Source organism: Rhodothermales bacterium (genome assembly GCA_041391505.1).
In the GTDB taxonomy this organism is placed as follows: domain Bacteria; phylum Bacteroidota; class Rhodothermia; order Rhodothermales; family JAHQVL01; genus JAWKNW01.
In genome coordinates, this window is the sequence record JAWKNW010000017.1 from 1 (window position 1) to 115,343 (window position 115,343).

The 115,343-nt window shown below is 64.3% G+C and carries 88 protein-coding genes and 1 tRNA gene (1 of these 89 running past the window's edge); 49 read left to right on the plus strand and 40 right to left on the minus strand.

From position 1 onward, the window contains the following. Both R2834_15725 and R2834_15730 read right to left on the minus strand, forming a co-directional pair. Positions 1–1,177 (minus strand): serine/threonine-protein kinase (locus R2834_15725; GenBank protein MEZ4701787.1); only part of this gene is annotated, 1,177 nt, incomplete at its 3' end. A 58-nt stretch (positions 1,178–1,235) separates the two neighbouring features. Next, positions 1,236–1,850 (minus strand): sigma-70 family RNA polymerase sigma factor, encoded by a 615-nt coding sequence (locus tag R2834_15730; GenBank protein MEZ4701788.1) that lies wholly within the window; start codon positions 1,848–1,850, stop codon positions 1,236–1,238. Between the two features lie 153 nt (positions 1,851–2,003). Between R2834_15730 and R2834_15735 the strand changes: the two genes are divergently transcribed. Together R2834_15735 and R2834_15740 are read left to right on the plus strand one after the other, a co-directional pair. Further along, positions 2,004–2,531 (plus strand): hypothetical protein, encoded by a 528-nt coding sequence (locus R2834_15735; protein ID MEZ4701789.1) that lies wholly within the window; start codon positions 2,004–2,006, stop codon positions 2,529–2,531. A 47-nt stretch (positions 2,532–2,578) separates the two neighbouring features. Next, positions 2,579–3,628, plus strand: a complete 1,050-nt coding sequence (locus R2834_15740) for an OmpA family protein (protein MEZ4701790.1) — start codon at positions 2,579–2,581, stop codon at positions 3,626–3,628. Between the two features lie 23 nt (positions 3,629–3,651). Here R2834_15740 and R2834_15745 read toward each other — a convergent pair whose 3' ends face one another. From R2834_15745 to R2834_15755, 3 genes are all read right to left on the minus strand, one after another. Next, positions 3,652–5,025 (minus strand): DUF3999 domain-containing protein, encoded by a 1,374-nt coding sequence (locus R2834_15745; protein ID MEZ4701791.1) that lies wholly within the window; start codon positions 5,023–5,025, stop codon positions 3,652–3,654. Beyond that, positions 5,025–7,769: a DUF2339 domain-containing protein gene (locus R2834_15750; GenBank protein ID MEZ4701792.1), complete on the minus strand. Its 2,745-nt coding sequence runs from the start codon at positions 7,767–7,769 to the stop codon at positions 5,025–5,027. Before R2834_15750 ends, R2834_15745 begins: the two co-directional genes overlap by 1 nt. A 105-nt stretch (positions 7,770–7,874) precedes the next feature. Then, entirely contained in the window at positions 7,875–8,393 is a 519-nt protein-coding gene (locus R2834_15755) for a hypothetical protein (protein ID MEZ4701793.1), read from the minus strand. Positions 8,394–8,650: 257 nt separating this feature from the next. Between R2834_15755 and R2834_15760 the strand changes: the two genes are divergently transcribed. Together R2834_15760 and R2834_15765 are read left to right on the plus strand one after the other, a co-directional pair. Next, entirely contained in the window at positions 8,651–10,006 is a 1,356-nt protein-coding gene (locus R2834_15760) for an aspartate kinase (GenBank protein ID MEZ4701794.1), read from the plus strand. 126 nt (positions 10,007–10,132) lie between these two features. After that, entirely contained in the window at positions 10,133–10,492 is a 360-nt protein-coding gene (locus R2834_15765) for a hypothetical protein (protein ID MEZ4701795.1), read from the plus strand. Positions 10,493–10,501: 9 nt separating this feature from the next. Here R2834_15765 and R2834_15770 read toward each other — a convergent pair whose 3' ends face one another. Then, positions 10,502–11,800: a Xaa-Pro peptidase family protein gene (locus tag R2834_15770; protein ID MEZ4701796.1), complete on the minus strand. Its 1,299-nt coding sequence runs from the start codon at positions 11,798–11,800 to the stop codon at positions 10,502–10,504. 228 nt (positions 11,801–12,028) lie between these two features. Between R2834_15770 and R2834_15775 the strand changes: the two genes are divergently transcribed. Continuing rightward, positions 12,029–12,406 carry a sulfite exporter TauE/SafE family protein gene (locus R2834_15775; protein MEZ4701797.1) on the plus strand — a complete coding sequence of 126 codons (378 nt, stop codon included), beginning with the start codon at positions 12,029–12,031 and terminating at the stop codon, positions 12,404–12,406. A 99-nt stretch (positions 12,407–12,505) separates the two neighbouring features. On the opposite strand, the gene R2834_15780 is transcribed toward R2834_15775, so the two are convergent. The 5 genes from R2834_15780 to R2834_15800 form a co-directional block, all read right to left on the minus strand. Continuing rightward, a complete protein-coding gene (locus R2834_15780) occupies positions 12,506–14,086 on the minus strand; it encodes a DHA2 family efflux MFS transporter permease subunit (protein ID MEZ4701798.1) in 1,581 nt (526 codons plus the stop codon). Between the two features lie 29 nt (positions 14,087–14,115). After that, positions 14,116–15,225, minus strand: a complete 1,110-nt coding sequence (locus tag R2834_15785) for an HlyD family secretion protein (protein ID MEZ4701799.1) — start codon at positions 15,223–15,225, stop codon at positions 14,116–14,118. A 12-nt stretch (positions 15,226–15,237) separates the two neighbouring features. Next, on the minus strand, positions 15,238–16,611 hold the full coding sequence (locus R2834_15790; GenBank protein MEZ4701800.1) for a TolC family protein: 1,374 nt from the start codon (positions 16,609–16,611) through the stop codon (positions 15,238–15,240). Then, a complete protein-coding gene (locus tag R2834_15795; protein MEZ4701801.1) occupies positions 16,608–17,231 on the minus strand; it encodes a TetR/AcrR family transcriptional regulator in 624 nt (207 codons plus the stop codon). Before R2834_15795 ends, R2834_15790 begins: the two co-directional genes overlap by 4 nt. 298 nt (positions 17,232–17,529) lie before the next feature. Continuing rightward, a complete protein-coding gene (locus R2834_15800) occupies positions 17,530–17,856 on the minus strand; it encodes an HPF/RaiA family ribosome-associated protein (GenBank protein ID MEZ4701802.1) in 327 nt (108 codons plus the stop codon). A gap of 185 nt (positions 17,857–18,041) precedes the next feature. Here R2834_15800 and R2834_15805 point away from each other — a divergent pair, with 185 nt between their 5' ends. The 6 genes from R2834_15805 (at position 18,042) to R2834_15830 (ending at position 22,765) form a co-directional block, all read left to right on the plus strand. Further along, on the plus strand, positions 18,042–18,728 hold the full coding sequence (locus R2834_15805) for a Crp/Fnr family transcriptional regulator (GenBank protein ID MEZ4701803.1): 687 nt from the start codon (positions 18,042–18,044) through the stop codon (positions 18,726–18,728). A gap of 222 nt (positions 18,729–18,950) precedes the next feature. Then, positions 18,951–19,160: a DUF2892 domain-containing protein gene (locus R2834_15810; GenBank protein MEZ4701804.1), complete on the plus strand. Its 210-nt coding sequence runs from the start codon at positions 18,951–18,953 to the stop codon at positions 19,158–19,160. A gap of 115 nt (positions 19,161–19,275) precedes the next feature. After that, a complete protein-coding gene (locus R2834_15815; protein MEZ4701805.1) occupies positions 19,276–20,166 on the plus strand; it encodes a sterol desaturase family protein in 891 nt (296 codons plus the stop codon). Between the two features lie 80 nt (positions 20,167–20,246). Continuing rightward, positions 20,247–20,624 carry a rhodanese-like domain-containing protein gene (locus R2834_15820; protein MEZ4701806.1) on the plus strand — a complete coding sequence of 126 codons (378 nt, stop codon included), beginning with the start codon at positions 20,247–20,249 and terminating at the stop codon, positions 20,622–20,624. 395 nt (positions 20,625–21,019) lie between these two features. Next, entirely contained in the window at positions 21,020–21,991 is a 972-nt protein-coding gene (locus R2834_15825; GenBank protein MEZ4701807.1) for a cysteine synthase family protein, read from the plus strand. Between the two features lie 45 nt (positions 21,992–22,036). Then, on the plus strand, positions 22,037–22,765 hold the full coding sequence (locus tag R2834_15830; GenBank protein MEZ4701808.1) for a lysophospholipid acyltransferase family protein: 729 nt from the start codon (positions 22,037–22,039) through the stop codon (positions 22,763–22,765). Between the two features lie 7 nt (positions 22,766–22,772). Here the strand turns inward: R2834_15830 and R2834_15835 are convergent, their stop codons facing one another. The 3 genes from R2834_15835 to R2834_15845 form a co-directional block, all read right to left on the minus strand. Next, positions 22,773–23,033: a hypothetical protein gene (locus tag R2834_15835; GenBank protein ID MEZ4701809.1), complete on the minus strand. Its 261-nt coding sequence runs from the start codon at positions 23,031–23,033 to the stop codon at positions 22,773–22,775. 307 nt (positions 23,034–23,340) lie between these two features. Further along, complete coding sequence (locus R2834_15840) at positions 23,341–24,609, minus strand: ACP S-malonyltransferase (protein MEZ4701810.1); 1,269 nt, start codon at positions 24,607–24,609, stop codon at positions 23,341–23,343. 59 nt (positions 24,610–24,668) lie between these two features. Then, positions 24,669–26,213: a hypothetical protein gene (locus R2834_15845; protein ID MEZ4701811.1), complete on the minus strand. Its 1,545-nt coding sequence runs from the start codon at positions 26,211–26,213 to the stop codon at positions 24,669–24,671. Positions 26,214–26,389: 176 nt separating this feature from the next. On the opposite strand from R2834_15845, the gene R2834_15850 reads away from it, so the two are divergent. The 3 genes from R2834_15850 to R2834_15860 all read left to right on the plus strand — a co-directional run bounded on the left by R2834_15850 (position 26,390) and on the right by R2834_15860 (position 31,687). Further along, positions 26,390–27,865, plus strand: a complete 1,476-nt coding sequence (locus R2834_15850; GenBank protein MEZ4701812.1) for a Gfo/Idh/MocA family oxidoreductase — start codon at positions 26,390–26,392, stop codon at positions 27,863–27,865. A gap of 147 nt (positions 27,866–28,012) precedes the next feature. After that, entirely contained in the window at positions 28,013–30,961 is a 2,949-nt protein-coding gene (locus R2834_15855) for a glycosyl hydrolase (protein MEZ4701813.1), read from the plus strand. Between the two features lie 210 nt (positions 30,962–31,171). Further along, positions 31,172–31,687, plus strand: a complete 516-nt coding sequence (locus R2834_15860; GenBank protein MEZ4701814.1) for a hypothetical protein — start codon at positions 31,172–31,174, stop codon at positions 31,685–31,687. A gap of 108 nt (positions 31,688–31,795) precedes the next feature. Here the strand turns inward: R2834_15860 and R2834_15865 are convergent, their stop codons facing one another. Beyond that, positions 31,796–33,058 (minus strand): sigma-70 family RNA polymerase sigma factor, encoded by a 1,263-nt coding sequence (locus R2834_15865; protein ID MEZ4701815.1) that lies wholly within the window; start codon positions 33,056–33,058, stop codon positions 31,796–31,798. Between the two features lie 9 nt (positions 33,059–33,067). After that, a complete protein-coding gene (locus tag R2834_15870) occupies positions 33,068–33,469 on the minus strand; it encodes a YciI family protein (protein ID MEZ4701816.1) in 402 nt (133 codons plus the stop codon). Between the two features lie 248 nt (positions 33,470–33,717). On the opposite strand from R2834_15870, the gene R2834_15875 reads away from it, so the two are divergent. Beyond that, the gene (locus R2834_15875) at positions 33,718–36,579 is read left to right on the plus strand and encodes a DUF6797 domain-containing protein (GenBank protein MEZ4701817.1); all 2,862 of its coding nucleotides are present in this window, start codon (positions 33,718–33,720) and stop codon (positions 36,577–36,579) included. Positions 36,580–36,588: 9 nt separating this feature from the next. Here R2834_15875 and R2834_15880 read toward each other — a convergent pair whose 3' ends face one another. Genes R2834_15880 through R2834_15890 form a run of 3 tightly spaced genes read right to left on the minus strand, consistent with a single transcriptional unit; the run spans position 36,589 to position 40,095 of the window. After that, positions 36,589–38,325 carry a serine hydrolase gene (locus R2834_15880; protein ID MEZ4701818.1) on the minus strand — a complete coding sequence of 579 codons (1,737 nt, stop codon included), beginning with the start codon at positions 38,323–38,325 and terminating at the stop codon, positions 36,589–36,591. A 55-nt stretch (positions 38,326–38,380) separates the two neighbouring features. Further along, positions 38,381–39,241 carry a hypothetical protein gene (locus tag R2834_15885; protein ID MEZ4701819.1) on the minus strand — a complete coding sequence of 287 codons (861 nt, stop codon included), beginning with the start codon at positions 39,239–39,241 and terminating at the stop codon, positions 38,381–38,383. Between the two features lie 11 nt (positions 39,242–39,252). Next, positions 39,253–40,095, minus strand: a complete 843-nt coding sequence (locus tag R2834_15890) for an NAD-dependent protein deacetylase (GenBank protein ID MEZ4701820.1) — start codon at positions 40,093–40,095, stop codon at positions 39,253–39,255. A gap of 303 nt (positions 40,096–40,398) precedes the next feature. Between R2834_15890 and R2834_15895 the strand changes: the two genes are divergently transcribed. Then, entirely contained in the window at positions 40,399–40,911 is a 513-nt protein-coding gene (locus R2834_15895; protein ID MEZ4701821.1) for a transposase, read from the plus strand. Between the two features lie 1,060 nt (positions 40,912–41,971). Here the strand turns inward: R2834_15895 and R2834_15900 are convergent. Further along, complete coding sequence (locus R2834_15900) at positions 41,972–43,405, minus strand: AAA family ATPase (GenBank protein ID MEZ4701822.1); 1,434 nt, start codon at positions 43,403–43,405, stop codon at positions 41,972–41,974. A 161-nt stretch (positions 43,406–43,566) separates the two neighbouring features. Continuing rightward, a complete protein-coding gene (locus R2834_15905; protein MEZ4701823.1) occupies positions 43,567–46,119 on the minus strand; it encodes an MMPL family transporter in 2,553 nt (850 codons plus the stop codon). 309 nt (positions 46,120–46,428) lie between these two features. On the opposite strand from R2834_15905, the gene R2834_15910 reads away from it, so the two are divergent. The 7 genes from R2834_15910 to R2834_15940 all read left to right on the plus strand — a co-directional run bounded on the left by R2834_15910 (position 46,429) and on the right by R2834_15940 (position 55,202). After that, positions 46,429–47,946, plus strand: a complete 1,518-nt coding sequence (locus R2834_15910; GenBank protein ID MEZ4701824.1) for a L,D-transpeptidase family protein — start codon at positions 46,429–46,431, stop codon at positions 47,944–47,946. A gap of 168 nt (positions 47,947–48,114) precedes the next feature. Then, on the plus strand, positions 48,115–48,606 hold the full coding sequence (locus R2834_15915) for a BCAM0308 family protein (protein MEZ4701825.1): 492 nt from the start codon (positions 48,115–48,117) through the stop codon (positions 48,604–48,606). Positions 48,607–48,723: 117 nt separating this feature from the next. Beyond that, the gene (locus R2834_15920) at positions 48,724–50,490 is read left to right on the plus strand and encodes a DUF5752 family protein (GenBank protein ID MEZ4701826.1); all 1,767 of its coding nucleotides are present in this window, start codon (positions 48,724–48,726) and stop codon (positions 50,488–50,490) included. Between the two features lie 82 nt (positions 50,491–50,572). After that, positions 50,573–53,251 (plus strand): cation-transporting P-type ATPase, encoded by a 2,679-nt coding sequence (locus tag R2834_15925; GenBank protein ID MEZ4701827.1) that lies wholly within the window; start codon positions 50,573–50,575, stop codon positions 53,249–53,251. A 114-nt stretch (positions 53,252–53,365) separates the two neighbouring features. Then, positions 53,366–53,692, plus strand: coding sequence for a DUF5335 family protein (locus R2834_15930; protein MEZ4701828.1), 327 nt, complete (start codon positions 53,366–53,368; stop codon positions 53,690–53,692). 131 nt (positions 53,693–53,823) lie between these two features. Then, the gene (locus R2834_15935) at positions 53,824–54,267 is read left to right on the plus strand and encodes a cytochrome c (protein MEZ4701829.1); all 444 of its coding nucleotides are present in this window, start codon (positions 53,824–53,826) and stop codon (positions 54,265–54,267) included. 11 nt (positions 54,268–54,278) lie between these two features. Next, positions 54,279–55,202: a hypothetical protein gene (locus R2834_15940; protein ID MEZ4701830.1), complete on the plus strand. Its 924-nt coding sequence runs from the start codon at positions 54,279–54,281 to the stop codon at positions 55,200–55,202. 143 nt (positions 55,203–55,345) lie between these two features. On the opposite strand, the gene R2834_15945 is transcribed toward R2834_15940, so the two are convergent. The 4 genes from R2834_15945 to R2834_15960 form a co-directional block, all read right to left on the minus strand. Next, positions 55,346–55,419: transfer RNA gene (locus R2834_15945), tRNA-Pro, on the minus strand. A gap of 140 nt (positions 55,420–55,559) precedes the next feature. Next, a complete protein-coding gene (locus R2834_15950; GenBank protein ID MEZ4701831.1) occupies positions 55,560–57,449 on the minus strand; it encodes a long-chain fatty acid--CoA ligase in 1,890 nt (629 codons plus the stop codon). 148 nt (positions 57,450–57,597) lie between these two features. Then, positions 57,598–58,749 carry a quinone-dependent dihydroorotate dehydrogenase gene (locus R2834_15955; protein ID MEZ4701832.1) on the minus strand — a complete coding sequence of 384 codons (1,152 nt, stop codon included), beginning with the start codon at positions 58,747–58,749 and terminating at the stop codon, positions 57,598–57,600. 240 nt (positions 58,750–58,989) lie between these two features. Continuing rightward, entirely contained in the window at positions 58,990–62,274 is a 3,285-nt protein-coding gene (locus R2834_15960; GenBank protein MEZ4701833.1) for a peptidase S9, read from the minus strand. Positions 62,275–62,985: 711 nt separating this feature from the next. Here R2834_15960 and mrdA point away from each other — a divergent pair. The 11 genes from mrdA to R2834_16015 all read left to right on the plus strand — a co-directional run bounded on the left by mrdA (position 62,986) and on the right by R2834_16015 (position 77,214). Beyond that, positions 62,986–64,803, plus strand: coding sequence for a penicillin-binding protein 2 (gene mrdA / locus R2834_15965; GenBank protein ID MEZ4701834.1), 1,818 nt, complete (start codon positions 62,986–62,988; stop codon positions 64,801–64,803). A 1-nt stretch (position 64,804) separates the two neighbouring features. After that, positions 64,805–66,064 carry a rod shape-determining protein RodA gene (gene rodA / locus R2834_15970; GenBank protein ID MEZ4701835.1) on the plus strand — a complete coding sequence of 420 codons (1,260 nt, stop codon included), beginning with the start codon at positions 64,805–64,807 and terminating at the stop codon, positions 66,062–66,064. A 3-nt stretch (positions 66,065–66,067) separates the two neighbouring features. Next, the gene (locus tag R2834_15975) at positions 66,068–67,507 is read left to right on the plus strand and encodes a TldD/PmbA family protein (protein ID MEZ4701836.1); all 1,440 of its coding nucleotides are present in this window, start codon (positions 66,068–66,070) and stop codon (positions 67,505–67,507) included. A gap of 90 nt (positions 67,508–67,597) precedes the next feature. Beyond that, a complete protein-coding gene (locus R2834_15980; GenBank protein ID MEZ4701837.1) occupies positions 67,598–69,043 on the plus strand; it encodes a hypothetical protein in 1,446 nt (481 codons plus the stop codon). A gap of 10 nt (positions 69,044–69,053) precedes the next feature. Further along, entirely contained in the window at positions 69,054–70,607 is a 1,554-nt protein-coding gene (locus R2834_15985; GenBank protein MEZ4701838.1) for an acyl-CoA carboxylase subunit beta, read from the plus strand. Positions 70,608–70,772: 165 nt separating this feature from the next. Then, positions 70,773–72,692 carry a LysM peptidoglycan-binding domain-containing protein gene (locus R2834_15990; protein ID MEZ4701839.1) on the plus strand — a complete coding sequence of 640 codons (1,920 nt, stop codon included), beginning with the start codon at positions 70,773–70,775 and terminating at the stop codon, positions 72,690–72,692. Between the two features lie 327 nt (positions 72,693–73,019). After that, on the plus strand, positions 73,020–73,229 hold the full coding sequence (locus R2834_15995) for a hypothetical protein (protein ID MEZ4701840.1): 210 nt from the start codon (positions 73,020–73,022) through the stop codon (positions 73,227–73,229). A 430-nt stretch (positions 73,230–73,659) separates the two neighbouring features. After that, entirely contained in the window at positions 73,660–73,920 is a 261-nt protein-coding gene (locus R2834_16000) for a hypothetical protein (protein MEZ4701841.1), read from the plus strand. A 42-nt stretch (positions 73,921–73,962) separates the two neighbouring features. Continuing rightward, on the plus strand, positions 73,963–74,301 hold the full coding sequence (locus R2834_16005; protein ID MEZ4701842.1) for a hypothetical protein: 339 nt from the start codon (positions 73,963–73,965) through the stop codon (positions 74,299–74,301). 85 nt (positions 74,302–74,386) lie between these two features. Further along, positions 74,387–75,499, plus strand: a complete 1,113-nt coding sequence (locus R2834_16010) for a GvpL/GvpF family gas vesicle protein (GenBank protein MEZ4701843.1) — start codon at positions 74,387–74,389, stop codon at positions 75,497–75,499. 260 nt (positions 75,500–75,759) lie between these two features. Further along, complete coding sequence (locus tag R2834_16015; protein MEZ4701844.1) at positions 75,760–77,214, plus strand: DUF1593 domain-containing protein; 1,455 nt, start codon at positions 75,760–75,762, stop codon at positions 77,212–77,214. Between the two features lie 79 nt (positions 77,215–77,293). Here R2834_16015 and R2834_16020 read toward each other — a convergent pair whose 3' ends face one another. The 3 genes from R2834_16020 to R2834_16030 are packed head-to-tail and all read right to left on the minus strand — an operon-like array spanning position 77,294 to position 80,726. Then, positions 77,294–78,058 carry a succinate dehydrogenase/fumarate reductase iron-sulfur subunit gene (locus R2834_16020; protein MEZ4701845.1) on the minus strand — a complete coding sequence of 255 codons (765 nt, stop codon included), beginning with the start codon at positions 78,056–78,058 and terminating at the stop codon, positions 77,294–77,296. Positions 78,059–78,108: 50 nt separating this feature from the next. Continuing rightward, positions 78,109–80,019: a fumarate reductase/succinate dehydrogenase flavoprotein subunit gene (locus R2834_16025; GenBank protein ID MEZ4701846.1), complete on the minus strand. Its 1,911-nt coding sequence runs from the start codon at positions 80,017–80,019 to the stop codon at positions 78,109–78,111. Beyond that, positions 80,019–80,726: a succinate dehydrogenase cytochrome b subunit gene (locus R2834_16030; protein MEZ4701847.1), complete on the minus strand. Its 708-nt coding sequence runs from the start codon at positions 80,724–80,726 to the stop codon at positions 80,019–80,021. The genes R2834_16025 and R2834_16030 overlap by 1 nt, the downstream gene beginning before the upstream one ends. Before the next feature lie 827 nt (positions 80,727–81,553). Here R2834_16030 and R2834_16035 point away from each other — a divergent pair. The 5 genes from R2834_16035 to aroQ all read left to right on the plus strand — a co-directional run bounded on the left by R2834_16035 (position 81,554) and on the right by aroQ (position 86,353). Beyond that, positions 81,554–83,812 (plus strand): Rne/Rng family ribonuclease, encoded by a 2,259-nt coding sequence (locus R2834_16035; protein MEZ4701848.1) that lies wholly within the window; start codon positions 81,554–81,556, stop codon positions 83,810–83,812. A 158-nt stretch (positions 83,813–83,970) separates the two neighbouring features. Further along, entirely contained in the window at positions 83,971–84,771 is an 801-nt protein-coding gene (locus R2834_16040) for a hypothetical protein (protein MEZ4701849.1), read from the plus strand. Between the two features lie 42 nt (positions 84,772–84,813). Next, entirely contained in the window at positions 84,814–85,107 is a 294-nt protein-coding gene (locus tag R2834_16045) for a hypothetical protein (protein ID MEZ4701850.1), read from the plus strand. Then, on the plus strand, positions 85,094–85,897 hold the full coding sequence (locus R2834_16050) for an MBL fold metallo-hydrolase (GenBank protein MEZ4701851.1): 804 nt from the start codon (positions 85,094–85,096) through the stop codon (positions 85,895–85,897). Before R2834_16045 ends, R2834_16050 begins: the two co-directional genes overlap by 14 nt. A gap of 33 nt (positions 85,898–85,930) precedes the next feature. After that, entirely contained in the window at positions 85,931–86,353 is a 423-nt protein-coding gene (aroQ, locus tag R2834_16055) for a type II 3-dehydroquinate dehydratase (protein ID MEZ4701852.1), read from the plus strand. A gap of 95 nt (positions 86,354–86,448) precedes the next feature. On the opposite strand, the gene R2834_16060 is transcribed toward aroQ, so the two are convergent. Next, positions 86,449–86,661 (minus strand): hypothetical protein, encoded by a 213-nt coding sequence (locus tag R2834_16060; GenBank protein ID MEZ4701853.1) that lies wholly within the window; start codon positions 86,659–86,661, stop codon positions 86,449–86,451. A gap of 402 nt (positions 86,662–87,063) precedes the next feature. On the opposite strand from R2834_16060, the gene R2834_16065 reads away from it, so the two are divergent. From R2834_16065 to R2834_16085, 5 genes are read left to right on the plus strand one after another with little or no spacing between them, the layout of a single operon-like run. Beyond that, the gene (locus R2834_16065) at positions 87,064–87,408 is read left to right on the plus strand and encodes a hypothetical protein (GenBank protein ID MEZ4701854.1); all 345 of its coding nucleotides are present in this window, start codon (positions 87,064–87,066) and stop codon (positions 87,406–87,408) included. Between the two features lie 44 nt (positions 87,409–87,452). Further along, positions 87,453–89,741 carry a hypothetical protein gene (locus tag R2834_16070; protein ID MEZ4701855.1) on the plus strand — a complete coding sequence of 763 codons (2,289 nt, stop codon included), beginning with the start codon at positions 87,453–87,455 and terminating at the stop codon, positions 89,739–89,741. A gap of 27 nt (positions 89,742–89,768) precedes the next feature. After that, a complete protein-coding gene (locus tag R2834_16075; protein MEZ4701856.1) occupies positions 89,769–90,275 on the plus strand; it encodes a DUF2480 family protein in 507 nt (168 codons plus the stop codon). A gap of 33 nt (positions 90,276–90,308) precedes the next feature. After that, positions 90,309–91,490 (plus strand): DUF2914 domain-containing protein, encoded by a 1,182-nt coding sequence (locus R2834_16080; GenBank protein ID MEZ4701857.1) that lies wholly within the window; start codon positions 90,309–90,311, stop codon positions 91,488–91,490. 51 nt (positions 91,491–91,541) lie between these two features. After that, positions 91,542–92,303, plus strand: a complete 762-nt coding sequence (locus R2834_16085; GenBank protein MEZ4701858.1) for an SDR family oxidoreductase — start codon at positions 91,542–91,544, stop codon at positions 92,301–92,303. A gap of 14 nt (positions 92,304–92,317) precedes the next feature. Here R2834_16085 and R2834_16090 read toward each other — a convergent pair whose 3' ends face one another. From R2834_16090 to R2834_16110, 5 genes are all read right to left on the minus strand, one after another. Then, positions 92,318–92,587, minus strand: coding sequence for a hypothetical protein (locus R2834_16090; protein MEZ4701859.1), 270 nt, complete (start codon positions 92,585–92,587; stop codon positions 92,318–92,320). An 89-nt stretch (positions 92,588–92,676) separates the two neighbouring features. Then, entirely contained in the window at positions 92,677–94,776 is a 2,100-nt protein-coding gene (gene recG / locus R2834_16095; GenBank protein MEZ4701860.1) for an ATP-dependent DNA helicase RecG, read from the minus strand. A gap of 14 nt (positions 94,777–94,790) precedes the next feature. Further along, complete coding sequence (locus R2834_16100) at positions 94,791–95,354, minus strand: YqgE/AlgH family protein (GenBank protein ID MEZ4701861.1); 564 nt, start codon at positions 95,352–95,354, stop codon at positions 94,791–94,793. Positions 95,355–95,443: 89 nt separating this feature from the next. Continuing rightward, positions 95,444–95,872: a hypothetical protein gene (locus R2834_16105; GenBank protein ID MEZ4701862.1), complete on the minus strand. Its 429-nt coding sequence runs from the start codon at positions 95,870–95,872 to the stop codon at positions 95,444–95,446. A gap of 24 nt (positions 95,873–95,896) precedes the next feature. Beyond that, positions 95,897–98,236, minus strand: coding sequence for a T9SS type A sorting domain-containing protein (locus R2834_16110; protein ID MEZ4701863.1), 2,340 nt, complete (start codon positions 98,234–98,236; stop codon positions 95,897–95,899). Between the two features lie 203 nt (positions 98,237–98,439). On the opposite strand from R2834_16110, the gene R2834_16115 reads away from it, so the two are divergent. After that, the gene (locus R2834_16115) at positions 98,440–98,796 is read left to right on the plus strand and encodes a hypothetical protein (GenBank protein MEZ4701864.1); all 357 of its coding nucleotides are present in this window, start codon (positions 98,440–98,442) and stop codon (positions 98,794–98,796) included. A gap of 199 nt (positions 98,797–98,995) precedes the next feature. Here the strand turns inward: R2834_16115 and R2834_16120 are convergent, their stop codons facing one another. Next, positions 98,996–100,549, minus strand: a complete 1,554-nt coding sequence (locus R2834_16120) for a lipopolysaccharide biosynthesis protein (GenBank protein ID MEZ4701865.1) — start codon at positions 100,547–100,549, stop codon at positions 98,996–98,998. A 599-nt stretch (positions 100,550–101,148) separates the two neighbouring features. Here R2834_16120 and R2834_16125 point away from each other — a divergent pair. Together R2834_16125 and R2834_16130 are read left to right on the plus strand one after the other, a co-directional pair. Continuing rightward, a complete protein-coding gene (locus tag R2834_16125; GenBank protein ID MEZ4701866.1) occupies positions 101,149–104,163 on the plus strand; it encodes a vitamin B12-dependent ribonucleotide reductase in 3,015 nt (1,004 codons plus the stop codon). 240 nt (positions 104,164–104,403) lie between these two features. Next, positions 104,404–106,113 carry a PAS domain-containing methyl-accepting chemotaxis protein gene (locus tag R2834_16130; GenBank protein MEZ4701867.1) on the plus strand — a complete coding sequence of 570 codons (1,710 nt, stop codon included), beginning with the start codon at positions 104,404–104,406 and terminating at the stop codon, positions 106,111–106,113. 105 nt (positions 106,114–106,218) lie between these two features. Here the strand turns inward: R2834_16130 and ppk2 are convergent, their stop codons facing one another. From ppk2 to R2834_16145, 3 genes are read right to left on the minus strand one after another with little or no spacing between them, the layout of a single operon-like run. Continuing rightward, on the minus strand, positions 106,219–107,409 hold the full coding sequence (ppk2, locus tag R2834_16135) for a polyphosphate kinase 2 (GenBank protein MEZ4701868.1): 1,191 nt from the start codon (positions 107,407–107,409) through the stop codon (positions 106,219–106,221). A 48-nt stretch (positions 107,410–107,457) separates the two neighbouring features. Continuing rightward, positions 107,458–109,194 (minus strand): D-aminoacylase, encoded by a 1,737-nt coding sequence (locus tag R2834_16140; protein ID MEZ4701869.1) that lies wholly within the window; start codon positions 109,192–109,194, stop codon positions 107,458–107,460. A 60-nt stretch (positions 109,195–109,254) separates the two neighbouring features. Further along, a complete protein-coding gene (locus R2834_16145; protein MEZ4701870.1) occupies positions 109,255–109,833 on the minus strand; it encodes an ATP-dependent Clp protease proteolytic subunit in 579 nt (192 codons plus the stop codon). 959 nt (positions 109,834–110,792) lie between these two features. Between R2834_16145 and R2834_16150 the strand changes: the two genes are divergently transcribed. Continuing rightward, the gene (locus tag R2834_16150) at positions 110,793–112,439 is read left to right on the plus strand and encodes a choice-of-anchor B family protein (protein MEZ4701871.1); all 1,647 of its coding nucleotides are present in this window, start codon (positions 110,793–110,795) and stop codon (positions 112,437–112,439) included. Positions 112,440–112,709: 270 nt separating this feature from the next. Continuing rightward, positions 112,710–114,131 carry a c-type cytochrome domain-containing protein gene (locus R2834_16155; protein MEZ4701872.1) on the plus strand — a complete coding sequence of 474 codons (1,422 nt, stop codon included), beginning with the start codon at positions 112,710–112,712 and terminating at the stop codon, positions 114,129–114,131. Here R2834_16155 and R2834_16160 read toward each other — a convergent pair. Beyond that, a complete protein-coding gene (locus tag R2834_16160) occupies positions 114,121–115,035 on the minus strand; it encodes a DUF368 domain-containing protein (protein ID MEZ4701873.1) in 915 nt (304 codons plus the stop codon). The genes R2834_16155 and R2834_16160 overlap by 11 nt on opposite strands. A 113-nt stretch (positions 115,036–115,148) precedes the next feature. Beyond that, positions 115,149–115,343, minus strand: partial view of a tetratricopeptide repeat protein gene (locus R2834_16165; protein MEZ4701874.1) — the final stretch only. The gene runs 1,218 nt beyond the window's last position; the window shows 195 of its 1,413 coding nt (coding positions 1,219–1,413); its start codon lies off the right edge, out of view — the gene reads right to left on this strand; the stop codon is at positions 115,149–115,151.

The window sequence follows — 115,343 nt, forward strand, 5'->3', positions numbered from 1 at the left end:
GGGTCAGCGCGGTAGCCAGCACGGCCGCGCGATGCCGTCGGACGAACGTCGACGCCCGGTAGCTGAACGTGTCCGGCCGTGCCGAAATCGGCAACTTGCGCGTGAACCGCAGGAGGTCCTCGCTCAAATGCGCTGGTGAGGCATAGCGGCGTTCCGGCTGTTTGCGCAGCGCGTTCATGACGATGACGTCCAGATCGCCCCGCAGGAGGCGTTGGGCGCGTTCGGGTAGTTCGGGTCGCATGCTCGGCCGCGGTGGATCGTGTTCGCAGATGGCCGCTTCGATCTGCGTTGGCGACAGGGCGGTGAGGTTATACGGGCGCACGCCGGCGAGCAGTTCGTACAGCAGGATGCCGAGCGCGTACACATCGGAAGCTGTGGTTATGGTTTGGCCGAGGACCTGCTCGGGACTGGCGTATTCCAGCGTCATCAGACGCGCGCCGGTGCGCGTCACAGGTCCCTGGTGCGACCTCTGGGGGTCGTCCAGCAGTTTCGCGATGCCGAAGTCCAGCAGCTTGACCTCCCCCGACGCATCGACGAGGATGTTCGAGGGTTTGAGATCGCGGTGTATGACCAGATTCTGGTGCGCATGCTGAACGGCGGCGCAGACGGATCGAAAGAGGGTGATGCGCTGCGTCAGCGTGAGGTTTTGGCGATCGCAGTAGCGGTCGATGGGAAGGCCCCGAACGTATTCCATCGCGAGGAACGGCCGCCCGTCCGGCGCCACGCCGCCATCGAACAGACGCGCGATGTTCGGGTGCTGAAGCGAGGCCAGAACCTGGCGCTCGTGGAAAAGATGATCGAGCCGGTCGCGGCGGAGGTCGCCGGGACGGGCCAGCTTGAGGGCCACATGCCGGCTAAATTGCCCGTCGGTGCGCTCGGCCAGGTAAACGGTCCCCATCCCGCCCGATCCGAGGATACGCACCAGGGTATAGGGGCCGATCCGGTCTCCCGGCGCGTCCATCGCCTGTTGGTCGAGGGCCAGATAGAAGGTGTCCGCGTCGATCGGTTCCTCAAGAAATGAGGGGTCTGCATCGAGGGCCTGGACGAGCGAGTACACCTCGGCTCGCAGGGCCTCATCGTCGATTCGGGCCATGAACGCGGGGCGCTCGGCGGCGGTCAGGGCGCAGACGTCCTCGAAAAGCGCCTTGAGATGGTCCCATCGTGTGGAGTCGTTCATGAGATGGCATGGCGGAAGGTGGTGCCATGGCATATGCGGCATTTTAGGCCGGACAGGCTCATGGATCGGGTGTTTTTCGGGCGGACTCTCCAAAAAGCGCCCGGTGCAACCAGGCCTTGCCCAGATTCCAGTCCCGTTTGACCGTGGCCGGCGAGAGCGCCAGGGCCTCGGCCGTCTCAGCAATCGTTAGACCTCCGAAGTACCGGCATTCCACGATGCGGCAGAGCCTCGCGTCGACCGTTTCGAGCTGCGTCATCGCCTGGTCGAGCGCAAGGAGGTCCTCCAGATGATCCTCGGATACAAGCACGTTTTCTTCCAGCGTCAGGTTGAACTGTCCACCGCCGCGCTTGGCGCGGTTGCGCCGCCGCGCGTAATCGATCAGGATATGGCGCATCGCGCGCGCGGCGACGGCAAAGAAATGGGTCCGGTTCTGCCACGGCGTCGCTTCCTGTCCGAGCAGGCTAAGATACGCCTCGTGCACGAGGGCCGTGGTGTTCAGGGTATGCTGGGCACGTTCGTGTCGCAGGTAGACGTGGGCGAGGCGTTGCAATTCGTCATAGACCAGCGGCATCAACCGATCGAAGGCCTCCGGTTCGCCTTCGCGCCAACGGATGAGAAGGGCTGTTACTTCGCGTGATGAAGTGGGCATCGGCCAGACTATGGCGTAAATCATCGAAACGGGGCGGCGTGTCCGGAAGATACGCGGTACCCCTCAAAAAATTTAACGCCTTTTGAGCCACATCGCGGAGAAAGGTCGCTTCCCCTCGTGAACCGCCGGCCAACAGGCGGTTCGTTCTCCATCCATCCTATCCTGATTTGACCTGTTATGAACTACAATCCGACCTATCCGCTCACGCTCCTCCTTCTGCTAGCCGTGTTCGCCGGCTGCGATTCAGCCGATGACGCCACGGATCCCGAAAATCAGCTGGGTTCGTACGAGTTCACGGTTTCCGGCGATGTATCCCGCACCCTGACCGGTCCGATTGCCCAGTTCGGCGCCGCCACCGATCCATCGACGGGGGTTTCGGGGTTTGGGCTCAGTTTCGGGAATGCCGGCTCCGAATACGTCGCGATTACACGGCAGGGGAGCCAGCCCGGAGCCGGGACGCACCCCATCGCCACGTTCGACACGTCAACAGGCGAACTGGGGCCCGACGAGTTTATCGCCACCTACTATACCGGGGGCCAGGTCTTCGTGTCGAGCGGCGGTACCCTTACGCTGTCAAAGTCGGACAATAACCGCATGGAGGGAACGATCAGCTTTACGGCGACCAGCTTGCTGCCCACGCAGCCCGGCACGGTCACCGTCACCGGGAATTTTGCGGCGGTAGGGATCGCCGTCGTGAACCCCTGATCGACGCCTCTCCCGCTCCGTTCACGAAACCTGGACTCTCAGATACCATGCGCCAATTTGTCGTATCCGTGATGACCCTCGCCATCCTGTTTACGCCGGGTGTTCTCGCCGCCCAGGATGTCGGTGAGGGCCTCTGGGCGAACTACGATTTCGTGCCCGGTCATCGCGTGCTCGCCTACCACGACTTCGACGCGGCCTACGTCGGTAATTTTCCGGACAGGATGACCTATCTCGAAGGGGAGATGGATATCGTTCGGTTGCCCGATGGCAACCAGGCGCTCCGAACCCGGAATACGGGCCGGTTTGTCGTTCCGCTGGAGGAGGCGTTACCCGCCAGATTCACTGTGGAATTTCGCGTGCACGCTACCGACGCTCGCTCGTTCGTGATGATGTATTCGACGGAGGAGAAAGGCGCGGGCCGCTCGCCGGGCAAGACGCTCGCTGCCCTCGTGGGCTCACAGGCGACAGGATTGACCGTGGGGAAATATGCCGAAGGGCCGAAATCGACCCGCGGCATGCCTCCGGCGTTTCTGGTGGAGGACTGGGTGAATGTGCGCATCGCGGTCGATGGCCCGTACTGGAAAATGTATGTGGATGAAACGCGGGTGGCGAACATCCCACAGGTCGATTTCCCGCGCGGTAACGGCCTCGCCTTCTACCTGAGTATGTATCCGTACGATGGGGACGATCTGTTTGTCGACGACATCCGCATCGCGGAAGGCGGACGTGCTATCCTTTATGACCAGCTCAGCGCCACCGGCAAGGTGATCACCAAAGGCATTCTGTTCGATACCGACAGCGACCGGATTCGGCCGGAGTCCACCCCAACACTGATGGATATCGCCGCCATGCTCGAGCAGCATCCTGAGCTTCGGCTGCGCATCGAAGGCCATACCGACGACACGGGTTCGGCGACCCACAACAAACCCCTGTCCGAGCGCCGCGCGGCAGCGGTGAAGGCCTGGCTCGTGGGAAAACGCGGCGTCGACGCCTCGCGTCTGGAGTCTGCGGGTCTCGGTGCGGAGCAGCCTGTCGCCGGCAACGATACGGCGGAAGGCCGGCAACAGAACCGGCGGGTCGAATTGCACCGGCTATAGGTCTGGTCGGCCAGCTCGCGTAGTTAAGCGCCGGCGTCCCGATCGCGCTGGACCTGTCGCGTCAGGCTCAGCGCGAGGGCGCCGAGCACGGCCACGCCGAATGCCAGGGCGGCCCAGAGCAGCACGGTTTTCCAGTCGACATCCATCGGCTTTCGAAGCCGGCTCTCCCCGCCGAGCGCCCGGATCGCTCCGGGCCGCGCGTCCTCCAGTTGGGCGGTCGAGGTCAGCCGGCTGATGTCGCTGGCCGCAAAGGCCGCCGGCCCGATTTCGCCGTTGCCGAAGGCCAGGGTATAGGGCGGCGCTCCGCGGGTCAGAAACAGGACGCGCGACGGCGACCAGCCGAGCACGACGATCGGGTGGAGCGAGGGATCGCCCTCGGCGCCCTGGCCGGCCACGACCCGCCAGTATCGGTTGTGCGTGAGCCGGATGGGGATCTCGGGTGACTCGAGGGTCTGCCCATTCTCTTCGATGCGGTACGCCGTTCCCGAATAATGCCGGCGCCAGGGGCCGTCCGGACTCGCGGCGGACTCGATGCGGATCCGCGCCAGCGTGTTGGGTTTGTCGAACGTGACGCGGACGCGATCGACGGGGTATACGCCGTTTTGCTCGGCGTCGAACACGCCGCGGTCGGTCTGCAGGGTGGTCAGATGGAGCCAGCGACGCACCGGAGGCGGATCGTCCGCCGTGAGCGTTGCGGCGATGCGGCTGATGGGCGGGGGCGCCCCGCGGAACCGGATGCGGTAGTAGCGCGCATCCCGCGCCGGCAGCTTCAGCTCGTCCCGCAGCAACACGCTCCCCATCCGGCGCAGCTGGGCGACGGTCGCGGCGTCGCCCCACGGCTGCCACCGGTTCAGGTCCTCGCTCGTCTCCACGTAGGCCTCGACCAGGAAATCGTCGGCGGTATCCTCCCACGCCAGCGTGATCGCGTTCACCGGCTTGTCCAGCGCGCTCGCGTCGACGACAAACGCCGTGACGGCCGGGTCGGGCGTCGCCGGCCGTCCGTCGACGCGTACGAGCGTCCCCGATGCGGTGCGGCGGACTTCGACCTGCACGTCGCCGGCGTCCTCTCCCGTGATCCGGTAAAGCGGGAAAAAGGGGAGCGCGACACGGTCCGGCGGCGGCTCGGCCTCCGCGCCCATGTTTTCGATGGCATAGGCGAGCGGCTCGCCGTCGCTGTTGAACAGCCGGATGTCGCCCAGGTCGGCGCGGGTGGCGATGGTGTAGACGGTGTCCGGCAGGACGAAGCGCTGCACCGGGCTGGTGCCGACGGTGTCGATCACGATCCCGTAGGCGAAGCGCGCGGGGGTGATGTCCTGACCGTGCGCCCGAGGCGGCAGACCGGCCAGCAAGCACAGGACGGCGGCCGCTCCCGGGACGATCGAGCGAAAACGTTTCATCAGATCGAGTCGTTGGGTTGAACGGGAAGCGGGGGCGTGTCGGGGGCCGTGGCGCTGCCGGCGTCGTCGTCGCGCGCCGGCGGTACCGGGGCGATATAGCCGATGATCAGCAGCAGCACGCCGACGACCATGAACGAGATGACCTTCATCATCATGGTCAACGACGACAGATCCACCACAAACAGCTTGACGACCACGAGGGCGAGCAGGGCGCCGGAGGCAAACCACACGGCCCGGTTCCGGCTGCGGTGCGCCCACGCCATCGCCGTGACGGCGATGAGCGTCCAGCAGATGGACAACGCGGTCTGAAACAGCCCGGAAGCCGCGAGCGTGTCCGGATCATACGACACGCCGGCCCAGAAGTGCACGGTGCGTGCGATGGTGGCGTTCAGCCAGAGGAATATGGTGAAGGCCAGGACCCAGATGAGCCCACGGCGCACGTCCGGGCCGGCCAGCAGGGATATATCCGCGCGCGCTTCCCGGTACCACGCGATGGCGGCGACGACCGTGAAGCCGAGCACGAGGTCGAGCGGGTTCAGCAGCGGGACGTAGGGCAGCGGCGATGCGGCGGCCTCACGTCCGATGCTGAGGATCGATCCGATCCAGAGCGCCAGGAGCGGCAGGCCCAGCGCGAAGAGCAGGTACGTGCGGCGATGCGGGGCAAAAGGCCACCAGCCGGCTCGAAGGCCGCGCAGCGCAAGCAGCGCGGCGGCGAGCGTCGGGAGCATCAGCCCGAGCAGCGTCCACGCGGAACGGCCCGAGCCCGACAGGTTTTCCATCCACATGCCGCACGACCAGGTGACGACAAGCAGCAGGTGCCAGAGCGCGCCGGCATGATAGGCGCGCGTCAACCACGCCGGCTGGTCGCGTTCCGTCCGATGCAGCACCAGGTATTCGATGGCGAATGCCACCGCCCAGACCGCCAGCCCGTAGCCTTTCAGCGGATGATCGGCAAAAAGCAGCGGCAGGAAGGCCAGGTAATACAGCGGCAGCGGGTACAGGGCGGCGAGTCGCATGCCGCGCCACGACAGCCGCGCGCCCACCGCGAAGAGGGCAAGCGAAGACAGCGCCAGGAAGGCGACGCCTGCGTCGATCGCCGGTTTGTTGCTGAAGAGGCGCGTGATCTCGAACAGTCCGCCGCCCGCCAGCCACGCCACGCCGATCGCCAGAAAGAGCGGTTCGAGCGTCCGCTCCCAGGTCGCGGACCGATCGCTGCGCCGGTGGATCTGGAAGGCGGTGAAAAACGCGGCGGCGCTCAGCGAGGCGAAGCCGGTGACCATCGGGTTGAGGACGCTCAGGAGTGCGTGCCGCTGGTCGTACGATAACTCGTCCAGCGCCTGGAACAGGAAGAGGCCGGCTGCGAGCTGCAGGAGCACCCCGAAGATGCGGAGCCGCAGCTGGTTTTGCCGGCATCCGAGCCATACCAGCGCCGCCCCTTCGAGCGCCCAGCCGGCGCCCGTCCACGACGCGTCCAGCGCGAACGGCAGGGTCATCGTGAGGAGCCCCAGCGCGATGGCGGCGAAGGACTCGACCATCAGTCGGAGCAACTCCGGAGCGCGCTGATAGACCAGCCAAGCGGCCACGGTGTAGAAGCCGCCCAGGATGAGCGAGCTCCAGGCGAGTCCGTACGGGATCGACTCGACGAGCGCGCTCTGCAGGGTGAAGGCCACCACGGGCAGGGCGAAGACCAGCGTGCCGTCGATCGGCGGACGCCCTTCTCGCCGCTGCCGCGTGGCGTACAGGATCGACAGGGCGAAGTAGCAGAGAAAGAAGCCGATCAGGAACGGTTCGGTGGAGGCGAAAAGCTCCGGCCGGTAACTCAATCCGCCCCACACGGCCCCGATGCCGAACGTGCTGTAGAAACCCACCCGGTTCAGCCAGCGCCAGGGTTTGAACCAGGCGATGGCGAACAGGCCGGCGTTGAGCACGGCATAAAAGCCAAACAGCATCACGTGATCGCCCGAGCCGGTCGAGGCCAGCACCGGGGCCAGGAAACCGCCCAGGAAACCGATGACGGCGAGGCCTTCGCTGTCCTCCAGGATGGCGATGGCGGCGCCGAGCAACGCGGTGACCAGCAGTAGCAGCAGCGCGATGCCGGGATCGATCAGGCCATACACCTTGAAGGCGGTGTAGATGGTGAGATACAGGACGGCGAGGCCCCCGCCCTGGAGCGACAGCCCGTAGCCCCGGCGCAGCGCCTTGAAGCGCCAGCCGGCGCCGATCAGGCCGATGCCCACCGCCGCGACGGCGGCCAGCCGCAGCTCGATCGGGAAGACGTCGTTGTCGATGGCCAGCTTGACCAGAAATGACAGCGCGAAGAAGAGGACGATGACGCCGGCGCGCACGATGACGTTGCCCCCGAACAGGAACCGCCGCGCCGCGGCGATGCCCTCGTCGAGGATCGTCGGCTTGCGCACCCTGGGCGGTGCATCGGGCGCCGGCTCGGGATCGAACGGCACGAAGACAGGCGCCGGCTCGTCGGACGACTGGACGACTTCGACGGGTTCGGGCGTCTCGACTGCGGCGGGGATGGGCGGCGGCGCATCCAGTCGTTCGGTGGCGGGGCGTTCCGCCACGGGGACCTCCAGCCGGCCGGCCAGGCGCTGTTCGACCTCCTTGAGCCGGCGGCGCAGATCGAGTTGATCGTGCAGCAGGTAACCTAGAAAGGCGCCGAGGAGGATGCCTTCTTCGTCAAGGATCGCGGCGCCCGCAAATGCGCCCAGTAGCATGAGGATCCAACGCATGGAAACGTAGGTCTGGTCCGATGAGCGAATGGGGGCGCATGCAAAAGAGCTTCAGGGGCCTTCCGGCTGCCGGCCGATAGCCCGCAACCGGTCGACGCAAAGCCCTCATTCCTGTCGCGCAAAGTACATCACGTCGTCGTCATAAAGCGCGGGGTTGCCCGCGTTGCGCAGAAGAAAAGCGCGAAGCGCGGCGCTGGTCGACGGGTTGTCGTCCATCAGGTCGTCGGTTACCAGTTCGGCGCGCAGCGTGCGGTCGTCCGTAAAGGCGAAGCGGACGATCAGGTATTCGTCGTCGTCTTCCGAGAGGATTTTCAGGTTGCCGTAGTAGTCGCCGGCCAGCTTCGTGGCATAGGCCTGGAAGCGGTAGGTTTCCTGATCCCCGTCGAGATCGGCCGAGGTCACGACGATGGAGAACTGGATGGAATCCCGGGTCGAGATGGTCATGTGGGGCGGCGTTTCGTCCGGTGCATCCGCGCCGGCCGCCAGCCCGATCCATGTGCCGGCGAGCCCCCCGATGCGGGGCGCTTCGTCGAGCGGGGCGATCGGGACGGGCGAGGTGTAGCAGCCCATCAGAAAAAGGAGTCCGAAAAGGGCGCCGGCGGGAATCAATCGGGTGCTGTTCATGGCTGTGCTCGGTGGATGAAAGGAACGCCAGACAACTTCGATCATTTGGGCGCACCGGTTGCGCCAGGGGGTATGACGTTTACGCGTTGGCGCGGATGTGACAGGAAATGGCGTGTTTTTGCCAGTCGCATGGCCCCGTTTCGCGGATAGGAAGCGCTTTCATTTTTCTAAACTTCAAACAAGTCGCAGAAATCTTTCTTCTTGCGCATGTACAATGAAGGTTCCCTTTTCTCACGGCAGCAGGTGCGGGGCGTCCCATGAAGGTAGCCAAGTTCGGCGGCAGTTCACTGGCCACGGCTGAGCAGGTCCAAAAAGTCTGCGCCATCGTGCGTTCCGATACAGACCGTCGCCTCGTTGTCGTCTCCGCGCCGGGGGCGCGCTTCAGCGGCGACATCAAGGTAACCGACCTGCTGATTCGGCTCGCCCGGGCCTGGGAGGCGCGCGCGGGATGGGAAGCGATCCTGGAGGAGATCGTCGGGCGGTATGCGGCGATCGCGGAGGCCTGCGGGGCGCCGGCTACGGTGGTGCGGGCCATCCAGGCGGATCTCGAGGCGCGGCTGAACGGCGCCTATCCGTCTCCGGGCTATTTCATGGACGCGATGAAGGCCGCCGGCGAGGACAACAGCGCGCGCCTGGTGGCGGAATGCCTCCGGGTGTGCGGCGTGGAGGCCCATTATGTAAACCCGGGCGACGCCGGCATGCTGCTGTCCGACGAGGCCGGAAACGCCCGCGTGCTCCCGGAGGCCTATCCCCGGCTGCACGCCCTGCGCGAGCGGGCCGGCGTCACCATCTTTCCGGGCTTCTTCGGCTACGCGCCCTCCGGCCAGGTCGTGACGTTTCCCCGGGGCGGATCGGACATCACCGGCGCCATTCTCGCCGCCGCGGTCGATGCCGATGTCTATGAAAACTTTACCGACGTCGACTCGGTCCTGGCAGCCAACCCGCGAGTGATCGACGATCCGGAGCCCATATCGACCCTCACCTACCGCGAAATGCGGGAGCTGTCGTATTCCGGCTTCTCTGTCTTTCACGACGAGGCGCTCGCGCCTGTATTCCTGAAGCGTATCCCCGTGAACATCCGAAACACGAACAACCCTTCCGCGCCCGGCACGTTCGTCGTGGGCGCGCGCGACATCGAACCGGGCCGGCCCGTGGTAGGCATTGCGGCGATGAAAGGGTTCTGTAGCGTGTACATCAGCAAATACCTGATGAACCGGCAGGTCGGTTTTGGCCGGCGCGTCCTGCAGGTATTCGAGGATGAGGGGATCAGCTATGAACACGCGCCGTCGGGGATCGACGACATGTCGGTCATCCTGCGCGAGTCGCTGTTTCCGGTCGACGTCGAGTCCCGCGTCGTGGATACCCTCCGGAATCAGCTGGAGGCCGACGACGTGTCGGTCGAGCGGGGGCTGGCCCTCATCATGCTGGTGGGCGAAGGCATGCGGCATTCGATCGGCATCACCGCCCGCGCCGGCGCGGCGTTCCGGCGCGCCAACGTCAACATTGAGATCATCAACCAGGGCTCCAGCGAAGTGAGCATGATGTTCGGCGTGAAAAACGACGACATGGACGCCGCCGTACGCGCGCTGTACAGCGAGTTTTTCCCGGATTGACCCCCGGCATGAACCTTTTGCTTTTTTTCGCGGCGAATGGTGCGCGAGTGGACTTGAATCCTTACCTTAGGCCGTCGTTGTAACTCTAACGCCAGCTTGGAGATGGATCCAGTACAGCTCAGTAGTTTGCTCCATTCGACCGGGTATAAGCTCAGCACGGCGTTGAGTCCCCGTCAGGGCAATGTGTGGATGGCGCTCATGATCCACGCCGGCCAGTTCACCTTTCTCGAGCGCGAGCATGCGATCGCCGTGACGGAGCTCTGCGAGCGGGTCAACCTGGCGAACGATTGCGAGGCCGGCGCGGTCGAGGCGGTGAAGGATGTCCTCAACAGCCTCATGCGGGTATCCGCCGTCCGATCGGACGAGACGTCCTACTACCGCCACACGCTCATCACCTGGTTTGCCATCGAAGGCCAGACGCTCCGTTACAGCCTCGACGGCGCCTTCATGCACCGCGTCCTCCCGATCGTCACCCGCGCCAACTGAGGGCGGCGCTTACATCCCGTCGGGCGCGGGCCCGAACGGATCTTCGAGCGACGGGCTCTGCGGCGTCATCAGCTCGGCGCCCGCTTCCGTGATGACCATGTCGTCCTCGAGGCGGACGCCGAATTCGCCGGGGATGTAGATGCCGGGTTCGTCGCTGAAGGTCATCCCCGGTTGCAGCAGCAGCGTGTTGCCTTTCACCAGGTAGGGCCATTCGTGCCCGTCCATTCCGATACCGTGACCGACGCGGTGGGTGAAATAGGTGTAGCCGGGTCCGTAGCCGGCGTCCTCGATCACCTTCCGGGCTGCGGCATCGACGGCCTGCGCCTCGACGCCGGGACGCGCCGCGCGCCAGGCGGCCGTCTGGGCGCGCAACTCGATGTCGAATACCTGCTTCATCTTGTCGGTCGGCTTGCCGAGGACAAACGTGCGGCTCAGGTCCGACTGGTACCCTTCCACCGTGCAGCCGCCGTCGATGAGCAGGATCGATCCTTCCCGGATCGTCTGCGGGGTGCGCGAGCCGTGCGGGAGGGCGGAATATTCGCCGACCTGCACATCGGCGCCGCCGGAGAAGCCGAGGCGGTCGTGGGCCTGGGATACCAGCCGGCGAAAATCGTCCTGCGTCATGCCCTCTTCGAGCGACAGGTAGGCGGCTTCGTAGGCTTTCAGCGTCACCGCCGACGCGAGGCGCATCAGTTCCAGTTCGTGCGCATCTTTGACGCCGCGGCAGCCGGCGGTCACCGGCGTGGCGCTCGTGATCTCGATTGGCGGGGCGGCGTGCCGGATGCCGTCGCTGAAGACGAAGCGTACCGTTTCCTCCACCCCCAGCCGGCCGGTGCGCATGCCCCGCTCCGCGAGTCCGCGCGCCACGAGGGCGTACGGGTCTTCGTGTTCGTACCAGGTGAGCACGTCGGCGGTGCCCTTGAGCGGGCCCATGTCGATCTGCTCCATGGCCCGGTCTTCCTCGAACGACGGGCACACGACGAAGGCGCGCCCCGTCCGGGGCAGCACCAGCGCGAAGAGGCGTTCGCTGTTGCCCCAGCGGATCCCCGTGAAATAGGAAAGCGACGTCCCGCCGGCCAGCACGATCGCGTCGATGCGTTCGGAAGTCATGAGCTGCCGCGCCCGCTCGATCCGGCCTGCGCGCTCCGCTACGGTGATGGGCCGGGCCTGATCCTTCATGGAGGTCAGGGCCTCGATGGCCGGCGGAAGGTCGGTGGCGGAAGCCCGGGTGGGCGTCACGCAGCCGGCGAGGGCGAGGGCGGCGCCCGAGGTCGATGCCGCGCCGATAAAGGCTCGTCTGGATATCATGGTTTCTGTCGCGGATTCCGGTGAGAACGCCTCAATATACGGAAAGGGCTGAAGGTTCAAGGTTTGAGGTTTAAGGTTTAAGGGAGGACGCCCTGCGCTCATCCAGGGAGCTCGAACCTTAAACCTTGAACCCTGAACCTTAAACCTTGAACCCTGACCCTCCCTGCGGGAGCGGTTTTCCCCTACAGGCGGGGAGGGGCTTGCCGGATGGCACAAGCGGGCGCCGCCTTGCGCGCGCAGGCCCGATTGCGCCGTATCTATCTAGCAGTTACCTGCATCAACAGTCCGCCGTACAGGAGGCGGCAGGATATGTCGAAGCATGCATCACTCGGACACTTTACTGCTGCTGGCAGCACCTACAACATCGCACGCATTGTCGGATTCGGCATCATGGGTGTCGGTATGTTCTTGATGCTGCTGGTCGTGATGTCGATCGGAGAAGCGGAATGGCAGGCCTGGGTATGGATGCTCATTGGGGCAATCGGCATCCTGTCGCTTGGCGCGATTGTGTGGACGCTGGGTAACATCGAGTGGCACTTCCGTGAAGTACGCGCGCTGATGGAAGCGACGCACAATGAAACGAAAGAAGGTACGCTCATCTTATAACCTCTTTCGCCATCGGCGCGTTGTTCACCTGGACAAGGTGCTTGCAGCCAGGGGCGGGAGCCAAACTCCCGCCCCTTTTCTTTAGGCCGGCGCCCGGTCTTATTCCGCGGGGGCCGCATGGGGTGAGGCGCCGGGCCGGCCCGTCTTGAAGAGCAGCAGCAGCGGCAGCGAGGCGATGAGGATGAGCCCGCTCACGAGATAGATGTGGCTGAAGGCGAGCACGTACGCCTGTTGCGTCAGGATCCGATCCAGGATCGTCAGGGCCTGCTGCTTCGCGGTGGCCGCGTCCGTTCCCTGGGCGACCATCCGGTGGACGAGCGCATCCAGCCGCGTCCGCGTGGCGACGTCGTAGCCGGAGAGGTGCGTGGAGAGCACGGCCTTGTTCTGGATGGTGATGCGCACCAGGGACGATGCCATGACGGCGATGCTGAGCGAGCCTCCCATCTGCCGGAAAAAATTATAGAGACCCGAGGCCTGGCCGAGATCCCGCCGGTTCACGTCGCTGAGCGTCAGGTTGGTCATCGGAACGAACACCAGGCCCAGTCCGAAACCGCGGTAGAGCAGCGGCCAGAAAAAATCGCCGGCGCCGCTCTGCGCCGTCATCTTCGAGAGCTGCCACATCGAGCCCGCGAACAGGAAGGAGCCGACGACGATGAGGAGGCGATTATCCACCACCCGACTGAGGCGGCCGACGAACAGCATGGCGAACGCGGTCGCCAGGGCGCCGGGGAGGATGAGGACGCCGGTCTGCAGGGCCGTCAGGTGAAGGATCTGCTGGAAGTAGACCGGCAGAATGAACACCGACCCCATCAGGCCGGCGCCGACGACGATGCCGAGAATGGTGCCGGCGGTGAACTGGGTGTTTTTCAGGATGCTGAAATCGATGACCGGCGCCTCGGCCGTCAATTCGCGCCAGACGAGGAGCGCCGTCGCCACGATCGTGGCCGCCGTCATCCCCACGATGAGCCGGGATTCGAACCAGTCGTACTGGTCGCCCCGCTCGAGCACGAACTGGAGCATCCCCACGCTGAGGATCAGCAGGGCGATGCCCGGCAAATCGATCGTCCGCGTCGGCACGTCTTCCGTGTTGTCGTGGACGTAGGCGACGATCATCGCGCAGGCCAGGATGCCGAAGGGGATGTTGATGTAAAAGATCCACGGCCACGTGTAGTTGTCGGTGATCCATCCCCCCAGGGTGGGCCCGAGTGTGGGGCCGACCATGATCCCGAGTCCAAAAAACGCCATGGCCGTGCCCGTCTCTTCCCTGGGGAAGGATTCGTAGAGGATGGCCTGCGACGTCGCCATCAGCGCGCCTCCGCCGATGCCCTGGATGATGCGCCAGAAGACGAGCGTGCCCAGCGTGTCGGCCGTGCCGCAGAGAAACGAGGCGATGGTGAAGAGCAGGATGCTGCCGGCGAAGTACTGCTTGCGTCCGAAAAAGGAGGCCAGCCATCCGGTCATCGGGATCACGATGACGCTCGCCACGATGTAGCTCGTCGACACCAGCGAGATCTCGTCGAGCGAAACGCCCAGGTTGCCCATCATGCTGGGAATCGCGACGTTGACGATCGACGAGTCGATGACCTGCATCATCGCGGCCAGGGATACGGCGGCGGCGATGATGTAGCGATTTTTGTAGCGCTCATCGAGGCCGGCCTGCAGCGGCGCCGGCGGGCGCATGGTTCCGGTAGGATGCCGTTGGGCCACGTTTATTCGGCGGTTTGAACGTGGACGACGGCGGAGAGCCCCGGCCGCAGGGGCTGCGCCGGACCGCAGCCGTCGACGATCCGAATGCGGGTGGAGACGCGCTGGACGACCTTCGTATAGTTGCCGGTGGCGTTGTCCGGAGGCAGGAGCGCGAACGTCGCGCCCGTCGCCGGGCTGATGCTCTCGATCTCGCCGCGTGCCGTGCACTCGGGGTAGGCGTCCAGCTCGATGTCGACCGACTGCCCCGGCGTGAGCTGCGCCAGATCGGTCTCCTTGAAATGCGCGGTCACCCAGACGTCGGTGTCCGAAACGATGGCCATCAGCGGCTGCCCGGGTTGCAGGAGCTGGCCGACTTCCACCGATTTCTTCGCCACGATACCCCGCGCCGGCGCGGTCACGTGGGCGTATTCCAGCTCCAGGGCGGCGGCATCGCGCCGCGCCTGCGCCACCGCCAGCCGGGCGCCGGCCAGCCGGACGGACGATTCGGCCGAAGCGATCTCGGCCTGCGACGCGGCTTCCTGCTGCTCGAGCGCCCGCACCGTCGCATGGGCCGATGTCGCGGCGGCGCTGGCGGCATCCAGCTGGAGTTGCGACACCATTTGCTCCGCCGCCAGGGCCTTGTACCGTTCCAGGTCGCGATCCGCGCGCTCCGCGTTGGCCCGCGCCGCGGCGATCTGCGCCTCCAGGGCTTCCGACTGCCGCTGCACGCGCACGACGTCGGTCTGGCTGCGCCCGTGCGCGACGATCTCGGCTTCCGCCAGCGCGGCGGTCGCCCCGGCCAGTGTCGTCTGGAGTTCGACATCGTCCAGCACGACCAGCGGCGCATCGCGGTCGACCTCCTGGTTGTTCTGGACGTTCACGGCTTTGACGTAGCCGCCGACCTTGGCCAGCACCGGGACGATGTGTCCCTCGATCTGGGCGTCATCGGTGGAGACGTGGCGGACCGCATAGTGCCACTTCTGATAGCCCCACCCGAGGCCGGCGACCGCGCCGGCCAGGGCGATCACCACCCAGACCATCCGGCGAAGCGGGGCTTTTCTGCCGGGTGAAGACGTCGCGTTATACTCCGTAGATTCGACCGGTGCGGGCGTTGTGGTAGATGGTGCTTCCATGTTCGGATTACGTCAGGGTAAGTCGGTAAGCGTGCCCTGGATGACGGCGAGGCGCAGGTGCGCCGTTTCCAGGTTCGTCTGTGCGGCCACGAGTTGCGTACGGGCGTCCCCCAGCCCCAGCGAGGCGGCGATGAGGTCGGCGTTGCTGGCGATCCCCGTTTCGAACTGGCGCTGGGCCTGGTGGATTTCCTGTTCGGCGAGGTTCAGCCGGATCTGCGCCGCCATGAGCTGGTCCTCGGCGTTCGCGACGGTGAACTGGGCCTTGCGGAGGGCAAATCGGATGGCGTCCTGCAGCTCTTCCCGGTTCGTTTGTGCTTCGCGCAGCGCCGCCTGCTGCTCCTCGATACGATGGCGGACGTTAAAGCCGTCGAAGACGGGCACCACCAGCGAGATGCCCAGGTCGTACGTGTTCAGCAGGGCGGCCGGCCGGAGGCCGATCAGGCCTTCGTCGGCGACGACGCGGAGCGACGGGTACCGCTCGGCCTTGATGGAGGCGATCGAGGCGTTGATCGCCGTTTCATGTTGTCGGGCAGCCGCCAGATCGGCCCGTCTGGCGAGGGCGGTGTCGAACCCGGCCACCGTGTCCGCCGGCAGCGCCGCCATCGCGTTTTCCGTCAGCCGGAAGGCGAACGTCGCCTCCGCCGGCAGGCCGAGCGCCCGCTGGAGATCCAGCCGGGTCTGCCGCTCGTTGTTGGCCGCGGCCACGAGCTGGGCGTTGACCGTGGCGAGCCGCACTTCGGCGCGCGTAACGTCCAGCGCCAGCGCGACACCTGCCTCGAGCTGCCGCCGGGCCACGTGAAGCCCTTCCTCCGCATTCGCCCGGTCCGTTTCGCGGGCGCGGCGGAGCGCTACGGCCTCCGCCGCCGCGACATAGACCACGGCGGCCCGGACAGCGGATTCTTCGGCGACGAGCGCGGCGGCGCTGCGCGCCGTTTCGATCCCCGTATTCGCTTCCTCGATCCGGCGCCACCGGGCGACGTTGATCAGATCCGCCTGGAGCCTCGCGCGCACGTCAAGGAGGTAGACCGGGCCGTGGACCTCACCGTCGGGGTCGAACAGCGGGGGCTGGTCGGCGACGGAGGGAAAGCTGAGGCCGAAGGAGGCGGTGTTGAAGGTCCGCGCTGTCTCCCCGATCTCGGCCGACACGCGCGGATACAGGCCGGCGCGGGCCTGATCGAACCGCGCGATGCGCTGGTCGACGCGATACGCCGCCGCCTTGACGTCGAGGGTGTTCTCGGCCGCCATCCGGGCGGCCTCGCCGAGGCTCAACGTCAGGGTGTCGGCTCCCTGCGCGCCCGCCGGGTCGACGAAGCCAAACACCATGAGGGCCAGGCCGGCGATCAGGCCGGCGCGCTGCCGAACGAAAGCGAAGAATCGAAAGCTCATGTGCGCTCTATTGCCGCGAAAAAGAATTCCTGGATGTCGTCGAGGACGCTGGAGGGTGGCTGGCTGGCCAGGTGCAGGTACAGGTCTGGACGGCTCAGCCACATCGCGTGCTTGACGCAGAGGGCGAGCAGCATCCGGGCCGCCACGCCCGGGTCGAGCGTCCTGAACTGCCCTTCCTTCACCCCCTCGTCGATGAGGCCGGCGATGACCGAAGAGATCTTTCCGGCGATTTCCTGGCTGTAGAACTGTGTCAGATCCGGGTAATCGTTCAGTTCGGCGTAGATCAGCCGGCTGACGGTGTGGAATTGTGCCGAACAGAAGAACGCCCAGAGCGCGGGCAGGAGGGCTACGAGCCGGTCCCGCGGGGTGTCGCCCACCGCCGCTTCCCGGAGCGATGCGACGGCCTCTTCGACGGTCCGCAGGACGACGCCGCGCACCAGATCGCTCTTCGTCTTGAAGTACAGGTAAATCGTTCCCTTCGCCACCCCGGCCCTCGCCGCGATGTCCGAAACGCGGGCGCCGGCGAGCCCGCACGCGCCGAACTCGCACAACGCTGCATCGAGAATCTCGTCCGGGCGATCGTTGGGCCGGCGGCGGCGTGTTCGCGGTGCGGGTTCCATGAGGCGGCGGGTGGAAAAGGGATGCGGGATATGTCCCGCCCCGGTGATGATAATCGGCGCTGCCGGCATCCCGATGTCGGGCGCGCCGGAGTGCGCGAGGTCAGTTACTGACTCCTCGGTCAGTAGGGGTGCAATACGATACTCGGATGGATGGGATCCGGCTTCGGCGGGTGATTGGATGAATTGCCTGTGCAGGTAGCGCTTCCTGTTGCGAGTACAAAAAAAGAGACCTCCAAAAGATGCGTTTGCGTCATCTTTCGAAGGTCTCTCACAGGCCCTCAGGGGGGAGTCGCCTCGATCAGGTCGTCGTCTTCTGGTGGCGATCCATCAGCCGTTCGCGCCATCGTCTGGCGCGTTTGGTGATCGATTGTTTGAGACGGGATACCGCGACATTGATGTCATCGGCTTCTTCTTCGAGGAAAAAGTGATCTCCAGGTACCGTAATGTTGGCTTTGGCGCGGAAGATCTGCCCTTTTTCCTCGTGCCGGGAAAGGAGCAGGTCGATCCGAATCGTCTCCGGGTTGGTTTTGCCAAAGAACCGGAGGGTATCCTCTATCTTCTCGGTGGCGTACGTACGCAGGTTCTCGGTCAGTCGCATGCCGACCGTCTGAATCGTGATGCCCATATCTTACTCCTCTTGGATTTGATGTGCAGCAAAAACGACGAGGCATTCGCCTCGTTGTGCGACGGGGCCTGATGCCAGGATACGATACGCAGGGTATCGGTCGCATAGGAAGCTTTCACTACGGGTGACGTAGGGGAAACATGTACATTGTATCTTTACCGCCCGTGAGCGACAACGACCTTATTATGCACGGACCAACCGATGAATCCGTTCCCCTCGACGCCCTGCTCGTCGAGCGATTTCCTTTTCTGAAGGATGCCGCCGACGGACTGCTGGATGCCCTGGTGAGCCAGGGCATTCGAAAACGGCTCGCCCCCGGTGATTTTATCTGTCTCGAGGGGAATCAATGCACGTTTCTGCCGTTCGTGCTCGAAGGGCGCGCGCGGGTATACAAGGCCAGCGACGCCGGCCGCGAAATTACCTTGTACCGCATCGAGGCCGGCGAGAGCTGCGTCCTGACCGCGTCGTGCATCCTGAACCGGATCGCGTTCCCGGCTTTTGCGATCGCCGAGACGTCCGTCGAGGGATTTCTCGTGCCAGCCCCGGTCTTTCGTTCGTGGATCGACGAATACAGCGCGTGGCGCATGTTCGTTTTCGACCTGTTCGCCCAGCGGTTGTCGAGCATCATCAATGTCGTGGAGGAGGTGGTCTTCCGCCGGCTCGATGCCCGCCTGGCCACTTTTCTCACAGAGGCCGGCGAGGACCGGGTGGCGATGACGCACGAAGCGATCGCCACGGAACTCGGCAGCTCGCGCGAGGTGGTCAGCCGGCTGCTCAAGGAGTTTCAGCTGGACGGGCTGGTCGAGCTCGAACGGGGCGTCATCCATCTGGCGGATCGGCAGGGATTGCGCCGGCGCGCGCAAAAAATGTAGTCCTTGTGACTTTGTCACGGACATTCCGGGTGGAAAGGGTTTAGTTTAGACCAGCAATCACGAAAGAGCCTGGTCGTAAAGACGTCAAGCCATGAAACGCGAGACATGGGTAACCCTGGGTAAACTGGCGCTGGTCTGCCTGATCTGCGTCGGCCTCATCGCCGGTCTCGTCTTTCTCCTTTCCTGACACACCCACCAAACGCAATCCTTGAGGTAACCGCCATGAAAAAGAATATGGGAACCATCGATCGTGCCGTCCGGGTCGTCGTGGCCGTCGTCATCGGCATTCTGTACTTCACGAACCAGATCACCGGCACCCCGGCGATCATTCTGGGCATCCTGGCCATCGTTTTTCTGCTGACGAGCCTGGTCAGCACGTGCCCGCTTTATCTGCCCTTCGGATTGTCGACCCGCGGCAAGGAAGTAGCCTGACGCCGGCTGACGGGCTTTTCGATGGACGCGCTGCGGTCCGTGACGCGCGCCGGGCCGGAATCCATGCCGGACTCCGGGCCCCGCGCGTCGCGGACCGCGCAGCCATAACGTGTGCATGCAACATTATCTGGATCTTATCGCGGAGGGGTACGCCGGCTACGCGCGCTACCTCTGGTATGAAATCACCCATCCGCACTGGACGAACTACTTCTACTGGCTGATCGGCGTGTCGGCCGTGTTTTTTCTGGTGGAGATCGTGCGCCCCTGGCGGAAGGATCAGGCCCGTTTCCGGAAGGATTTCTGGCTCGATTTCTTCTACATGTTCTTTAATTTTTTCTTCTTTTCGCTGATCGTCTACAACGCCGCTTCCCAGCTGTTCGTCGAGCTCTTCAACGATGCGCTGGGGCTCTTCGGGATCCGGAATATCGTGGCGATCCACCTGGATAGCTGGCCTGTATGGGGTCAGTTGTTCACCCTGTTCGTCGTGCGCGATTTCATCCAGTGGAACGTGCACCGCCTGCTGCACAGCGTCCCGTGGCTCTGGGAATTCCACAAGGTGCACCATTCCGTGGAGGAGATGGGCTTCGCGGCGCATCTTCGGTTTCACTGGATGGAGAACGTGGTGTACCGGGTGATCGAGTACATCCCGCTGGGCATGATCGGGTTCGGGATCGACGACTTCTTCGTGGTGCACATCTTCACGCTGGTCGTCGGGCATTTTAATCATTCCAACTTCAAGCTGAGGCTGGGGCCGCTGAAGTATATTCTGAACAACCCGCAGATGCACATCTGGCACCACGCGCGGGTCTGGCCGGAGGCGCACGCCACCGGCGTCAATTTCGGCTTGACTCTCAGTGTCTGGGACTATTTATTTAAAACGGACTACATCCCCCATGACGGGAGAGACATCGAGCTAGGATTCGAAGGACTGGAGTCCTTCCCCAAAACATTCGTCTCTCAAAATCTGCACGGCCTCCCGTTGCGACGCACCGGCAAGAAACGCTAGGTGCGGCTCATCACCCTATGCGATCAAGGATATTTCGGGTTCTGCGCGTCACCACCGTGCTTACCCGCAGGCGTTTGTTTGTGCTAACGCTTGCCCTGCTATGTGCTGGCCTCGCGCTGGTCATCTACTGGCGCGGTACGGCCCTCACGGTCACGCCGGCCATGCTCGACGGGGCGCTCCGCTCGGAGTCGTCCCCGACGCTCATCGATGTGCGCACCGGGTACGAGTACGCCCGCGGGCACATCCCCAACGCCATCAGCATCCCCCTCCACGTCCTGCTCACCCGGTACGACGAACTGGCGATCGCGCCGGACAAGCCGGTGGTCGTCTATTGCGGCCACGGCCCCCGCGCGTGCATCGCGTCGTTCGTGCTCCAGTTGGTCGGGTTCGAGCAGGTGTACGTGCTGAAGGGACAGATCACGGGATGGCGCGACGCCGGCCTGCCGCTGTCGAGTTGAGGCGCTCCGTAGCTTTTTGCGGAGTCTTAACAGTAGATGCGCTATCTTGGCGGCAATGCTCGGAGTCCGGATCGTTCTTTTTGCGCGATTTTCCGCCCTGACGCGCGTCCTGGCGGCATGCCGAATGATGAGAAGAGGGATGTTGTCAGGGGCCGTGCATTCGGTTCGCTTCGGTCGGATGCGGGCGAAAAGCGCTGATTTTGCACGAATGCACGGCGGCGATCGACGGGGCTCCCCCACCCGCGCCGGTCCGCCGGCTTCCGTCGAGCGAGCGCCTTTTGACTCCTGAACACTTCGCTCTATATTTTGCGCTGAGAAAGAATCGTTCCGTCAGATACCCTGATTCTTTATACCCTTCAGCATCGATGGGAGGTATGAACGTGTCTCGCTCGGTTATGTCTGCTTTGCCTGATCACACCACGGACGTCATCGCCCCGGTGTCGGCTGCAACGTCGTTGCTGACGTGCACGCAACTTCCCCCCATCTCCCATATCGGTAATACACCGCTCATCCGGTTGCGCAAAGTGACCGAAGGGCTGCCGGAGCGCGTGGCGGTCTACGCCAAAGCCGAACACCTCAACCCGAGCGGGTCCGTCAAGGATCGCACGGCGCTGCAGATCATCGTCGAGGCCATCCGCTCGGGCGAGTTGCACCCGGGCAAGACGCTCATCGATTCGACCAGCGGCAACACCGGCATCTCCTATGCGATGATCGGCGCCGCGCTCGGCATCCCGGTCGAAATCGCCATGCCGGAGAACGCCTCGGAAGAACGCAAGCAAACGCTCCAGTCGTACGGCGCCCGGCTCACCCTCACGGATCCGGCGCTGGGTTCGGACGGCGCGCAATGTTACGTGCGGGACAAGCTGGCCGAGGATGCGGATGGGTATTTTTATGCGGACCAGTACAACAACGACGCCAACTGGCGCGCGCACTACGCCGGCACCGGGCACGAGATCATCGAACAAACCCACGGCCGGGTGACGCATTTTGTCGCCGGCGTCGGGACGACGGGCACCTTCGTGGGCGCCACGCGGCGGCTCAAGGCGTATAACAGCGCCATCGTGTGCTCCGCCCTGCAGCCGGACAATCCGCATCACGTGCTGAAAGGCCTGCGCCACATGGAAACGGCCCTCGTGCCCGGCATCTACGACGCGAGCCTCTCCGATCTGGACCTGCGGTGCAGCAACGATGAGGCGTTCGAGATGACGCGCCGGCTGGCGCGCGAGGAAGGGCTCCTCGTCGGGATCTCGGCCGGCGCCAACGTGGCGGCCTCGATCAAGCTCGCCCAGCAGTTGACCGAAGGCACGGTAGTGACCATCCTGTGCGACAGCGGCAACCGCTACCTCAGCCAGTCCTTCTGGGTATAGACGCTACCCCACCGCCCCATCTCCTGAGACAGCCGGCTGCCCGTCATGCTCGACCGCCTGTTCACATTCCTGTTTTTTATCTATTTCATCGTGACGGCCGTCACCTGCGTCCTCATCGCGGTCGTGATCCGCATCGTGACGCAGCCCTTCGACCCGCGCCTGATCGTCCTGCACAAGTTCGCGTCCTTCTGGGCATCCCTCTACATCTGGGGCATGCCGGCGTGGAAGGTCGTCGTCGTCGGGCGCGAGAAGATCGACCAGAAAGCCACCTACGTCATCGTGTCGAATCACCAGTCGCTGATCGACATCCTCGCGGGCTATATGATCTACACCCATTTCAAATGGGTCGCCAAGGCCGAACTCTTCAAGGTCCCGTTCGTGGGGTGGAACATGATGCTCAATCGCCACGTGAAGCTGAAACGGGGCGACCGCCAGGGCATCGTGGACATGATGAAGGCCGCCGGCGCGCATCTGGAGCAGGGCAGCAGCGTGTACATCTTTCCGGAAGGGACGCGTTCGACCACCGGCGAGATGCAGCCGTTCAAATCGGGAGCGTTCGCCCTCGCCAAACGGGCGCAGGTCGCCATCCTGCCCGTCGCCATCATCGGCAGCAAGGATGCGCTCCCCAAAGGGCGCCTCTCCATCAGCGGACGGCACATCATCTACGTGCGGGTGCTCAACCCCATTCCGTACGAGACATTCGCCGACGAGGACGTCAAGACGCTCACCGAGCGGGTGCACGACCTCATCGAAGCCGCCGTGCGGGCCGGCTGATCCGCGCTCAGAACGAGGCGAATGCCTGTTTCTGATAGGCGTCGACGCTGAGCGGCGCTGCGGCGGTGGTCGGATCCACCTGGGCCGGAACCGTAGCCTGAGCACGGTACACGGGCTTGACGGGCGGATCGTAATAAATTTCGGGTGTCAGGCCACTCGCCAGTCGAACGACGAGGAAAAAGAAAAGCACGACGCAGATGCAAACGATAAAGACGAAATATCGAAGCGCACCCGTCGATGCGGCACTTGAGTTATCTACTAGTGTCATGTAGGTCTGTACTTACTTCACTTCCGGCCACAGGTGGCGCAGCCAGCATTCAGGCGGTGTTTCAGGGGACACGCCAGGGGTAGTACGAGCCGGGGTGGCATCGCGTAAACAAGGTAGGGAAATGCCTGCCACGCCAGCGAGTCGTTTCGGGTATCCGAGAACGCGTCATTGGCACACGATATGGCGGACCCATGCGCCATTTCTACGCTGCCCCAGGTAGGAGGTGGAGGGGTCAAGGTTTGAGGATCAAGGTTTAAGGCACCCTTCCCTTAAACCTTGATCCTCAAACCTCGAACTCCTACCCCCCTCAGTCAACACGGTCTTGCAGTGCCTGGATCATCGGTTTGCCGAGCAGAGGGGCGGCGTCACCGCCGACGGTGAGGTAGGGTTCGGGTTTGGCCGGCGCATCGCTCGCGGCCAGTTTCGCGACTTCCGCTGCGTTTTCCTCGGCCGATTCGAGCTGCAGGGCGATGGAGCGGTTGTCGACCGCCCTCGCGCCCGCGGTCAGCGCCTTGTAGGCCTCGTCGGTCGGTACCCCGTTGCGGAGCGGGAGGTGGAGCACGGCGTCGCCGGCGGGCTGCGGCGCTTCGAGCAGGGCGAGCCGCTGCATCGACCGGGCCGCGTCCTCGATGGTTTCCACGTTGATGGCCGGGAAATAGAGCCCGTGCCGGTCGACCCCCTGGAACGCCCGTTTGGTGATGCTCTGCAGGTTGGGGCGTTTGCTGGCCGGCCCATCCCCCTTTCCGATGCCGCCGCCGAACTCGAATACGATGTTGACGCCGTCGGTGATGGCGCGCTGGACGCTCCAGATCCACTTGACCGGGTTGAAGAGCTGGAAAAACAGGTACGCCTTGATCTTGGACGGGTCTTCCTCGTGGTATTCGCCCGTGTAGTTGGACAACACGCGGCACGCCGGCGACTTGATGTCCGCCGCGTTGAGCGCTGGCCGGAACGCCTCGGCGGCCGTGATCATCAGGTACGTATGGAACGCGCCTTCCGTGTTGAGGGGGATGCCCTTCACGCCGAGGCTCTCGGCATAGGTTTGCAGCGCCTCCAGGTCTTCCTCGGTCCCTCCCACGACGGTTTGCTCGGGCAGGTTGCACCCGCCGATGCCGCAATAAAACCGGTCCGCGAAGCCGCGTACGGTATCGAGTTCCAGTTTGAAGGCCACCATTTTGCCTCGGCCGTATTCGCCCATGAGCTCGCCCCGTTTCTGGACGAGAAGGAGCGCCTGCTCGAACGTCAGCGCGCCCGAGGCGACGAGCGCCGAATATTCGCCGAGGCTGTGGCCGGCCGCGACGGCGGGGGCGAACGCGCCGTCCGTCAACTCCCGAAACACCTCCATGCAGGCGATGGCGTGCGTCAGCAACGCCGGCTGCGTGTGGCGGGTGCGCGTCAGCTCTTCGTCGGGCCCCTCGAACGAAAGGCGCGTGATATCGAAGCCGAGGATCTCGTTGGCCTGGCGATAGAGGGCGCGGGCCGTCTCGTACCGTTCGCAGAGATCGCTTCCCATGCCCACATATTGCGAGCCCTGTCCGGGAAACGTAAACATGATCTGGGGTTCGTAAGCAGCCATGGGTCGGCGGAGGGTTGGTGGTTGGACGGCGCTAAAGGTACGTCGCGGGCCTCCAACGTTCAACGCGCTTCCGGGCTCCCGACGAGTTCGGCGGCGGTTTGGAGGATCAGTCCGGCGGTCTGGGGCCCGAGCGCGTTGGTTTCCTCGTAATGATGATCCCAGTCGGGCGAATCGAGATAGGGGCGGGTGGGGTGCAACTGGAAGTTGAAGGGCGGGATGATGTAGCCGAGGAAGTCCTGGGTGACGCCGAAGATCATCGTCACCGGCGTATCGAGCAGGTCGCGGAGGTAAGGTGGGCCGGGGGCGCCGGCGAGGTCCTCGATGCCCTCGTTGTCGGGCGACCACAGGCCGGCCTCGCCGCCCGGCGTAAAGCGTCCATCGTACCCGCCGATGGCCAGTTCGGGGAGCAGTTCGCCGGGAACGGTGAGCAGGGAGACGCCGCCCAGGCGCACGTAGGCCATTTCGGTGCGAACGAACGCCGGCTCGCCGGGGCGATAGGCGTCGAGCGGCGCGCCGCCGGCATCCTCGAGGGTGCGGTCCAGCACCCCCGCGGCGAAGAGGTACTGAAAGCCGGCGTTTTCGACGGGCAGACGCACCTCGCGGGAGCGCCACACGATCGTATCGGGTGTTTCGGACGTTGCGTTCGACAGTGCATTTTCCGTCAGCTGGCTGAGGATGACGCCCAGCGCGCCGGCCTTCTCGTAGCTGCATTCGCCGCAGGCGTCGTACGTCACGCCCTCGTGCGAAAAGGCGATCCGGTTCGATCCGATCTGGCCGCCGAGCGCCCCCTGGAAGAACACGGGCGCGGCGTCCGGGTAGCGTTCCTGCTGGGCCCTGCGCCACGCGCCCACGTAGTCGGCGCTGATGCTGGACCCGTTGATGACCTGTTCGGGATGGCTGGCCCAGTTGACGAGCGTGGCGATGACGCGTCCGCTTCCCGTTTCCCGGAAACGCAGGGCGGCGAGGCGGTCGTCGATGATGACCGGATCCCGCTGGTCGACCTGGTACGTGTCCAGCCCGGTGCGCATCGTCGCGCGCTCCATCGTCGCCGGCTTGAGCCGGGCCACCGATTCCTGGAGCGCCATGATGGTCTGCGCGCGGACGCGGGCCAGATACGTCGTGTCCACGCCCGACTCCGTCTCCGAGGGGCCGTACATCCCGACGACATCCGGCCCCTCATGGGTGTGGGACGACCCCATGATCAGCAGGTCGATGCCCGTCGAGCGAAAACCGGGGTCGCGCCGGATGGCCTCCAGCTCCTGTCGGCCGTGCCCAAAGGAATCCAGCCCCACCATCCCGATGCGGACGCCGCCGACATCGATCACCACCACCGCAACGGACAGGTTGTCGTGGATGCTGAGCGCCGGCCGGCGCCGGTCGTTGGCCAGCCAGAGCGGCTCGAAGACCCCGTTCCCGTTCGCATCGTCGAACGGCTCGTCCGCGTCCCAGCGGTTGTTGCCGTTCAGGTCGGTATAGCGCTCCCCGAGGTCCGGCGTGATGTCTCGCACCGAGCCGCCCGCGCGAAAGACGGCGCCCGGCGCCGGGCCGGCGGGGCGGCAGCCGGCGAGGAGGAACAGCGCGGCGAACAGGGTGATCGATTTCATGGCGGCGGATGGTTGGAACGGGACGCGGGCAATAAAAATACAGCTATTTAACCATTCGTTTCGGGACAAGGCTTCGCAAGGTTTGCGCCTCTTTCCGCGATTCGATAGAATAGCAGGTGCGTTCGCGTGTGGCGGTACGCGGCACCATCAGGCTATAGGCAAATCCTCAGAGGACCATGAAGAAATCTTCCCCATCGGAATCGCTGAATCGACGCGACTTTGTAAAGACGACCACAGCCGCAAGCACGGGGCTGCTCCTGGCCGGCCGGCCGTTAGGGCCCGGTCTCGTAGGCCTGCGCAAAAAAGTCCGCTATGCCAACGTAGGCACCGGCTCCCGCTCCCAGATGTACCAGCGCGCCGTGTTTCAGACCTATGCCGAACACGCCGAAATGGTGGGCCTCGCCGACCCGAACGAAGGGCGGGTGCGTCAGGCCGCCGCGCGCGGCAAGCAGGCGACCGGAAAGGACATCCCGACCTTCCACGCGACCGATTTCGACCGGATGATCGAGCAGACCCGGCCGGATGTCGTCATCGTCACGACCGTCGACGGCTTCCATCATGAATACGTCATCCGCGCCATGGAGCTCGGCTGCGACGTCATCACCGAAAAACCGATGACGATCGACGCCGCGAAGTGCCAGCAAATCATCGACACGCAGCAGCGCACCGGGAAGAAGTGCACCGTCACCTTCAACTACCGCTATTCGCCCCCCCGCACCCAGGTCAAGGACATTCTCATGAGCGGCGCCATCGGCGATCTGCTCTCGGTCGACTTCCACTGGCTCCTCAACACGTTCCACGGCGCCGACTACTTCCGGCGCTGGCACAGCAACAAGCGGTTCTCCGGCGGCCTCATGGTGCACAAGGCGACGCATCATTTCGATCTGGTGAACTGGTGGCTGTCCGCGATTCCGGTTTCGGTCATGGCGAAGGGCAAGCGCGACTTCTACACGCCGGAGATGGCGCAGCGCATCGGTCTGCAAAGCTATCACGAACGCTGCCACACCTGCCCCGAAAAAAACGCCTGCGCGTTCGAGATGGATCTGTCCGCCAACCCCGGTCTCAAGGCCTTATACCTCGATAACGAGCAGTACGACGGTTACTACCGCGACAAGTGCGTCTTCCGGCCGGACATCAATATCGAGGACACGATGGTCGTGTCGGTCGAGTACGACAACAGCGTGCAGATGTCGTATTCCCTGAACGCGTTTAATGCGTGGGAAGGGTACACGATCAACTTCAACGGGACGAAGGGCCGGCTCGAACACCAGGTCGTCGAGGCCATCTACGTCAATGGCACCGATACCGTGCAGGGCGGCATCGCCGAGGGCGGCGTAACCACCCGCGTGGTGCCGCTCCGCGGCGCCCCCGTCGAGCACGAACCCTGGACGGGTGAAGGCGGCCACGGGGGCGGGGACGACGTCATGCTCGACGACATCTTCCTCCCCGAAAAGAAGATGGACAAATACAAACGAGCCGCCGACCAGCGCGCCGGCGCCTATTCGATCCTGACCGGCATCGCCGCCAACACCAGCTTCCAGACGAAGTCCGACGTCGTCATCTCCGATCTCGTGAAGAACATCGGCTACCCGGACTATCCGCAGATGCCGTCGCATGTGGCCCCGTTGCCGATGCCCGGCAAACGCAGCTAGGCAGGCGGCCCGGCATCCAGCCAATGTCGTCTCGACCGGCGTATCCGCCCGCGCGGTGTACCAGACGGAGAGGCGACATTGGCTTTTTTTCGTTTGTTTTGCTGAAAACATCCCTTCCCGTTTGTGCGATCCCGCACATCGTCCCAGATGATCCTACGTCGCTTCTTCATCCTGTGCGCCGCCGGCCTGTTCCTCGCGGCGTGCACGGCCGCTCCTTCCGCCGACGTCGCGTGGCCCGCCGTCACGCAGACCTCGAAACCGTGGACCCGCTGGTGGTGGCATGGCAGTTCCGTGACGCCGGCCGGCATCACCGCCGCCCTCGAAGCCTACCGCGACGCCGGCCTCGGCGGAGTGGAGATCACGCCGATCTACGGCGTAGCCGGCTACGAGGACGCGTTCGTACCCTACCTGTCGGACGAATGGGTGGATCTGCTCATCCATACCCTCCGCGAAGCCGACCGGCTCGGCCTGGGCGTCGACATGGCGACCGGCACCGGGTGGCCGTTTGGCGGTCCGCACGTGGACGATGCCTCGGCCTCCCGCTATGCCACGCACGCCACCTATCGCCTCCGTGAAGGGCAGCGCCTCGCCACGCCCGTCGTCGCGCGCCAGACCCCGATCCTTCGCGCCGTCGGCAATCAGATCTACGAACTCACCAGCGGGATCTATGGCCCGACCGGGCAGCCGGCCGTCGACGAGTCGCGGCAGCGCTCGCCCTCCGACCATCTCACCATCTCCGACCTCGCCGAGCCCGTCACGGCCAACGAGAACCTCCAGGCGCTGGCGCTCGACCAGGTGCGCTACGATCGCCCGATGCCCCTCGCCGCGCTGGTGGCGTACTCGGACGCCGGCGACCGGATCGACCTCACCGGTTCCGTGGATGCGGCCGGCCGGCTCGACTGGACGGCCCCGGCCGGGGAGTGGACGCTCTACGCGGTCTTCCAGGGGTGGCATGGCAAGATGGTGGAACGCGCGGCCCCGGGCGGCGAAGGGATGGTCATCGACCACTTCTCGGAGTCGGCCATCGACCGCTACCTCGCGCCGTTCGACGAGGCGTTCGCCGGCCGCGACCTCGGCTCGCTCCGCGCCTTCTTCAACGACTCCTACGAAGTGGATGACGCGAGCGGCCAGGCCGACTGGACCCCCGACTTTTTCGACGCCTTCCGCGAGCACCGCGGCTACGACCTGCGCGACCATCTGCCTGCCCTCTTCGGCGAGGGCGACGAAGACGAGGCTATCCGCGTCCTCACCGATTACCGCGAGACGTTTTCCGATCTGCTTTTGGAGCGCTTCACCGCCCGCTGGAGCGGCTGGGCCCACGGGCACGGCGCCATCGTGCGGAACCAGGCCCACGGCTCGCCGGCCAATATCCTCGACCTCTACGCCGCGAGCGACATCCCGGAGACGGAGGGAACCGACATCCTCCGCGCCAAGATGGCGAGTTCGGCGGCCAACGTCAGTGGAAAACCGCTCAGCTCGTCGGAGTCGGCCACCTGGCTCAACGAACATTTTCTCTCGTCGCTCGGCGACGTCCGCAAGGCGCTGGAGCTGTTCTGGCTCGCCGGCGTGAACCATGTGTTGTACCACGGCACCGCCTATTCGCCCGCTGAAGCGGCGTGGCCGGGCTGGCTTTTCTACGCCGCGGTGCACATGACCCCGGTCAATCCGCTCTGGACGGATTTTCCGGCGCTCAATGCCTACGCGTCCCGAGTCCAGTCTTTTCTCCAGATGGGGACGCCGGACAACGATGTCCTGCTCTATTACCCGTTCCACGACCGCATCGCCCGGCGCGGTCGCGAGATGCTCGCGCATTTCGACGGGGGGCTAGGCGTCGGGTTTGAGGGGATGCCGTTCAAGGAGGCGGCCGAATGGATGCAGGCCGAGGGGGTGGCGTTCGATTTCGTCTCCGACCGGCTGCTGGAGCGGGTCTCGGTAGCGGACCATGTGCTGCTGGCCGGGAACGCGCGGTATCAGACGCTCGTCGTGCCGGCCGTGCAGTTCATGCCGCCCGCGACGCTCGAACATATCGCCCTGCTGGTGGAGAGCGGCGCCACCGTCGTCGTGGCGGGCGCGCTGCCAGCCGATGTGCCGGGATGGGGCGAACTGGAGGGGCGCCGGGCGGAGCGTGCCCGCATCCTGGCGCAGTTCGACTTCACCCCCACGCCGGCCGCGGGCGTTAGCGAGGCCGCCCTCGGCGCGGGCCGGCTGGTCCTGGCCGACCGGCTGGAAGACGGGTTGACCTACGCCGGCATCCGGCGCGAGACGCTGCCGGAGCACGGCCTCGCCTTTGTGCGCCGGAAGCAGGCATCGGGCACGACCTATTTCGTCGTCAACACGGGAACGGCGGCCGTCGATGGATGGGTCCCGTTCGGCGTCGCCGATCGGTATGCCGCGCTGTTCGATCCGCTGCTGGCGACCCTCGGCGTGGCCGACACGCGGGAGGCGGCCGACGGCGGGCTGGAGGTCTACCTGCAGATCCCGCCCGGGTCCTCGCGAATCGTCCAGACCTCCGCCGGCGCGCCGCGCGGAGCGGGCTATCCCTACTACCAGCGGGACGATGTCATGGTGGCACTGGGGAGCGCATGGCAGGTGGCGTTCACGGCCGGCGGTCCCGAGCGGCCGGAGCCGGTGCGTGTCGATGCGCTGACCCTGTCGTCGTGGACCGAATGGGACATGCCGGCGCTGGAGCGCTTCTCCGGCACGGCCGTCTATTCCCAGACGTTCCCCCGGCCGTCGAGGCAGGCCGACGCCTGGCTGCTCGATCTGGGCGATGTGCGCGTCGCGGCGCGGGTGCGGCTCAACGGGGAGGAGCTGGCCGTGCTGATCGGCCCCGAGTGGCAGGTGATGATTCCGCCCGGGAAGCTCAAGGATGAGAACCTGCTCGAGGTGGAGGTGACCAATCTGATGGCAAACCGGATCGCCGACATGGACCGGCGCGGCGAGGTGTGGAAGACATTCTACAACGTGAACATCGCGGCGCGGCTCCGGGAGAACCGGAACGAACGCGGGCTCTTCGATGCGTCGGCCTGGGCGCCGTTGCGGTCGGGCCTGCTCGGCCCGGTGACGCTGGTGCCGCTGACGAACGGGCATCAATAGCGTCCCTGCGATCCGCATGCCGAGCCGATGCGTCGAGGCCGGCGTGCATCAGCGGGGCGATAGCCGGCATGCGTAAGAGGCCCCACGGACGCAGAAAAGGCCATTTCCTGTCACAATGACAGGAAATAAAAGCTGGTACGGTTTTTCGGATTCATCCCCCGCAGATGCCCCAAAAACCAACCAGAGCCTCCTGTGGCTCGAGGTGAGCATATGATCAATCAGCGCCATTACGAACGACTGAGCCGGCTCCATCGCGACGCATCGTCAAGCTTTTATGCGGACGGCGACGTGACGGTCGGCACCGGCAAGGCGCGTGTGATCCATCCGATCGGCGAACAGGATCTGGACGCCAGCCGGCGCGTGGATCCCACGGTTTACCATAAACTCCTGTCCGACGCCGCCCTGCTGGCCGCCGGCTCGCTCGTCGAGGAGCAATTCGTGACGGTCTCCTCCTTCAACTATTACGTGACGCAGACCCTGGCCTCCGGCAAATTGCTGGCCGCCGCGCAGGTGGTCGCCGCGCGGTCGACGATGTACACAGTCAACACCGTCCTGACGGACGACAACGGCCGGGTGCTCGCGATCGGATATGGGACCTATACGCCGGGCCCGGTGGCCCTGGAAGGCGAACCGGATACGGACGCTTCCAGCGAAGACCCGGACGAGGAAATCGAGATCTTCGGATCGTTCCTGGAAACCCCCTTCGGTCTCGTCGGCCTGAATTAAGCGGTGTATGGGATGTGACGCAAAGGGGATAAAGGTTTGAGGTGTAAGGACTGAGGTCTAAGGGATCAGGCTCCGTCTGATACTTCTTCAGAAAGAGCCGTACCCCCTTTAAACCTGGACCCTCAGTCCTCGAACCCTCCTCTCCACGTGCGCGCGCTCGACGGCGTTTTGTGTCAGGTCCTGTGCGGATCGATACGCCGCGAGCGCGTGTTCTTTTTGCCCGGCCCGTTCGTGCATGTCGCCCCGGGCGAGGTAATAGGGGCCGTACCCGCGCAGCGCTTCTTCGAGCGGCACGAGCAGGGCGAGGCCGGCTTCGGGCGAGTCGGCCAGGGAGACGGCGACCGCCCGGTTGAGCCGTACGATGGGGGTGTCGGTGAACGCGAGCAGTTGTTCGTAGAGCGTCGCGATGCGTCCCCAGCGGGACGCGTCGTTGGGGTCGGCGAGGGCGTGACAGGCATGGATGGCGGCCTGGATCTGATACGGGCCGGCGACGCCGAAGCGCATGGCCACGTCGAAATGCGCGAGGCCTTCCGCCAGATGCCGGCTGTCCCATCGCGCGCGGTCCTGCTCGTCGAGCACGATCAGCGCTCCTTCGGGCCCCAGGCGCGCGTCGCGGCGGGCATGGCTGAGCAGCATCAGGGCGAGCAGCCCCAGGATTTCGGCGTGCAGCTCCGTCGGGGGCCGGTGCGCCCGGATGTGCCCTTCGAGGAGCCGGCACAGATGGATCGCTTCCTCGCACAGCGCGCCGCGGATCAGCGCGTCGCCGGCGGAGGCGGCGTAGCCTTCGGTGTAGATCAGATAAAGCACATGGAGGACGGCGTCGATGCGGCCGGCCAGCCGGTGAGGCGGGGGGATGTGAAACGGGATGCCGGCTTCCCGGATCTTGCGCTTGGCCCGCACCAGCCGCTGCGCCATCGTGGCCGTCGGCACCAGAAAGGCGGAGGCGATCTCGGTCGTCGTGAGGCCGCCGAGGGTGTGGAGGGTGAGGGCGACCTGCTGCTCGAGCGGCAGGGCCGGGTGGCAGCAGGTGAACATCAGTTTGAGCCGCTCGTCCGGATAGGAGGCCTCCTCCTCCCATTCGTCCGTTCCAGGCTCGCCGCCCGGCGCGGCGAGCAGCTCGGGAGCGACCGGCTCCGGCGTGGATCGCCGAAGCCGGTCGAGTGCCTTTCGTCGCGCCACCGTCGTGAGCCAGGCGCCGGGGCGGTCCGGCACCCCATCCCGCGGCCAGCGCTCCAGCGCCTCGAGCAGCGCATCCTGCACCGCGTCCTCGGCCCGCTCGAAATCCCCCAGCCAGCTCACCAGCGTGGCCAGGATCTGGCCATGCTCCTGCCGATGGATCCGGTCGAGCCGGGCCTGGACGCTGTCGTTCATGGTGCGGCCTTATTTCGTATTGATGAAGCCCTGGTCGCGCGCCGCCTCGACCGCATCCTCGAGCTTCATATCCCACACGGGCCGGATCTCGACGGAGCCAAAGAGGGCGCCCGGCGCCCTGGCGGCCCATTCGATGGCCTCGTCGAGGTTCGGGCAGTCGATCAGGTGGAAGCCGCCGAGTTGTTCCTTCGTCTCGGCGAACGGGCCATGGGTCGTCAGCGTCTTTCCGTCGCGCACCCGGATCGTCGATGCGGCCGATGTGGGCATCAGGCCTTCGGAGCGCACCAGCACGCCGGCGGCCCTCATCTCCTCGTTCCACGCCACGATCTTAGCGATCCAGGCATCCATCTCCGCTTTGGGGAGGGACGCGCCGCCTTTTTCGTCGGCGTACATCAGCAGGTAGTATTTCATCGGAGTCACGTAAGGTTTAATGGCATCGTCGGGGCAAACCGCTTGCCCGGACGGTAAACCGACGCATCGACCTGTCCGAAATCGACAGGCGGCCCGGGATTTTTTTTCAGGGTACGGCGGAACGGCGCCACGTCGCATCGCGATCTGCGGTCGCGGACATGGATTGATGGGTGTTTTTGCTATACTTGGAGGCGGATCGGTAGATCCTCGTTTGCCGACGACCCCTTCCCCCATCGCCGAGACGTCCCATGCATCGCTCTCTGTTAATCCCGGCGTGTCGCTCCATCGGGGCGATCGCCGCCCTGCTGGTCTTCCTCGTCTGTCATCCCGCCGCCGCGCAGTCGACCCGCCACGCCGACCTCCTGCGCAGCCTCAACGACGCCACGCTGAAACGCGGCGAGGCCATCTATCAGGGCGCCTGCGCGGCCTGCCATGGCGAGCGGGGCGTCGCCACGTTGCCCACCGCCCGCTCGTTCGGCCGGGATGCGCTCAAATACGGCAGCGATCCCTACAGCATGTGGAAGACGGTGACCGAAGGGCGCGGCGCCATGGCCGGCCAGACGTGGCTCACGCCGGCCGAACGCTACTATGTTATCCAGTATATCCGGGAAACCTTCATGGCGACGGCGAGCACGCCCGGCTATGCCCCGGTCACCGAGGCCTACCTCGACGGCCTCCCGCGGACGCCGCTCGTTGGCGCCGCCGGCGCCGAGGCGGAAGCCGGCGCGGCGCTCGGGCTGCAGCAATGGGGGCAGACCTGGGCGCAGGCGCATCCGGGCGACTACGGCCGCGTGCTCTACGCGCAGCTCGCGGGACGCACGAGCGATGCGCTCACCGTGGCTATCGGGCACGACGTGCATCTCAGCTACGACCTGCTGCGGATGGAGGTCGTGGCGGCCTGGACGGGCTCGCTGGATCTGTCGCAGACCAAGTTTCATCAGTACCGGGGCGAAGGGAAGCCGGCCGTGGCCGGCAAGGCGTTCGCCGGCCTGGAAACCTGGCGCTGGGGCTATCGAGGCGGGTTCGAGGCGCTGGATGCCGCGACCTCGCCGCGCGCGCCGCTGCCGGCCGACCGGCTCCGCTACACCGGGCACTACCTGTTTGAGGACCACACGCTGATCGCCTACGAAACGATGGGCCGCTCCGTCCTCGAACGACCCGAGGCGATCCGGGAGAACGGCCTCACGCTGCTGGCGCATACGCTCGACATCGGTCCCGGCGATCGCGCCGAGCGGCTGTACGTCGCCCAGCTTCCTCCCGCCTCCTCCTGGCGCGGGAGCGTCGTCGCGCTCGACGGGGCGGCCGATGCGGGTGCGAGCGGCGCAGCGGCGGGGCATGCGGCCCGGGTCCGCGGCGCGGACGGGCAGCTGGTGGCCGCGTTCGCTACGGGCGACCTCGACGGGTTCCGGTGGGAAGTGGATGCGCAGCGCCGGATCGTGCTGCACGTGCCCGCCAGTGAAACCACGCGACGGATCCGCGTCGTCCGCTACGCCGGCAGGTCGTGGGAGGCGTTCCTCCGCACGGCCCGCGCGGCCCGGACGGCGCCGCTCCCCGATCTCGCGTCCATGATCCACGGCGGGACGGCCCGGTGGAATCAGCAGGTGGTGACGAGCGGCCGGCTGGACGTGGGGCAGCCGCACTACGAGCCGGCGGCCTATACCGACGACGACCGCGACGCGCCCGGAAAGAAGGTCGTGCTGGCGGATGACTACCCGTATTCGGTCGATGAGATCGGCCTGCCGTATGCCAACCCGTGGAACGCCTGGATTCGACCGACGGCGCTCGACTTTTTCCCCGACGGCCGGCTCGTGCTGGCGACCTACCTCGGGGACATCTGGATCGCCTCGGGCCTCGATGCCGGCCTGGAGACGGTCCGCTGGCAACGCATCGCGACCGGGCTCTACGAGCCGATGGGCGTCCGCGTGGTCGACGGGCAGATCTACGTCACCGCCCGCGACCGCATCGTGCGGCTGCACGATCTCAACGGCGACGGAGAGACCGACTTCTACGAGAGCTTCTACGCCGATCACGACGTGTCGAGCTTCTTCCATTCGTTCGCGTTCGGGCTACAGACCGACGCCGAAGGGAATTTTTACTATTCCAAAGCCGGCCAGTACACCGACAACGCCAGTCCCGGCAACCTGATGAAGGTGTCGCCGGACGGCCGGCGCGCCGAGACCCTCGCCACGGGCTTCCGCACCCCAAACGGGGTCACGGTCTCCCCCGAAGGACGCGTGTATGTGTCCGACAACCAGGGCAACTGGATGCCGGGCAACAAGATCAATCAGATCAAACCCGGCGGATACTACGGCTACGTGCCCAACATCTATTCGAGCCAGTGGAGCCCGGACGGCAAACCGTCGCCCACCGGGAAATACCCGTATTTCATGGGGCCGGATGAGATGGAGATGCCGGCGACGTTCGACGAGCCGATGGTGTGGATGCCGCAGGAGCTGGACAACTCCCCGGGAGGCGGAACCTGGAGCGCGGCGGCGTGGGGACCGCTCGGGAACCGGTTTATCCACTCGAGTTTCGGGAAAGGCTGGCTGTACCATGTGATGCCCCAGGATGTGGGCGATCTCACGCAGGGCGCCGTCGTTCCGCTGCCCTTCCAGTTCGAGACCGGCCTGCAGCGCGTGCGGTCCAACCCCGCCGATGGGCAGATCTACACGACCGGGCTTACGGGGTGGGATGACGGGTTCGCCACGAAATACGGCGCGCTGTACCGGGTCCGGTATAACGGCCGCGCCGGCGCCTTGCTGGTGGGTGCTCGCACGACATCCGCCGGCGTCGAACTCGCCTTCAACACCGCGGTCGATGCCGCCGCCGCGGTCGATGTTGCGAACTACGAGGTGCTGCGTTGGAACTACAGCTGGCAGCAGCGCTACGGCTCGGAGGACTGGTCGGTAGCCAACCCGGACTCCACCGGCCGCGACACCGTTCAGGTGACGGGGATCCGGCGTTCGGAGGATGGGCGGACGGTAACCGTGCTGTACGATGACCAGCAGCCTGTCGACCAGGTGCGCGTCCGTTTCTGGCTGCGCTCGGAAGCCGGCGCCGTGCTGCGCGAGACGGTCTATCTAACGGTTCATCAGGTGCCGGCGCCGTGAGCCGAACGATTACTCTATGCGGCGATACCAGATTGTCGGACGGTCCCTGAGGGTGTACCCGAGCCGGGTCGGACGCCCCCGATCGTCGATTTCGAAGTCCATGCTGGCGTCAAAGAACCAGCTACGGAAACGGGTATCTGTGAGGGCATAGAGTGCAATGTCTTGGTCGATTCCAGAGTCTATCTTGAGGCGGCTGTCACGCAGAACAAGCACCATCCGTTCGTCAGCATTCCCCTCGATCAGGTAGGTGCCCGCATATCGCTCAAGTTGTTCTTTCGAAAGCCGGACGGAGTCCACCGGCAAGGCGATCCCCAATTGTTCGAGCGCAAGGCTGACGGACATGCTTCTCGGGTTTCGCTCGTAGGCGCGTGCGTACGACTGTGAGGCGTGTTCGCGATCACCGGCGAGAAGTTGCGCTTCGCCCAGATCGTCCCATGTGCGCCACGAATCCGGATTGGCCAAGGTGTTGAATTCGAAGAGTTTCAGGGCCGTCTTGGGCTCCTTGCGGTCCGCATAGGCGCGGGCGAGGACACTCATGCGTTGCTCATCCATATCCCAATCGTCTGGATTGCGCATCAGGCGATTGAAGAGCGCCGACGCCGCGTCGACGCCGCGCATTTCGATGGTGGTGGCCAGGGTGTCGGCAAGTAGCGGGCGGGGTGGCTCTACGGGTTGGCCGTAAAGGGCTTGCAGAAGATCGGCGGCAAGCCGGTTGGCATTTCCGGTGGCGTTGTCGAGTACGGCGATGGTGAGGGAATCGCCGGGTACATACCAGAGCCCGGTCGAGAAGCCAAAAATGCCGCCGCTGTGCCGGATCGCGCGGACGGAGTCGCTGCCGACCGGCACGGCGCCGACGGCCAGACCGTAGGCATAGTCGTCGAGCGCAGGGGTCAGCATCCGGTCGAGGGTGGAAGGCGACGAAAATGGGGCGCCGGCATGCAGGAGGCGGGTCCAGCGGTGGAGGTCGCGCGCCGTGGCGTACATCATGCCGGCCGCGAACGGGATGCTGGTGTCGATGTAGGGCGCCGGGACGTACTGCCCGAACGAGCGGACATACCCGGTTGCCCGGTGCGGGTTGAGGGTGTCGTAGCGGTCGTATCCGGTGTCGTGCAGACCGAGCGGATTCAGAAGGCGCGTTTGAAGCACGCGTTCGAACGGCTGGCCGGCTACGTGCTCGATCAGCACGCCCAGCAGAAAATACCCCGAATTGCTGTAGCTATACCGGCTGCCCGGTTCATATTCGAGCGGCAGGCCGGCGAAGATCTGGTAAAACGAATCCGGCGCGTATGGGTCACGCATGATGCGCACGAAATCCGGATTGTCGGTGTAGTTGGGGATGCCGGAGGTGTGCGTTAGCAGGTGATGGATCGTGACCAGATTGCCCTGCGGCAGCGGATAGTCCGGCAGATAGGCCCGGATCGGTGCATTCAGCACGATGCGCCCGTCTTCCACGAACTGCAGGATGATGGCGGCAGTGAATTGTTTGGTGATTGAGCCGACCCGAAACCGGGTCTCGCGTCCGTTCGGGATGCCCCAGTCCCGGTTGGCCTCGCCCACCCCTTTTTCGAGCAGGATCGAATCGCCCTGCGCCACGAGCGCGACGCCCTGAAACTGCCCGGCTGCCGCGTATTGATCGATCAGGGCGTCAGCGGCCTGGATGGCTGGCTGGGCCGCCGCGAAACGAGGCCCTGCTAACAGGGCGAGCAGGAGCCCTGCAAGCCGGCAGCGGGATGCGATCGAGGTCATAGGCATTGAGGCTGATCGAGTGCATCCACAGGATACACGCTTCGCCTCGCAATCCCTAGTGCGCGCGAAAAACACCCGCAGGCACATCGCCATAATACAGGCTGTCCGGTGGAATCCACTCCAGCTCCATGTTATCCCGGATGGAGCGGATGGGCCACTGGATGGCGAAGCGATGGGCGCCGGCGTCTAGCGGCAGCAGGGTTTCGAGGTCTTGCTCCAGCGGCGAGATCACGCCTTCGCCATCGACGATGAGCCGGCCCGAGGTGGCCCCGTGCAGCCGGAAGAAGTAGCTGTTTTTTTCGGGGATGTCCAGCGTGCCGTCGAGCACGGCGAGCAGCGGCCGGGCCGATGCCTCGGGCAGCGACGCGCCGGCCAGGCGGGCGGCCGGCAGCCGCCCCGTGAACAGGGGTTCCATGTGATCGAGCCGGCCGAGGTCGGGGTAGCGCCCCGGGTCTTCGAGCGGAAAAAGACGCAGGCGGACGCCGCCGGCGTCGCCAACGGGCGACACGGCGCGCCTCGAAGCCGCGTCCTGGCGCAGGGAGTCCCGGGCGTGCGTCGACAGGATCCAGTCGACCATCCGCCCAACGTCGGGCTCCTTGAGGAAGGGATGCCGGCTCATCTGGGCGCCTCCCCACAGGCCGCCGCCGCCCTCCATCACCTTGTTCACGAGCCCCGCGCGGACCGACCCATCGCCGGCGTAACGCTGTGCGATCCGGACATAGGCCGGCCCGATGGCCGCTTCGGTGATGCCGTGGCAGGTGAAGCAATCCGACTGCTTCATGGCCTCGAGCGGACGCGTTTCCGAGCGCCGCTCCGACCGGCGGATGGGCTCCTCGGGTTGGCCGCAGTGCGCTACGGTGAGGGCGATGAGCAGCGCCAGGCCGGCGCGAAGCGCGGTATGGGAGGGCCTGGTCACTGCGAAACGCGCTAAAAGGCCAGCAGGCCTTCCGCGATCCGCGGCATCGATGCGCCGAAGGATTCCCGCACGAGACAGTGCGCGAGCGCGTCGCCTCGGGAGTCGCCCAGGTTCAGGATGCCGATCGGCAACGTGTCTTTCGAGGCGCGCAGCACGAACCGGTAACCCGAGTACACCGCCAGCGACGACCCGACGACGAGGAGGGCATCCGACTGGTCGTACATCCGCCACGCGCGCTCGACGCGGTCGCCGGGCACGTTTTCGCCAAAAAAGATGACGTTCGGTTTCAGCGGACCACCACAGCAGGTGCACGCCGGCACATGGAAATGGATGTACCGGCTGTAGTCGATCTCCGCATCGCCGTCCGGGGCGATTTCGGTTGCCGTGACGTCCCATTCCGGATTCAGGGCGAGCAGACGCTGCTGCATCGTTTCGCGGCGCGTGACGTCGCCGCATTCGAGGCAGATCACCTCTTCGAGCGCGCCGTGCAGTTCCACGACCTCACGCGTGCCGCCTGCCTGGTGGAGCCGGTCGACGTTCTGGGTGATGACGCCCGTGATACGTCCGTGCTCCTCGAGCCGGGCGAGCGCGTGATGCCCGGAATGCGGCCGGGCGGAGGCGATGTGCGGCCAGCCGGCCATACTCCTGGCCCAATAACGGGCGCGAGCGAGCGGGTCCGACAGGAAGGCGCGGTACTGGATGGGGTTCCGCGCCTTGAGGCGGGTCTGGGGGCCTCGATAGTCGGGAATGCCCGATTCGGTGCTGCAGCCGGCGCCCGTCAATACGAGCGTACGCCGGCCGCGAAGAAGCCCGATCAGGTCCTCGACCGCGGTATCTTTTTTATGGATAAGCATAGAGCAAGCAAAACTGAGCGGCACCAAAGATAGCCCCTCGCTCCGAGATTTGCATGAGCCAAAGCGTGTATCCGAGACGATTTCATCGCCGCCGGCTGGGCCGGCGGCGGTTCAAGGTTCAGGTTTGAGGTTCAAGGTTTGAGGTTCGATGTTCAAGGTCCAGCCCCGTAGGTCGGGTTAGGTCCCCCCAGGGACCGTAACCCGACACCTTGCCGTGATGAATGCGCTCGGTACAAACCGTAACCCGACACCTTGCCGCGATAGAAGCGCTCGGTACAAACCGTAACCCGACACCTTGCCGCGATGGAAGCGCTCGGTACAAACCGTAACCCGACGTCTTGCGTCACTATTTCGCCGATTGTGCGCCGCCAGAAGGCGAGCACCACATTGTTGTTGAAGCCACGACAGGATGGTACTGGGCGAAAGATGCCCTGCGTGCTGCTCGTTCACGCGCTTCACTGGCCCATGCCAGGCAAAGTGAAAGGCATTACGAGCGCGAAAGTAAAAACGGATTCCGCTGACGCCCGTATGTTAGCTCAGTTGCTTCGCAACGATCTGCGCCGGAAGGCGCATATGATATCAGATGAGCTCAGACCCCTGCGCGACGTGCTGCGCACGCGGCTCAAGCTGGTCGAGCGATCTGGCGCAGCGCAGAATTCGATCCATCGTCTGCTAGAGAAGATGAATGTCGAGCAGGTGGACGACGCTCCTGAGCTGATGCAGCTTCCAGCGCGTTGCCACCAGGGAGCAGATCGTGCTCTTGCAGCAGCAGATCAAGCAGCTGGAGCATTCGCTGCAGGCGCACCTGGTACCTGATGAAGGTACAACGCTTGTTACGCATTCTGGGATCCGGCAAAGAGCAACGCCATCCGTCTGGAAGTGGATGACATCGCGCGCTTTTGAGAGCGATCGACAGTTCTTTTCTTACTGCCGACTTGTCCCCGGGGCCGATAACTCGGCGGAGCGTTCCGCGGCACAAACGCTCGCGCGAGGGCAATCGGTATTTGAAGATGGTCTTTGCTACGGCGAGCCTCCGTGCGATGCAGTATTACCCCGAAATCGCTCGTGGTACCAGCGCAAGAAGCGAAAGAAACCCGATGCGCTGGCGCGCACGTTGGTAGCCAAGGAGCTGGCGCGGATTGTCTATCAGGTATGGACGAAGAGGGAAAGCATTCAATGGCCGGTTCAAGGGCGAACTCTTAGGCCGAGTCAAAAGAAGAGACGTGGCCCTTGCTCCGAAGCCCGGACGGTCTAACTGAACCGTAGACGTTCCTGGTCGGGAATGGGAACGGAGCAAGCATGCCGCACCGACGTAGATCTGGGCAGAGGCAGATGCTCCCACGACTGAACCAGTCCGCAAAGCCCGAATGGGGGTTTAGTTGCCACGCCTCGTAACTGAGTCGATGGACACACCAAACGTGATCCTGCAGTGCAGCCCTTTATTGAATTCGACGTGCGAGCGAGCACGCCGCCGGGCAGTATACCCTGGTAAATTACGATACAGCGCCAGAAAAATCTGGGGCTACCTTGACAAAAACCTTGTTATGGGGTTAGGTCCCCCGGGGGACCGTAACCCGACCTGCCGCGATGGAAGCGTCGGTACAAACCGTAACCCGACACCTTGCCGTGATGAGATGCGCTCAGTATAAACGTAACCCGACACCGCGTCGAAGCGCTCGGTACAAACCCGACACCTTGCCGCGATGGAAGCGCTCGGTACAAACCGTACCCCGACACCTTGCCGCGATGGAGGCGCTCGGTACAGCCGTAACCCGACACCTTGCCGTGATGGATGCGCTGGTATAAACCGTACCCCGACACCTTGCCGCGATGGATGCGTGTGGTCAAATCCCACGATGCCCTGTCAACGCGCGACCTACGCAGCCTTCACCATCGCCATCAGCGCTTGCGCCAGCGTCTCCTCCGTGTCGTCCCGCGCCTCCACCCGAACCAGCCGGGGGCATTCGCCGGCCGCCGGCGCTTCATAGCGCGCGGCGAGCGTCTCGAAGTCATCCAGGCGGGCGTCCGACACCACGCCGGTCTCGCGGCTTCGCCGCGCGAGCCGCGCGCGGATGGCCGCATCGGAGGCGGTGACCTCGATGAACAGGCAGGGCACGCCGGCGGCGTCGAGCGCCGCTCGCAAGGCCTGGCGCGCATCCTGCCGGCCGTAGGTGGCGTCGAGGATCGTGCTCTTCCCCTCGGCGGCCCGCCGCACCGCCCGGTCGCGGAGCGCGGCATAGACCGCCTCGGTGCGTCCGGGCGCGTACAGCCACTGACGCACGTCGGGTGCGCTGCGCTCGAACAGCGGTACGCCGGCGTCCTCTTTCCGGATGCGATCCGAGGAAACGACCTCGACCGCCAGCGCCTCCCCCAGCCCCCCGGCCAGGGTGCTCTTTCCGGCGCCGATACGGCCCATCACGACGACAGTCACCGGCCGCGCGCCGAGCGTGGCGTACCGGAGCGCGAGCCGGTAGTAGCGCCGGGCCCGGTCCCGGCTCGCGGCGCGTTCAGACTCCGGCACCTCGGGCTCCTCGCTGCGCATGCTTTCCACCTTGGCGCGTACGTAGGCGCGGTAACAGGTGTAAAAATCGATCACGTCGCGGAGTCCGGGGTCGTTCAGGGCGTGCGCGATGCGATCCGTGACATACCGCGCCAGATCGTGCCGGCCGTTGAAGTCGAGGTCCATCGCCAGGAACCCGATGTCGCTGGCGACATCCACCGCCCGGAGGCGTTCGCTGAATTCGATGGCGTCGTAGATGCACAGGCCTTCCGGGCCGGCGTGGATGTGTTCGAGCCGCAGGTCGCCGTGGCCGTCGACGATGCGTCCCTCGGCACGCCGGCGTTCCAGCACGTCGCCCCGTTCGGCGTAGAACCGCCGGGTGTAGGCCTGTATGGCCTCGTACGCGGCGCGGGGCACCAGCCGGCCGGCGTAGACGGCGGTCTGGTCGAAGTTCTCGTCGGTGTTGACGCGCAGCGCCTCGACGGTGCCCCAGCGGGAAAGGTCGGCACGCGCGGCATCGGATCGGTAGAAGCCGACGAGCGCATCCACCACCCGGTCGATATGGCTGCGGTTGAGCGCGCCGGCTTCCAGGAGGGTGTGCAGGAAATGCCTGGCGTCGAGTTCCTCCATCGTCACGGCATAGTCCACGATCTCCCCGTCGTCCCCGAACCGCAGCTTCCCGTCGCAGCGCGACAGGGGCGTGACGCCTCGGTAGATGCGCGCGCAGAGCCGGCGATTGATCCGCACCTCCTCCTCACAGAAGTGTTTGCGCCGATCGAGCGTGGTGAAGTCGAGGAACCCGAAATCCACCGGTTTTTTGACCTTGTAGACGTACGGGGTGCGATCGCGACGAGCGAGATGTGCGTCTGCACGATCCGCACCGAGGCCGGCGCGTGCGGATACGACGCCGGGTCGGCCAGGAAATCGGTCAACTCGGCCAGGTCTGGGGGAGGGCGGTCTGTGGTCATGGGTCACGGATCCTCGGTCAACGCGTGCACACCTTCCCGGGCTTCGACGGATAGACGGGGCGCCGGTTTCTCCATCCAGGTGAGGAGCGCCGGCAAAAAGGCGAGCGCGGCGATGAGGGTCATGCTGATACCCAGGACGGCCAGCGTGCCCAGCGACCGCATGCCGGGATGCATCGAAAACAGAAGCCCACCAAAACCGACGATGGTGGTCATCGCGCTCATGGTGATATGCTCGCCGGTAGACCGAAGCACCCGGCGGATGGATCCCGGGCCTTCCTCCAGATAGCGGTGGACGATGTGGATCCCGCTGTCGTCGCCGATGCCGAGCACGGTGGGGAGCACGACGAGATTGTAGAAATTCAGCTTGAAATCGAACAGCGCCATGATGCCGAACATCCACATGAAGCTGGATGCGAGCGGGACGAGAGCGAGCAGGACCCAGCGCAGCCGGCGCAGGATGATGATCTTGAATAGCACGATGAGGAGCACGGTCAGGCCGATCATCACGGGAGACTCATCCTGCATGAGCCGCAGCATGTCCGACGCCACGATCGAGGTCGAGCCGGCGTGATACGTCCGCCCATCAGGCGTCCTGACCACGCCGACATCGTCCGCGAACTGCATGGATCGGCGACCGTCGGCCAGGCTGCCGATGGGATAGACGATGACCAGCGTGCCCAGCTCGCCCTGTTTGGATGTGAAGGGGCGCCGGATGAAATCGGGAATCTCGTCGTCGCGGATCGGGGCGGTCGTGCCGGCGGCGTCGACCAGGAGCGCGAGGTAGTCGGAGTCCGACGAGGCCAGAAACGGGTCGCCCAGCAGGTTGCGGATGTGCGCGATCCGCGCCAGTTTCGCGGCCTGCGTCGCCGGCTGCATCGGAAAACGGTCCTGCAGGGTTTCGACGGACCGAATGGTGGGCGAGACGGTGTCGGCCGCCGCGCGCTCGCGCAGCACGCCGGCCACGGCCAGCGCCTCGTTCGGATGATCGACCATCACGTACGCGGCGTTACGCTGGCCGCGGGTGGAGTAGACGTCCTTCGCCCGGCGCTGCAGGGCGTTGTAACGTTCGTACACCGGTTCGAGCGCCCCGAAGTCGTATTCGAACGAGACCCGGGGCAACATCGCGATCGACCAGGCCGTGGCCAGGATAAACCCGGCCAGCACGAACCGATAGGCGCGGGGTGGGTGGGTGGCGTGGACGGGGGCGGGCGTCTGTCGGTTTTCGGTGGGGTGGATCTCGAGGCGCAACAGACCGCGTCGCTCGGCGAAAACGAGCATCGCGGGCAGCATCACCAGCATCGAAAAAAGCCCGAACAGGATACCGGTGCCGGCGATGAAACCGAATTCGCTGAATCCCCGGAAATCGGCGATCATGAGGATATAAAAGGCCGCAGCCGTCGTGATGGCTACCACGGCGATGGCTTTGCCGGTCGTCATGAAGGTCATCTCGATCGCCTCGCCCACGCCGCGGCCCACGCCGCGTTCCTCGGCGTACCGGGCGTAGAAGTGGATGCCGAAGTCGATCCCGAGCCCGAACAGCACGAGGCCCAGCGTCGACGTCATGACGTTGAGGCTGCCGTACGCGAGATAGGCCACGCCGAAGGTCCAGGCCTCGCTCAGCAGCAGAGGCACGCCGAGCAGCAGCGCCGTCACCGGCGTGCGGGCAAGCTCGGCGAAGATCAGGCGCATCGAAAACCGCCGGCCCGCGCGCACCTGGTAGTTCTTGTAGAAGAAGTAGGCCACCACCAGCACCAGCAGCAGGACCACGCCCGACCCGAAGGACGACGTGACGTCGTCCGTGATTGTCTGGATCTCGATCAGGGTGCGCAGCAGCCGGCCGGCGAGGACCACCTCCATCTCCGGGTGATAATCGGCCGGCCGCATGGAATCGACGAGCGCCTGCAGATCGTCGTAGGCGTCTTCGATAAAGCCCAGGTCGGATTGGACGCCGCTCGGATAGAACCGGAGCACGAGGACGGTGGAGTCGCTGCTGATCGGGTACTCCTTCCCGACCAGGTCGTCGTAGCTGGCCCGCAGGCTCTCGGCGAGCGAGTCGGTGGCCGGCTCTTCGTCCTCCAGATCGAAATAGAACGGGTTCGCTTCCAGCCGCGCCTCCTCGATGAGATCGTCCAGATACCTTTCCAGCGAATCGAGTTCGGCCTCGGTGGCGAAGTAGAGCAGATTGTGTTTGAGGAAATCCACGTCGCGGCGGTAGTCGACGCTCGTGAAATAGGGCTCGGTACGCTTCGCTCCCGTCAGCGCCAGCGCGCGCGGGATCAGCGCCTCGGCGAAGCGTTTGTTGGCCTCGAATGAGGGGCTGTCGATGATGACGGCGGCTTCGCTTTCACCGCCGACCGTCGCGCGCAATTTTTCGAGCGCCTGCACGCTGGGGTAGTCGGGCGGTATCAGGTTGGAGAAGTCGTTGTCGATGCGCAGCTGCAGCGTGGCCCACAGGCCGGCGGCCGTGATGAACAGGCATACCACGATCACCGGCAGCGGGCGCCGGATGAGGCGGCGAAGATGGGGCAGGAGGGCGTCGAAGATGCGATCGATCATGGTTTTACCCGGAAATCGCGGCGTCGGAACGGCATGGCGAGACCACGCTACGCCCAATCTAGGCGGGCCCCGCTGGCGGCGATACAGGGCAGAGCCGGCTCTGTCCTGCGGACATAACCTTACAGGCTGCCCCGGAGGCCTGTGCGGGGGAAGAGATTACGCGGCGCCTGCGGCGCGCCCGACGGATGAACCGGGAGCGGACGGCCGGACGCTTTCCATCCGGCTCCGTACCCTGTTTCCTGCGGCCCGCTGGCGCGACAGAACCGGCGTGCGGCAGGCTCTTTTTTCCATGTTGTTATCGCTCACACCATGTCCGGCCTGTGGAAACCGATCGTCCTGTGCGCCGGCCTCCTTATCGGGGGAGCCGGGGGGCCAGCAGGTGTCGCCCGCGCGCAGTCGATGGAGGATATCAGGTTGGTTGTGGCGAGCGAGGCCGAAGCCGGCCGCGTTTATGCGCTGCGCGGGTTTGTGCCGGCCTGGACGGTCGACGGCCTCCCGACGGCCCTGGCCGACTCGGCCCTGGCCCTGCTGGCGGCGGCCGGCGAGGAAGGCATCGTGCCGACCCGCATCGGCTTCGACGAACTGGTGCGTACGCGCGTGCTCACCGACATCGCCCCGCTGTCGCCGGCCTGGGCGGCCCGGTTCGATGTCGGCCTGACGGCCGCGCTGCTGCGCTACGGCGCGATGCTCAGGCGAGGCGTCGTGGCGCCGGGACTGTTGCATCCGGGATGGCGGCTCCGGGAAGACGTGTCCGACCTGCCCGAGGCGCTCGACGAAGCGGTGCGGTATCACCGCGTCAGGACGTTTGTGGAGCGGGCTGCGCCACGCGATATGGCGTATCGGCGGCTAAAACAGGCCCTGGCGCGGCTCGCGCGCATCGATCGGGAAGGCGGCTGGCCGGCGTTGCCGGACGGGGCGCCGCTCGAACCGGGCGATGCGCGACCGGAGGTCGCCGTCCTCCGCCAGCAGCTGGCCGTCATGGGCGATCTGCCGGGGGGATCGAACGGATCGAACGTCTACGATTCGACGCTGGCGCTCGCCGTGCGGCGCTTTCAGAGCCGGCATGGGCTCGTCCCCGACGCCGTCGTCGGGCAAGCGACCCGGAATGCCCTGAACGTGACCGCCCACGGCCGGCTGCACCAGGTCGCGCTCAACATGGAGCGGCTCCGCTGGATGCCGGCGTCGGACAGCGTCTCGATCGTCGTCAATATTGCCGGATGCCGGCTCGATGTCGTGGAGGATGGGCGTTCCGTGCTGTCGATGCCGGTGATCGTGGGGGCGGCCGACACGCATACGCCCGTGTTCGACGCCGTCCTGACCGGCGTCACGCTGGCCCCGTACTGGTACGCGCCGGTCAGCATCGCGGAAAAAGAAATCCTGCCGGCCGCGCAGCTCGATTCCACGTACCTGACGCGCCATCACATGCAGATTCTGCCATCCGGCACGATCCGTCAGGATCCGGGACCAACCAATCCGCTGGGCCGCGTCAAGTTCACCGTTTCCAATCCGTTCGACATCGGATTGCACGACACGCCGGAGCGCCGGCTCTTCGGGTCGGAACGCTGCACCTTCAGTCATGGCTGCGTGCGTCTCGGCAATCCGATGGACCTGGCGGCGTACGTGCTCGCCGGCGACAGCACGTGGACGCCGGCCCGCATCGCGTCGACCATCGCCGCGTGGGTCGAGACGCCGATCGCGCTGCGCCGGCCGATCCCCCTGCGTGTCGTGTATCTCACCGCCTGGGTCGACGGCGAAGGCGTGCTTCACTTCCGGGAGGATCGCTACGGCCACGACGCGACGCTCGAGCGATTTATGGATACGCCTTGACCCCGGCCGTCGGCCTTTCCCTCACACGGCGTCCGGTGCGCATCCCGCAGGGAGTTCGGTTTCGGACCGTATGCCGATCAGGGTGGGCGCTCGTACCCTTAACCAGGGCGCGTCGGAGATCCGGCGCGCCGGTTTGCACTGACCTGGGTGAATACGATGGAACACGCTATGAAAGATACCCGTCGAAAAGGCACGGTGGGCCAACGCGAACGCTTCAAGGATGAGCGCCACGATGTGTACCTCGAACGAAAGAAGTGGCCGGAGCCGACATCCTGCGGCACCTGCGGTGCCGTGTATCAGGGTGGGCGCTGGACGTGGTCGTCGTCGCCGGCGGGCGGCAATGTCATCACTTGCCCCGCCTGCCAGCGCATCGCGGATAACTATCCTGCCGGGTTCGTCGAACTGCAGGGGCCGTTTTTCGCGGCACACCGCGACGAAATCCGCGGCCTCATCGACCATATCGAGGAGAACGAAAAGGGCGAACATCCGCTCGAACGCGTCATGCGCATCGAAGACGCGCCCGATCGCGTCCTCATCGAAACCACCGGCATCCATCTCGCCCGCCGCATCGGCACGGCGCTCGAACGCGCCTACGAAGGCCACCTCACCTTCAAGTTCGGCGACGGCATGCATACGATTCGGGTGACCTGGGAACGGTAGGCGATCCCGTTCCGGGTTCGCCGTTCCAGGTCTGAGGTTCAAGGTTCGAGGGGATGTGCGGGCGCCTGCGAACCTCTAAACCTTTAACCGCCTCCGGCTCGCCCGGAGGCCATCCCCATGCATCTACACGTACTCGCATGCGACCTCGACGGCACGCTGGCGGAGGACGGTGTCGTCTCCCGGGAAACCTGGGGCCAGCTGCGCCGGGCCCGCCGGGCCGGCATCGCGCTGGTGCTCGTCACGGGCCGGCGCCTGGAGACGTTCGCCGAAAACGGACCCTTCGCGGAACTGTTTGAAGCGATCGTCGCGGAGGATGGGGCGGCGATCTATTTCCCGCGCAACGACTCGGTGTTGATGCCGTTCGGGCGTGTCGAGCCGGCGCTGATACAGCGGCTCGAGGCCCGGGGCATCCCCATCGAGCGGGGCATGGCCATCGTCGCCACCTGGACGCCCCACGACCGGGTCGTGCTGGATGTGCTGCGCGAGACAGGCGGCGCCGCGACCGTCGAATACAACAAGGGCGCCGTCATGATTCTGCCGCCCGGCGCCACGAAAGGCACCGGGTTGCTGACGGCGCTGCACGAACTCGGCTACTCGATCCGCAACGTCCTCGCCTGCGGCGACGCCGAGAACGACCGTAGCCTGTTTGAGGTGGCCGAGATGGCCATTGCCGTCGACAATGCGACACCCGAGATCAAGCAGATCGCCGACATCGTATTGCCCTATCGGGATGGGGAAGCGGTGCGGGCGGTCATCGACTTCCTGCTCGACGGGTCGTTTCCCCCGCACGCGCTACGCCGCGACCGGCGCCTTCTCCTCGGGCACAGCCTGTCGGATCAACCGGTGCACCTCGACCCGTTCCAGCTGCTGGATTTCAACCTCGGCATCGTGGGGTCGAGCGCCAGCGGCAAGTCGTGGCTCGCCGGCCTGCTGACGGAGGAACTGCTGCGCCTCGGGTACCAGGTCTGCGTGATCGACCCCGAAGGCGACTACCGCGGGTTGCGCGCCTTCCCGCATACCCTGGCGCTCGGCGGCGCCGGCAGCGCGCTGCCGCCGGTGGAGGATCTCGTGACGCTGTCGACGTACTCCAACGTCAGTCTGATTCTGGACCTCTCCGCCTACGGCATCGAGGAGCGCGCCGCGTATGTGTCCAGCCTCATGCCGGCGCTGCTCGCGCTGCGCGCGCGTCGCGGCCGGCCGCACTGGTTTCTGATCGACGAGATCCACAACTTCTGCCCCTCCGGAGGTGGATCCCTGTCGGGCCCCATGTGCCAGGGCATGCAGGCCGGCGGCTTCGGGCTCGTCGGTTTCCGCCCCAGCCAGGTCGAGCCCGCCGTCCTCGACGCGATCGACAACTGGCTGTTGACCCGCACCATGCTCCCGGAGGAACTCGGCGTACTGGAAGAACGGCTCACGGCGGCCGGCATCGACGACGTGGCCGGCCAGCTCGCCACGCTGCCGGTCGGCCAGGCGTACCTGCTGTCCGGCGCGGAAGGCGGCGGCATGCCGCGTGCGGAGATCGTCTCCTTCAAACGCATGCGTCGCATCGTGCCGCATGTCCGGCATCTTCAGAAATACCTGCGCGCCCCGCTGCCGGAGGCCAAGCGGTTTTACTTCTCGGCGCCGGGTTCGTATCGTGGTCCGAGGGTGGCGTCGAACCTGTGGGAGTTTCGGGAGGCGGTGCAACACGTACCCTTCGGCACGCTGGACTATCACCTCCATCGGGGCGATTTTGATCGGTGGACGAAGGACGTCTTGCACGACGAGGAACTCGCCCGGCGGCTCCGTAAGCTCGCCCGCCGGCCCGAAAGCCAAAAGACCCTCCGCGAGGCGCTCGTCGCCACCGTCGCGGATCGGTATGAAGAGCTGGAGAGTCTGATTTGAAGCCGGCGCCCCGGCGCTGCCCGCACGGGCGTTTCCCCGCCCCGGAAACCCGCTCCCTGCCCACGTAGAACCTCCGCCCGTCGTGTCCGATCGATCGTCTTCCCCCGTTCCGCAGCCCGAGACGCCCTGGGCGTCGCCGGCCGAGGCGGTCGTGCAGGCATTGGGGGTGGATGCTGCGCAGGGACTCTCCGACACCGAGGCCGCGGCGCGGCTGGCGACGCATGGGCCGAATCGCCTGACCGCCCACAAGAAGCGGCGAGGGTGGGCCATTCTGGTAGACCAGTTCAAGAGCCTGATCGTCGGGCTGCTGGCGGTGGCGGCGGTGGTGGCCTACGCGTTTGGCGAGGTGCTGGAGGGCGGCGCGGTGGTGGTCGTGATCGCGCTCAATACCGCCATCGGATTCTTTACCGAGTTGCGCGCTGTCCGCTCGATGGAGGCGCTGTTCGCGCTCGGCATGGTCACGACCCGCGTCCGTCGCGAGGGGCACACCGCGAATGTGCCGGCGGACGAGCTCGTTCCGGGCGATCTGGTCCTGCTGGAAGGCGGCGACGTGGTGACGGCCGACCTGCGGATCGTGGAAGCGTCCAAGCTCCAGGCCGATGAGTCGGCGCTGACAGGCGAGAGCGTGCCGGTCGGCAAGGCGCCCGCGGCGGTGGACGCCGGCGCACCGCTCGCGGAGCGTCGATCCATGCTCTACAAAGGCACCTCCATCACCCGGGGCTCGGGGCTGGCCGTCGTGACGGCGACAGGGATGGACACTGAACTCGGCGTCATCACGCAGCTGGTTGCGGAGGCGGAGGAGGAGGCCACGCCGCTGGAAAAGAGGCTGGCGCTGCTGGCGCGCAAGCTCATCTGGGTTACCCTCGGCATCACGGTTTTCGTGACGGCGGCCGGCATCGTGATGGGCAAGCCGCTGTTGCTGATGATCGAGACCGGCCTCGCCCTGGCCGTCGCCGCCATCCCCGAAGGCCTGCCCGTCGTGGCGACGATCGCGCTCGCCCGGGGGCTGCGCCGGATGGCGCGCCGGAATGCGCTCGTCAACCGGCTCTCGTCCGTCGAAACCCTCGGCGCCACCGGCGTCATCTGCACCGACAAGACGGGCACCCTCACCGAAAACCGGATGACGCTCACGCGGATCGCGCTCGCCTCCGGCGAGATCGATCTCGACCGCGAGGAGGGAACGAGCCCGGCCGGCGCGCTGCGGGTCGCGCTGGAGATCGGCGTCCTGTGCAACAACGCCTCTGTGGGCGACGCCGGCGAACACACCGGCGATCCGCTCGAGGTGGCGCTGCTCCAGGCCGGCCGGCGCGCCGGCATCCGGCGCGATCGCCTCGTCGAGGAGTGGCCGGAAGTCCGGGAAGAAGCCTTTGACCCGGAGGTCAAAATGATGGCGACGGTTCACGAGCGCGACGGCCGCATCCGAGTCGCCGTGAAGGGTGCGCCCGAGGCGGTCCTGGCGGCATCAACGCAGGTCCTCGGGGACGAGGGGCCGTCGCCGATGGATGACGCGGCGCGGGCGCGCTGGGAGGCGCGCAACGAGGCGATGGCGTCCGCCGGCTTTCGCATCCTGGCCGTCGCGCAGCGGGAAGGGGGAAGCCGGGACGACGCGCCGTACCGGGATCTGGTGCTGGTGGGGCTCCTCGGGCTGGCCGATCCGCCCAGAACCGACGTCCGTGAAGCGCTGGAGGCCTGCCGGAACGCCGGCATCGAGGTCGTGATGGTCACCGGCGATCAGCCGGTCACGGCCCAGGGTATCGGCGCGGCGGTGGGGCTGGCGGGCCCCGACGCGGAAGTGATCCACGGGGCGGACATGCCCGCGATGGAGGGGATGGACCCTGCCGACCGCGCGCGGATGCTCGACGCGCGGCTCTTCGCCCGCGTCAGTCCGAAGCAGAAGCTCGACCTGATCGAGCTGCACCAGCGCGCCGGCCGGATCGTGGCGATGACCGGCGACGGCGTCAACGACGCGCCGGCGTTGAAGAAAGCAGACATCGGCATCGCGATGGGCAAGCGCGGCACCCAGGTGGCGCAGGAGGCCGCCGGCATGGTCCTTAAAGACGACGCGTTTTCGACCATCGTCGCGGCCATCGAAGAGGGCCGAGCCATCTTCGAGAACATCCGCAAGTTTGTCCGCTACCTGCTTTCGTGCAACGTGAGCGAGGTGATGGTCGTCGGCCTCGCCGCGCTGGTCGGCGGCACGCTGCCGGTGCTTCCGCTCCAGATCCTGTTCCTGAACCTCGTCACCGACGTCTTTCCGGCGCTCGCGCTCGGCCTCGGCGCCGGCGCCGCGCACCTCATGCGCCGTCCGCCGCGGGATGCCGCCGAACCGGTGCTGGGCCGACGCGACTGGCAGGCGATCGCCTTTTATGGCGTCGCGTTTACGGCGGCGGTCATCGGCGCGCTCGAGATCGGGCTTCGGGCGCTGCATCTGAGCGAGCGCGAGGCCGTCACCCTCTCGTTCCTTACCCTGGCGTTCTCGCAGCTGTGGCACGTCTTCAACATGCGCGAGATCGGCACCCGCATGCTGCGCAACGAAGTGACGGAGAATGGTTACGTCTGGGCGGCGCTGGCGCTCTGCACGGCGATCACCCTCGCCGCCGTGTACGTGCCCGGTCTGGCGCGCGTGCTCCAGGTGCAGCCCCCGACGCTCGCCGGCTGGGGGGTGGTGCTGGCGATGAGCGCGGTGCCGCTGGCGGCGGGCTGGGTGTGGCATTTCGCCGGCCGGCGTGTCATATCCCGCCCTACAGCCGATTCAGGGTGAATAGCAGCAAACGGTAGGGTCGGCGCTCTCGACTTCAGCACGTTCGGCGCCGCAATTTCAGAGCGTGGCTGCCGGTTCAGGCAGCTCGAAAAAAAGACCTGATGAGGTACGCCCATGTCGGTCAAAAAACTCGAAAAGCGCGTCTGGAAATCCTACTTCAATAGCCTTTCCAAACCGTACATGCACAAGGAACGGACGGATTACGCCGAGATCCGGGTCTTCTCCAACGATATCGGCGCACAGCCCGAAACCCAGTGGCTGCCGCTCGAAGGCATCACGTACGACGACAGGGACGATCTGCTCGAAGTGATGGTCGAGCACCTGGATCACCTGGTCTTCCATCCGGAAGAGATTTATGTCGACGAGACGACGGATGGCCACGTGATGACGCTCGAAATCGTCCGCAAGGACGGCGTAAAAGAGATCATCGAACTGCGTTGATCGCGAGCGCCACGGTCCCCACGGCGTCGGATGACACGTTTCCTCGCCACACGGAACTCAGAATCCCGGATTTCGAGCCTGGGCCCCCGACCGTTCGGAGGCAAGGGCGTGACTCCGGGGAGCATGGAACGATGAAATCGAAACCTGCCCAATCCCTCCCTCATGCGGGTCTCTGGCTCGCGATCGCGTTGATGACCTTTACGGGATGTGCCCGCCGGGAGGCGCTCGACGCGAAGGGGACCGACTTCCTCGCCAGCGGTCAGGACACGTACGCCGCCCACTGCGCGAGTTGCCACGGGGCGGATGCACGCGGCAACGGGCCGGCCTCCAACCTGCTCGAAAAGCCGGCGCCTCCGCTCACCATGCTGCGTGAAAAGTACAATGGCCATTTTCCGGTCGACGAACTGTACAGCATGATCGAGGGCAACGACAAGGTGGGCGCTCACGGCACCCGTCAGATGCCGGTCTGGGGCAACATCTGGAGCGAAAAGGATGGAACGCCCATCCGTCGCGAAATCGTGGATCGCCGCATCAATGAGTTGATCGAATATTTGCGGTCGGTTCAAACCGAGTAGAGGTACGCATCATGAAACGTCTGCACGCACGCAATAGCTTGCGGCGGTCGTCGGTGTTGATCGTCGCGTTGTGCCTGCTTGTCTTGCCGTCAAGCCGGGCGCAAGATTGGGAAGCGGATGAAGGGGTCATCGTTCGCGTCAATGGCGACCTGGTCGTGCCGGCCGGCGAACGCGAAGCCGTTGCCCTGGTGATCGAAGGAAACGCGCGGGTCTCGGGCGAGGCGGAGCTGGTGGTCGTGGTGAACGGAACGGCGGAACTGACCGGAGCGCGCATCGGGGAACTGGTGGTGGTTCAGGGCGAGGCCATGCTCGACGATGCGAGCGAGGTGACGGGCAACGTGCACCTCGTCAACGCCGAGCTCACGCGCGCCGACGGGGCCACGATCCAGGGCGAGGTGTTGCACGATACCGGGACGCGCCTGGGCCGGGGGCTGCTGATCTTCGGCCTGCTGTTCGCCATGGGGTCCGTCATCACCGTGCTCGCCTGCGGGCTGGTGGCGGCGGCCATCGCGCCGAGGGGTGTCCGCACCGCCGGCGCGGCGCTGACGGATACGTTCGGGACCACGCTCGTTGCCACACTGATCGTCTGGGTCGGGCTGCCGATTTTTGCGGCCGCGATGATCGGTACGGTCGTGGGCATTCCCATCGGACTCGGCATCTTTCTTTTCATCCTGCCGGCGATGGGGTTCCTGGGGTATCTGGTTTCCGGTATCCGGCTGGGCGACTACGTGCTCGGCGTGATCCGGGGCCGGGACGAGGCGTGGCATCCCTATCTGGCCGCGCTCGTCGGACTGGTGATCCTGCTCTTTCTGGGCACCGTCCCCATCCTGGGCTCGATCGTGTCCCCGATCGCGGCGATGCTCGGCGCCGGGGCCATCGGGGTGCTGGCCTGGCGGCAGGTCCGCCGGCCGCGCGAGGCTGAGGTGGCGGCGTAAAACCGCGGGTAGCAGCTCTCGCGTACGCGGGAGGCCAGCTCTCGCGAAAGCGGGAGGCCAGCTCTCGCGAAAGCGGGAGGCTAGCTCTCGGTTTGTCAGAAACAGAAACGGCTTCCGCACTGAAGCGAAAGCCGTTTTTGATGTCGGGGTGGCGGGATTCGAACCCACGACCTCTTCGTCCCGAACGAAGCGCGCTACCGGGCTGCGCCACACCCCGTAAAGTCCGCATGATACTAACTCATGCGCAGCGGGTTTCGTCAAGATTCAGCGACTTGCAGAGCGGCGCGAACGCGGGTCGAGAGCCGGCGTTTTGGGGCTTTTTGGGGCCGTCATCACCCGCCGGCAACCGTGTGCGCGTCAGGCGAACACGCCGTACATCTCCTCGATCGTGCTTTTGAACTCCGTCTCGATGACCTTGCGTTTCAGCTTGAGCGTCGGCGTCATCATCCCGTTTTCGACGGTAAAGGGCTCGGCGATGAAGCGGAAGTCGCGTATTTTTTCGTGCGCCGCGGACGTTTTTGAGTAGGTTTTGAAGGTCTCGACGTAGAGTTTCTTGATGGCCTCGTTGGCGAGCAGCTCGGCTTCGTTCGCATACGCGATGCCCTGCTCGCGGGCATAAGCCTTCAGGTAGTCGATCGCCGGCACCACCAGCGCCGTCAGGTATTCGCGGCCCTCGCCGATGACCATCACCTGATCGATCAGCGGATCGGTCTTGAACTGTTCCTCGATGGGGCCGGGGTAGATGTTCTTGCCGCCGGCGGACACGATCATGTGCTTGATGCGGTCGGTGATCATGAGGTAGCCATCGACGAATTTGCCGACATCCCCCGTGTGGTACCAGCCGTCCGCGTCGATGGCTTCGGCCGTGGCTTCGGGGTTGTTCCAGTAGCCCTTCATGATGTTGGGCCCTTTCGCCACGATCTCGCCTTCTTCCGTGCTCAGCGAGGACGGGTAGTCCTGCCCGGAGAGCTGCCCGATGATTTCGCCGGTGCCAATCCGCTGGATGCCCACGGTAACATCGGGGATGACCTGCCCGACGGTGCCGTAGCGGGGCTCCCGGTACGGGTTGGCCGTCAGCACGGGCGACGTTTCGGTGAGGCCGTAGCCTTCGATGATGTTCACGCCGGCGGCCATGAAGAATTCGCCGATCGCCTTCGGCAGCGCCGCGCCGCCGGAGACGGCGAAGCGCAGGTTGCCGCCGAGCTTTTCGTGCAGGCGCGCAAAGACGAGCTTGTGCCCGAGCGCCTGCTGGAGTTTGAGGATGGGGCCAACCCGGCCCTTTTGATTGCGCGCGACGGCGGCCTTCTTGCCGGCGGCGATGGACCAGTTGAAGATCTTTTTCTTGAGCGAAGAGCCTTCCTCGACCTGTTTCGCGATGAGGTTGTACATCTTTTCGAAGAGCCGGGGCACCGAGATCATGATCGTCGGCTTCACGTCGCCCAGGTTGCGGCTCACCGAGTCGATGCTCTCGGCATAGGTGATCTTCGCGCCGGCGGCCACGATGGCCGTGTAGCCGGCCGTCCGCTCGAACGAGTGGCACAGGGGGAGGAACGAGAGGTGGTGGTCGTCGGGCCCGAACGGCACGTGGTTGAGGGCGCTCATCGCGTTCGAGCACAGGTTGCGATGCGTCAGCATCACTCCCTTGGGGTTGCCGGTCGTGCCGCTCGTGTAGATCAGCGCGCTCAGATCGTCCGCCGTAACCGCCTCGTGGAGGGTGGCCAGCTCCTCTTTGTGCGTCGCCCAGTAGGCCTTGCCTTCGGCCATCGCGGCGTCCCACCCGCGCACATAGGGCGGATGATCCGCGCGCATGTCGCTCATGGTCACGACCTCGGCCAGGTCCGGGCAGTGCTCGAACGCCTCCTCGGCCTTGCGCAGCTGGATGGCCGTCGACACGAAAAACATCGTGGCGCCGGAGTCCTTGAGGATATAGGTCACCTGCGACGCCGGCAGCGAGGTATACAGCGATACGTTGACGCCGCCGATGTAATGCGTCGCCATGTCGATGATGGCCCATTCCGGTCGGTTTTCGGCCAGAATCGCCACGCGATCGCCCTTGCGCACGCCCCGGCTGTGCAGATAGCCGGCCATCGCTTCCACCATCTCGTGGAGCGATTCCCACGAGATGTCGGTCCACTGCTTGGTTTTTCGGTCCATATACCGCAGCGCCGTGCGGTTCTGACCGGCATAAAAACGGGTAACGCGGTCGAATAGCTGCGAGAGCGTTTCGAATTCAACGATGGCAGACATGAGAGGAGTCTCCGTTGGTCGATAGCGGGCCGGCGCGAAACCGCTTCCGGCAGCGAGGGGTGCGCCGGAACGGGATGGCCGAAAACCAGAGATGAATCTACACCCGGGCCTTTCTAAAGGCAATTCATCCGGGCGGCAGGAGTTCCGCTCAGGCGGCAACGGTTTCGAGGACGTCCTCGGTGATCGGGTTGGCCGGCATGGCGCTGTCGACGCCGATCGCGTCGCGGAGGTGGGCATACCCGTCCTGCTTCAGCAGGCGCACCAGACCCCGTTTGATCTTTTTCACCACCCCGGGCCCCCGGTACACGAGTCCGGTATACAGCTGGACGAGCGAGGCGCCGGCGCGGATGTTCGCGTACGCGGTTTCGGGCGAGTCGATGCCGCCGACGGCGATGATGGGGATGCTGCCGCCGGTTTTGAGGTACAGGTACTGGACGAGCCGCGTGGTCCGCGGCGTGAGCGGCGCTCCGCTCAGGCCCCCGCCGCCGATGCGCTCCAGCTCCGCCGGCGCCGTGCGCAGCCCATCGCGGTCCGGCGCGGTGTTGTTGGCGATGAGCCCCTCCACGCCGCATTCGATCGCCACGGCGATCGTCTCCTCGATCGCGCTGTCATACACGACGTGCCGCGAGAAGGTAGGCGACAGCTTGACGAGGATGGGGATGCGGAGCCGCATCTCGTCGCGGTCCGCCATGATCGCCGTCAGCAGCGTCCGCAGCGATTCGGGGTCCTCGAACGTCTTGCCCTCCCGCGTGTTGGGGCACGAGATGTTGAGGACGATGTAATGCGCCAGGTTGGCGAGGAGCCGGAAGCTGTGCCTGAAATCGACGATCGCGCCGCTGCCCAGGATGTCGGGATCGTGTGTCTTGACGATGTTGATGCCCAGCGGAGGGAGGGATTCGAGCGGCAGCTTCTTGAGCCGGCGCGCGATCTCTTCCGCGCCGTCGTTGTTCAGCCCCATCCGGTTGATGAGGGCGCGGTCCGCCGGCAGCCGGAAGGCGCGCGGACGCGGGTTGCCCTCGCAGGCGCGGGCGCTTACCGACCCGACCTCCGTGAACCCGAATCCGACCTTCGACCAGAAACGAACCAGGTGCGCGTTTTTGTCGAAGCCGGCGGCGAGCCCGACCGGATTCGGAAAACTTCGGCCCCAGAGCGTCTGCTCCAGCATCGGATGCTCGAAGTTGAAGAGCGGCTTGACGAGCGAAGGACTGATGGATTGCGCCAGACGCGCCGCTCCGGTGCCCAGCAGGTGCGCGACCTCCGGGTCGATCCGAAACAAAAGCGGACGGAATAAGGCGTACATCTAGTAAGGATAAGGAGATGGTCGAATCGGGGCCGCACGTAGGCGCGCTTCGGGAGCCGGCGCCATCGGGATCCGGCGCGCGTAGGGGTGTGCGCGTCCGAAAGGATGCACTGGATAAGTCTATACGAAAAAACCCTCGCGCGAAAGTTGCGCGAGGGTTTTTCTCTAAAAACCAACTGGAGCCCTCTCAATTACAGGGCAAACACGTTCGGCTCCGTGTGTACGATTACCCTGTCTTGACTACCAGCCCGGGATCAACTGGAACCCGAAGTGGGCGCCTTTCTCCGGACGCTGGAAGGGGTAAGCGTAGAAGATTTCGAGCACGATATACCCGAACAGGTTGAAGCGGCTCGAAACGCCGGCGCTGAATACCGGCACGCGGCGCGAAACGGTCGCGTCCAGCTGTTGCTGATTGCCCTGGTCGTCGGTGATGAGGAAGGTTTCGGTGGAGCGGCCTTCCGACCACTGGAGCAGGTCGAAGAACCGGTCGGTGCTGTTCCACGCGAGGCCGGCGTCGGCGAAAAGGGTGATCTCCGTCGGCAAATACGGGAAATTGATCAGGCCGAAGTCGCTGGCCCCCAGCAACGGCGTACGCAGCTCCGCGCTGGCGAGCGCGATGCGCGTTCCGAAGAGCCGGCTCGTCTCGCCACAGTTGCCCGTGATCGAGACATCGCCGTTGCGCGTCGTCTGCAGTTCCGGCGTGCACTCGTCGGGTTCGAAGTTGTTGAAGTTGTAGCCGCGAACGAAGCCGATGTAGTTCGGATACCCCAGATACTGCCGCGTGAAGATGCTCGAGTTCAGGGTGCCCGTCCCGGTCTGCGTGCTCTCGTTGGCGCCGTAGTTGCCGATATGGAGCCCGCGGACGGCGAACGTGAACGGCTTGGCGAGGAAGTAGCGCCGGAAGTCGCCCATGACGCGCACGTAGTTGTCGCTGCCGAGGTTGGGCGATACCGAGAAACGGAACCGACCGCCGCGCACCGGCGACGTAAACCCGAACGACGAGTTGTCGCCGACGAACGCGGCGCCGCTCTGGAAGAAATACACCGGATCGCTCTCCTGGTCGTTGAGCTGGATCCGCTCGCCCTGCACCAGACCGCCCGCCGTAGCGACGTAGCGGCGGATTTCGATGTCTTCGGCATACCGGGTGAAGCCGCCGCTGAGTTCAAAACGCCGCGTCGTCGAGAGGGGGTAGTTGCCGAGGAGGTCGACCTGGTCGATAAAGATGCGCTGCAGTACCTGGTCGTACGTCGGAACGCCGCCCACGATGTTGCCGCTGCCGTCGTAGATCGGGTCGAAGCCCTGCTGGATGTAGCCGAAGAGCAGCGGGATGTGGCCGGCGGCGGCGCCGTAATTGAAGCGGTTCTTCTGGTTCAGGTACGAGACCTGGCCGCCGATGTCCTTGAACGTGCCGTTGGCCTGGGCGACGACCGTCAGGTTGTGGTTGCCCAGCATGTCGCTGAAGAAGAACCCGACGCCGCCGGCGACGCCGCCGCCGAACGGTCCGCCCACCGCTACGCCGACGGACGGGGGCGCGACGAAGTCGAGCCGCAGCCGTGCCCCGTAATCCTTCACGTCGTATTCCGGATTCAACGGCAGCCCCGTCGTCGGATCGCTCAGGTAGCTGCCGACGAGGCCTTCATCGACGCCGCGCTGTGGCGGCAGGATGCCGGCGATCGGGTACGAGGTTTCGCCGTCGAGGCTGGTGATCACCTGATCTGAATATTCCGGATTTTCGCTGATCGCCATCAGCGGCTGCACCGGCACGCCTACCGTCTCCGACGCTTCCAGCGCATAGACGGGATATTCGCCATCGGTGAAGACGGTGAACATCATCCGGCCGCTTTGGGCCGCGACCGACATGGCCGGCGAGAGCGCCGTGATGCCGCTCACCCCGGTCTGCAGATGCGTGATCCGGAACGTGTCGCCCGTCCGCAGATGGTAGCGGTAGATGTCCTTGAAACCGTCCTGATCCGAGATGAAGAAGAGGCTCTGGCCGTCCGGCGAAAACTGCGGGTTGTGGTGCAGCGCGTTCTTGAACGGCACGATCGTATCGATCTCGCCGGACTCGACGTCGACCATCCCGATCCGCATCTTGCCGTAGGAGAGCGTCTCGAAGTCGGTGCCGCCCTCGCCGCGGTCGGTGATGAAGGCGATTTTGGCGCCGTCCGGCGACCATGTCGGCTGCATGTCCGCGAACCGGTCGTCGGTGAGCTGCCGCACGGAGGTGGTCTCGAGGTCGAGCAGGTAGAGGTCGCTGATGCCGCCCTGGATGCCGGAGAACGCGATGGTGGTGCCGTCCGGCGACCAGGCGGTGTTCTGCATGGCGCCTACGTTCGCCACCGTGATCCGGCGTTCGACCTTGCCGGAATCGATGTCGAGGATCTGGATCTGGTTATCGCCCTCGGCGAAGACGATGAAGGCGAACTTCTTGCCGTCGGGCGACCAGGAGCCGGCCGAGCTGATGAAGCGGATGTTGTCGAAGTGCGAGTCATACGGGCCGTTCTTCAGCCGCTGGATGACTTCCCCCGTTTCCGCGTTCGCGATAAAGAGGTTGATGTTGAACAGGTCGCGCTCGGAGATGAAGGCGACATAGCGTCCGTCCGGGCTGGCCGTGGGCGCGAGGTTGATGCGGCCGCCGTCGCCATCCTTGTCGAGAACGCGCCGGCCCGCCGAATCCGCCGGCGTGCGGTCCGCCACCAGCGGCAGATAGGTGTCCTTGACGGCCTGGATCCATTCCTTGGACAGCGAGTCGGCCTGGATGCCGAGGGCATAGACAAAGGCCGAGTCGAGCCCCGCGCGGCCGCCAAGCTTGAAGAGGCTGGTCACGGCCGTGTCGCCGTATTTGCCGCCGATGTAGGCCATGTAGGCCTGCCCGTAGCGGTAGGGGAAATATTTATGCGGCTCGCGGGTCAGCTGGTCGGCGGTGGGCAGGTCGTCGTTCATCGCCGCATCGCGTAGCCACATGGCGGTGTGCGAATCCTCGCGTCCGACGGAAAGATATTCCGCCGTGCCCTCGATGATCCAGAGCGGAAAGACGCCGAGCGCGAAGCGGGTGCTGTCGGTCGAGGAGAGCCCGATGTCGTACTGGAAGGAGTGGACGAGCTCATGGCCGAGCACGTGGTCCGTCTCGCTGTAGATACCCGTCAAGGGCATCACGACGCGTTCCTTGAGCGATTCGGTGACGCCGCCCGTGCCCTCGCCGAGCTGGCCGCCGATGGCGTTGGTCTGATGGAAATCCGCGTCGTTGGCGTAGAAAATCAGCGGCTTCTTTTCGTGGAACTCGCGCAGGAACGTCCGCGAATGGCGCTGATACCAGCGTTCAGCCATCATCGCGACATCGCGGATGGCCTCTTCGGTCTCGTCGTAGAAATAGATTTCGAAGTGCTCGGTCTCGAAGACCTTGAACTTGAATTTGTCGTACTGAACCTTGTTTTTGCCAAAATATTGGCCCTCGGCCGGCATGGCGAGCAGGCTCAGACCGATCAGTAGAACGGCAAAAACGGACAAACGACCACGTGTGCGCATGATTTCCAGGTCAATTGGCTGCGAGAGCGTCGATGATGGTATCAGGTGCTTCGATAACCCGTTGAGGCTGACGGACGCCGGTTGCGGCGGGTCCGGTGTGATGATAATACCGATGAGCTCCGGCAAATACCTAACATGCAACCTCGAACCGGAGCGCCGATGTACAGGAAGGCGCGGCTGCCCACGGCCATGCGCACCGCCCAACGGGCTTATAGGCTCCAGGTTCAGGGTGTTAGGTTCAAGGATGGTTGGCCTTGAGCCTGAAGCCTTTGAGGCTCCGGGCAAACCCGGGCCTGAGCCTTAATCGATAAACCTGGAGCGGCAAAAACGTTCATCCCGCGGATTCAACGCGTTTGCACGTAGTACATGATCACATGACGGAGGTTGCATCGAGGACGTTCCCCATTTTTGCAATAAACGTGCCGCCGGCCGGGCAAAGGTAGTGCACCGCAACCGCTCCGGATGACCATGCAGGAGGCGCCGGCGCCCGGCGCCGGGGCTACAGCGTCCGGAGGCGTCCCGGTCCGGCGTCTCGTGTCGCCAACGCCTGTTTAATCGACCTCCGGGATCGCCAAAATATTCCCCGTCCGCCTCGCGCGCCATGCAAAAAGAAAAGGATGTGCTGAGGCACCTTTTTCGGTTCGTGCGGTATTCGAATAGCGATACACGTCGCCGGCCGCTAAGCGGCTCCTACCCCTTCCGCCTGGTCCTATGGAAGAACATCGCCTTCGCGTGCGCATCATCGTGGGCAGCATGCTGCTCATGCTGCTCGTGCTCGGCATCCGTCTGGCGCAGCTCCAGCTGGTCGATGCCAACGCCTATTCCGGCGAGACGCAGAGCATCGCGGTGCGCGAAAAGCGGGTGATCCCGGCGCGCGGCGCAATCATGGACCGGAACGGACTGCTGATGGTGGATAACGAATTCACCTACACCATCACGATCACGCCCCGTTTCTTCGACGAATCCCAGATCGGTCTGCTCGCCGAGCTGCTCGGCGTGCCGGATTCCACCGTCCAGAACAGGCTCCGCGAGGCCCGCGCCTGGAGCGCCTTCCGCCCGAGCCCGGCCTTCCGTGAGGTGCCCTTCGAAGTCTTCAGCCGGCTCCAGGAAAATGCGCACCGGCTGCCGGGAGTCTGGTACGACGAAGAGCAGAAACGCCGCTACCTCACGCCGGCGCACGCAACGCACGTCCTCGGCTATACCCGCGAAATCACCCGCACCGAACTCGAGCGCCGAATCAACAGCGACTACCGCCAGGGCGACCTCATCGGTAAATCGGGGCTGGAAAAGAGCTACGAGCCCATGCTGCGCGGCGATCTGGGGAGCGAACTCAAGCTGGTCAACGTCCACGGCCTGGAAGTCGGCGGCTTCCGGGAGGGCGCGGCCGATCTCCATCCGACGAGCGGGTACGACCTCCACCTGGCCCTCGACAGCCGGCTTCAGGCCTTCGCCGAATCGCTCTTCGTGAACAAACGCGGCGCGGTCGTCGCGCTCGACCCGAACAACGGCGAGATCCTCTCCATGGTCAGCATGCCCGACCTCGACCCCGACGTCTTCGCCCGGTCCATGAGCGCCGCCGAGTGGCAGGGGCTCACCGCCAGCGAATCGACGCCGCTCTTCAACCGGGCCACGATGAGCATGATGCCGCCGGGGTCCACCTGGAAGCCGTTCATGGCGCTCATGGCCCTGCAGGAGGGGCTGATCACGCCCGACCAGAAGGTGTATTGCGCCGGCGGACACCCGATCGGGCGCGGCCTCCGGTTCAAGTGCCTCGGCGTGCACGGCTATGTGGATGTGAGCACCGCCATCCTGAAGTCGTGCAATACGTTCTTTTTCGAGATGATGCGCCGCGCCGACGTCAACACGTTCCGCCGGTACGCCAACGAATTCGGCTTCGGCACCCTCGTGCCCTCCGACATCGCCGAGCAGACGGTCGGGCTCATCCCGGACTCCGCCTACTACAACCGGGTGTATCCCCGCGGATGGACGGTCGGGTACTCGATGAACCTCGGCATCGGCCAGGGCGACATGGGCGTCACGGCGATGCAACTGGCCCGGTACGCCGCGACCCTCGCGACGCGCGGCACCGTGCCGGTTCCGCATCTGGTGCGCTACCTCCATCATCCGGAAACCGACAGCACCATCGTGCCGCCGCTCGAACCGACCCATCGCGTCCCGGTGGACAGCGCCTATTTTGATATCGTTCGGAACAGCATGCACCAGTTGATGGAGATCGGGTCGGGGCTTTATTTCAAGATCCCGGGGATCTCCAGCGCCGGCAAAACCGGCACGGCGCAGGCGCCGGGCGACCAGAAGTCGCACTCCCTCTTCATCATGTTCGCCCCGTTCGACGCCCCGAAGATCGCCATCGCCGTGATCGTCGAAAACGCCGGCGCCGGCGCCACCCAGGCCGGCCCCATCGCGAGCCTGATGGCGGAGCACTACCTCAAGGGTCGCGTGACGCCCTCGCCCGGCCGGCGCTGGCTGATGCAGCGCCTGGTCAACGACCTGCACAGCGAAGACCTCTGACATGCGCGCCTGGTACCGCAATTTCGATATCTCGCTCATGCTCACGTGGATCGGACTGGTCTGCGTGGGGCTCGTGGCGATCTATAGTTCGACGCGCGGCGGGGCGCAGGAGTATCTGCTGGACAGCGTGCGCTTCAACTTCAATCGCCAGCTGATCTGGGGACTGCTCTGCGCCGTCGGCATCGGCGGCGCGCTGCTGCTGCCGGTGCGGTTCTACCAGACCATCGCCTACCCCTTTTACGGGCTGACGCTGGCGTTGCTGGTCTTCGCGCTCTTCGCCGGCTACGAGGTCAACGGAGCCCGCTCCTGGCTCCGGCTCGGGCCGGTGCAGTTCCAGGTATCGGAGTTCGCCAAGATCGGGACGCTCCTCGCGGTGGCGCAGTACGCCGGCGCCAAGCGGATCGGGGTGAGTCCGCTGCGGCATGGGCTCTACACGATCCTCTTCATCCTGGGCCCCGTGTTCCTCATCATCCTCCAGAACGATACGGGCACGGCGCTCGTCTTTCTGGCGATCATCCCGCTGCTGCTCTACTGGGGCGGTCTTCCGCTGACGCACGTGCTCCTGCTGGTGGCCCCTGGCGTCGCCGGCTACCTGGCGATTGTATACTGGCCGGCGGCCATCGGCTTCACGGTGTTGTTCATGGCGGCGCTCATCGTCCGCAAGCGCGGCTTCATCGCCGTGGCCGTCGCGGCGGTGACCAACGGAGGCATCATCGCGCTCGTCAAATATGCCATCGATGCGGTGCTCAAGCCGCACCACGTGGCGCGGCTGCTGTCCTTCACCAACCCCGAAGCCATCGAGTACCGGTATACCGTCGGTTTCCACCTGGTGCAGTCGAAGGCGGCGATCGGTTCCGGCGGGCTGTGGGGCAAGGGCTTCATGGAAGGCACGCAGACGCAGGGCGCGTACGTGCCCGAGCAGACCACGGACTTCGTCTTCAGCGTGATCGGGGAGGAGTTCGGATTTCTGGGTTCGCTCGTCGTGCTGCTGTTATTCGGTTTTTTGCTGATGCGGCTCGTGGTCGTCGCCGGCCACATCAAGCATCCCTTCGGCAACACCTTTGTCGTGGGCGTCGCCGCGTTTTACCTCGTCCATATTTTCCTCAACATCGGCATGACCACGGGGATGTTGCCGGTCATCGGCATTCCGCTGCCGTTCATCTCCTACGGAGGATCGGCGCTCATCACGGAGTCGATGATGCTCGCCGTCGTCCTCAATCTCCACCTTCGGCGGGACGACTTTTCCATCTACGGGTACTGAATCATGGCCACCCCGGCCGTCGACGATCCGGCGGATATCTTCCTGGCGAGTGCCCGCCGGCTGGCTGATGAAGGGCCGGCGTTGCTGGGGCTCGGGCTCCGCGTGGGGGACTATTCCGACCTGTTTCTGGAGTCTACCGGCGTCGCCATCGTTGTGTGCACGCAGGGCCCCACCGGAGGGCCGGTGTGGAAAAGCCACGAGCGGCAGGACGAAGGACTGGGCGTTCGCATCGCCAGCGCCGAGCGGCAGGGCTTTGCCTGGACGCCGGCCATCGCGCCGCACGCCTGGTCGGAGTCGGTGGCCCGCGCGGCCGAGCAGCTGCAGCAGGCCGTGGGGCAGGTCGCGCCCCGGCCGTTCCACAGTATGCACTGGGATGACCTGGCGCTCCCTCCCGACCCCCCGGATCAGCTGTCGCAACTGGAGGTGCGCGCCCTCCTCCAGGAGTACGCCGACGCGGCCCTGGCGGCGGATGCCGATGTGACGGCCGTGGAGGCCGAGTTTCGCGGCACGACGCGCCGGACGGCGGTGGCGACGAGCGAGGGGGTGTTTGTCGCGCGGGCGACCACCCGCATCGAGGTCCGCGTGTCGGTGACACTGGGCGGAGTGGCCACCGGGTTCAGTTTTCGGGGGTCCTGCACGGGATTCGGTCCCCTGTACATCGAGCCCTCGGAAGCCGTCGCCCTCGAGGCGCTCGAGCATGCCCGCGCGCTCCGCGCGGCGCGGCCGTTGCCCGCCGGCCCGTATGCGGGCGTCGTCGCCGGCGGCTGGGGCGGCGTCCTCGTGCATGAGGCGATAGGGCACGCCCTCGAGGCCGATGTCGCCCTGGGCGAAGCCCGCTCGCGGCTGAAGATCGGCACCCAGGTGGCGCCCGCATCGATCGCCCTTTTCGACGACCCCGCGACGCCGGGCCGGCGGGGCAGCGCCGACTTCGACGACGAGGGCGCGCGCACGGGAGTTACGACACTCATCGAGGCGGGGCAGGTCCATGCCTGGCTCGCGGATCGGGCCTCGTCGGTCCGCTGGGGCATACCGCGCACCGGCAGCGGCCGGCGGCAGGATTTCCGGTATCTGCCGCAGGCGCGGATGAGCAACCTGTGTCTGTCGCCCGGCGCCGACTCGTTCGACAGCCTGATTCACGAACTGGCCGATGGCCTCTACATCCGCCGGCTGGGGGGCGGGCGCTACGACGCGCGAACGGACCGGTACACGGCCGACCTCGTCGAGGCCTATCAGATCGAGCAGGGGCGCGTCGCGGCGCCGGTGCGCGGCGGCCGGCTCGTGGGAACAGGCGCATCCCTGCTGGCCGGAATCCGGGGGATATCCAACGAGATGGACTGGGATGCCGGGCATGGGTTCTGTGAGAAAAAAGGGCAAATTGTGCCCATAGGAACCGCCATGCCGGCGCTGCGGGTCGACGGATTGACGATCGAGCCGGCCGGCTGACCGCCTTTTCCTTGCCGGGAGAACAACCGAACGGGATTGTCGATTAAACGGTGATTGCTGGAATTGTCATCCCTTCTTTGCCAGACCGCTATGCTGCGTGCCATTTCCGATTCGTTATTCGATTTTCTCATCGACGCGTTTCCAGCCAACAGTTCGTATGCGCGTGAGGATTTCGAGCAGGATCCCATGCCTCCTCTGCTGGCGCATTTCCTGACCCAGACCCTTCATCACCGCCTCGACACCGAAGTCGAGCAGCTGCGCGGCGTACGCACCACGTGGTTCGATTACGACCACGAAGAGGTGCAGCGCGCCTACAAACATTTTGTGGCCTCGCTCGCCAACCACTCGATCATCCCCGAAGAGGAGTGGCGCGGCACCCTGAAACGCGCCTCGAAGGTGGTCCTCGCGCACCTCATCCTGCCCGCCCACACCCTGGTCGAGTTTGTTTTTCGGGATGATGAACAGCCGCTCATGGCGCCGGTCATCTACAAACAGCTCAGCTATTTTGCGGCGTACCCGTACCTCCGGGAGGCGGTGGAGACCTTCATGACCCGCCGCGGGATGGACCAGATCGATCGCAACCGGTTCGCATCGCTGCTGTCGCAGATCGACCGGCACATGACGGCCGAGTTTTCATCGGACGACTGGCTCCGCCTGCTGCGGCCGTTGTTCGACCTCATGAACCGCATCCCCGAGACGCGCGGGCAGGGTGTTCCGATCGAACTCCTGAGCATGTATTTCGGGGATAAGGACGCCTACGACATCCAGGGCCGGCTCCAGGTGGAGAAGGAAGTGCGCCGCGTCAGCAGCCTCAACGAGGAGTCGCTGCGCAAGGTGCTCGACGGCTCCGTCGAACCCTTCGAGCAGGCTGCCGCCACGACGCTTTTTGCGCCGGCCCCCGAGCCCGAGGAGCCCGCCAGGGAGCCCGAGCCCGTAGCCGTGAAGGCGCCCGCGGCCGACCCGACGCCCGTCGAGGCGCCGCCGCCGCCCTCGGTGGCGAAAGCGCCTGCGCACGAGCAAAAGCCGCTCTGGCAGCAGTTCCAGCAAGCCAACGGGGGATCCAAGCCCTCCGCTCCGCCGGCGGCCCAGCCGGCCAGTCCGGCGCCCCAGCCCGATGCGGCGGTGCCGCTCTGGCAGCGATTCCAGAAGCCGGCCGACGCGAAAAAAGAGACGCCGCCGGCTCCAGCGCGCGAAAATGGGCATGTCGCCGCGCCGGCCCGGCCGCAGCCGGCCCCCCAGGCCCCGGCAACCGCGCCGGCCTATACGCCGACGCTCCAGGATCTGGCCCAACTCGAGCGCCAGGTGCTCGGGGCGCAGGGGATGACGAATCGCAGCGTGTTTATCGAACACCTCTTCATGGGTTCGAGCGCCGACTACGCCAAAACCCTCAACGAACTCCGCCACGTGCCCGATTGGGCTCAGGCGTCGCAGCTGATCGCCGACCGCGTTTTCAAGCGCCACCAGGTCAATATCTATAGCCCGGCGGCGCTCATGTTTACGGAAAGCGTCGAAGCCCAGTATCGGAAATCGCGGTAAGCAGGCCATCATGCACGACAATACCTCCCGGCTACAGGATCTGGATAGACGACGCGAAGAAGCGCGCCTGGGCGGCGGCGCGGAGCGCATCGCCCAGCAGAAAGCCAAGGGCAAGCTCACGGCGCGCGAACGGATCGATATCCTGCTGGATGAGGGCTCGTTTGAGGAACTCGGCGCCTTCGTTCGCCACGACGCCGTCGACTTCGGCCTCGCGGCGAATCGCCCCGCCGGCGACGGGGTCGTGACGGGCTACGGCACCATCGACGGCCGGCTCGTGTACGTGTTCAGCCAGGACTTCACCGTGTTCGGCGGCTCGCTCGGCCTCGCGCATGCCAACAAGATCGTCAACATCCTGGAGCTGGCGCTGGCCAACGGCGCTCCGGTAATCGGATTGAACGACTCCGGCGGCGCGCGCATCCAGGAAGGCGTGGTGTCGCTCGGCGGGTATGCCGACATCTTTCTGCGCAACACCCTGGCCTCCGGCGTGGTGCCGCAGATCTCCGCCATCATGGGGCCGTGCGCCGGCGGTGCCGTCTACAGCCCGGCCCTGACCGATTTTGTGTTCATGGTCAAAAAGACGAGCTATATGTTCGTCACGGGCCCCAACGTCGTCAAGACGGTCACGCACGAGGAAGTGTCGAGCGAGGAGCTCGGCGGCGCCGATACCCACGCATCCAAGAGCGGGGTGGCCCACTTTGCCTGCGCGAACGATGTCGAATGCCTGCAGCAGATCCGGACCCTGCTCGGTTATATGCCGCAGAATTGCGACGAGCCGGCGCCGTTTGTCGCGTCGTCCGATCCGATCGATCGCGCGCCGGCGGACCTGGACGCCCTCATCCCCGACAGCCCGAACAAACCGTACGACATCAAGGATGTGATCCGGGCAGTGGTCGATACGGATTCGTTTTTTGAGGTGCACGAGGCCTTCGCCGCCAACCTGGTGGTCGGGTTCGCGCGCCTGGGCGGGCGCTCGGTGGGCATCGTCGCGAACCAGCCGGCCGTGCTGGCCGGCGTGCTGGATATCGACGCGTCGCGCAAGGGCGGGCGCTTCGTCCGGTTCTGCGACGCGTTCAACATCCCGCTGGTCGTATTCGAGGATGTGCCCGGTTTCCTGCCGGGGACGGATCAGGAGTGGCGCGGCATCATCCGCGACGGCGCCAAGCTGCTCTATGCGTTTTGCGAGGCGACCGTGCCCAAGATCACCGTCATCACCCGCAAAGCCTACGGCGGCGCCTACGATGTCATGAACTCGAAACACATCCGGGGCGATCTGAACTTCGCCTGGCCCAGCGCGGAAATCGCCGTCATGGGCCCCAAGGGGGCGGTCGAGATCATCTACCGGAAACAAATCGCGGCGGCGGACGACCCGGCCCGGGTGGAAGAAGCCTTTATCAACGAGTATCGCGACACGTTCGCCAATCCCTATGTGGCGGCTGGCAAGGGCTATGTGGACGATGTCATCAAACCCAGCGAGACGCGGTTCCGCTTGATCCGGGGGCTGGAGATGCTCAAAAACAAGGCCGTCGTGAATCCGAAACGCAAGCACGGCAATATCCCGCTCTGACGCTGGGGATGCGCGCCAAAGACCCGGGCCGTGTGAGCCGGCGCTACTTGCATTAAAATCGGTCAGTCGCTATTCTTTGGAGACAGCTCCAAACGCTTGCCTTTTTTGAGGATACGGCGACACCAGGCCGTCTTCCCCCGCGGTACCGTAAGAACTCTGTCACGCATGAAGCGCCTCGTCCAGCAAACTCTGGCCACCACCCTGGTTTTGCTCCTTGCCTTCGGCCACGCATCGGCTCAGGATACCGATACGGGGCTATTGCCGGAGCTCGCAGCCTTTACGTTGCCTCATCTGGGCACGGCTCCGTCGCTGCCGGCGCAGGCCGTCCCGTTTTACCAGCCGCCCCGCGTCTTCCTGGATCAGCCGGACCTGGCTCCGCTGGATTCGCTGGATGAAAAAAGCCGGCTTCGCCGGATGGGCAACCTTTACCGCTACCAGGGCGAACTGCTCGACGCGCAGGCGCGCGAAGACCATGAAGTGGTCGAGGCGCTTTTCGATCGCATCATGACCGAGATCGCGGTGATCGCGCGCGCCCCCGACGCCCTCGACGATCCGCGCTTCAAGGAGCTGTACCGGAGCGTCGTCACCGAATACGAGAGTTATTATGGCTTCCCCGACACGCTGTACATCCAGCAGGGCGACATCTTCGCGTGGCGGGAAACCGCGTTCGAGGCGCTGAACGAAAACGACCTGCCGCCCCTGGCGTCCATCGATCTGCCGGAAATCGACATTGCGTCGACCGAAATCAGCATGCAGATCAACGAGCAGGTGCGCAACAGTATGGTGTTCCTGCTCACCGAGCCCGAGCGCCACATCAACCACTGGCTCTCGCGCGCCGAAACGTATTTCCCGATGGTCGAGAAGATCCTCGAGGAAGAGGGCGTGCCCGACGAGCTGAAGTATCTGGCGATGATCGAAAGCGGCCTCAACCCCCGCGCCCGCAGCTGGGCGCGCGCCGTCGGGATGTGGCAGTTTGTGAAGGCCACCGGCTACGCGTACGACCTGACGGCGAACGGCTGGGTTGATGAGCGCATGGACCCCGAGAAGGCGACCCGGGCCGCCGCGCGGCATCTCAAGGATCTGCACCGGATGTTTGGCGACTGGCAGCTCGCGCTCGCCGGCTACAACTTCAGCCCCGGCAAGCTGCGCCGGTATTTGCGCCAGGCCGAAGCCCAGCTCGGCCACCCGGCCACGTTCTGGGACGTCTACCACCGGCTGCCCCGGGAGACGCGCAATTACGTGCCGATGTTTATCGCCACGGCGCTGCTGGCCTCGAACCCGGAAGCCTATGGGCTGGAACAGGGGGTCGAACCCGGGCCGAGCTATCAGTACGATCTCGTGCCGGTCCAGGGCGCGCTCTCGCTGGAGGAAATCGCCGACATGGCCGGCACCGACGTGCCGACGCTGAAAGCGCTGAACCCGGAATTGCTCGGGCAGACGCTGCCGCCCTCTCAGAGCCCCTATTTCATCCGGCTGCCGCTGCACAGCTACGACCGGTTCGCCGAAGGATATCGCCATCTCCCCGTCGCCGCCAAGCGCGCCGCGAGCCAGCACGTGGTCCGGCAGGGCGAAACGATCGGGCAGATCGCGCGCCGCTACGGGGTGAATGTGTCGACGCTGATGCGCAAGAACGGGCTGCACAGCACGACGATCCGGATCGGCCAGACGCTCGTCGTGCCGACGACCGACTACTCCGGCGGCCTCCAGGTCGGCGATGCCCAGCCGATGCGGGTGCAGTACGGCATGCGCGCCTCGCGGGTCATCATGCCCCGCATCGTCGAGCCGCTGGATGTGGATCGGCTCATCGCGCAGACGACCGAGCAGGCGAAGGAGGCGCGGATGGCCCTGATCAGCGAAGTCGAGGCGGAAGCCCAGGCGAAGCAGGCAGCCGGCGAAGCGGACGATGCCGCCGAAAAAACCCCTCCGAGCCGCATCGTCTACCGCGTGCGCCGCGGCGATACGCTCATCGGCATCGCGAAGCAGTACAGCGTAACGGTGACCCAGCTGCGGAGCTGGAACGGCATCCGCAGCAACCTGCTCCAGATCGGCCAGCGCCTCACGATATACCCCCCCACGTCCCCCTGATACTTTTTCCCGCGAACCGACCGAGATTGGTAGGGTCTTTGCGCTGGGCTGCCGTGCGATAGGCGGGTCCCAGCCGGGCCTTTGACGCGACGCATACGGCCGGATCGTAGTGGTCTATGCAGGAAGAAGTAAAATGGCCGCCTCCGGTCGATGACGTGTGCTTTCAGGTACCCGCATCTCAGCCAGCAGTCAGTCGTGTTCTGGCAACCGAGACGTATCAACATGATACGCAGACTCGCCCGGGCGACGCGACCCCCCTCCAGAAATCGTGATGAATCAATTTAACCGTACGAGGCAGTCGATATGACGACGCAGAATAACAATGTTATGGGCCAGCTGAAAGACAAATTGCTTTCGGCCTCGCAGGACGACATCAAGCGGCTGGTCAGCGAGGCGCAGAACGAAGCCCTTCAGGAAGCCAAGACGATGTTGAAGGAGCGCATGCTCGAAGCGATCCTCAAGGATGCGATTGCGAAGGTGAACCGGCTCAATCCGGAGCCTTCCGTTCTGATCGTGGACGAGCATAGCGAAAACTGATACCGCCTACCCGCCGCCGGCGACGGCGCTCCGGGGTACCGATCAGGCTACAGGAACCGGCAAGGCGTCAGGCGGCACTGCCTTTGCCTGAGCGTACGGCATTGCCAGCAGGCGCACCGTAAGGCGCTTAGGTGCTGTTTTGCCGTCGCAGCGGGAAAGAATCCACCGCCTCGCCGGCAGGTTCTTCCGCATCGCGACAGACCGACCGCCGACGTGTGCAAAGAAAAATTCATTGTAATCACGCTGTGCCGGCGGAGTGTAACGAAGGATTTGAACAAGGCCCCTGGCGGCCGTGCAGCTATCGCTGGAATTGAAAAATAAAGCCGTCCCCCCTCTTTCAGGTGGAAACTGAGAGGCGATGGGCCCATAGTGCACAACTTACCCGTAGGTGTCTTACCACTTAAGCGATCAACCACGAGGGTATAAGCCCATGAACAACCAGACCACACAACTTATCGAGCAGTTGAAGGATAAGCTCGTGAAGGCTTCGGATGAGCTGATCATTCGGATCATCCAGGAAGCGCGTGACGAGGCGCTCGTCGAAGCCAAGGCGATGCTCAAGGAGCGCATGCTTCAGGCGATTCTTGAGAGCGCGGCCGAGGATCAGGCGCCGGCGCCGGCTTCGGCCAAGAACAACGCCAAGCCGCAGACTTCCGGCGGAACCTGGTTCCAGCCGCAACCCTCCATGTAACTCCGGGCCCATCGACGGCTCGGAACATGCCGGTAGTTTGGTATGGACTCTCCAGAGACGCTCGGCATCATTGAACGCTTCCAGCATCGGTTCGTCCGCCACCACGCGGAAGACATCCGGCGCCTCATCGATGAGTCGCGCCTCGAAGCGCTTGCCGACGCCAAGGCGATCTTTAGAAAACGCACCTTCGAGCAGTTGCTCGTTCATCTGGAGGGTCAGTCCCCGGATCCGAACGCGTCTTTCCCCCCCACACGCGACGACGCTCCCGTCAGGGATGAAGCACGCAGCCAGCAGGCCGCAACGGAACTGAATGACCTGCGCGCCCAGATTGCGCGGAATGAGGAACTCCTCAGCCAGACTACGTCAGACAACACCCTCTGAGCGGGGTATCGCGCCGCTCCGGGGCTCGGGCCCGAATTGATTTTCCCTAGGAAGAGGCAAGGCCGTGGCATCGTCATCTGCAGGGATGCACAGCTGGTTGCTCGGTCCTTCGTTGAGCCACTATTTGCGGGTTCGACCGGAGGAGCGGTCGCCGGCTGCGCCGCCCGAAGCAAGCCTGCAGGAAACCAAGCAGCTGCTCAAGGAGCATCTGCTGGATAGCATCTTCGAGCGCGCGCTCGACGGGATGGAGCCCCATGCGCCGCCGCCACCACCACCTCCCCCGCCGCCACCTCCGCCTTCGCCTTCCAGGCAGAACGCCTTCGAAATCGTCGCCGAGACGCAGACGCTCCCGAAGCCGATACCCATCGGCTATTACGTCTACGCCATCACGCTCTACACGCCGGATCTGTGGCTCGCCGAGCGCGGCGTCGATCCGACCTACCCGATCTACCGCTATCCCTTCGGCAAGGCCCAGGCCCTGATCAGCAAGGTCTCACTCGACGAGTTCGGCGAACGGGCGCTCCAGCTCAATCTCAACGACCAGGCCTGGTTCAGAGACACCGTCGAGAAACACAACCGCGTGCTGGCGGCCGTCCAGTCGCAGGGCCCCATCGTTCCGATGCGCGTCTGCACGATTTGCGATAGCCTCGAAAGCCTCAAGGCGTTTCTCAAGGAGCACTACGACGATTTCATCATGACCCTCGGCGTCATCGAGGGCAAGATGGAATGGGAACTCCAGGTGCACTGCAACGAGCGGAAATTGCGATTGCTCACCGAAAAGGCCAGCAACCGCGTGCGAGCACTCCAGGCCGAGATGGTCGGCAAGCCGGCCGATCAGGCGCGCGCCCTGAAGGGCGAACTGGAACGCGTGGTCGCCGAGGAAACGCGCGCGGTCTGCCGGGCGTGCATCCGCCACAGCAACGGCGCCCTGACCGGCTATGCCGACGGCACCGCGATCATTCCGGTGAGCGCGGACCGGACCCAGCAGGGGATGCGCCTCATCTTCAACGCCGCCTATCTCGTCAATCCCGAGCATACGGACAGCTTCGCGCGGCAGGTAGAGCAACTCCAGAAATCCTACGAATCCCTCGGCTTCGAATTCGCGCTCAACGGCCCCATGCCGGCCGTCCACTTTCCCGAAGCCGCCGAGACCGCGCCTTCGCTCGCCAAGGCGGCGCCGGCCTTGCTGGCCTCCTGACTCCCTTCGCGCTATCCGTTCGTTCCGGGAGCCGCGAAGACCCTGTCCCATCCGACCGGGTACACCGAAGCCGGCGCACGAAACAGCGCCTCCTGCCCTAGTCGAAGGCGTATTCTACCCGCCCCTGTATCTCGCGATTGTGGCTTTCAGGGAGGACCTGTAGTTTCATCGCGGATCGAGGCCGCGGCATCGGCGCGAAGAAGGCGTGCTTGCAGGTCTGGATTATCCCCGATTTTCCCTCCCTCAACAGAGAGACACGCATGCGACGGCGTCGATATCTCACACTCGTCCTGGCATTCCTGGTCTCTGCGATGTCCGGCCCCATCCAGGCCCAGCCGGCGCGTCCGCATCGCGTCGTGGTGTTGACCGATATGGAGGCCGATCCGGACGATTCGCAGTCGCTCGTGCGGCTCTTGCTCTACGCGAACCAGATCGATATCAAAGGCCTCATCGCCACGACCTCGGTGCACCAGCCGGCGAAGGTGGTGCCCGAGACCATCCATCAGATCATCGATGCCTACGGCAAGGTGCGGCCCAACCTGCTGCGTCATGAACCGGGCTACCCGAGTGCGGAACAGCTCCACGCCCTGGTCTCTCAGGGGCTTCCCGTATCCGGTATGGCCGGCGTCGGCGAGGGGCACGACTCCGAGGGGTCGGAATGGATCATTCGGGAGCTCGAGCAGGGGGACGACCGCCCGCTGTGGATTTCGGTGTGGGGCGGCCCGAACACGCTGGCGCAGGCGCTCTGGAAGCTCAAATCGACCCGCAGCGCCGGCGAGCTGCAGCGGCTCGTCGCCAAGCTCCGTGTCTATACGATTTCCGATCAGGACGACAGCGGCCACTGGATGCGCGACACGTTTCCGGACCTCTTCTACATCGTGAGTCCGGGTTCCTATGGAACGGCGACATGGGCCGGCATCAATCGGTATGTTGAAGGCGCCAATAACGACGTATTCAGCAACGCCTGGATCGCCGAGCAGATCCAGCAGCATCACGGGCCCCTGGGCGCTGCGTACCCCGACGTGGCCTACGGCATGGAGGGCGACACACCAGCCTATCTCTCCCTGATCCCGAACGGACTCAGCGACCCCGAACGGCCGGAGATCGGCGGGTGGGGCGGACGATACGAATACTACCTGCCGGCTCCGCCGGCCGCACCGGCGAATCCGCGTTTCGCTGCCCGTTTCTTCATCCAGCCGGAGACCCGCGCGATATGGACCAACGCCGAAGATACCTACGTTCCGCGCGTCCCTTCCGGCTGGGGACGCGCCATCCGGCCAGACACCGCCTCGTTCACGAGCAACCAGGTGACCCTGTGGCGGTGGCGCGAGGATTTTCAGCACGACTTCGCCGCGCGGATGGACTGGACGGTCGAGCCCTACGAACGCGCCAACCATCCACCCGTGCCCCGGCTCGGTCATTCGGATAGCCTCACCGTTCGCTCCGGGGAAGTCTTTGGGCTGAACGCCGCCGGCACCACGGATCCCGACGGCGATTCCATGAGCTACTGGTGGTTTCAGTATCCCGAGGCCGGTACGTACGACGGACTGATCTCATTTGCGCCGCTCTCGGAGAACCTCTACTTCGTGCATACCATCACGGCGCCGGAAGTGGACAGCCCTCAGACCGCCCACTTCATCCTCCGGGTGACGGATAAGGGCACGCCGTCTCTTTCCCGCTACAAGCGCGTCGTGGTGACCATCCTGCCCCGCTGAGCTGCGCCGGCGTCACACGCCTCGATTTCAAGCAGGGCGATCTCGTGGAGTTGCGGCCGTTCGTCCTGGACGCAGTGACTCATCCCCTGGGGGATGCGACACCTCCGCTCATCAACGCTTTCATGTATTCGCGCCGCATGATGGCGATGCCGGCAATCGAGATGCCTTTGGGGCACACCGCCTCGCATTCGCCGTGGTTCGAGCAGTCGCCAAAGCCTTCCTGCTCCATCTGACCGACCATCGAGAGCACGCGTCGCTTGCTCTCGGGCGCTCCCTGGGGCAGCAGCGCCAGGTGCGACACCTTGGCGCCCACGAACAGCGAAGCCGAGGCATTCGGGCAGGCCGCCACGCAGGCGCCGCACCCGATGCAGGCCGCGAAGTCGAAAGCGGCTTCTGCCTTGTCCTTCTCGACGGGCAACGTATTGGCGTCCGGCGCGCTGCCGGCGTTGACCGAGACGTAGCCGCCGGCCTCGATGATGCGGTCGAAGGCGCTGCGATCCACCACGAGGTCGCGGATGACCGGAAACGCCGCGGCGCGCCAGGGCTCGACCGCAATCGTGTCGCCGTCCTTGAATTCGCGCATGTGCAACTGGCAGGTGGCCGTGCGGGCGCGGGGGCCGTGGGCCTGGCCGTTGATCATCATGTTGCACGAGCCGCAGATGCCCTCACGGCAGTCGTGGTCGAACTCGACCGGCTCCTTGCCTTCCTTGATCAGCTTCTCGTTCAAGAGGTCGAACATCTCCAGGAAAGACATCTCCTGACTGACGTCGTCGAGCGAATAGGTCTCGAACTTGCCGGCTGTATTCGGGCCGGCCTGCCGCCAGACGTTGAGTGTGATGCGCATAACGGTCTAAAGCTATCGTGTTCGGGCAGATTCGGGGAGGCGGGCGGAGCTTATTTGTAGCTGCGCTGCGTGAGCGCGACGTTTTCGAATTCGAGCGGCTCCTTGATCATGTTCGCCGGCCCTCCGGGCTGGTATTCCCAGGCGGCGGCGTAGGCGTAGTCGTCGTCGTTGCGGAGCGCCTCGCCCTCGGGGGTCTGGTACTCCTCGCGGAAGTGACCGCCGCAGGATTCCTCGCGCTGGAGGGCATCCCTGGCCATGAGTTCGCCGAGTTCCATGAAGTCGGCCACCCGGCCGGCGAACTCGAGGTTCTTGTTCAGCGCGTCCTGGCGACCCGGGATCGTGACGTCGTCCCAGAACGAGGCCCGCATGGCCGCGATCTCGTCGATGGCCTTCGTGAGGCCCTCGCGCGTGCGCGACATGCCGACATAGTCCCACACGATCCGGCCGAGGTCGCGGTGAAATTCGAGCACCGTGCGCTTCTTGCTGCCGCTGAAGAGGCGGTCGATCGTGCCCTGGGCGGAGGCCTCCGCTTCGGCGAAGGCGTTGTCGTTCGGGTCGATGCCGCCGGCGGGCGAGCCGGCGAGGTATTGCCCCAGCGTGTACGGGATGATGAAGTAGCCGTCCGCCAGACCCTGCATCAGGGCGCTGGCCCCGAGCCGGTTGGCGCCGTGATCCGAGAAGTTCGCCTCGCCGAGCGCGAACAGACCGGGCACGGTCGTCATCAGATTGTAATCCACCCAGAGCCCGCCCATGGTGTAATGGACGGCCGGGTAGATGCGCATCGGCACCTCGTAGGGGTTTTCGTCGGTGATGCGCTCGTACATCTCGAAGAGGTTGCCGTAGCGCGCCGCGATCGTGTCGCGGCCGAGCCGCTTGATGGCGTCGCGGAAATCGAGGTATACCGCAAGCTGGGTCGTGCCTACGCCCCGGCCCTCGTCGCAAACCTGTTTGGCGTTGCGCGACGCCACGTCGCGTGGCACGAGGTTGCCAAAGCTGGGATACTTCTTTTCGAGGTAGTAGTCGCGTTCCTCTTCCGGAATCTGGAGCGGCGGCCGTTTGTCGCCCACGTTTTTCGGCACCCAGACGCGTCCGTCGTTCCGGAGGCTCTCGCTCATGAGGGTGAGCTTCGACTGGTAGTCGCCGGAGACGGGGATGCAGGTCGGATGGATCTGCGTGAAGCAGGGGTTCGCGAACAGGGCGCCGCGTTTGTAGCACCGCCACGCCGCCGTGACGTTGGAGTTCTTGGCGTTGGTCGACAGGTAATAGACGTTGCCGTAGCCGCCCGTGCAGAGCAGGACGGCGTCGCCGTGATGGCGTTCCAGCTTGCCCGTGACGAGGTTGCGGGTGATGATGCCGCGGGCGCGGCCGTCGATCGTCACCAGGTCCAGCATTTCCTGACGCGGCAGCATCTGGACCTTGCCGGCCTGCACCTGCCGGCTCAGCGCGCTGTAGGCGCCCAGGAGCAGCTGCTGGCCCGTCTGGCCACGCGCATAAAACGTGCGGGAGACCTGTGCGCCGCCGAACGACCGGTTCGAGAGCAGGCCGCCGTATTCGCGCGCGAACGGCACGCCCTGCGCCACGCACTGGTCGATGATGTTGTTGCTGATCTGCGCGAGCCGGTACACGTTGGCTTCGCGGGCCCGGTAGTCGCCGCCCTTGATCGTGTCGTAGAACAGGCGCCAGACGCTGTCGCCGTCGCCCGGATAGTTCTTGGCCGCGTTGATGCCGCCCTGCGCCGCGATGCTGTGCGCGCGCCGGGAGGAATCCTGGATGCAGAACGCCTTCACGTTGTACCCCAGTTCGGCCAGCGTGGCCGCGGCAGAGGCGCCGGCCAGGCCGGTGCCCACGACGAGCACGGTGTATTTACGTTTGTTGTTCGGGCTGACCAGCTTGATGTTTTTCAAGTACTGGTTCCACTTCGTTTCGAGCGGCCCCGAAGGGATTTTGGCGTCGAGTGTCATTACGCATTACCTCCCGTGAAAAAGATCCACAGCGGCAGAACGAGGAAGCCCAGCGCGACCAGCAGGGCGATGATTCCGCCGATGCCGTACACAACCGGGGTCAACCGTGGATTCATGGCCCCGAGCGACTGCAGCGCGCTCCACACGCCGTGCCTCAGGTGAGCCCCCAGCAGCAGCATGACGGCCACGTAGCTGAAGGTGTAGATGGGGCTCTGGAATGTTTCCGTCATCAAACGGGCCAGGTCGCGCATCGGCACGCCGTCTACCACTGTTTCGTAGTGTATGCCGAACTTGAAGGTCTTCAGGTGGATGACCAGAAAAACCAGCAGCACGATGCCGGAGATGATCATGGTGCGGGAGCTGAGGGACTGCATGCTCGGCGATCCCTTGGAGGCGTAGCGGGCATAACCGACCGGCCGCGCCTGGCGCTTGCCGATGGCGATACGCACCCCCTGCACGATGTGGATGACAAAAAACGCCACCAGGCCGGCTTCGATGACATAGAGCAGTTCGCCGAAGCTCGCCAGGAAGTAGGCGTACTCGTTGTAGGCGTCTGAACTCTTGAAATAGGACAGGTTGCCCAGCATGTGTTCGAGCACGAACACGACGAGGCCCAATCCTGTGATACCCGTCAGCACCTTTTTCCCGACCGCCGATGAAAACATCGACGGCTTTTTGGGCGCCTTCTGATCAACAGTGGTTTTCATAGCGCGTATGGCTAGCCATTTCCTTAAAAAGCCGGTCCCTTAAATTGCCGGGGTATGATACGGCACGGCGGTATGAAAATACGGCTGCCGGCCGGGCTTTTTTCGTCAGACTACCCGCCGCGGCGCCTCCGAAACCATGTTTCGAAAAAAATTGATAGTGGCGGCCGGCGACGCGCGCCCCTCATCCGCCCGGAAACCGGCGCAGGGCGCGGGATCATTTCGTTTCGGCCGGCGATTAAAACGGCTTAAGCGCTGTAAGCCAAAGATCCCGCGCTCCAGCTCGGGCGACTCTCTTTGACCCACCGAATCGAATCGCGCCGCAGGTCGATCTGGCCTGCCGGCACGCTGCAATCTGGTGCAAAAGGACGACCGAAAGCGCTATTCGCGACGCTCCCAAGGCGCAGCGACAAATTTGAAAGGCTACAAGCCGTGTTGCGTTGCGTACCGCGGCCGTGTGGGTGAGAACTTGCGAATCTGCGTTTAGCCCATCCGTAGCATCTTCGAGTTTATGATTGTGAATCACGTAGTTCGGGTGAGTCTGGCTTTGATGAGCCAGCTCCTCACCCATCTCAAGACCTCTTTATTATCTTCTTGTCGAGCGTGCACCCAGCACCTCTCGAACTGGCTGATTTCCGTCTTGCCAAGCGGGCCAGTGTGGACTGCCCGCTCCACCACCTTGTCCGATTGGGGCGTCGTTAGGGTTCCTGTTCCCTGCGCCCGCTTATCGTCCAGCAGGATGCCCGGAGAGCCTCCACTCCGCCGACGTGCGCCTGCTCGAGCAGGCTATCGGATCGCCAGTTCGCCAGGTGTGCGCGCCAGCACACTGTATGCAGAAAGAAATCATTATCAATGCGGAGAAGAATCAGACGCGCATCGCGCTGATCGAGAACGGCGAGCTGGTCGAGCTGTACATTGAGGACCCCGAAAATGAGCGCACATTAGGCGACATCTACCTGGGTCGCGTCCGTCGCACGATGTCGAGCATCCAGGCTGCATTTATCGACATCGGGCAGAAGCAAGACGCCTTTCTCCATTTCTCCGATCTGGCTGACAACCTGCCCGAGTGGCTCGAACTGCTCGAACAGGAATCCCCTAGCGTTCAAAAGAGCGTCGATTCCGGCGCGCGCTCGGCCAACTCGCGGCTCGCGCAGCGCCGGCGGCCCCGCGGCCAGAAAAGCGGCTCCGATCGCGACGACGACGAACTGGAGGTGACCGATCTCGACGATGTCGAGGATGAGCCGGAAGACGAGCCCCGCGAGGGCGACAGCCGCGCCGAGGGCGATGACGGCGACGACGGCGCGGATTCGGACAAGCCGAGGTCCCGCGCCGGCAACCGCTCCCGCGGACGCCGCCGCTCCGCGCAACAGCGGTCCCGCAGCCGGTCGGAAGATCAGGAACAGCCCCGCGGTCGCCGCCGGGATAACCGGCCCCCGCGCGAAGAAAGCCCCGAAGACATGCCGGCCGATGCCGCCGTCGCCGAGGCCCCCGAAACGCCGGCCGATAGCCCCGAATTACCCGTCGCGCTCGACGGGGTGCCGGACGCCGCCGATGTCGTCGAGCCCGTCGATGCGGTGGAGGAAGCGGAAGAGGTAGAGGTAGAGCGGGAAGAACGCAAGGCCCCTCGAGAACCGCGTGAAGCCCGTGAGCCGCGTGAACAGCGGGGCCGCAATCAGCGCGGCCCCCGCGAGGATCGGCAGTCCGCCGAAAAACGCGTGCTTTCGCCCGAGGCGTACCTCAAGCGCGACCGCCCGATCCTGGTCAAGATCGTCAAGGAGCCCATCTCGGCCAAAGGAAGCCGCGTATCGACGGACATCTCGCTCGCCGGCCGCTTCCTGGTCCTCGTGCCCCTCGCGAATTATGTGGCGGTATCCAAAAAAATCTATTCCTACAAGGAGCGCCGCCGGCTTCGGGCCCTGGCCAAGAGCCTGCTCCCCGAAGGCTTCGGCGTGATCGTCCGCACCGTCGCCGAAGGGAAAAAAGCGAAGGAACTGGATACCGACCTCCGTCTGCTGCTCGACAAATGGCGGAAGATCGAAAAGAAATTGCAGGGGTCGCCCCGGCCGCCCCTCGTCGTCCATGAAGACGTCAACATGGCGTCGTCCGTCATTCGTGACCTGTTTTCGGACGATTACGATCGAATCTTGATCGATGAACCCAAGCTGTTCCGCAACGTCAAGAACTACGTGCAGGCCATCGCGCCGCACATGGTGCCGGCGGTCCAGCAACACAAAGGGAAGAAACACATCTTCCAGGAGGCCCGCATCGCGCGCGAAGTCCAACAAGCGTTCGAAAGTCGCGTAGATCTGCCCTCGGGCGGCTACCTGTTTATCGAACACACCGAGGCGATGCACGTCGTCGACGTCAACTCGGGCCGTGCCGGCCGCGGGCTCTCCCAGGAGGACAACTCGCTCAAGGTCGACCTCGAGGCCGTGCAGGTCATCGCCCGACAGGTCCGCTTGCGCGACCTCGGGGGCATCATCGTGGTCGACTTTATCGATCTCCGGCTCGACAAGAACCGGAAAAAGGTCTACAACGAACTCCGCAAAGCCTTCCGAAAGGATCGCGCCGTCACCAAGGTGCTGCCGATGAGCGACTTCGGGCTCATCGAAATCACCCGCCAGCGGCTTCGTCCGAGCATCACCAAGACCTTCGCGCCCAGCGCGGGCGCAGTCGTCATGGTGGGCGAGGCGGACGTGACGCCGGCGCCTCCCGGCGCGGCGCCCGACGCGGTGTCGATCGAGGCGGCCCCGGTCGTCGAACGCGAGGATCCGATACCGATGGATGTGCAGACGTTCCTCGATAAGGTGGAGCGCTGGATCCAGAAGTACAAGGAAAAGAAGGAAGGGCGCACGGTGCATCTGCTCGTGCATCCGTTCACCGAAGCGTACCTCACGCGGCATCTGCTCTCGATCCGCCGCCGCTGGTTCTTCAAATACGGGATCAGCGTGCATGTGCGCGGCGACGAAAAGATGGCGCCGTTCCGGTACCGTTTCCTCGATCCACGCACCGGCAAACCCTTCAGAAACGATCGGCGCCGCGGCAAAAAAAATCGCGTTGAAGAAGCCAAGCCGGCTGTCGTAGATTAGGCGCTGACGGAACGTTGCGGCCAGGGCACGACCCTCGAGGGTCCAGGAGCCCCATGCCCTGCGGCCTGGAACCAGGCTGACGAACGATCCGCGCTGGAATATGCAGCCATCGCCCGGGGTCCGGTTGCCGGACCCCGATCGCATCAACAGGAGACGACTTGCGCCGACCACGCCCCGCGACGACCACCCGAGCCGACGGCTTCCGCGCGTTCCGTGTGGTCGCCGGGTTGACGCTCATCGTGGCCTGCACGCCGGCGATCACCCGCGCCCAGCCGTTTTACTTCGGAAACGATCGCCCCCGCGCGACGACCGCGGCGATGATCGGCTATACGTCGATCGACTTCGCGTACGTCGGTGAAGATTCACCGGCGGCCCGGCTCGATTTCAGCGCGCCGGCGATCACCGCGCTGTACTCCCGCGCCAACTTTTCGGCTACCCTGAGCTATGGCACCCAGAACGCCGCGGATACCTCGCGGCTGGACCTCGGGTATCTGGACGGCACGTTGATGTCGTGGGCCGAGATCTTTTTCTCGGAAGCCGCCACCGATGCCAACCACCGCATCTTTGTCCCGGTCACCCTGTACATGAACTTCCGCAGGGTGTCGCCACGGGATATCGATATTCTGGACGACTTCAGCATCACGACCCTGGGGCTGGGGGTGGGGCTGGGGTATTACGGGCAGCTTGCCCAGAACGCGCTGCTCGAAGTGCGCGTGACGCCGGCGATCGGTGTCGCCCTGCAATCGTTCAGCGATTCCGCCGGATCCGCCCGCCTCGCCGATGCGGACGTGCAGCTCCACCTCGGCCCGTTTATCAACCGGTTTGGACTCAGTCTGGGGTACAACTACCGGGTGAAGCGGTGGAATGTAGGTGGGTCCAGCGTGTTTGTTACGCGTTCCGCCGACCTGTTCGACTACCACGAGCAGCGTCACACTGTCACGCTGGGAATCAACTGGTAGCCTCCGGGCGCCGCGATTCCCGGCCGATTGCCTCCGAAGCCTATGAAGCCGGACAAGATCGTCAAAGAACTGGAAGAGGTCGCCCAGCAGCTCGGGCTGCAGGTTCGCCGTGAGCGCGGCAACTTTCGCGGCGGCCGATGCACCGTCTCCGGCCAGGAGACCATCGTCCTGAACCGCCATCACTTGCCGGATGTGCACGTGGTCGTGCTGGCGGAAAGCCTCCGGGAAAGTCCGCTCGAAGCGGTCTTCATGAAGCCGGCCGTGCGCAAAGCGCTCGAAGAGGCCTGGGACGCCATGCAGGCCATCGAGGTCGGAGAGATGGATGCCGCCGATTGACGACGCCGTTCGGGTAACCCTGCTCGGCACCGGCACATCGACGGGCATTCCCGTGATCGGATGCACGTGCAGGGTCTGCCTGTCGGGCGACCCCCGCGACAAGCGGTTGCGTTGCGCATGCCATGTGGAGGTCGACGGAATCCACCTGCTGATCGACGCCGGCCCCGACCTGCGAACCCAGGCGCTCCACGCCGGCCTGACGCGGATCGACGCGGTGCTGCTCACCCACCATCACTTCGACCATGTCGTCGGGCTCGACGACCTGCGGCCGTTTTTCTTCGACAACGCGGCATCGATACCCTGTTATGCGCATCCCGATACGGCAGGGGTGCTCCGGGATATGTTCAGCTACATCTTCAGCGAGCGCACCTATCCCGGCGTGGCGAACCTCCGGATGGAGGCGGTAGTAGCGCCCTTCGAGGTGAAGGGGCGCTACGACCCCGGCCGCTCCGTGACCGTCACCCCGATCGAGGCCTTTCACGGCCGACTTCCGTTATACGGCTACCGCATCGGCCGTTTTGCGTATCTGACCGACACCAGCCGCATCCCCGAGGAGAGCCTGGCGCTGTTGAAGGGGCTGGATGTACTCGTCCTGGACGCCCTGCGCCACGAGCCCCATCCGGCGCATTTCACCATCGAGCAGGCCATCGACGTGGCCCGCGCGGTGGGAGCCAGGCAGACGTATTTTATCCACATGACGCACCATATCCTGCACGCGGAAGAAGAGGCGCGGCTGCCCGCCGGCATGGCCCTGGCGTATGACGGCCTCACGTTCGATGTCTCTCGCTAGCAACCCAGCCCCGCGCCCGGGCGGTCTCCTGCCATGAAACTGCTGATCCTGAACGGACCCAATCTCAACCTCCTCGGCTCGCGCGAGCCGCAAACCTACGGGCACGCGACGCTCGCCGATCTCGAGCGGCAGCTGCGCCAGGCGTTCCCCGATGCCGCGCTCGCCTTTTTCCAGAGCAACCACGAAGGCGCCCTGATCGACGCCATCCATGCCGCCTTTCGGGACGGGACGCAGGGCATCGTGATCAATCCCGGCGCCTATACGCACACGTCGATCGCGCTGCGCGACGCCATCGCCGGCGTAGGGTTGCCGGTCGTCGAAGTGCATCTCTCGAACATCCACGCCCGGGAGGCCTTCCGCCACGTCTCGATGCTCGCGCCCGTCTGCGTGGGCCAGATCTGCGGCCTCGGGATGAAAGGGTACGAGCTGGCGGTGCGCTATCTGCTGGAGCGGTAAGAAGCCCCAAAGGAAGAAGCCCCAAAGGAAGAAGCCCCAGTAGCGGGCTACCGAGGCTTCAAGGAACATAGAGAGGTCTGGGACGCTGGACGCGACTAGAAGTCTTCTTCGAAGTCGTCTTCGAAGTCGTCGTCCAGATCGTCAAAGTCATCGTCGAGGTCGTCATCGAGGTCGTCATCCTCGAAGTCGTCATCGTCGAGATCGTCATCAAGGTCATCGTCCTCGAATTCGTCGTCGTCGAAGTCGTCGTCGAAGTCGTCCTCGAAATCGTCGTCCTCGAAGCCTACCGGATGGAGTATATCCCGCATTGCAATACTTGGATTATGAAAGCGAAGCTGCCGAGACAGCAGGTTGAAAGAGCTGGATTGCTCACTCCTGTAATGAAGGCCTAAATTTAATACATGGTGGAAGCGAAAAAACCAGTGAAGCCGTTTTTTGTCGAGAAAAAAAGTGTGAAGACGCGTCTGAAACGCGTAATCGGCGTCTGAAGCCCGGCGAGGCGAAGCCGGAGGGCCGCGAACGGCCAAAAAAAGCGCCCGGATGGAATCCACGGCCCGCGGTCCGGAGTACATTGCATCCGCCGCCACGTTGAGCCTTTGGCGACAGCACGCAGCCGGCGCCACCAAGTTGCACCAGTCCCGAGGAAAGGGCCACGCATGAACGACTATAACGAAAGAAGCGCATACCCCCACGTTGAAGATTTTAAAGTGATGCGCCCGGAATACGTGGAGATGGAAGACGGCCTTTTCCAGGCCTCCATCACGATCGCTCCCTTCAAGGTGGTCGGGGTCAGCGCCACGAAAGCCGGCGCACGCCGCGCAGCCATCTACGAGTCGGCCAAAACGTACCGTTCCTATCATCCCTCGTACCGCATCGATCCGCCCTATCCCGAGAAGTTTGTGGATCGCGACGGCGTACGCTGGGAACAGGTCTCCCCGATGAAACGCAGCGAACTCGGCGATTACCGGTTTGTCGATCAGGACGACTACGAGGACTTCGCCGATATCGAAACCATGCTGCTCTGGGATATCCGACCCGGCGAAACCGAAGAATAACGGACGCTTCCGGATCTACCAGGCAGCCGATTCCGGAGAACTACATGCTTCGAATGCAGCAGGCGGCGGCCGGCATGATGCTGGCCGCTTTCGCCATTACATGGGTGGCATGCTCGGAGACGACGGCGGAGATCCCCACGGTGGTCGTCGACGTCCCGGATGACCCATGGCCTTCGCGCCAGCAGCTGTTCGAACGGTTCTTCGAGACGCGCCAGCTCCTCGTGGTTTACGGCGCATCGGATTCGCTCTCCGAGGCGGCCTACCGGCAGATGGCCCAGCGCTCGCCGGGACGCTGGCGCACCCTGCCCGATATGAAGCGCGCTGACGAAGTGGCCGATCTGGCCGCCGGCTCGGTGATGGTGATCGGGACGGCCACCTCGAATGCCCACCTCGCGCGCCTGGCCGGCAAACTCCCCGTTTCCTTCGACGCCGCCGGCTTTTCCTTCGCCGGCACCCGCTACGACGATCCCACGGATGTGCTGACGCTGGTGTTTCCCAACCCGGACAATCCCGAATTTCCGCTATTTCTCGTCGCCGGCAACCGCGACGCCGAAGTCGCGGCACAGGGCCAGGGACTCATCCGGATGTACGACTACCAGATCGTCCGCGACGGCAAGCGGATCCGTCTGGGGCATTTTTCGCAGCAACCGGGCCGGCGATGGTCCCTGGATCCGGAGCAAGACTTCGACCTGCTCCATGGCACCGAGGCCGTGGCGGAGGCCGGCCCCCTCCGCATGCGGGCCGCGTCGAATACGCTGTCCCCTGCCCGCCTCGCCGCGCTGAAAGCCGGCCGCGAAGCCTTCCTCGAAAAACTCGAGACGCTGCTGGGCGTGAAGGACCTACCCGCGATCGACTACCACCTGTATTCGAGCATCCAGCAGAAGGCGCTGGTCACGGATAACATGCAACTCGCGCACGCGGACCCGACGAGCGGCGAGGTGCATGTGGCGATGCAGGAAGATATCGAACTGGCCGGCGACGCCCTCGGCATGGAAGCCGCGGTCGTGCTCGAACGGACGCTGGGCCGGCCCGCGCATCGCGCCCTGCTCGACGGCATCCGCATCGCCCTGACCGGCACCTGGTACGGACAGGATCCGCATGGCTGGGCCGGCCGCATCGCCCGGGCCGGGCTGGCCCCCTCGCTCGATGTATTGCTGGATGACGCGCGGTATGCCGAATACCCGTCCTTCCTGCGCGAACCCGTGGCCGCCGAACTGGCCACGCTCCTCCTGGAAGCCGGCGACGGCTGGCGCGCGTCCTACGCCGCCGGCATCCCCGCCGACCGGCGCCCGGCGCTGGCGGCCGCGCTGACGCAGCGGCTGGAGGCCGCCGGCGAAGCGGCGCAAAACACGCCGGCCGTACCGCGGACGTATCCCGCGATGTTCAAAGGGTTCAACTTCGCGCACGAAGGGTTCGGCATTGTCAACGGATACGGCTCCCGCTCGGCCGTCGAGGCCCTGGCCTACATCCAGCGCATGGGCGCCAACGCGGTCTCGATCATCCCCTACTCGTTTGTGAACGACCCCAACGTGCCGATGGACCTGCCCATCCCGGAGTCCGCCGGCAGCGAGAACGATGCATCGGTGATCCATGCCGCGCTGCAAGCGAAACGGCTGGGGATGCATGTGTCGATCAAGCCCCAGATCTGGGTCCGCGGCGGCTGGCCGGGTGATATCGAGATGGCTACCGAGGCGGATTGGGAGGCGTTCTTTCAGCACTACGAACGCTGGATCGGGCACTACGCCGTCATGGCCGAACTCTTCGGGCTGGATATGCTCTGCGTGGGCACGGAACTCAGCAAGACCACGCTCACCCACCCGGATCGGTGGCGCACCATGACGGGGGAGTGGCGCCGGCTCTTCAGCGGTCCGCTCGTCTATGCCTCGAACTGGGGCGAAGAATTTGAAAACCTCGCCTTCTGGGATGCGTTCGACTACATCGCCGTGAACTCGTATTACCCGCTCAGCAGCGAAGACGCGCCCTCCGATCGCGCGCTGCGGAAAGGGGCCGAGGCGGCCGTGGCCCGGCTGGAAAAGGTGCACCGCCGGTACAATATGCCGATCCTCATCACCGAGATCGGCTTCCCGAGCACCTCGATGCCCTGGAAGTCGCCCTGGCTCGAAAATCGGGAGTCCGGCGTCAATCTCGCCGATCAGGCCCGGTGCTACGAGGCCATTTGCCGCGCGCTGGACGATCAATCCTGGCTCCGCGGCATCTACTGGTGGAAATGGCCCAGCTACCTCGATCGTGGCGGTGCGGATCAGCGTGGCTTTACGCCGAACGGCAAGCCGGCCGCCGACGTGGTCACCCAATGGTACGGCGCCTGGGAATAATCGCTCTACGCACAGCTACATACCCACATGGAACCCATCGTCAACCGCGTCGCCGAGAGCGACATCGAGGTGTTCAACCTCGAAGCGCTCTGGGACGATCAGCCTGTTGTTTCGCTCGACCTCGCCCCCTATCTGGAGGACGGCTTCGTGCTGCGCGAGAAACCGTTCCGCGAAGCCATGCGCGCGCATGACTGGTCGCAGTACGCCGGCGCGCACGTGGCGGTATGCTGTTCTACCGATGCGATCCTGCCGACGTGGGCGTTCATGCTGGTGGGCTCGCGCCTGGACGGCGTGGCCCGCAGCGTCGCCTACGGGACGCCGGACGACCTGATCCGTGACTATTTCGTGCGCGCTCTCGAAGCCTTCGACTGGTCGGTCTACACGGATCGCATCGTGGTCGTGAAAGGATGCGCCAGCCGGGTCGTTCCCACCCACGCCTATGTCATCGCCACGCAAAAACTCCAGCAGGTGGCGCGCAAGCTGATGTATGGCGAACCCTGCTCGTCGGTGCCCCTGTGGCGTAGGCCGGCTTGATCCCCGGTTGTTGTTGACCTAGCTTTCCCGGCCATGGAAGACGCCCGCCTCCCCCCGCTCCCCGCCCGTACATCGCCAGACGAACAAACGCCCGGATTCCTGGAGCGGCTCAGCGCGGCCCCGGTGGTCCACCGCGCCATGGTCTACCGCCGCCGCTTCCGGCGCTGGGAGCCGATGCTGTTTTTTTTCGCCGGCGTGACGTGGGACGGCGCTACGCTGCGGCGCATCGACTCGTGGTTCGATAGCCTCTTTCTGCTCGCGTACATCCTGCTGCTGGGCGGGCTGATCCTCGTCGCCCTCTTCGTGCAGCACGACCGATGGTCGCATCCCCGCGTCGTACGATATCGCGAGTGGTTTCCCGCCGCCATCCAGTTTCTGATGGGGGCGCTCTTCAGCGCCTACTTCATCTTCTACCTCCAGAGCACGTCGTTCCAGACCGAGTCCGTGATCTATCTCGTGATCCTGGGGGCGCTGCTCGTCGGCAACGAGTTCCTTCGCGAGCGACTGATCAACCCGTATTTCCTGTTCGCCCTGTACTTTCTGGCCTCGGCTACCTTTTTCACGTTCTTCCTGCCCGTCCTGACCAAGACGATGGGCTACGGGATGTTCTGGATCAGCAGCGTGTCCAGCCTCATCCTCATCGCGGCCATGCTGTACCTCCTGTGGCGGAAGCAGGTGCTGCCGCGACAGGGCGTGTACCCCCGGATCGCCGGCATCGTGCTCGGGCTGTTCGCGCTATTGCATCTCTTTTACGTCCAGAACTGGATCCCCCCCGTGCCGATGGCCATCCGGGATAGCGGCATCTATCATGGCATGCGCCGCGAAGCGGGCGCCTTCGCCTTCAAATACGAGCGGCCCGCCTGGTATGCCTTCTGGCGCGATTCCGACCGCACCTTTCGGTACGCCGAGGGCGATACGGTCTTCTGCTTTACCGCCGTTTTTGCGCCCACGGCCTTCGACACCGAGGTCTCGCACGTCTGGTATCGCTACGAGGAATCGTCCGACACCTGGGCGGTGCGCGACACCATTCCGTTCCGTGTGCTCGGGGGCCGCGACAATGGTTTTCGGGGATACACCTACAAGCGATTCGTCGACCCCGGAGCCTGGCGCGTCGATGTGAAGACTGAGAACATGCGGACCCTGGGCCGGATTCGGTTCGACATCGTGCCCGTCGATTCGTCCGTCACCGATGTCGTCTGGGCGCGCTTCGACTAAACCCGCCTCCGGAAACCGCCAGGGTGCCCGGGGCTTTGCCTGGAGTAGATGATGAAGATCGATCTGACGGACCGACGCGTTCTCGTAACCGGCGCCAGCCGTGGCATCGGCGCCGCGCTGGCGAAAGCGCTCGCCGGCGCCGGCGCGCGCGTGGGTATCCACTACAATCGGCGTCGGGACGAGGCGGAGGCCCTGGCGGCCTCGCTCGGCGCGGAGCACCCGCTGCTGCAGGCGGACCTCGCGGATCCGCATGCCTGCGCCCGGCTGTGGGATGAGGCGGCCGCCGCGCTCGGCGGCGTCGATGTGCTGGTAAACAACGCCGGCGTGTCGCCCCATATGGCGCTCGACGCCGATCTCGATGCGTGGCTGCGCGACTGGGAGCTTACCATGGGCGTCAATCTGCGCGCGGCGGAGATCCTGTCTCGTAGCGCCGTGGCGCATTTCCGGCAGCAGCCGGCCGGAGGGCGCATCATTCATATCGCGTCCCGCGCCGCGTTCCGGGGCGATCAGCCGGAATACATCACCTACGCGGCGTCCAAAGCCGGCATGGTGGCGCTTTCACGATCCATCGCGCGGGCGTTCGGAAAGGAGGGCGTACGGTCGTTCGTCGTGGCCCCGGGTTTTACGCGCACGGAGATGGCGCAGGAATTTATCGATGCCTTCGGAGAGCATCATGTTATCAAGGACCTCGCGCTCGAGCGGTTGACCGAACCCGAGGACATCGCCCCGCTCGTCGTCCTGCTCGCCAGCGGAATGGCTGACCACGCTACAGGTACGAGCATCGACGTCAATGCCGGCAGTTACGTTCGCTGATAGGCCGCCCCGGGTCAGCGTGCCGGGATTGGATTGAACTGGAGCAAATAGATGATTTGCGCGGCCTCGTCGGCCATGCGCTGATTATCAAAACGAGACGTGAGCCATTCTTCCCAATAAAGCTGCTCTTCCTGGCTTGCGCGGCTCAACACCCAGCGGCGGAACGAGTCGTTGACAAGAAGCGCTTCCAGGGTATCTGAAGGCCGCTTGCGTTCCGGGCGCGGTGAATTGGATTCAGAAAACGACGAATGTATCACTGGATTGCGGGCGGGGAGCCGATCCAACAGGTGGGGGCCTGATGTTTGGAGCAATCCAACAACCATACCATTCCGAACCCGAGATGTGGCAGGTGTGTGGACGGGGTATCCCGTTTTTATCCGATCCGGCTGTAGCCCATGCTGCGGTTGGCGTAGAAGGCCTGGAAGAACGCGCGCAGATCGGCATGGTCGGCGGCGCGGAGGTGGGGATCGTCCTTCAATAGCCCCTGCGCGGCCTCTCGGGCTTGTACGAGGAGGTCCACATCGACCGTGATGTCGGCAATTTTGAGATCGGGGAGGCCGCTTTGTCTCGTGCCAAAAAAATCGCCGGCGCCCCGCAGTTTTAGATCGGCCTCGCTGATCTTGAAACCGTCGTTGGTGGCGACCATCGTCTCGAGCCGCTGTTCGGCCTCGGCCGTCCGCTTGAAGTCCGCCATGAGGATGCAGTAGCTCTGCTCCCCGCCGCGCCCGACGCGTCCGCGCAACTGGTGGAGCTGGCTGAGCCCGAACCGCTCGGCGTGCTCGATCAGCATGACGGTCGCGTTGGGCACGTCCACGCCGACTTCGATCACGGTGGTCGCGACCAGGATATCCGCTTCGCCCTGCTTGAAACGCTCCATCGCCTCCTCCTTTTCGTAGGGCAGCATCCTGCCGTGGACCATCTCGGCCTTGTAGGGGCGGAACTCCTCGATGATGTGCTGAAAGCCGGACTCTGCGTCTTTCAGATCGAGCTTCTCGCTTTCGTCCACGAGCGGGTAAACGATGTAGCACTGCCGGCCCTCCCGCAGCTGTTCGCGGATGAAGGCATACACTTCGCCGCGCCGCTGTTCGGTCCGCAGCCAGGTTTCGATGGGCTTCCTGCCGGCCGGAAGCTCGTTCATCACGGTGACATCCAGATCCCCATACAGCGTCATCGCGAGCGAACGCGGGATCGGCGTGGCGGTCATCAGGAGCATGTGCGGGTTGTCGCCCTTGTTCATCATCTCGGCGCGCTGCAGCACCCCGAAGCGGTGCTGCTCGTCGATGATCGCCATCCCTAGCTTCTGAAATGCGATGCCCTCCTGGATGACGGCGTGCGTGCCGACGGCCACCTGTGCCCGTCCCTCCACCAGATCGGCCAGGATCTCTTCGCGCAGGGCCTTGCGCTGCCCCCCGATAAGGAGGCGCGTCTCGACGCCGAGCGGCTCGAGGTAGCGGACCAGGTTGGCGTAATGCTGCTCCGCCAGGATTTCCGTCGGCGCCATGAACGCGCTCTGGTACCCGTTGTCCAGCGCGTGCAGCATCGCGGCGATGGCGACCACCGTCTTGCCGCTGCCCACGTCGCCCTGGATCAGACGGTTCATCTGGATGCCGGAGGCCGTGTCGGCCCGGACGTCGTCCAGCGCCTTGTGCTGCGCGCCGGTCAGCGTGAAGGGGAGGACCTCCTCGATGAAACGGCGCTCGTATTCGCCCTCCCGGTTGAAGACGGGGCCGGCCACCTCCTGCCGGCCCTGCCGGGTGATGCCGATCATCAGCTGGATGAAGAGCAATTCCTCGAACTTCAGCCGCTCGCGCGCCTGGGCGAGTTCGGCCTGGTTCTTCGGGAAATGGATCGCACGCAGCGCCACGCGGCCATCGATCAGGCCGAAGCGCTCGCGCATCCACGCCGGCAGGATATCGGGGAGTTCGAGCCCCGATTCCTTGAAAAACGTATAGATGACCCGGCGGAACGTGCGGCTCGTGAGGCCGGCGCGGTCAAACGCGGCCCCGCCAGGGTAGAGGGCGATAATGCGCCCGGTGTCGAGCGCGGCGCCTTCTTCGTCCAGCTTGTCGAAATCCGGGTGCGTCATGGAGAGCTGCCGGCCGAACGCCTGCACCTTGCCGTGAAACGCCACCCGCTCGCCCTGCTTGAAGACCCGGCCGATCCACCCGACGCGCTGGAACCAGACGCACTTCAACCGCCCGCCCTCCGCATCCTCGACGGTCAGCTCGAAACGCTTCATGCGTCCTCCCGGGACGATGCCCATCGAAAGGACGCGGCCGACGACCGTGGCCGGGCCCGTGGAGGGGTCGAGCCGGCGAATCGGAACGATGGTGGACCGGTCGAGATAGCGCCGCGGGAAAAAATGAAGCAGGTCGCGCACGGTGCGCATGTTGGCTTCCGCGAGCACTTCAGCCTTGCGCGGACCGATGCCCGGGATGAGCTCGAGCGGGCCGGTGAGAATGTCGATGGGCATGGGGGCGCCGGCGCCTAGTTCATTCGCGGGTCTTCCGGGAAATTGGCGAGGAGCGCGTACTCGCCGCCGAGCCGCCGCATCGCTTCGCCCCAGAGTCGGGAGGGTTCCGCCGTAAAAATCATCGACTCGTCCGTCCTGGCCAGGATCCACGCGCCCTGCTCGATCTCGGCGTCGAGCTGCCCGGGCGACCAGCCGGCGTATCCGAGGAAAAACCGGAATTCGTCGTCGGCGGCTTCATGGTTCGAGAGCATCGACTGGATCGCGTCGAAGTCGCCGCCCCAGAACACCGCGTCCACGATCTCGCGGGTCTCGCCCACGCGCTCGCCGTGGCGGTGCAGGACATGCAGGGTGTTGGGTTGGACCGGGCCGCCCAGCGAGAGATACCCCGTATACTCCGTCATGTCCTCGACCACTTCGCTCAACTGGAGCGACAGCGTACGATTCAGGATGAGCCCGAAGCTGCCCTCCACGCCATGCTCGCACAGGAGCACGATCGTGCGCTTGAAATGCGGATCGTCCATCATCGGCGGAGCGATGAGGACGACGCCAGCGGCCGGGGTGAGATCGGAGTTCGCCATACGCTCAACGAGGTTCTGAGACGATTCGGTGGACTTCGCGCGGGGATGCCTATCCGTTTACGCGGTTCCGCTCGAAAATATCCGTCTTCCTATTCCTTCGTGAACTCCTTCTGGAGCGCGCTGTACGCGCCCACCCACCAGTCGGCGTCGCGCGTCATCTGTACGATCGTGATGTCGTTGAAATAGGGAATCAGGCCGACGAGGATCTCGGGGATGGCGTTCCACTTCTGGCCACGGATGCATTTGGTGAGTTTTTCCGCCGTGGTGCGGCTCCAGCGCCATTTTTCGCGCAGGGTCTCGGCTTTTTTCCAGTAGTTGCGGTCGTCCCAGGCGAGCGCGCTTTCGTCGATCGTCTTGTAGATGCCGCGCAGATTGAACACCAGAAACGCGAGCATGTCCAGCGCCTCGTCGTCGAAGCCGTTGCGCTGGGCGAGCAGACGAAGCACCTCGGCGCACGAGCGCATCTGGGCGCTCCGTACCTTCGCCGGCGTTTCTCCGGTGCTGATGATTCGGGTCATGGGATTCGGGTTGATGTCAGTGCGTTACTTTACCAGCATCATCCGGCGCGTCAGACGCGTGTCGCCGGTGTCGAGCGTGTAAAGATACAACCCGCTGGCCAGCGTTTCCGCATGAAATGTCACCGTATGGGCGCCGGCCGGCTCCACGGTGTCGACCAGCTCCCGGACCGGCCGGCCCAGCAGGTCGTACACCGTCAACCGTACGTGGGTGCTGGCGCCGAGTTCATACCGAATCGACGTGGTCGGATTAAACGGATTCGGGAAATTTTGCTCCAGCGTCGTCGTTTGCGGCAGCGCGAGGTCGTCCTCGTTGGCCACCGGAGCGCCGCCTACCAGGAACGTCGCCCGGACGGGGATGATGGATCCCTGCAGCGGAAATTCGTCGTCCCCTCCGTCCTGAAACTGGGTCTCCCAGAGCGAGCCCCACGAGCCGTCCCCGCGGCGCACGTACGACCGGTTTTCCGTCGTATAGGCCGCCGCGCCCACAACCATGTAGTTCACGTCCGTTCCCGTCTCCGCATAGCCGATGTAAAAGGCGTCGGGCAGATTCTGCATCGCCACGCCATCGGCCTCGAGGTCGACGGTGAAATGGTTGAGCGCCAGCTGCGCGCCGGCGTAGGCGCGTGGGTCGGTGATCGTCTTCGAGAACAACACGGCCCCGGGGGAGCCGTTCGCCGCGACGTCCCAGATCCGCAGGTCGATATCACGCGCGGATTCGGGCGGCAGGCCGGCCCCCGCGAACTGGCTCAGGTAATACGGCGAGATAGCGACTTCGAGCAGGCGGCTGTCCGCCGGCGCCTCGAACCGCGTCGCGACCGCGCCGTTCGCGCCCGAACTCAGCGAAAAAAACGTCCCCGACAGAGCCGATCCGTCGTCGTACACCGTGCTCAGGATGCTCCCCGTCAGATCGGTCGACCAGTTCGCCGAGAGCTTGACGCCGACGGCGGCCGTCAGCTCGGGGCGTACGTGTGTCACCTGGACGATGACACGCTTCTTGTCGCCGGCGATCGAGCGGCTCGTGAGCGGCAAAGCGAGGTCTTCGTACGTGATCGCGCCATCCTGCGCCTCGGTGATCACGCGGACACCCATCCGGGAGCGAATGGTCGACGTCGGGTCGATCGTGTCCAGATTGAGCACGAAGTTCTGGACATCTTTCCAGACGTAGAACTGCGCGGCGCCGGGCGACACGTTGAAGGTGGTCTCCGGCGTCGTCTGCGTCGATCGCCCATCGATCAGGGCCGAGGGGACGGACACGATGCCGGCGTAGTCCGGATGGGCGTAGCCGAAACGAGGCTGAATCTTGGGGATGTTCAGCATGTTCGCCGTGTGGTAGTCGAGCAGCACCTCCGTGAAGTCCAGCCCGGCTCCCGCTAAGACGGCTTCGTAGCCGATCCGGCCGCGCGAACTGTTTCGGGTGATCGACGCCGTCGTCGCCGGCCCGAGGCGCTCGGCCAGATAGGCGGTGTACAGGCCGGCGCGGCGGTAGTCGTCCAGGATGTTCGCGCTCTCTTCCCAGCTGTAGAGCCCGATGTTATACAGGCCCGGATCCAGCAGCTGCGTCATCGGACGGGGCAGGTAGCCGTTGAGCACCTCGGCCCACTCCGACAGCCCTTCGTTGACGAAGGTCAATTCGTTGAGGTCGTAGTTGTAGTGGATCAGATGCTGGTGCTCGTGGGCCGCCGTGCTCAAGAGTTCCGTGACGGGGCGCGAGGTGAGGCCCGGCGTGGTATCGAGATAGAGGATGTCCTTGTTGTTGCCGCCGCCGAACACCGAGAGGTCCGATGAGGTGACGTAGCCGGCGACATAGATATTGGTGTTCTCGCCGCCCTCGATGATGTCGTACAGGAGGATATCGAGCCGGCCGTCGCCGTCCACGTTGGGCGGTGCGCCGAAATAGGCGTTATTGTTCGCGATGATCCCCTTGGTCGGATCGATCGATCCGTCCGGCGTCGCCTGCAGCAGCGCCTCTTCCAGCGTGGCGATGTCCGAGTCGCTGACATGCCCCATTCCGAGTTCGCCGGTCTCCACCCAGATGTTGGCGATGTCGCTCGACGCCTTGAGTTCGAAATCCTTCGTTTCCCAGATCGGACTCGTAGCGAGGTTCTTGAGGACCTTAAACGAGGTCATCATGCCCACGGTATAGGTCGGAGCCGATGCCGCCGCGGCGAGTTTGCCCGCGTTGCGTTGCGCGTGGAAATCCTCCAGCGCGCGCAGGGCGTCCGGTTGCCGGCTCAACCTGTCCGTGACGTGCAGGATGTGAGCCGGCTCGCCCTCGCGCGGCGTCTGTCTGATTTCCTGGGCGATCGACGGGCCGGCCGTCAGCGCGGCTAGGGCCAGAACCAGCGTATAAAAACGAGTATGCATTGGGATGGTCTCGGTTCTGCTGCGAGAGTGGGGCGCTCGGTGGGGCGGGTGGCTCGTACGTTGAACAAATTGTATGCCTTTGCGCGACGTGCGCCATAAAGGCGTGCGCGCGGGCCGGCGAGGCATTATTTTTCAGCCGCGCTCCTGAAGAAGGTCCTGACGGATGCGCGGGCATGCAGACAACATGGCTTTATATACTACGCATGAAGAATAACATACACCGATCCACCCCATCAATTCCCCGGGGCACACGCACCGCCGGCTTTTTTTCGATGGCGCTGATGCTCCTGCTGCTCGCCGGTTGCTCCGGCGCGCGGCCGATGCCGAACGAGATCGTCGTGGAGGGCATGGTGACGGCGCGGGGCAACGCGCCTTTTGTCGTCCAGCTCCTCGAGACCGATCAGCAGAATGCCTATGTGCTCGTCATGGACGAGGCCATCCGGAACCAGTACGTCAACCCGGCGCGCCTCCGCGTCAGCGGCGTCGTCTACGTCGCCGATTGGGCCGGCCGCCCGTTCACGCACCTCCGCGTGACCCGCCTCGAATCCCTCGGGGACTAGGGGCAGGGGGTTCGAGGATGGAGGTTTAAGGTTTAAGGTGTGGTGTTCGACAATGTTGTGGCTTTACGTGCCTTTACGTGCCTTGAACCTAAAGCCTCAAACCTTGAACCCTTCTCCCCTATGTGCGGCTGGACGAAACGAGGTCGTTGTGGCTTTACGTGCCTTGAACCTAAAACCTCAAACCTTGAACCCTTCCCCCCTATTTGCGGCGGGATGAAGCGACCGGGATGAGCTGCCTGAGGGATTGCACGGTCACGATGCGGAGCCCGATGAGGCCGGCGAGGTAGACGATGAGCAGGCCGGTTTCCGTCCACCAGTGATGCAGCATCGGAACGGCGAGCCAGAGGATGTACAGGGCGGTCGCCCAGGCGACCATCGCGAGAACGCGTCGCCAGTCGTACGGCACGGGGAAAAAGCGGCGCACGAAGAGATAGAGCATGATGGCCATGACGGCGTAGGCGGCCGTGGTGGCCCAGGCGGCGGCGATCATCCCGAAGCGCGGGACGAGGAGGGCGTTGGCGATGAGGGTGAAGACGCCGCCGGATAGGGTGCAGATGACGAAGTAGCGGGTTTTCTTTTCGATGTAGGGGCCGGCCGTGAAGTTATAATACCAGCCCTGGAAGAGGTAGGCCAGGAGCGCGATCGGGACGATGTAGAGCGCCGGCCAGAATTGCGTCGGAATGAGCGGCCGCCCTCCCACCAGCGGCAGCGCCACCAGGTCGTCGATATAGAAGGTGATCGCCAGGATGACGAAGAGGCTGAAGGCCGTGAAGAGCGAAAAAATCCGCGCAAAAAGCGGCAACGCGTCGTCGTCGTCGGCGTGCTGCAGGAAAAACGGTTGCCAGGCAAACCTGAACATCTGGGCGATGAGCATCATGAACACGCCGAGCTTCCAGACCGCGCTGAAGATGCCGGCCATGAACTGGCCGTATTGCGCGTCGGTCGTCGCGCTGTTGGCGACGAGCGCGCTCAGGTCGAAGGTCGATTCGTAGAGGGCCCGGACGTGCTCCGCATCCATGCGGCCGACAAAGATGACGTTGACGCGGTCGACCAGGGCGTAGCTGAGGCCGCTCGGGATGAACGGGAGACCGAAAAGTACCAGTTGACGCCACAGGTGCGGCTGCAACCGGAATTTCAGGTGCTTCGCATAGATGGGCAGCACCATCAGGAAGCTGATCGACGACGCGGCCAGGTTGGAAACGAATACCGCCTCGATGCCCTGCTTGAGGCCGATGATCAGGAACAGGTTGAGCCCCACGTTGAGCGAGATGTTGATCATCTTCAGCACCACGAAACGGCCGGCGTTGTTCTGCAGACGCAATTCGGCAAACGGGACCAGCGTGAGCGAGTCGAGCGTCTGGATGCCGATGGCGTAAAAAAACAGGTACGACCAGCGCGGGTCGATGCCGATCAGGTCGCTGATGAACCCGCGCGAGAGGATGATCACGGCCGAGAGGGCCCCGGAAACGAGAAGGATGGACCAGGTGGCGGTGCTCAGGACCTCGTCGATGTGGCTTCGCCCTTCCTGGCCCGAGGCAAACTTGAGGTAGGCCGACTCCATCCCGTGCTGGTACATGTGATTGGCCAGGGTGAACATGGCGTAAACCAGCGAGACCACCCCGTAATCGACCGTGTCGAAAAACGTGACGTAGAGCGGGACGAGGAGAAAATTGATGACCCGGCCTACGATGGTAGAGATGCCGTAGACCGCGGTTTCGGATGCGAGCGTGCGAATCCGGGAAGTAAAACTCATGGGGTGCCGATCGGGCGAGATAGGTACGATAACCGGAGGATGCCGGCAAGATAATGAACTGGCTGCTTACTTCCTCCAAGGTCATGCCGGAACGCCGGCATCGCCGATGTTTCCGGCGGCGCGCTCGCCTGAAACGAATGTATACCGTTATTGTTATTGATTTTCCGGTTTTTCACGGATCGCGAAATCCACACGTTGTGGAAAACGTGTGGGTTAACGGTGCAGGAACTGTGCGTATCCCGCGCGGGATGTGGGTAACCGGAGCGTTTTGAGACGAAAACGCGTGTTTTGATATGTTTACGGCGCTTTGTGTGCGGGAATGTAACGCCCTTGTTCTGTGGAAAAAAAACACTTGCATTATGAATCCGGGGTCATTTAATTACGTTGACTTTTGTTCAGCGGACATATGCGGTATCACCCTAGGGTCGTATAGACCGTTATGCGTGTCGGTTGCAGGGTTTTTCGGCGGCTCTCGTTTCAAGTCTGCGAGCTGCTGGCTCCCCAAGCTAAATGCGTGACATTTCTCCGGCATTGGCCCGGCAACCGGACATAATCCACCACCGCCGTCCCCAGCGAATCACCTGAAGTCCGAGCAAAATATGTCTGTACGAAAAACGCTGTCAGCTACTGAAAGCAAAACTCTGTCCGGTACCGATTCTCTCAAGAAAGGTCTCGCGATCACCCGCGCCTTCACGCGCGCCGGCGAAGACCCCTTCGATTCTGTCGTGTTCGAACGTCGCGATGCGACGATCAAGAACCATAAAGGCGGCGTCATCTTCGAACAGAAGGACGTCGAGTTCCCGGTTTCCTGGAGCCAGCTGGCGACCAATGTGGTGGCCAGCAAGTATTTTTATGGCGACGTCAAGGCGGCCGGCGAACCGGGCGAAGGCGGCCGCGAGCGCTCGCTGAAGCACCTCGTGCACCGCGTGACGCGCACCATCGCCGATTGGGGCGCCGCCCAGGGGTATTTCGCTACGCCGGAAGACGCCGAGGCCTTTTATGCCGAAATGACCTGGCTGTGCGTGAACCAGTACGTGGCGTTCAACTCGCCCGTCTGGTTCAACGTGGGCCTGCATCACCAGTACGGCATCCGCGATACCGGCAATAAGAAAATCTACGCGTGGGACGAAAAGGCCGGCCGGATCGTCGAGGCCGACCCGTATGAACGCCCCCAGGCGTCGGCCTGCTTCATTATCTCGGTCGACGACTCGATCGACGATATCTGGCAGCTGATGAGCGAAAGCGCCCGCCTCTTTAAATACGGCTCGGGCGTCGGCGCCGACTGGTCGAAGCTGCGCTCCACCCGCGAGAAACTCTCGGGCGGCGGCCAGCCTTCGGGCCCCGTGTCGTTCATGCGCGTGCAGGACGCCACCGGCGGCACGATCAAGAGCGGCGGCAAAACGCGCCGGGCCGCGATCATGCAGACGCTCAAGGTCTGGCATCCGGACATCCTGGAGTTCGTGACCGCGAAGCAGGAAGAAGAGCGGAAGGCTTGGGCGCTCATCGAGGAAGGCTACGATGGCTCCTTTAATGGGCCGGCGTACGGATCCGTCGCGTTCCAGAACGTGAACCAGTCCGTCCGCTCCACCGACGAATTCATGCAGGCGGCCGTCGACGGCGACGCCTTCTGGCTGCGCACCGCCAAGGGCGGCGAGCCCGTCGAGCACGTGGACGCCCGGGATCTGCTCTACAAGATTGCCGAAGGCACCCATGTTTGCGGCGACCCCGGCATGCAGTACGAGGACACGATCCAGCGCTGGCACACGGTCAAGAACTCCGGACCGATCAACAGCAGCAACCCGTGCAGCGAATACATGCACGTGGACAACTCGGCCTGCAACCTGGCGTCCCTCAACCTGCGCAAGTTCCAGAACGAGGATGGCAGCTTCGACGTCGAGCGCTTCCGCGCCGCGACGCGTGTCACCATCACCGCGATGGAGATCCTGGTCGATAACGCCGGCTACCCGTCGGAAATCATCGCCAAGAACTCGCACGACTTCCGCCCGCTCGGGCTCGGATTCGCCAACCTCGGCGCCCTGCTCATGGCGATGGGCCTGCCCTACGACAGCGACGAAGGGCGCTCCGTGGCCGGCGCCATCATGGCGATCGAACACGGCGAGGCCTACGCCCGCAGCGCCGAAATCGCCGCGAACGAAAAAATCGGCCCGTTCCCGGGCTATGCACTGAACCGCGAGCCCATGCTCGATGTCATGCGCATGCACCGCGATGCCGTGCAGGACATCCATCCGAGCTGCCCGGACTATCTCCTCCACGCTGCGAAGGAGACCATGGACCGCTGCTATGCCCTGGGCGAAAAATTCGGTTACCGGAACGCGCAGGCCACCGTCCTGGCGCCGACGGGCACCATCGCCTTCATGATGGACTGCGATACGACGGGCATCGAACCGGATATCGCGCTGGTGAAGTACAAGCTCCTCGCCGGCAAAGGCGACGGCATGCTCAAGATCGTCAACCAGACGGTCGGCACCGCGCTCAAACGCCTGGGCTACACGGAACTCGAGCGCGACGCGATCCTGGCCTTCGTCGAGAAGAACGATACCATCGAGGGCGCTCCCGGTCTGAAAGAGGAACACCTCGCCGTGTTCGATTGCGCCTTCAAGCCGTTTAACGGCAAGCGGTTCATCCAGCACACGGGCCACATCAAAATGATGGCGGCCTGCCAGCCCTTCATCTCGGGGGCCATCAGCAAGACGGTGAACCTGCCGGAAGACTGCACCATCGAAGACATCATGGATGCGTACGTCGAAGGCTGGAAGCTCGGCCTGAAGGCGGTCGCCATCTACCGGGAAAACTCGAAACGCAGCCAGCCGCTGTCGACCTCCAAGGGCGGCAACACCAAAGGCAAGGAATCGGCCGGCACCTCGGGCGACGGCGCCATGCGGGCGCCGGAAATCGTGGAGCGCATCATCGAGAAGGAAACCGTCGTCTACAAGCCGATCCGCAAGCGGCTGCCCGACGAACGCCCCTCGGTGACGCACAAGTTCTCCATCGCCGGCCACGAAGGCTACCTCCACATCGGGCTCTATCCCGATACCCGCATGCCGGGTGAGATTTTCATCACGATGGCCAAACAGGGATCGACGATCTCCGGCCTGATGGATGCCTTCGCAACGGCCATCTCGATCGCACTCCAGTATGGCGTGCCGCTCGAAGACCTGTGCACCAAGTTCAGCCACACACGCTTCGAGCCCAGCGGCTTTACGAACAACAAGCAGATACCGATCGCGAAGTCGATCATGGACTACATCTTCCGCTACCTGGCGATCAAGTTCCTCGGAACGGTCAGGGAAGAAGAGTCCTACATGAACCCGATGCGCGCCGTCGCCGACGAAGTGGAACGCATCGGACCGGCGGAAGATGAAACCCAGATGGCCCTGGAATTCGACGAGCCCGATCCGCTCGTCGGCGGCACCGTGGAAGCTTTTCTGAGCGGTTCACGGACCGATGCCTCCCAGGGCGCGCTATCTAAGAAGCAAGCCACCTTCCAGAATCAGGAAGATGCGCCACCGTGCGCGGTGTGCGGAACGATCACCGTACGCGCCGGCGCTTGCTACTCATGCCCCTCGTGCGGGGCATCTAACGGATGTGGATGAGGATTCGTGAGTTGATCGCAGGGTAGGAACACGCCCGGTCTCTTTGTGGTGGGGAGGCCGGGCGTTTCCTTTTTAATGGCATATTAAATCCTCTTCATTCGAGCATTTCGACTTTAGCTGCGACAGATCGCCGTCGATACACAAACGGCTGAGTGTGCCAGTCCGGCCTCGCTGCCTCCGGGCAACCCGATCGGCGCACGAAGCTGTTTACCCTGTTTCGCCCAACGCTGCTCGCAATCCATGCTCAACATCTTTTCATCCTCCCGGCAAAAAGAGACCGATGCGCGTCTCGCGGCTGCCCTCGGCCAGATCGAAGCGATCAACCGCTCGCAAGCAATCATTGAATTTGAGGTCGATGGCACGATCATCTCCGCCAATGAGAATTTCCTGAAGACCATAGGCTATCGCCTCGAAGAAATCCGGGGTAAACACCACCGGATGTTTGTCGATGCCGCGTATGCCTCCAGCCCGGAATACACGACGTTCTGGGAACGGCTGCGGAGTGGCGAGTTCCACGCCGGCGAATTCCGGCGCGTGAAAAACGGCGGCGGTGAGCTGTGGCTTCAGGCCAGCTACAATCCGATCCTCGGCGCGGATGGCAAACCCTACAAGGTCATCAAGTTTGCGTACGACATTACCCAGCAGAAACAGGAAGCGGCCTACTTCCGGAGCCAGGTGGAAGCCATCGGGCGCTCGCAGGCTGTGATCGAATTTAATCTCGACGGGACGATCGTCAAGGCCAACGACAATTTCCTGACGGCCATGGGATATCGGTTGGACGAGATCGCGGGGAAACACCACCGCATCTTCGTCGATGCCGCCTATGCCGGCAGCCCCGAATATCGGGAGTTCTGGGCCAAGCTGGAGCGGGGTGAGTACCATGCCGGCAAATTCCTTCGGTACAAAAAGGACGGGTCGGAAATCTGGCTGCAAGCGACCTACAATCCGGTCATGGGCCCGGATGGGCGACCGACGAAAGTCATCAAGTTCGCGACCGACATTACCGAACAGATGGCGCAGATGAACCTCCGCCAGGAAGTCGCGAACATGCTGAACATGATCGAGGGCGTCGCGCAGGCCTCGAAAGGCATTTCCGATTCGACCACGCAGCTGGCCTCCTCGGCGCAGCAGCAGAGCGTGCAGAGCCAGGAGGTGGCGGCCGCAGTGGAGGAGATGGCCAGCACCATCGTCGACAACGCCAAAACCAGCACCCGGGCATCCGATGTCGCCTCGGCCAACGGCCAGGCGGCTCGCGAAGGCGCGGACGTCGTCAAGCAGACGATCAACAAGATCCGCGAAATCGCCAACATGGTCGGCGCCACATCGACGATCGTCGAGCAGCTGGGCGCCTCGAGTCAGCAGATCGGCGAGATCGTGCAGGTGATCGACGACATCGCCAATCAAACGAACCTGCTCGCCCTCAACGCGGCCATCGAAGCCGCGCGCGCCGGCGAGCAGGGTAAGGGTTTCGCCGTGGTGGCCGACGAAGTGCGCAAACTCGCGGAGCGCACCACCGGGGCCACCAAGCAGATCGAAGGCATGATCAAGTCGATCCAGTCCCAGACCAAGGAAGCCGTCGTGTCGATGCAAAAGGGCAAGCAGGAAGTCGAATCCGGCATCACGCTGGCCGACCACGCCGGCTCCGCGCTGCAGCAGATCGTCACCGGAACTGGCGATACCGTGGACATGATCGCCCAGATCGCCGCGGCCTCGGAAGAGCAATCGAGCACGAGCGCCCAGATCGCCCACTCGGTCGAGGTGATATCGGCCGTCTCCGGCGAATCCGCCGTCGCCATCGGAAGCATCGCAAATGCGGCGAACGACCTGAGCCGACTCACGGAAGACCTGCGCCAGCAGGTGCTGCGGCTCGATAAGGACGACAAGCAGGATGACAAGAAAAAGGCGCCCGCTGCGCCGGCGAAAAAGAACGCGGGCTACCTGGTCAACTGACCCCGGTTCATCGCTGCTGAACAGGACGTAAACAAGAAACCTCTGCCCCGGCCATCGCCGCGGCAGAGGTTTCTGCTTTTATGCGGAGCACATGCGCGCCGCCCACTACGGGTTCATTCCCCGTTCCCCCCGCTCGAACACGTAATTTGCGCGACCGACGAGCAGGGGATCGATCGAACCGATGACATCCTGCTTCTTGTCGGGGTACGGCATGGCGTGCAGTACAAAGCGCATGGCGTTGAGCCGAGCCCGCTTTTTGCAATCGGATTTGACGACCGTCCAGGGCGCGTCGGCCGTGTCGGTGTAGAAAAACATGGCCTCCTTGGCCTTCGTGTAGTCGTCCCACTTGTCAAGTGATGCCAGATCGATGGGCGACAGTTTCCACTGTTTCAGCGGATGCACGTTGCGATGCTTGAACCGCCGGCGCTGCTCCTCACGGCTCACGGAGAACCAGAACTTGATCAGATGCGTCCCGCTGCGCGCCAGATTGCGTTCGAATTCGGGCGCCTGCCGCATAAACTCGGTGTATTCTTCCTGCGAGCAGAATCCCATCACTCGCTCCACGCCGGCCCGGTTGTACCAGGACCGGTCGAACATGACGATCTCGCCGGCCGTCGGGAGGTGCTGCACGTACCGCTGGAAATACCACTGCCCCCGTTCTACTTCATTCGGTTTTTCCAGGGCCACCACGCGGGCGCCGCGCGGATTCAGGTGCTCCATGAACCGCTTGATCGCCCCGCCCTTGCCGGCGGCGTCCCGGCCCTCAAACAGGATGACCACGCGCTGCCCGGTCTTCTTCACCCACGATTGCATCTTGAGCAACTCCACCTGGAGCTGGTACTTTTGCTTCTCGTAGCTCTTCCGGGACATCAGGTTCTTGTAGGGATACCCGCCCTTGAGCCAATCCGGCGACAGCACCTCGTCGGGTTTGATCTCGCTCTTTCCCTCGCTCACCATCGGACGCCTGAGCAGGGCGTTACGAACCAGCTCCGCGTCGTCGGTTGAGGTCCCGTCGAGAATAGCGGTCAACACCTTGGTCAGGGTGTTGATGTCGTGCGGAGGGACGCCGCTGATGACGTCGCGCACCGCGGCAATTTTGGCTTCCTGCGCGGCCTGGACGGATTCGGACACGACATACTGTTCGATCCCGCTTTCGGTCAGGCTCGGGGCCGTGTCGCCGCGCGAAACGGCGCGAGGTTGCTTCTCCCCGGTCTTGCGTTTGGCGTGATGCTGGCCGTTGCGGCTGCCCGGGCGTTCAGCGGAGGGATCGTGTTTGCTGGATCGTTTTGAACTCATGGTCACATTTAAAAGCTGGTAATCTGTCGCGACGGCCGGCCGCGGACGTCAGGGTTGGTACCCGGGGCCACGCACGACGCGCCCCGGCAAGGCCCCCGTATGTTCACCGTAAGAAAGCACCTGGGTGCCGTTTACAAAAACGTGCTGCACCCCCGTCGCGTACTGATGCGGCGCTTCGAACGTCGCGTGATCGGTAATGGAAACCGGGTCGAAGACGACGAGATCCGCGAAAAAACCCGGCGAGAGCCGCCCACGCTGTTCGATGCGCAGGTTTTCTGCGGGAAACGAGGTGAGGCGTCGGATCGCTTCCTGAAGCGGAATGACCTTCTCCTCGCGCACGTAGCGCCCGAGCAATCGGGCGAAATTCCCGTAGGCGCGGGGATGGGGATTCGATTTGAGGAAGACGCCTTCCGGGGCCATCGAGCCGGCGTCGGAGTCGAATGCGACCCAGGGCAGTGCGATCTGGCGGCGGATGTTTTCCTCCGACATCAGGAAGTATACGGTGCTGACGCGACTGCTGTCGTCGATGACCAGATCCATGGCGGCTTCCTCGGGGGTAACGCCGCGCTCCTCAGCGATCTGCGCCAGGGTCATCCCGGTCATGAACCGGAGCTTGGGATTGCGGAAACCGACGAGCAGCGTACCTTCGGGCCCCGCTGAAAGCATCAGATTCTCCCACGCATCGGTAGGCGTCCGCATTTCCTCGGCGACACGCCGGCGGATCGCCGGATCCCGCAGCCGGGCACGCCACGCATCGTACCCGCCTTCCTGTACCCAGGGGGGCATCGCGGCGTCGAGGCCGGTCGCGCCGGCCGTGTAGGTGTACATGTCGGCCGTAATCGCCAGGCCCTGCGCCCGGGCCGATTCGATCTGGTCGATCACCGCGTCCAGCTTGCCCCAGTTCTGCTGTCCCGCCGCCTTGAGGTGATAAATCTCGGCCCGTATGCCGGCCTCGCGGGCGATCGTGATGAGTTCGTCGACCGACTCCTGCAACCGGTTTCCCTCGCTGCGCATGTGCGAGATGTACATCCCCCCGTGACGCGCGGCCACCTTGGCCAGTTCGATCAGCTCGGAGGTGGAGGCGAAAAAAGCCGGCGTGTAGATCAGGGACGAACCGACGCCGAGCGCACCCTCGCGCATGGCGCGATCGACGAGATCGCGCATGCGGCCAAGCTCCTCGTCCGTGGGCGGGCGATCCTCGTAGCCGACTTCATGCACCCGCACCGTCGTTGCCCCGACAAAAGACGCCACGTTGGGTGCGATGCCGCGTTCCGTCAGGTAATCGAGGTATTCCGCGAGCGTTTGCCACGGCAAGATCGGTTCGCCGGCCGAATCCGTCTGGAGGCTCAGCCGGTCCATCATGATCTGGCGGGATTCGAACATATCCACCAGATCCCGAATCGCCTCCTGGCGCATCGATGCGTTCAGCGGACCCATCGAAACGCCTTCGCCAAACACTTCCAGCGTGACGCCCTGGCGAATATCGCTCTGCGATCGGCCGTCGACGAGCAACGTCTCGGTCGCCCAGCTCAGCATGTTGATGAAGCCGGGCGCCACGGCCAGGCCGCTCACGTCCAGTTCCCGCCGGCCCCGGGCGCTTCCCAGGTCGCCCATCGCGGCGATGGTGTCGTGCTGAACGGCGATATCGCCTACGACCGGTGCGTTGCCGAGCCCGTCGTAGAGGATACCGCCGCGCAAAACCAGATCGTATTCCGCCGGGGGCTCGCACGCCGCGACGGCGCAAACGAACAGAACGCCCCAAAGCGTCAGGAGAAGTCTTTCCATAGCTACCGGTTGGTCACAACCGGCCGGCCCCGAATGCCGCCTCCGCCGTGGCGTCGTGGATTATTTTACTTTCAGCACGTCGTCGATCGACTCGACGATGTGACCCACGAGTCCATACGCTTTCGCTTCTTCGGCGGACAGCCAGAAATTGCGGTTGGTGTCTTTTTCGATGCGCTCGAGCGGCTGCTTCGTTTGCCGCGCGAAAATCTGGTTCAGGCGATGCCGCATCTTGAGGATCTCTTCCGCCTCGATCTCGATGTCGCTGGCCGTGCCCCCGGCGCCGCCGGCTGGCTGGTGCAACAGAAACCGCGTATTCGGCAGACAGAAACGATCCTCAACCGGCACCGCGACAAAAATAAGCGCGCCCGCGCTCGCGACCCATCCCGTGCCGATGATGCGGACACGCGGGCGAATGAAGCGGATCATGTCGTGGATCGTATCGCCCGATTCCACGTGCCCGCCCTGTGAGTTGATGAAAAGCGTGATGTCGTCGTCCGACGAGGCCGCCATCCCGATCAACTGCGCCACCACGCTCGAGGCGCGGCGCTGGTTGATCTCCCCGCTCAGGATGATCGTGCGGTTTTCAAAAAGCCGATTCGTAAGGCTGTTGGAGATTTTTTCGACGTCTTTTTCTTCCATATCAGATAATCTTCCTCTACTTCGAGTTCACGTTCCAGAATGATGTGCCTGGCGTTGCAAATGGCCGGCGGCGCGGGACCCCCCGGGGCCGACCCATTCAGCGATGCGAACGACTGGCGAGAATGATGCCACTTGAACAAGAAATCGGGCATCAGGTTGCCTCGGCCGGATCGGGCCACAAAAAACGCCCGGCCTTGAACCGGAGGCCGGGCGTAAAAGGTAGCTGGTTGAGGGAGGGAGAATCAGCTACACAGTCGTATAAACCGTCGTAATACAGGGCGTCCCGAAGGGCGCAGCAGGGCATACATGCCGGCCAGGGCCTTCAGACCGGTCAAATCGTACCGGCCGGCCGACGACCAGACGGGCATAATCTCGGCACGGAGCCCCTGGAATGCAAACCCGGTCGACCGATTACCAGGGTAATCGCATGCTCTTCAAACGTGAGCATCTCCGGTATGGGGGGTATGGGAGGTTTTGCGGTAAAAAATGCCCCCAAGCACCCAAACTCCCAAACGCTTCTCACGGCCACGGCGGGAAAGCGATGGCCCTGGACCGATTACCCGTGAATGGAACTTTTTATTAAGGTGCCCCATTATTCCACGCTAGCCGCGCTTGCTTAAAGCGTATGAAATGGCATCCGGCGTTAATATCTGCCACGGATGAACGATTCTTCCCATGTCCGCAACCCGGGCCATTCCCTGGAACGACCATTCCCTGGAACGACCCTGTGCGGTCCCGCGGCGCCACCCGGGTTCGTTGCCGTGAAGCGTTCGTCCCCGTCGGGCAGGCCCGCAAGTTGGTTCTGCGCCGGAGGGTTGGCCGTTTCGTTCCGTGTTTGACAGGCGTTGACGTCATCCACCTCTCCCTCCCCCATACCCCACGTTTCACTCGCGATCCAATGCCGGCGGGCCCGGTTTTTGAACCGCGATGAAATGTCGCTCTCTCTATTAGCTATTCCCATGAAACGAATTACTTGCCTGCTGTTCGTCTGCGCCGTCCTCGGCCTGGTCGGACAGGCCGGGGCGCAAGAAGTGCACAAAGGAAATCGGGAGGCCGCGGCCGGACTGCAAAACGCCGGCAAATCGGGCAGTCAGGGACGCATTGCCTGTACGGATGGCCGCTCGGATGGGTATCCCTGCAACAATGTAGATCTCGTGGCCTACATGACGTTCCCCGACCTCGTGGGTACGCTCAGTCCCACGACCAATGAGGCCAACGATATCTGGGGATGGACCGACCCGGAGACCGGCGTCGAATATGTGTTGCTCGGGCTCGAGCACGGAACCGCCTTCGTCGACATCAGCAATCCGGAAGCCCCGTTCACGGTCGGCTTCCTGCCCTCGACCAACGTCCAGCGCGGAGAAACGCGCGGCATCACGCCCCAGCCATTTTACTCAACCTGGCGCGATATCAAGGTCTATCAAAACTACGCCTTCGTCGTGGCCGACGCGTCCAATACACACGGCATGCAGGTGTTCGACCTCACCCAGCTCCGTTCGGTCTCGACGCCGCCCGTTACGTTTTCCAATTCGGCGTTTTATGACGGAATCGGGAGCGCACACAACATCGTGATCAACGAAGAGAGTGGATATGCCTTCGCGGTCGGCGTCAACGCGAGCGGGGAAACGTGCGGCGGCGGCCTGCATATGATCGATATTCGCAATCCCCTACAGCCCACGTTCGCCGGCTGCTTTACGGATACGACCTCGCGCTATTCAGGCGTCGGCATCGGCTACACGCATGACGCACAGTGCGTGATCTACCATGGTCCGGACACCGACCATACGGGCCGCGAAATCTGTTTTGGCGCCAACGAGACGGCGATAAGCGTCGCAGATGTGACGGACAAGGCTGATCCGGTCTCTCTGAGCCGGATCTCGTACCCGGGGGCCAAATACGTGCATCAGGGGTGGCTGACCGAAGACCACCGGTATTTCTTCCAGGATGACGAACTGGATGAGTTCAATCAGCTGACCAACTTCACCCGGACGATGATCTGGGACATGACGGATCTGGACGATCCGGTCTTCCTCACCGACTTCTTTTCCTCACAGGCCTCGATCGACCACAACCAGTATGTCCGGGGCCACTTCCTGTATCAGACCAATTATTCGAGCGGGCTCCGGATCTTCGATATCAGGGAGATCGAGAACCCTGTCGAGGTGGGCTTTTTCGATACGCGCCCCACGGACGGCGGCGTGAACTTCAACGGCACCTGGAGTAATTATCCGTATTTCGAGAGCGGCATCATCGCGCTGTCCAGCATCGATGAGGGACTTTATCTCGTGAAGCCCACCGGCATCGCGGTCGATACCGCCACGGAACAGCCGGGCAAGCTCTCCGGCTTCCAGCTGTCCACCCCGTACCCCAACCCCTTCGGCGAATCGACCAGGATGGCGCTGACGCTCGACGAGAGCGCGCCGGTGACGATCGAGGTGTTCGACCTGCTCGGTCGCCAGGTGGCGACGCTCTACCAGGGCGTCGCGCCGGCCGGCTCACCGGTTTCGGTCGGATTCGACGCCGGAAATTTGCCCGACGGCAACTACCTGATTCGCGCCCGCAGCGGCGAACGAACCGCGAGCCGGATCGTCACGATACACCGCTGATCCCGCTTTTCATGCCGGCATTCGGCTAAGGGATGCGCCCGCTCAGGCCGGCGCATCCCTTTTGTCGTTTTTGTCGCCGGCTGAAACATCCGGGTGCCCTGCGTCATACGCATACACACAAATCGTATGTGTATCCTTGTCGTACAATAGACTTTGGGTAGCTACTTAAAGTAAAATTTTAAGCAGGGGCTACTTCCTTTGGGAGGGATGCACTATCTTGGACTATCGATTATGCTGAGCATATCCTGCTCGTATGCCATCATCAAGGCCATGAAAACGAACCGTACCGTCTCGCTCCCGATCATCCTTCTCTTCAGTGCGATCGGCTTACTGACGGGTTGCGAGCTTACGACGCCTCCTCCGCCCTTCGACCGGTTTGCGGTCGACGATATCATCTATACCCAGCACATCCAGCCCATTTTCGATGCCAAATGCACTCGGTGTCACGAAGGGCCGGATGCGGCCAACGGGTTGCGCCTCAACACCTGGGAAAACCTGCTGGCCGGATCGGACGATGGGGAAGCGATCATTGCCTACGACGGCGACAAAAGCCTTCTTATCGGTCTCACCTCCCGTCTGGTGGGCGGTCCTCATCCGTTTGAGCAGGCCGCAGACACCCTCACGACCGAGGAAGTGAACTTTATCAAGCGCTGGATCGACGGCGGCGCGCGCTTCGACGGTGGCATTATCCCGTTTGCGGACGCCACCCAGCTGCTCTACGTCCCGAACGAAAACGACGCCCTGATCTCGGTCATCGACGCGGAGACGCAGCTCGTCATTCGCAATGTGGATCTGGTGCAGGACTTCAAGCTCTCTCCCAATGCGCGCCCGACCAGTGTCGCCATCGATCCGGACAGCAACCACTGGTATGTGTCGCTCAGCGGCATCAACAGGGTGCTCAAGCTGGATCGGCTGAATACGCTCGTCGGGCAGGTCGATATCGAATCTCCCGGATTGCTGGCGGTCCATCCCCGGGAAGACCTGCTCTTCGTGAGTCGTTCCCAGACGGCCGTGAACCCGCCCCCCAAGATCGGCGTGATCGAGCGTTCCACGATGACGCTGCGTGAGGTCGACCTGCCGTCCTCTCGGCCGTATGCGCTGGTCGCGGATCCGCGTGGCGGCTTCGTGTACACCGGTAGTCTGATGGAAAACCGGATCATGAGCATCAATACGCAGACGGATGCGGTCACCTTTACCCTCCTGTCCGCGCCCTTCCACTCGTTCGGCCAGTTCGCCATGTCGCCGGAAGGGACGCGGACCGTCCTCGCAGGGCAGCTTACCAGTCAGCTGCTTCTGATGGATTCCAGCGCGCCGGCGTCGTTCGTGCGCATGGGCGATATCGAGGTCGGGGCCAAGCCGGGCCACCCGGTCTTTTCGCCCGACGGCCAGTACGTCTACATCGGCAATGGCGGCGAAAACACGGTGTCGGTCATCGATGTCGACACGCGGACGATTTTCGCGACGATCGATGGACCGGGACTCGCCGAGCCCTTCGGTGCGTCGATCTCGCCGAACGGTCGGTATCTGTTCATCGGCAACCGCAACTCCAACGGCACCTACACGCCGCGCTTCAACCTCGGGACCAACCAGGGCATCGGGACGGTGACGGTGATCAATACCGAGACGAACCAGATCGAACGCGTGATCGAAGTGGGGCGCGCCCCCGCGGCCCTGTCGCAGATCATGTTCTGAGCGCGCCCGTGAGCCGGCGATGGCTCCACCAGTTCAGGAGCGTAACGGCCACAAAGCCCGAAAGGGCGAGCAGCACGATCAGGGTTACGGGGTCTCCCGGGGCCGGCGCCAGCAGAGCGCCTTCGTCTCCCTGCCACGGCCAGAGAGCCCGAAGCGAGCCGATCATCAGCCCGACCAGGGCCGCCATCGTGCGGTCATGCTGGCGTTCCAGCAACCACTTCAGCAGGTTGGAGAACAGCCCGATACCGGTCGCCGCGCCGGCCATAAAAACCGCGACGTACACCAATTCCCGTTCATGCACGGCGCGCAGCGTGGGTTCGTACATACCCAGAACCAGCAGCAAAAAGGCCCCGCTGATCCCGGGCAGAATCATGGCGCAGATCGCAATCGATGCGGCGCCGAACACCTGCAGCATACTGGGGTCGGCCACCTCGAGCGGGGTCAGACCCGTCGCGAAGAACGCGGCCAGGGCGGCGACCAGCCCGATCGTGTATTCCGCCGGCCCCATCCTGGAGGCGCGCGACCATGGAATGGCCACCGATGCCGCGATAAGACCCAGGAAAAGACCCCGGCATTGCATGGGATAGGTATCGAGGAGATACGGGATGATGCGCGCCCCGACGAGGATGGCGGCGCCAATGCCGGCGCCAAGCGGAATGATCAGCAGCCATTCCACGCGCTGGAGGTGCGTGCGCATGCCGGCGAGGTCGAAGCGGAGCAGCGCAATTGCGGCGAAAAAGCAGGCGCTGATGGCTCCGATAAGTCGTTCGTAAATGCCCACGATCAGGGCCATCGTACCGCCGCTCACGCCCGGAATAACGTCGGCGCCGCCCATCAGGACGCCTTGCGCGAAATGAACCAGACCATCGCGCATACCGTTGCGCGGACCTTTCGTCGAGACCACGGACTTCTCCTCAGCTGAATGAAACATACCGCGTTGAAAAGACAACACTGGAGATTCGTTTCAGCGAGGGCCGGAAGCGGTAAGAAATGTGCGCGAAATGAAGGGCGCTCGGATCAGCTGTCGAGACCGAGTTCGCGCCGGATGCGTGCGTCGCGGTACAACTCAGGGTAGGTCTGGCGGAATTCTTCTTTCTTCTTCGGATCGAGTGAGAAGGCCCGCTTGAGCGAGCGGATGCTTTCCTCCGGTCGGCCCAGCGCAAAGAGCGCTTTGGCTTGCTGGAAGTACGAGCCGGCGTGATTGGGCTCGAG

Coding starts and splice junctions, on each gene's coding strand:
- R2834_15730 (MEZ4701788.1), bottom strand. CDS start 1,850: ATGATTTACGCCATAGTCTGGCCGATGCCCACTTCATCACGCGAAGTA.
- R2834_15735 (MEZ4701789.1), top strand. CDS start 2,004: ATGAACTACAATCCGACCTATCCGCTCACGCTCCTCCTTCTGCTAGCC.
- R2834_15740 (MEZ4701790.1), top strand. CDS start 2,579: ATGCGCCAATTTGTCGTATCCGTGATGACCCTCGCCATCCTGTTTACG.
- R2834_15745 (MEZ4701791.1), bottom strand. CDS start 5,025: ATGAAACGTTTTCGCTCGATCGTCCCGGGAGCGGCCGCCGTCCTGTGC.
- R2834_15750 (MEZ4701792.1), bottom strand. CDS start 7,769: ATGCGTTGGATCCTCATGCTACTGGGCGCATTTGCGGGCGCCGCGATC.
- R2834_15755 (MEZ4701793.1), bottom strand. CDS start 8,393: ATGAACAGCACCCGATTGATTCCCGCCGGCGCCCTTTTCGGACTCCTT.
- R2834_15760 (MEZ4701794.1), top strand. CDS start 8,651: ATGAAGGTAGCCAAGTTCGGCGGCAGTTCACTGGCCACGGCTGAGCAG.
- R2834_15770 (MEZ4701796.1), bottom strand. CDS start 11,800: ATGATATCCAGACGAGCCTTTATCGGCGCGGCATCGACCTCGGGCGCC.
- R2834_15780 (MEZ4701798.1), bottom strand. CDS start 14,086: ATGCGCCCGCCGGCGCCGCTGCAGGCCGGCCTCGATGAGCGCTACAAA.
- R2834_15785 (MEZ4701799.1), bottom strand. CDS start 15,225: ATGGAAGCACCATCTACCACAACGCCCGCACCGGTCGAATCTACGGAG.
- R2834_15790 (MEZ4701800.1), bottom strand. CDS start 16,611: ATGAGCTTTCGATTCTTCGCTTTCGTTCGGCAGCGCGCCGGCCTGATC.
- R2834_15795 (MEZ4701801.1), bottom strand. CDS start 17,231: ATGGAACCCGCACCGCGAACACGCCGCCGCCGGCCCAACGATCGCCCG.
- R2834_15800 (MEZ4701802.1), bottom strand. CDS start 17,856: ATGGGCATCACGATTCAGACGGTCGGCATGCGACTGACCGAGAACCTG.
- R2834_15805 (MEZ4701803.1), top strand. CDS start 18,042: ATGCACGGACCAACCGATGAATCCGTTCCCCTCGACGCCCTGCTCGTC.
- R2834_15810 (MEZ4701804.1), top strand. CDS start 18,951: ATGAAAAAGAATATGGGAACCATCGATCGTGCCGTCCGGGTCGTCGTG.
- R2834_15815 (MEZ4701805.1), top strand. CDS start 19,276: ATGCAACATTATCTGGATCTTATCGCGGAGGGGTACGCCGGCTACGCG.
- R2834_15825 (MEZ4701807.1), top strand. CDS start 21,020: ATGTCTGCTTTGCCTGATCACACCACGGACGTCATCGCCCCGGTGTCG.
- R2834_15830 (MEZ4701808.1), top strand. CDS start 22,037: ATGCTCGACCGCCTGTTCACATTCCTGTTTTTTATCTATTTCATCGTG.
- R2834_15835 (MEZ4701809.1), bottom strand. CDS start 23,033: ATGACACTAGTAGATAACTCAAGTGCCGCATCGACGGGTGCGCTTCGA.
- R2834_15840 (MEZ4701810.1), bottom strand. CDS start 24,609: ATGGCTGCTTACGAACCCCAGATCATGTTTACGTTTCCCGGACAGGGC.
- R2834_15845 (MEZ4701811.1), bottom strand. CDS start 26,213: ATGAAATCGATCACCCTGTTCGCCGCGCTGTTCCTCCTCGCCGGCTGC.
- R2834_15850 (MEZ4701812.1), top strand. CDS start 26,390: ATGAAGAAATCTTCCCCATCGGAATCGCTGAATCGACGCGACTTTGTA.
- R2834_15855 (MEZ4701813.1), top strand. CDS start 28,013: ATGATCCTACGTCGCTTCTTCATCCTGTGCGCCGCCGGCCTGTTCCTC.
- R2834_15860 (MEZ4701814.1), top strand. CDS start 31,172: ATGATCAATCAGCGCCATTACGAACGACTGAGCCGGCTCCATCGCGAC.
- R2834_15865 (MEZ4701815.1), bottom strand. CDS start 33,058: ATGAACGACAGCGTCCAGGCCCGGCTCGACCGGATCCATCGGCAGGAG.
- R2834_15870 (MEZ4701816.1), bottom strand. CDS start 33,469: ATGAAATACTACCTGCTGATGTACGCCGACGAAAAAGGCGGCGCGTCC.
- R2834_15875 (MEZ4701817.1), top strand. CDS start 33,718: ATGCATCGCTCTCTGTTAATCCCGGCGTGTCGCTCCATCGGGGCGATC.
- R2834_15880 (MEZ4701818.1), bottom strand. CDS start 38,325: ATGACCTCGATCGCATCCCGCTGCCGGCTTGCAGGGCTCCTGCTCGCC.
- R2834_15890 (MEZ4701820.1), bottom strand. CDS start 40,095: ATGCTTATCCATAAAAAAGATACCGCGGTCGAGGACCTGATCGGGCTT.
- R2834_15895 (MEZ4701821.1), top strand. CDS start 40,399: ATGGAAGCGCTCGGTACAAACCGTAACCCGACGTCTTGCGTCACTATT.
- R2834_15905 (MEZ4701823.1), bottom strand. CDS start 46,119: ATGATCGATCGCATCTTCGACGCCCTCCTGCCCCATCTTCGCCGCCTC.
- R2834_15910 (MEZ4701824.1), top strand. CDS start 46,429: ATGTCCGGCCTGTGGAAACCGATCGTCCTGTGCGCCGGCCTCCTTATC.
- R2834_15915 (MEZ4701825.1), top strand. CDS start 48,115: ATGAAAGATACCCGTCGAAAAGGCACGGTGGGCCAACGCGAACGCTTC.
- R2834_15920 (MEZ4701826.1), top strand. CDS start 48,724: ATGCATCTACACGTACTCGCATGCGACCTCGACGGCACGCTGGCGGAG.
- R2834_15930 (MEZ4701828.1), top strand. CDS start 53,366: ATGTCGGTCAAAAAACTCGAAAAGCGCGTCTGGAAATCCTACTTCAAT.
- R2834_15935 (MEZ4701829.1), top strand. CDS start 53,824: ATGAAATCGAAACCTGCCCAATCCCTCCCTCATGCGGGTCTCTGGCTC.
- R2834_15940 (MEZ4701830.1), top strand. CDS start 54,279: ATGAAACGTCTGCACGCACGCAATAGCTTGCGGCGGTCGTCGGTGTTG.
- R2834_15950 (MEZ4701831.1), bottom strand. CDS start 57,449: ATGTCTGCCATCGTTGAATTCGAAACGCTCTCGCAGCTATTCGACCGC.
- R2834_15955 (MEZ4701832.1), bottom strand. CDS start 58,749: ATGTACGCCTTATTCCGTCCGCTTTTGTTTCGGATCGACCCGGAGGTC.
- R2834_15960 (MEZ4701833.1), bottom strand. CDS start 62,274: ATGCGCACACGTGGTCGTTTGTCCGTTTTTGCCGTTCTACTGATCGGT.
- mrdA (MEZ4701834.1), top strand. CDS start 62,986: ATGGAAGAACATCGCCTTCGCGTGCGCATCATCGTGGGCAGCATGCTG.
- rodA (MEZ4701835.1), top strand. CDS start 64,805: ATGCGCGCCTGGTACCGCAATTTCGATATCTCGCTCATGCTCACGTGG.
- R2834_15975 (MEZ4701836.1), top strand. CDS start 66,068: ATGGCCACCCCGGCCGTCGACGATCCGGCGGATATCTTCCTGGCGAGT.
- R2834_15980 (MEZ4701837.1), top strand. CDS start 67,598: ATGCTGCGTGCCATTTCCGATTCGTTATTCGATTTTCTCATCGACGCG.
- R2834_15985 (MEZ4701838.1), top strand. CDS start 69,054: ATGCACGACAATACCTCCCGGCTACAGGATCTGGATAGACGACGCGAA.
- R2834_15990 (MEZ4701839.1), top strand. CDS start 70,773: ATGAAGCGCCTCGTCCAGCAAACTCTGGCCACCACCCTGGTTTTGCTC.
- R2834_15995 (MEZ4701840.1), top strand. CDS start 73,020: ATGGGCCAGCTGAAAGACAAATTGCTTTCGGCCTCGCAGGACGACATC.
- R2834_16000 (MEZ4701841.1), top strand. CDS start 73,660: ATGAACAACCAGACCACACAACTTATCGAGCAGTTGAAGGATAAGCTC.
- R2834_16005 (MEZ4701842.1), top strand. CDS start 73,963: ATGGACTCTCCAGAGACGCTCGGCATCATTGAACGCTTCCAGCATCGG.
- R2834_16010 (MEZ4701843.1), top strand. CDS start 74,387: ATGCACAGCTGGTTGCTCGGTCCTTCGTTGAGCCACTATTTGCGGGTT.
- R2834_16015 (MEZ4701844.1), top strand. CDS start 75,760: ATGCGACGGCGTCGATATCTCACACTCGTCCTGGCATTCCTGGTCTCT.
- R2834_16020 (MEZ4701845.1), bottom strand. CDS start 78,058: ATGCGCATCACACTCAACGTCTGGCGGCAGGCCGGCCCGAATACAGCC.
- R2834_16025 (MEZ4701846.1), bottom strand. CDS start 80,019: ATGACACTCGACGCCAAAATCCCTTCGGGGCCGCTCGAAACGAAGTGG.
- R2834_16030 (MEZ4701847.1), bottom strand. CDS start 80,726: ATGAAAACCACTGTTGATCAGAAGGCGCCCAAAAAGCCGTCGATGTTT.
- R2834_16035 (MEZ4701848.1), top strand. CDS start 81,554: ATGCAGAAAGAAATCATTATCAATGCGGAGAAGAATCAGACGCGCATC.
- R2834_16045 (MEZ4701850.1), top strand. CDS start 84,814: ATGAAGCCGGACAAGATCGTCAAAGAACTGGAAGAGGTCGCCCAGCAG.
- R2834_16050 (MEZ4701851.1), top strand. CDS start 85,094: ATGCCGCCGATTGACGACGCCGTTCGGGTAACCCTGCTCGGCACCGGC.
- aroQ (MEZ4701852.1), top strand. CDS start 85,931: ATGAAACTGCTGATCCTGAACGGACCCAATCTCAACCTCCTCGGCTCG.
- R2834_16060 (MEZ4701853.1), bottom strand. CDS start 86,661: ATGCGGGATATACTCCATCCGGTAGGCTTCGAGGACGACGATTTCGAG.
- R2834_16065 (MEZ4701854.1), top strand. CDS start 87,064: ATGCGCCCGGAATACGTGGAGATGGAAGACGGCCTTTTCCAGGCCTCC.
- R2834_16070 (MEZ4701855.1), top strand. CDS start 87,453: ATGCTTCGAATGCAGCAGGCGGCGGCCGGCATGATGCTGGCCGCTTTC.
- R2834_16075 (MEZ4701856.1), top strand. CDS start 89,769: ATGGAACCCATCGTCAACCGCGTCGCCGAGAGCGACATCGAGGTGTTC.
- R2834_16080 (MEZ4701857.1), top strand. CDS start 90,309: ATGGAAGACGCCCGCCTCCCCCCGCTCCCCGCCCGTACATCGCCAGAC.
- R2834_16085 (MEZ4701858.1), top strand. CDS start 91,542: ATGAAGATCGATCTGACGGACCGACGCGTTCTCGTAACCGGCGCCAGC.
- recG (MEZ4701860.1), bottom strand. CDS start 94,776: ATGCCCATCGACATTCTCACCGGCCCGCTCGAGCTCATCCCGGGCATC.
- R2834_16100 (MEZ4701861.1), bottom strand. CDS start 95,354: ATGGCGAACTCCGATCTCACCCCGGCCGCTGGCGTCGTCCTCATCGCT.
- R2834_16105 (MEZ4701862.1), bottom strand. CDS start 95,872: ATGACCCGAATCATCAGCACCGGAGAAACGCCGGCGAAGGTACGGAGC.
- R2834_16110 (MEZ4701863.1), bottom strand. CDS start 98,236: ATGCATACTCGTTTTTATACGCTGGTTCTGGCCCTAGCCGCGCTGACG.
- R2834_16115 (MEZ4701864.1), top strand. CDS start 98,440: ATGAAGAATAACATACACCGATCCACCCCATCAATTCCCCGGGGCACA.
- R2834_16120 (MEZ4701865.1), bottom strand. CDS start 100,549: ATGAGTTTTACTTCCCGGATTCGCACGCTCGCATCCGAAACCGCGGTC.
- R2834_16125 (MEZ4701866.1), top strand. CDS start 101,149: ATGTCTGTACGAAAAACGCTGTCAGCTACTGAAAGCAAAACTCTGTCC.
- R2834_16130 (MEZ4701867.1), top strand. CDS start 104,404: ATGCTCAACATCTTTTCATCCTCCCGGCAAAAAGAGACCGATGCGCGT.
- ppk2 (MEZ4701868.1), bottom strand. CDS start 107,409: ATGAGTTCAAAACGATCCAGCAAACACGATCCCTCCGCTGAACGCCCG.
- R2834_16140 (MEZ4701869.1), bottom strand. CDS start 109,194: ATGGAAAGACTTCTCCTGACGCTTTGGGGCGTTCTGTTCGTTTGCGCC.
- R2834_16145 (MEZ4701870.1), bottom strand. CDS start 109,833: ATGGAAGAAAAAGACGTCGAAAAAATCTCCAACAGCCTTACGAATCGG.
- R2834_16150 (MEZ4701871.1), top strand. CDS start 110,793: ATGAAACGAATTACTTGCCTGCTGTTCGTCTGCGCCGTCCTCGGCCTG.
- R2834_16155 (MEZ4701872.1), top strand. CDS start 112,710: ATGAAAACGAACCGTACCGTCTCGCTCCCGATCATCCTTCTCTTCAGT.